This is a genomic window from Halocynthiibacter sp., assembly GCF_049608145.1.
In the GTDB taxonomy this organism is placed as follows: Bacteria; Pseudomonadota; Alphaproteobacteria; order Rhodobacterales; family Rhodobacteraceae; genus Halocynthiibacter.
The window spans coordinates 320-85084 of sequence record NZ_JBMYXF010000007.1; the positions used below are offsets into that span (position 1 = coordinate 320).

The window sequence follows — 84765 nt, forward strand, 5'->3', positions numbered from 1 at the left end:
ACAAATTCCATATCCTGCAAAGGCAGACCCGCACGGGCCACCATGCCGCCACCGTCACCAGTACAGGTGTGGGCAGAGGTTGCAGAGAAATATGCACGGCCATAACCACCGGTCGCCAGCACAACCATCTTCGCGTTGAACACGTGAATGGTGCCGTCGTCCAGCTTCCAGCAGACAACACCCTGACACTGACCGTCTTCCGACATGATCAGATCAATGGCGAAATATTCGATGTAGAATTCAGCGTTATGCTTCACGGACTGACCATACAGCGTGTGCAGGATCGCGTGACCGGTCCGGTCTGCCGCGGCACAGGTCCGCTGTACGGGGGGACCGTCGCCAAATTCAGTGGTGTGACCACCGAAAGGACGCTGATAGATTTTGCCTTCTTCGGTACGTGAGAACGGCACACCGTAATGTTCCAGCTCATACACCGCTTTGGGGGCTTCACGGGCGAGATACTCCATCGCATCCGTATCACCCAGCCAGTCAGACCCTTTCACAGTGTCATACATATGCCACTGCCAGTTGTCCGGGCCCATGTTTGACAGAGACGCGGCAATACCGCCCTGCGCCGCAACCGTGTGGGAACGGGTTGGGAAAACTTTGGAAATACAGGCGGTCTTCAGACCCTGTTCTGCCATGCCAAGGGTTGCGCGCAGACCTGCGCCACCGGCACCGACAACCACCACGTCATATTCGTGGGTTTCATATTCATATGCTGCCATTGTTCTAATTCCTTACAGCGCGATACGGGCGAGAGCGAAAAGGGCAACGGCAATCAGACCGTAGCTCAGGCAGGCGGCGCCCGCGATCAGATAGGTCCGTGTGTGACCATGCACATAGTCTTCCAGCATGATCTGAACACCGTGGCGAAAGTGGATCATGCCAACGGTGATGGTCAGGCCAGTGATGATGGCGTTGAACGGCTTGGCAAAATGCGCAATCGCATCTTCATAGCCAAGACCAATTGCGGACCCAAAGACATAGATAAACAACGGAACCAGCAGGATCAGCGCGGTAGAGCCAATCATCATCTGCCAGTGGTGTGCCGTGCCGGACTTGGAAGATCCAAGGCCGTTGGCGCGTTTACGGTCGGTGAGAAAAGACATGTTCAACGCTCCCTTATATGATCAGCAGGGCAAGGATCGTCAAAACGAACGACCCCGCAACAACGACGATGGCAAGGGTCTTGGCTTTATCCAGCTCAAACCCGCGACCTGAATCCCACCAAAGATGACGCAAACCCGCCATATAGTGATAGCAAAGCGCCCAGAGAGACCCGAGCATCACAAGCTTGCCAAACCAAGAGGTCATGACCGCATTCGCGCATTCAAAATAGTCCGGACCGGACGCCAAGGCGATCAACCACCAAACGGTCAGCAGCGTGCCAACGATCAAAGCATTGCCAGTGATACGGGTTAAAATAGAAGTCACAGATGTGAACTGTGGACGGTAAATCGTCAGATGCGGCGATAGCGGCCGGTTACCCCGGTTTACGTCAGCCATGTGGGTGCCCCCTTGCGGTTGGTCTGCCTTATGTTGGCCCTGCAGGCCTGCCGGCAGGACATGTCGGAATCATGCGGAAAAACGCCGCCTGAGCCGGATTTCACCCATCAATACTGAATATTTCCCGAATGTCACACCTCTAGCTGCGCTTTTTTCCATTTTCGTCGCGGTATTTTGCCAAATCGCGATAATTTTACCGCGTTGTGATCACAGTAAGTTTTTTCGTGATCACAAATGGTGAGAATTGCTACTGCTAACGCCTGAAGCTAAATGATCTAACCGTAACTGACACCTCAAGAAGCTATAACTCCACTAAGCTTACAGTTTTCTGCTTAACGGCCGCCAAAACTTGCACATCACCCGCCTCAAACTTGAAAAGGAAAGTCGGATAGGCATGCAGACCACCCTTAAACTGCTTCTCTCGTGGCTCGATCTCGTCAAGTTTTTCTATTAGATTAAAGGCAGCCTTTGCCTTGTCTGGCTCATCAAAAAACGCAACTTCTGTATCAACCCAGGTATACGCAAGCAATGAAACTTCAGAGCAACCAACATGCTCAGATACTTTCTCAAGTGCGAGAAGTGCCGCTCCATTGGCGTCAGTAAATCCACCATCCGGGATACAGGACAATAAAGCAGAAGCCATCCGCGTCCACGCATGCACAGATTTTTCGATCCGTTCTCCTAAAAAGAAAGCTCCTGCAATCGCAGAAAATGGCACTAAATTCTCTAGAACTGCGTATGCAACAGAGGGCCAATCAGCCCCGGCACCAAAATCAACCTCATATGCTTCCGCATATAGTTCGCGATCAAAGTCGCGTAATTTCAGGCCCAAGGTATCTTCAAAAACTTCTGTATCGTAATCCAAAGATGGATCAAAAACTGTAATGGTATTTTCGGAGAACAAGGCACTTCCATATCTATCTTTAATCATGCCCAAACGATTGCCGAAAACTACCCATGGCACAAGAAAAATATAGATCAATGCCCCTAACACCATGCGGATGACCGGTGTTCGGGGAACTGCAATCACACTGGCATCAACGCCCAATAGTCAAGATCGAGCAAAACATCAGGCAGGTATTTACCGTCTTCGCCGCGCAGGTCACCAGCTTCACCTTTGGTAGCAACCAAACGCAATCGAATGGCACCGACACCAGGAGCGCTGGTTTCAACTTTGTCCAGAACCTCTGTCCAGGCGCGGATTGTATCGCCTGAGAAGCACGGGTTGGCATGTGCGCCGCCGTTCAGTGCGACGATCATTTGCGCGTTGGCGAGGCCGTTGAAAGACAAGGCCCGCGCCATAGAAATCACGTGACCGCCATAGATCAGGCGTTTGCCGTCGGGGCGGTTGGTGGCGTCGAAATGCACTTTGGCGGTGTTCTGCCAAAGCCGCGTCGCCATCATATGCTCGGCCTCCTCCACGGTGACGCCATCGACGTGGTCAATCACCTCACCGATCTCATAATCGCCCCAGCGATGCGCCTCGCCCGCAAGGGTAAAATCATAGTTGCTGAAATCCAGCCCAGCCGGGATCACCAGATCATCGGCAGACACGGTTTTTGCCAGATCCGGGATCGTGGTTTCAGGGGCATCTGCATCCAGATCGCCCTTACGCACCATGACCCAACGCACATAATCCAACACCAGTTCGTCCCGTTGGTTCAGACCACGGGTGCGCACCCAGACGACACCGCTTTTACCGTTGGAATTTTGTTTCAAACCAATGACTTCGCTTTCCGACCGCAGGGTATCACCGGGATACACCGGCAAATGCCACCGCCCCTCAGCATAACCAAGGTTGGCCACCGCATTCAGGGAAATATCAGGTACAGTTTTGCCAAACACCGTGTGGAAGGCAATCAACTCATCCAGCGGCGCGGCAGCCAGGCCAGAAACACGGGCAAATTCATCAGAAGACGTCAGCGCAAACCGCGTCGGATACAGCGACGTATAGGCGGCACGTTCACCACCAGACAAAGTACGCGGCACAGCGTGGGGAATGACCTCGCCCAGCTTGTAATCCTCAAAAAATCGGCCCGTGTTGGTTTTCATTACTGTGCTCCCAGTTTCATCTCGGGGTGATAGTCGGCGTCGACGTCCTTCGTGACGGCCTGCCCACAGCGCATCACGCCATTGGCCGCATCAAAGGCGTAGGTCGGGTCGCCATAAAGTTCCCAGCCCTTAGAGATGGCTTCGGATACTTTATGACAAAAGGCAGATGTGTCTTCTTCAGTTAATAAACGGTAAAGTTTCATAGGGTTATCCTCCGAATGGCATAGGGCCGATGTGCATATGGATCATGCCGATCACACCCATCAGAATGATTGAGGCCACAAAAAACATCGCATCCATCGCCAGTTTGCCACTTGGGCGGCGGGTCCAGTCGCGGTCCGCACGGTTGATCACAATCACCTCAACCACGGCCCAGGCCAGCAAGCCGCCGAACAGCACGATAGACGCCGGATCCGGGTTCACCATGAGATGCGCCAACGCCCACAGCTTGAAACCAATCAGCATTGGGTGGCGGACACCATTCAGAAACACACCGCGTTTCGCCGCCGGGCTCATCAGATAAATCGCGATCAGCACCATCAGGTTGTTCAGGTGGCGCAGCCACACCGGCACCACAACCAGATCAAAACTGTCCCACATACGATAGCCGACAACCATCAGAACAACCGACAGCAGGATCGCAATGGCGATAGGGCCGCGCCCCAGATTGGCACGTGTCGCAGGCGCGAGACGTTTCATAAGATGGGCACCCCACCACAGGGCAAGACCGGCGAGAAGAAGGATCATGGCGAAGTCTCCGAGATGTAAATTTGCGCTACACCTACAGCATCACGCCATTTCGGCAATGGCTTCGACCTGCGCAAGGATACGATTTGCGGTCACGATGTGAAGATTTTCAACGATTTTCCCATCGACCACGGCCACCCCTTCACCGGCGGCTTCGGCAGCTTCGAAAGCTTCGATCTGACGGCGGGCAAGATCTGCCTCGGCCTCAGACGGCGCGAAACATTCATTGGCGATCGCCAGTTGCGCCGGATGGATCAGGGTTTTGCCATCAAAGCCCATGTCACGCCCCTGCTCGCATTCCGCACGCAAGCCGTCTTCATCTTTGAACGCATTATAGACACCATCAATCGCCGCGATGCCTTCCGCACGCGCGGCCAGCAGACACAGACCAAGACCCGCCATCATCGGCAGGCGGTCTGCACGAAAACGCGTGTTTAGCTCTTTGGCCAGATCATTTGTCCCCATGACAAATCCCTGCATCATTGGATGCGCCGCGATGGCAGCCGCATTCATCATCCCACGCGGGGTTTCCATCATCGCCCAGATCGGCATGTCACCCGTAATCGCGGTCAAAGCATCCAGCTGTGCGACCGTTTCAACCTTTGGTAAAAGCACGGCATCCGCATCCATGGTGGCAACAGCGATCGCATCATCTTTGCCCCAAGCACTGTCAAACCCGTTGATCCGCACGATCTTCATGCGCTTGCCATATCCCCCGGTTTTCAGAGTTTCCCCCAATAGCGCGCGGGCATTTTCCTTTTCATCAACCGCAACTGCATCTTCAAGATCAAAGATAATTGCGTCACAGTTCAGGCCACGGGCCTTTTCAAGGGCACGTTCTTTAGAAGCCGGAATGTAGAGCACAGAGCGCAGGGGACGGTTCAGGGTCATTTGATTCTGCCTTGTAATAAAGTTGCGCAAAAATCACCAAATCTGCACAATTTGGCAAGCATGAATTTGCCGCAGCGCAGAAAAACCGGAATTATGCAGGCGCGCACGGTGAATTAACTACTTTTTTGTGCCTCTACGGCAGGCTGGAATGCAGTTGTTGAAGGTCAGAGCGCCCAAAACGGGTCGGATGCCAGATGATCAGGCGCAAACCGCCAGGGGAAAACTCCGGATCACAGACCGGGCCAGCGAAACCATGGGCAGACAGGGGCCCAGTTTTGCAAGAGCCGCCTGAAGTCTGACCCAACAGAATGGGCCGTAAAATACGCCCGCATTCGAAAGGAAACCAGTGATGAAGAACAATATACTTGCCCTGTCGCTTGCCGTTGGTGCGATTTTGATGACTGTGCAACATGGCTATGCCCAAGGCACACGGAACTGTGCAGCGCGCGAAACGGTCGTGAACCATCTGGCCGAAGGTTACGGCGAAAGCCGACAGTCCATCGGGCTTGGGGCCAATAATGCGGTGGTTGAAACCTTCGCATCCCTTGACACCGGAACATGGACAATCACCGTCACGATGCCCAATGGCATGACCTGTGTGGTTGCCTCTGGTCAGGCCTATGAAACCCTAGAAGAAGACCTTTTGCCAACCTCGCTGGATGAACCCACTTGACTGGATCGCAGTCAGGTCAGCGCATCAAAAATCAGTTTTGATCCGGTAATAACCAGAAAAACATAGGTCAAAGCGAAGAACAGTTGCTCCGGTACAAGTCGGTGCAACCGAACTCCGACCCAAATGCCGATTACGGCAAATGGCGCAAGATACAGATCTGCCAACAAGCTTTGCGGGGTGAAAATCCCCAGCATAGCATAGGGCAGAAATTTCATCAGATTGATCGCCCAAAAGACCAGAACTGTCGTGGCCTGAAACCGCAGTTTGTCGAGATCACGTGACAGCAGAAAAACCGCCGCTGGCGGGCCTCCCGCATGGGAAATAAAACTGGTGAAACCAGCGATCATCCCCCAGAAACCACCCGCCTTCTGTCCCATCGGCTGTGCAGCAGGCGGTATCAAGCCACGGGCGCGGGCAAGCTGAAATGCCACAAAGCCCAGCGCAATTAACCCGATCAACACACGAAAGAAATCTGGGTTGGCAACTTTATATAACAATGCCGCCAGCAAAATTCCCGGTGCCGCCCCAACGATCAGCGCCAGGGCAGATGCCCCATCCCAACGCCGCCAATAGGGGCGCAAAGCGGTGATGTCCATCAACATAAGAAGTGGCAACATCAGACCAATTGCAGCCCCCGGTTCAAGAATCAGCGCAAGCAATGGCGTTGCCGCAAAAGCCGCGCCAGAGCCAAAACCCCCCTTGGAAATCCCTGCAAACAACACAGCAGTGATCGCAAAAGCGAGAAAAGTTCCATCAAAAACGTCAGGCATCGGGCACGTATTTCCAGCATGTTTCCACCCTGTCAGCGCTAACGCATCCCGGTGTTCACCACAAGTTGCACGATTTGCCGCGATGCAGCGCCTTGCACGAATGCGACAATCGGATTAGGCATGACGACAGAATTTCTCAGATGTCAAATGTATGGAGATATCCCATGGCTCGCCCCAAAATCGCTCTTATCGGTGCTGGTAACATCGGTGGCACACTTGCCCACCTCGCAGCTGTCAAAGAACTCGGTGACGTTGTTCTGTTCGACATTGCGGACGGTCTACCACAAGGTAAGGCGCTTGATATTGCTGAATCCGGCCCGTCCGAAGGTTTTGACGCCGACATGTCCGGTTCCAGCGACTACGCTGATATCGCAGGTGCAGATGTCTGCATCGTGACTGCTGGTGTTGCACGTAAACCCGGCATGAGCCGTGATGACCTTCTGGGCATCAACCTGAAAGTGATGAAATCCGTTGGCGAAGGCATCGCGAAACACGCACCAGACGCGTTTGTGATCTGCATCACCAACCCGCTTGACGCGATGGTTTGGGCACTGCGCGAATTCTCTGGTCTGCCCCACAACAAAGTTTGCGGCATGGCTGGTGTTCTGGATTCCGCCCGTTTCCGTCACTTCCTTGCGGAAGAATTCAAAGTCTCCATGCGTGACGTGACAGCGTTCGTTCTGGGTGGTCACGGCGACACAATGGTGCCTTCCGTGCGCTATTCCACCGTTGCAGGTATCCCTCTGCCAGACCTGATCGACATGGGCTGGACCACACAGGAAAAAATGGACAGCATCGTTCAGCGTACCCGTGATGGTGGTGCCGAAATCGTTGGCCTGCTGAAAACCGGTTCCGCATTCTACGCGCCTGCGACATCCGCAATTGAAATGGCCGAAGCTTACCTGAAAGACCAGAAACGCGTTCTGCCATGTGCGGCTTACTGTGACGGCGATCTGGGCGTATCTGACATGTATGTCGGCGTTCCAACCGTGATCGGTGCCGGTGGTGTTGAGAAAATCGTAAACATCAAACTGAACGCGGAAGAACAGGAAATGTTCGACACGTCCGTTGCTGCGGTTAAAGGTCTGGTTGACGCCTGTATCGCAATCGACGGATCACTCGCGAAATAATGCTTTTGCGCATTCTATCTTTAGGAGTGGCCGCAGTTTTTGCGGCCACTTTTGTATGTGCCCAACCGGTGATTGATACGTCTCTGTTTCCCCAACCAACGCAGGTCTGGCAGATCTGACGGGTGACGGCCACGACGACAAGTTACAGATTTTTCCGCTGAATGAACGCTTTGACGTCCTAAGCTTTTCCACAGGATCCGGCACCCGTTTTTTGGACAATGCAGCCATCATCCTGCCCATCAACCTCACGGACTTGGACAGTCTGGAACAGCTCTCGAATGGTAACATTGCCATCCACTGGGGCTGTTTGGCCTGCGGACGAACCCATAGCCATTTCAAGATTACCATCCGCTATACGGATTACCATCTGCAAGTCATTGGATATGACTTCACATATGCAGACCGGCTGTTTGCCGCGGTTTTCACCTGCTCCGTCAACTGCTGAATGGTCGGGCTATTCTTCAAGCTGTCGAAGTAGAGAAACTGGAATTGCGTTCGACACAAACACCCGTGGCGCTCACTCAGTTTGATTTCGACAAACAGCCCACAGCCTGTGAAGGCTTAGAACGCTACGATGATGCATTTCTAGATGAACATTACCCGCAGCCGGAAGATTAAGCCTGCCAACCGCACGATCTGAATGTCAGCCCTGCCCCCCAGTATCATCCCCGGGATAAAACAGATCATCGAAATCAGTGGGGGTCAGGCAGCCCTGGGTGTCGGGAAAGAATGCCCTGACGGCCGCTTCTGTATTCAGACGGTGAGTCTGCAACAGACCGTGCAAATCCAACACATCAAGCTGTTCTTCAGACATATGAAACAGTTCCTGATGCAGGGCGTCTTCGCGTGCGCGATCTCCCTGCACAGTAAGAAACCGCTCGATCAAGCGCAATCGTGCGACCGAAAGAATTGTTCTTTGTGTTTCGCCCGTCAGGGCAGCGTAACGCGCCACCTTAGCCAACCAAGCACGGGCTGTTGCACCATGAAAATGCAACACAGCCGCCCCTTTCAACTGCGTGCGCGGCGGCACTTTCCGATGTTCATATTTTCCCTGTCGGGGTCGGTGTATCCCCAGAATGCAATCACGATCACAGCGCACGAAAGATTTCCCGGCAACCGTCCCGACATGCCCCATGTGCAATAGAAATCCGGCCTCCCCATACAAACCCTCGGTCAACCCACGCCGATCCGGCATACGAAAATGAAATGGACCATCAAACAGGGTGTCGGAACGATCGCCGGCCGTCCAGACGCGTTCGACATGGGGCAATTGAACCCAGACATGTTCCTGTGAAACCTCCGCAAGATGTCGACCGACCTCCCCGGGAAAGACCATAAGCTCATCCGCGTCCAGATGGGCCATCCATTGGGCCTGACTGCATTTCATAGCATGGTTGGCATTGCGTTTCTGACGCTGGTTCTGATTTTCAGGACGCCGCTGAAAGCCAATGCTGCGCATATGCGCAGCGTCACACCGGGTAACAATGCACCCGGCACAGGCCTGCAGCACTTCGAATGCGGGATCGTCGGGATCATCCAGATAAATATGCACTTCGACCGCACCCAAAGACAGGTGATGTGCGACAAATGCCAACACCACAGGCAGCGGTTCACATACAGTTGCAACGACAGCCCAGCTGTCAGATACTGCGTTCACTGGAAAATCTGCATCAGTTTGCATCGGCATAAATGTCTTCGTTTCTGAAAGAATGGTCGCTTTCAGGAAATTCCACCCCAAAGCCCCAATACCCGCACCCTATGTGACGTTACGAATCTCGACAAGTCTCCGATCTTGCAATTTTGTGATCACACCAGAAAATTTCGTGATCACAAAAGAAACAAATATCCGCCGATCACGCATTTGTTGGAAAAAAACGATTTATTTACGAGATCAGGTCGTATTGACTGCCAGAAACCGCAGCAACAAACCGGAAGATGACATGAACATTCATGAATACCAGGCCAAGGCGCTATTGCGTTCTTACGGCGCACCCGTTTCTGAGGGCCGCCCGGTCACCAAAGCTGAAGACGCAAAAAACGCCGCTGGCGAACTTGATGGCCCACTTTGGGTTGTTAAGGCCCAGATCCACGCAGGTGGTCGCGGCAAGGGTTCCTTCAAGGAAGCTGACGCAGGCGAAAAAGGCGGTGTCCGTCTTTGCAAATCTGTTGAAGAAGCCGCTGAAGAAGCGAAGAAAATGCTGGGCCGCACCTTGGTCACGCATCAGACTGGCCCAGCGGGCAAGCAGGTGAATCGCATCTATATCGAAGCAGGTTCTGGCATTGAAACTGAACTGTATCTTGCCCTGTTGGTTGACCGTCAGACATCTCGCGTGTCTTTCGTATGCTCTACTGAGGGCGGCATGGACATCGAAGAAGTTGCGGCAAGCACCCCTGAGAAAATCCTGTCCTTCTCTGTTGATCCAGCCACTGGGTACCAAGCATTCCACGGCCGTCGCATCGCGTTTTCCTTGGGCCTCAAGGGTGCTCAGGTCAAACAATGCGTCAAACTGATGGGTCAATTGTACACAGCATTTATCGAAAAAGACATGGAAATGCTGGAAATCAACCCGCTGATCGTGTCCGATTCCGGTGATCTGAAAGTGCTCGACGCAAAAGTCAGCTTCGACGGCAACGCCATCTATCGTCACCCTGACGTGGCTGAACTGCGCGACATGACCGAAGAAGACCCGAAAGAACTCGAGGCTTCTAAATACGACCTGAACTACATCACGCTTGACGGTGAAATCGGCTGCATGGTGAACGGCGCGGGTCTGGCCATGGCGACGATGGACATCATCAAACTCTATGGTGCGGAACCTGCAAACTTCCTCGACGTTGGCGGCGGCGCCACCAAAGAGAAAGTGACCGAAGCCTTCAAAATCATCACCTCTGACCCGAACGTCAAAGGCATCCTTGTGAACATCTTCGGCGGCATCATGCGCTGTGACGTGATCGCTGAGGGCGTTGTTGCCGCGGTGAAAGAAGTTGGTCTGCAAGTTCCCCTCGTTGTGCGCCTAGAGGGCACCAATGTGGAAGCTGGCAAAGACATCATCAACAACTCCGACGTTGACGTGATCGCTGCTGACGACCTGTCCGACGGTGCCGAGAAAATCGTGAAAGCGGTTAAGGGTTAATGAGAGTCCGCCAAGCAATAACAGCGCCTATGCTCGCGATGACAGTACCATTTTCTGTGCAGGCTTCCGATTTGGATACGCTCTATACATCTTTGGCACATTGCTATCGCGCGAATGCTGTTATGCTTGAACCTCACCAGGACAACATGCTCGATCTTGCGCAAATCCTCTTTGACGCAACCTGCGCCGAAGAACGCGCAGAGTACTTAGAATTTCAGCATGAACTGGGCCTGATAGAGGTCGCCATAAACGGCGCGCAGCATCTCGCAAAAGAAATGGTTTTGTCAGCACGCGCTTCGCGTCTCGACATCGAATTAAACTAAGGAGACTCCAAATGGCAGTCCTCATCGACGAAAACACCAAAGTGATCTGTCAGGGCCTTACCGGCTCTCAGGGCACATTCCACTCTGAACAAGCCATCGCATATGGCACGAAAATGGTCGGCGGCGTGACCCCGGGCAAAGGCGGCATGTCCCACCTTGGCCTGCCGGTTTTCGACTCTGTGCACGAAGCGAAACACGCGACCGAAGCCAACGCTTCCGTGATCTACGTGCCTCCGCCCTTCGCAGCGGATTCCATCCTGGAAGCGATTGACGCGCAGATGGAACTGATCGTTTGTATCACCGAAGGCATTCCTGTGCTTGACATGATGCGTGTGCAACGCGCGCTGGAAGGGTCCAAATCCCGCCTGATCGGGCCAAACTGCCCGGGCGTGATCACCCCTGACGCCTGTAAAATCGGCATTATGCCCGGCCACATCCACAAACGTGGTTCTGTTGGTGTTGTGTCCCGTTCCGGCACATTGACATACGAAGCGGTTAAGCAAACATCAGACATCGGTCTTGGCCAATCGACAGCTGTTGGCATCGGCGGCGACCCAATCAAAGGCACAGAACACATCGACGTGCTGGACATGTTCCTCGATGATGATGAAACACAATCCATCATCATGATCGGTGAAATCGGTGGCTCCGCAGAAGAAGAAGCCGCTGAATTCCTCGCCGAGCAGAAGAAAAAAGGCCGCTGGAAACCAACCGCAGGCTTCATCGCAGGCCGTACAGCCCCTCCCGGCCGTCGTATGGGCCACGCTGGCGCGATCGTTGCCGGTGGTAAAGGCGGTGCCGAAGACAAGATCGAAGCGATGAAATCCGCCGGTATCGTTGTCGCAGACAGCCCCGCCACCCTTGGCGAAGCTGTGCTGAAAGCGATCGGCTAAGACAATGAAACCCTCTCTCCACATATGGGCCAAGCAATGCTTGGTCCAAGGCGGCCGCGAAAGCACCCGTTTGTGGGGAGGGGGCACTTCTGCCCAATTTCCCAACCAGGCAGACCTGTTTCTATGAATATCGCCTCTCCCATACCCCGCAACCTACGTAACGCCCTAACCCTCACGACCCGCGCAACGCGGGCGGAGTTTTGGTCGTTTTGGGCCTTGCATGCGGGTGCTTTGACTGTGGGGTATGTGATGATGTTGGCAGGCAACCCTTTGACGGGCCTGCGGGCCTTTATGATTGGCCTTGCGATTTACGTGCTGACCCTACCTTTCATGCTGATCAAGACCGTGCAACGTTTTCATGATGTGGGGCGTTCAGCCAAAACCGGAGCTGCCCTATATCTGCTGTGTTTCACATGTCTTGCGCTTGCTGCTTGGCTATCCCTACCCACGCTACGTGTTGATGCGCATCTGGCAGGCGTCCATAGTGACATGTCCGGCCCACGCGAAAGCGCGCTTTACGCATACCTCAGCCCCGGTATCGCCCTGGGCACCGCCGCCCATAACATTCTAGGCGCACTGATTTTCTATGCGGCGATCCTGCCGCTTCTTCTGATCGCGGGCTTGTCATTTGCCCTGATCACCCCCACCCTGTTACGCAGATCAGACCCCGGCGTGAATGACTGGGGCAGTAACCCGCAAGAGGTGGCATCATGACCCCGCTTCAAGCTGTCAAAACAGGCTTTAGAAAAAGCTTCACCTTTTCAGGGCGTGCCAATCGGGACGAATTTTGGCCATTTGCCTTTTTCTGCATTGCATTGACATTTCTCGCAGACAGTCTTGATGGCCTGCTGTATGCAAACACGGATTGGGAACCGCCCGTCCGGTACAGTTTCGGCAATGTCTATTATCAATTGGATGCGGACACTCTGCTTGCCCCAATTGCCTTTGTTGCCCTGCTTATCCCAATGTGCGCAGCTTGTTGGCGGCGCCTACATGATGCGGGAAAACCCGGCTGGTACTTGGTTATCCCTCTGATTTTTGCAACTATGTTTATAATTTTTGCTCCGATACTGAATCGCGATACCGTCGGGATTTCCGTGGTACGGTTCACCGAAACCGCCGCTCCCGTCATGTACATCGGCCTATGGCTTGCAGTGCTAGTCTGGCTAATAAACCCATCCGAATCCACAACAAATAAATACGGTCCCAACCCCAGTGAGGTCATCCAATGAACGACCAGTCCCCCAATGACCAGTTTCATGCCACCAGCTTTATGCAGGGGCATAATGCCGAGTACCTGGAGCAAATGTATGCCCGCTACGCCAATGACCCTTCTGCGGTTGATGCGTCCTGGGCAGAGTTTTTCCAATCCCTTGGCGATGGTGCAAATGATGTCCAATCAGAGGCCGCAGGCCCATCATGGGGCCGCATGGATTGGCCGCCTGTGCCAAATGATGATCTGACCTCTGCGCTGACCGGCGAATGGCCCGCGGAACCCGAAGCCAAAGGCGCGGGCGACAAGATCAAAGCCAAGGCCGTGGAAAAAGGCGTTGAGGTTTCTGATGAGGCCATCAAACGCGCTGTTCTCGACAGTATCCGCGCCCTGATGCTGATCCGCGCCTACCGTATCCGTGGCCACCTGGCAGCGAACCTTGACCCCTTGAAAATGCGTGACGAAACCATCCGCCCGGAACTTGATCCGGCGACTTATGGCTTCACCGCGGCAGACATGGATCGCCCGATTTTTCTTGATAACGTGCTGGGCCTGCAAATCGCATCCATGCGCCAAATCGTGGACATCGTGAAGCGCACCTATTGCGGCACATTTGCGCTGCAATACATGCATATTTCCAACCCGGAAGAGGCCTCCTGGCTGAAGGAACGCATCGAAGGCTATGGCAAAGAGATCCAGTTCACCAAGGAAGGCCGCAAGGCGATCCTGAACAAAATGGTTGAGGCCGAAGGGTTTGAGAAATTCCTGCATGTGAAATACATGGGCACCAAACGTTTTGGCCTTGATGGCGGCGAAAGCTTGATCCCGGCGATGGAACAAATCATCAAACGTGGCGGTGCTTTGGGTGTCCAAGATATCATCATCGGCATGCCGCACCGTGGCCGTCTGTCTGTGCTCGCAAACGTCATGCAAAAGCCGTACAAAGCGATCTTCAACGAATTCCAAGGCGGCAGCTTTAAGCCTGAGGATGTCGATGGTTCTGGGGATGTGAAATATCACCTTGGTGCCTCTTCAGACCGTGATTTCAACGGCAACTCTGTGCACCTGTCCCTGACAGCGAACCCGTCCCACCTTGAAGCCGTGAACCCGGTTGTCATCGGCAAAGTCCGCGCGAAACAAGACCAGCTGAACGACGAAGATCGTACCAAAGTTATGCCGATCCTTCTGCATGGTGATGCAGCCTTTGCGGGTCAGGGTGTGATCGCGGAATGTTTCGGTCTGTCTGGCCTCGTTGGTCACAAAACCGGCGGCACCATGCATATCGTTGTGAACAACCAGATCGGTTTCACCACAGCGCCGCATTTCAGCCGGTCCAGCCCCTATCCAACCGACATCGCAATGATGGTCGAAGCGCCGATTTTCCACGTCAACGGCGATGATCCAGAAGCTGTTGTGCACGCGGCCCGTGTTGCCACAGAATTCCGCCAGAAATTCCACAAAGATGTGGTTCTGGATATCTTCTGTTACCGTCGCTTTGGCCACAACGAGGGCGATGAACCGATGTTCACCAACCCTCTGATGTATAAGAACATCAAAGGCCACAAGACCACGCTTCAGCTGTATACTGAACGTCTGGTGCGTGACGGTCTGATCCCTGAGGGCGAGATTGAGGATATGAAAGCCTCTTTCCAGGCGCATCTGAATGAAGAATTCGAAGCGGGTAAAGTTTACAAGCCGAACAAAGCCGACTGGCTGGATGGCCGCTGGTCCCATCTTGATACCAAAGATGACAACTATCAGCGTGGCACAACGGCGATTAAGGACGAAACCTTTAAGGAAGTCGGCGGCGCATTGTCCACCGTGCCTGAAGGCTATCCAACCCATAAAACCGTGGCCCGTATGCTGGAAACCAAAGGCAAAGCGCTTGAGGCAGGCAAGGGCATTGACTGGGCAACCGGCGAAGCGCTGGCGTTTGGATCCCTTCTAACCGAAGGTTACCCTGTGCGTCTTGCCGGCCAGGATGCGACACGCGGGACATTCTCGCACCGTCATTCCGGCATCGTAAACCAAGACACGGAAGAACGTTACTATCCGCTGAACAACATCCGCGAAGGCCAAGCGCATTACGAAGTCATCGACTCCATGCTGTCGGAATACGCGGTCTTGGGCTTTGAATATGGCTATTCCCTTGCGGAACCAAATGCCCTTGTGATGTGGGAAGCCCAGTTCGGCGATTTTGCCAATGGCGCACAGATCATGTTCGACCAGTTCATCAGTTCTGGCGAAAGCAAATGGCTGCGCATGTCTGGCTTGGTTGTCCTTCTGCCGCATGGCTTTGAAGGCCAAGGTCCAGAACATTCCTCTGCACGTTTGGAACGTTTCCTACAGATGTGTGGCGGTGACAACTGGATCGTTGCCAACTGTACAACGCCTGCGAACTATTTCCACATTCTGCGCCGTCAGATGCACCGCGATTACCGCAAGCCTCTGATCCTGATGACACCAAAATCCCTGCTGCGCCATAAATTGGCCGTGTCTGAGATTGAAGATTTCACAGGCGACAGTTCCTTCCACCGGGTTCTGTGGGACGATGCGCAAAAAGGCAATTCCGACACGAACCTGAAAGCCGATGACAAAATCAAACGCGTGGTGATGTGTTCCGGCAAGGTCTACTTCGACCTTCTGGAAGAACGTGACAATCGCGGTCTTGATGATGTTTACCTGATGCGTGTGGAACAGTTCTATCCGTTCCCGGCGCAATCCATGGTTCAGGAACTGTCCCGCTTTCAAAACGCGGAAATGGTCTGGTGTCAGGAAGAACCGAAAAACCAGGGGGCCTGGTCCTTTATGGAACCAAACATCGAATGGGTCCTCTCCCGTATCAAAGGCCACAAAGCCGCCCGCGCCACATATGCTGGCCGCGCTGCCTCTGCCTCTCCGGCAACCGGCCTTGCCTCCCAACATAAAGCACAACAAGCCGCACTCGTTGATGATGCGCTGACGATCAAAGGATAATCATTATGACCACCGAAGTACGTGTCCCAACCCTGGGCGAAAGTGTATCCGAAGCCACCATCGCAACCTGGTTCAAAAAGCCAGGCGACGCGGTGGCACAGGATGAAATGCTCTGTGAACTTGAAACCGACAAAGTCACCGTCGAAGTGCCCGCCCCCGCCGCTGGCGTCATGGGCGAAATCATCGCCCAAGAAGGCGACACCGTTGGCGTTGACGCCCTTCTTGCAACCATCGCCGCTGGCGAAGGCGCAGCTCCGGCCCCCGCCGCCGCACCTGCAGCAGCTCCCGCAGCAACTGGCGGTTCCGTTGACGTGATGGTCCCAACCCTGGGTGAAAGCGTGTCCGAGGCAACCGTTGCCAGCTGGTTCAAAGCTGTGGGTGACACTGTTGCGCAGGACGAAATGCTGTGTGAGCTGGAAACCGACAAAGTGTCTGTCGAAGTGCCCGCCCCCGCCGCTGGCGTCATCACAGAAATCCTCGCGCCCGAAGGCGCAACTGTCGAAGCAGGCGGCAAGCTTGCGATCATGACATCTGGCGCAGGCGCAGCAGCAGCCCCAGCGGCGGCACCTGCGGCCGCAGCACCGGCCGCATCCACCGGCAAAGATGTTGAAAACGCACCATCCGCCAACAAAGCCATGGCAGAAGCAGGCCTTGCACCGGGTTCCGTTGCAGGCACTGGCAAAGATGGCCGCGTGATGAAATCCGACGTGCAAAACGCAATTGCCGCAGGCGCATCCGCCCCCGCAGCAGCACCTGCCCCCGTTGCCGCAGCCCGTCCAGCATCCGCCGCAGACGACGCCCCACGCGAAGAGCGCGTAAAAATGACCCGCCTGCGCCAAACCATCGCGCGTCGCCTGAAGGACAGCCAAAACACCGCTGCCATGCTCACCACCTATAACGAGGTCGACATGACCGAGGTGATGGCCCTGCGCAACGAATACAAAGACCTGTTCCTGAAAAAACACGGCGTGAAACTGGGCTTTATGTCCTTCTTCACCAAAGCCTGTGTGCATGCGCTGAAAGAAGTGCCCGAAGTGAACGCCGAAATCGACGGCACCGATGTGGTTTACAAAAACTACGTCCACATGGGCATCGCCGCCGGCACGCCAACCGGCCTTGTTGTGCCTGTGATCCGTGACGCAGACGCCATGTCTTTCGCGGGCATCGAAAAAGCGATCGCTGAAAAAGGCGCGCGCGCCCGTGACGGCAAACTGTCTATGGACGAGATGCAAGGCGGCAGTTTCACCATTTCCAACGGTGGTGTGTACGGCTCTCTCATGTCTTCCCCGATCCTGAACCCACCACAATCCGGCATCCTGGGCATGCATAAAATCCAGGACCGCCCAATGGCCATCAACGGCCAAGTGGTGATCCGCCCAATGATGTATTTGGCCCTGAGCTATGATCACCGCATCGTTGACGGCAAAGGTGCCGTGACCTTCCTCGTGCGCGTCAAAGAAGCGCTCGAAGACCCACGCCGCCTGCTGATGGATCTGTAAACCACATAGGGCAGCGCCTGACCCTGGGTGGGTGCGAAAGCGCCCTCCCGTGGGGAGGGTCAGGCGCTGCCCGGTGTCCCACCGGGCTGGAGACCACTATGAGTACCAACTCAATTGCACCAGTGACCGCCATTTGGATCGCACTTTTTTGCAGTGTTGTCGCGGTTTTTTCAGCTTGGTTTTTGGCCGGATTTCCCGCAGTCTTCTTTTACATCACTCCACTGATTTTAGGGGCGGTACTTCTGAAGGAATTTGCATCATCTGCGAAAAACTCCAAAACCTTCTGGCTACAATGGATTCTCAGATGTGCAATGGCTCTGTATCTTGCCGACTTAGCTTTCTCACTCCTCACAGCAAAAGAACGCCTGTTCAAAGGTTTTATCGAGTTTGCAGTCTCGCATTTGTCATATCTTAGTCCCCTACTGCCAGTTTTGTTCCCATCTTTACTGGCCATCGCTGCAATCAGAGCATTTCTCAGAGAGACCAAATGACCACTGAACTCACCGCCCTCACCCTCGCTGCCATCCTGCAAATGTGCCAATTCGGCGCCTATGCTTGGACCGCGAACAAAGAACTCGGCACCAAATTCACTATGGGCAACCGCGATGAAGAACCGAACCCAAGCCAGCTGCTTGGCCGCCACAAACGCGCGCTGAACAATCACTTTGAAGGCCTCGCCCTGTTCACCATCGCCGTGATTGCCGTCCAGCTTGGGTTCGCCTCAAACCCCGTCACCCAGGCCTGCGCTGGTTTCTATCTTGGCGCGCGCATTCTCTATGTGCCCGCTTATGTCCTTGGCCTGACGCCCGCGCGTTCCATCATCTGGGCCGTCGGGTTTCTTGCCACCCTCATCATGCTGGTTGCAGCGCTCTTATGATTTCTGTTCAGCATAGACACCCCGGGAAGGTCACCACAGGTGATGGGGGCCGCGCGCCCTCTCTCTTCCCATACATACAGCATATGCATAGTATATGCATAACTTGTGCATACTATGTGCATCCCCATTTCCGCCCTCAGGAGAGTACCAATGGCATCATATGACGTAATCATTATCGGCGGCGGCCCAGGCGGCTATGTTTCCGCAATTCGCTGCGCACAACTTGGCCTTAAAACCGCTTGTGTAGAAGGCCGCGACACCCTTGGTGGCACCTGTTTGAACGTGGGTTGTATCCCGTCCAAAGCCTTGCTGCATGCCTCCCATTCCTATCACGAGGCCACCCATAATTTCACCAAAATGGGCCTGATGGGCAAATCCCCATCCATCGACTGGAAACAGATGCTGTCCTATAAAGATGACGTCATTGGGCAAAACACCAAAGGCATCGAATTCTTATTTAAAAAGAACAAGGTAGATTGGCTGAAAGGCTGGGGTTCTATCCCTGAAGCAGGCAAAGTCAAAGTCGGTGACGAAGTACATGACGCGAAAAATATCGTTGTTGCGACCGGGTCAGAAGCCGCTTCCCTGCCTGGGATCGAGATCGACGAAAAGATCGTTGTGACCTCTACCGGTGCTTTGGAACTTGGCAAAATCCCTAAGAAAATGGTCGTCATCGGCGCTGGTGTGATTGGTCTTGAGATGGGGTCGGTTTATGCCCGTCTTGGCACGGAAGTCACCGTGGTTGAATTCATGGATAACGTCTGCCCTGGCATGGATCTGGATGTGTCCAAAACATTCGCACGCACCCTGAAAAAACAAGGGCTTAAGTTCGTGATGGGCGCTGCGGTTCAATCCGTTGAGACCAACAAAACAAAAGCCAAAGTGCATTACAAACTAAAGAAAAACGACAAGGAAGACATGGTTGAGGCCGACGTCGTTCTGGTCGCAACCGGCCGCAAACCCTTCACCGATGGTCTTGGCCTGGATGCGCTTGGCGTTGCCCTGACCCCGCGCGGCCAGGTTGCCACAAACGACCATTGGGCAACCAATGTGCCCGGCATCTACGCCATTGGTGATGCGATCGAAGGCCCGATGCTGGCCCATAAAGCCGAAGACGAAGGCATGGCCGTCGCCGAAGTCATCGCTGGCAAAAAAGGTCATGTAAATTATGGGGTTATCCCCGGTGTGGTTTACACAGCACCTGAGGTCGCGACCGTTGGCAAGACCGAAGAACAGCTGAAAGAGGAAGGTCGTGCCTATAAGGTTGGCAAGTTTTCCTTCATGGGCAATGGCCGCGCAAAAGCCATGTTCGCAGGCGATGGTTTCGTGAAATTGCTGGTCGATGCACAAACAGATCGCATCCTTGGCGGTCACATCCTTGGCCCACAAGCCGGTGAAATGATCCACGAGATCTGCGTTGCCATGGAATTCGGCGCATCCGCCGAAGACATCGCCCTGACCTGCCACGCCCACCCAACCTGTTCCGAGGCCGTGCGCGAAGCCGCACTGGCCTGTGGTGACGGCGCGATCCACGCATAAAACAACCCGGGGGAGGAAAACAATCTTCCCCCGGGCTTCAAACCGCGCTAACTAGGTGACTGCCCGGATATCGTCCGGTTTTTAAACAGTTACAGGTTATCGACATGCGTTTTATTCTCGCACTATCACTTGCGGCTCTGCTGCAATTTCTTCCCACATCCAATGCAGAAGCCCGCGGACTGATCCTTTATGGCAGTCAGGACAGTCTTCACTTTGTCGAACAGACACGTATCCCGTCCGATAATGGTGGTACATTTGCGCTCTGCCGTTACACGACCAAATACCATCTTTTCTGGATCGGTTTTTTTCGCCACGTAAATGAATACGGCTTGTCAGATCAGGGCTGTAACAGTGATTATTTCTACGGATTTAGTTCTGCCGAGTTTATGGAAGCACAAACTGCAGGTCTGATTAGTCCAGATTTACCAGTGCAGCCAAAATTAAGCATTGGTGAAATTTTGACCGGGTTCGCGGGCAGCATCCTGCTTGGCTTGGTGATCCTGTTTGTCGTTTACGGAGGCATCGTCAAATCCCGACGTGAAAAAGCCCGGATGGAAGCAATGGGTGGCATTGCCAGACCAACCCAAATGGTGATCGATGCAATGGCCCATATGGCACGTGCAGACGGCCATGTGGATGATACAGAAGTTGCCGCTATTGCAAAGATAGCCCGCGATCTGACCGAAGATGAGTTTGATGATAGCCTGGTCAGAACGATTGTTGATCTTGCAGAAACCAACCTTGTCGAAGGTGACTTCGTTCGTTTTGGTGCTGGACTGACCACCGATCAACGTCGGGTTGTCCTCAAGTCTGTCTATCTGATTGCAATTTCTGATGGAAACTTTGCTGCGGATGAGCAAAAGTTCGTCGGCATGCTTATGAATGATCTGGAAATCGATGCTGAATTGATGGATGCAATCATTGCTGAGGTGAACGATACAGTCACAGAAACAGCGCCAGAACCCACGACATAAATCCAGCTGGCCGGTTCCAAACCGGTCAGCTTTCATCCAATCAGGATCGCTCTGAAATCATTCACATTTGTCAGCGTCGGGCCGGTTACAACCTGGCCCCCCGCGGCCTCAAAAAAGCTATGGCTGTCATTGCGTTTCAAGGCGTCTTTCGCATCCATATTTGTTTGCAACAACGTATCAGGATATACGACTGCCCCGGCGATCTCGGCGGCACCATCGACGCCATCTGTATCACACGCCAACAGGTGAATGCCCTTCTGACCATTCAGGGCAATTGCTGCGGCTAGCGCGAATTCAGCGTTAGGGCCACCGACACCACCTTCCCAGCCTGAAACAGTGCATTCTCCTCCAGACAACAGTAACAATGGCTGAACCCCAGTTCCGCGTATTTTCTGATGCTGAAGCACAATTTCCACCTGTCGCCGTGCTTCATCCCGGGCTTCACCTTCAATAGCGTCGCCAAGGATCTGCACCTCAACACCCAGCGACTTCGCAAAATCAGAGGCAGCCATAAGCGATTGCGAAGGGGCAGAGATAACTATATTTTCCACGTTCTTCAGCTGCTCATCATCTGGTTTTACAACACTTGATCCACGCTTCAGCACATTCATAGCCGCATCAGGCATCGTGATATTGCGACGTTTTATAATGTTCAGAGCATCCTCAGCACGGGATGTTTCAGCCACAGTAGGACCAGAGGCAATGTCACCCGGATCATCCCCAGGCACGTCCGAAATCATGAGGCACAACAGCTTTGCTGGATATGTCGCCGCGGCAAGCTGTCCGCCTTTGATACGCGATAGATGTTTACGGATAATGTTCATCTCGCCAATCGGGGTCCCGCTTTGCAGCAACGCGCGATGTACAGCCTGCATATCAGGCAAATTCATCCCATGTGCAGGTGCACAGAATAAAGAAGAACCACCGCCAGATATCAGGCATAACACAAGATCATTTTCATCAAGATCCTGAACCAGGCCCAGCATTCTGGATGTGGCATCAAAGGCCGACAGATCAGGAACGGGATGGGCCGCTTCGACGATTTCTATCTTTTGTGTTGGGCGGGCGTATCCGTATCGTGTAATTACCAACCCTTCACATGGGCCCCATTGTTGTTCCACCGCCTCTGCCATACGGGCCGAAGCTTTGCCTGCACCAATCACTATTACGCGCCCCTTCGGACGATCTGGCAGGGCCCTAGGAATGGTTTTCAGAGGATCAGCAGCCGCAACAGCAACATCAAAACACGCGCGTAAAAACTGATCCGGCTCAGAGATCATCAGGCTGATTGTGCCCGTGAAAACACCCATTTGTCATCTGATGACAGATCGGCGCGGAAACCATATCCGTCGGTATCAAACTCTTTCAGCCCTTCCGGGCGGTCCACGCGATGTTCTACCAGATAGCGTGCCATGGCCCCACGTGCGCGTTTGGCGTAGAAGCCAACCATCTTTAGTTCATTGCCTTTTTCTTCTTTGAACTCTGGTGTGATCACACGTGAATTCATGGTTTTGGCACTGGCGGCACGGAAATATTCATGAGAGGCCAGATTAATCACGGCACCACCATCCGCAGCCTGATCAAGCGCATTGCCCAACCGTTGGCCCCAATAGGCATACAGGGTTTTGCCCTGGCTGTTCACAAGGCCCCGCCCCATTTCCAAACGATAAGGCTGAATGCGATCCATCGGGCGCAAAGCCCCGTACAGACCCGACAGAATACGCACATGATCCTGGGCATAGGCAAGTTGATCCGCATCAAAATCCCAGGCCCGGAACCCCTGATAGGTATCACCAGTGAAAGCCAAAGCAGCCTGTTTCGAATTTGCGTCTGTAGAAGATTTCTCAAATGATTTGAAACGGTTCACATTCAGTTGGGCCAGATCTTCACTGATCTTCATAAGATTACGCAGATCTTCCACGGACAATTTCTGTGCCAGTTGTACAAGCGTGTTTGCGTCCGCCTGAAATTCGGGCATGCTTTCGATTGTGCCCTGTGGTGCCGGTGTGAAATCAAGGCTTTTGGCGGGTGATAGAACTGCAAGCATTTTTGGCCCCTGGATGATGTCTAGGGTCATTTCTAAGCGCTCACCCGTGCAATGCAAGGGGCGCTTTCTGACAGATGCGTTACAGGCAGAAAATCAAGATCGCAGCAAGGCAGGAGAATTGCTGTATCGCCCCCAGAACATCGCCTGTATATCCCCCGATTTTCTGGTTCGAAAAGCGCAACAGCCCCAGCCCACAAGCAAGGGAAACGACAAACGCCCCAAGGCTGATCCACAGGCCAAAACTGACAATTGCAGGCAAAAGACCAATCGCAACGGTCAACGCCACGACATAAAATCCGTCCTGACCAAGCCGTTTCTGCACGTCCTGGCCCGCCCCTGTACGGCGCACGTATTCGCCGCGATCCATAGCAAAAACCACGGCTGTGCGTGACAACATATGCGCCGTAAAAAGGGAAACAGCGGCTTGTGAAACCGGCATAGACATCAGCGCAACCACGTTCATCAACACCAGAAAAATCAAGGCCAGCGCGCCGTAACTTCCCAGACGGCTGTCTCGCATGATTTCAAGTCGGCGTTCAGTCGTATGCCCCCCCCAGAACCCATCCACCATATCTGCGAACCCGTCTTCATGCAGCGCACCTGTGATCAAGGTCGCAATGATCAGAGCCAAGACAACGGCAATTGATCCGGCCCAAAAAGCAGATGCAATCCAGAGAGTTAGTGCAGCAATCCCACCAACCAACAGGCCGGTCAGCGGATAATATCGGATGGAACGCGCCATGCGGGCGGGATCGTATGGGGCACCTGCGGGCACTGGCAGACGCGTCATAAACTGCACTGCAAGGCGTAGGGTTTCGATCTCCTCCCGCAGGGCCATATCAGGCGTCTTTCCCACTGATGCCAGCGTCTGCAAAGGTCGCCATATTGTTCAGCATATCTGCGGCGGCACGTACCAGCGGCCAGACCAAAAGCGCACCGGTGCCTTCCCCCAGACGCAGGCCCAGATTCAATACGGGTTTAGCATCCAGATGTGTCAAAGTCGCAATATGCCCGGCTTCTTCAGACAGATGTGCAAATACCATTGCTGGACGGATATGGGGGGCATTCGTGAGGGCAACCAGCGCGGCAGAGGTTGCGATAAACCCGTCCACAAGAACAACTTTTCGCATTTCAGCCGCTTTGATCATAGCACCCGCCATCATCAGAATTTCAAAGCCACCGTATTGTGCCAGAACTTCATCCGTGGTCAGATTCGACGTACGCGCAGCGGCCTTTTCAAGGATCGCCAATTTGCGGGCCACGCCATCATCATCAAGGCCAGTCCCACGCCCTGTCAAGGTTGCCAGATCAAGACCGGTCAACTTGTGAATCAACATGGTCGCAGTGGCGGTGTTGCCGATACCCATCTCCCCAAAGCTCATGGCATCTGCACCACATTCCGCGGCGATATCTGCGCCCGCTCGCATGGTTTTCACCATAGTATCCGCTGCCATGGCAGGGCCAGAAAGATAGCTGTCAGTGCCAGCGCCCATGCGTCTGGAAACAAGATCCGGCGCGTCAATCGGATCACCAGCAACGCCTGCGTCAACGACAGTCACGGGGACATCCAACCGGTTGGCAAAGACGTTCGCAGCGGCACCATTGCCTAAGAAATTCAACACCATCTGCTGGGTTACGGCCTGAGGAAACGCGGAAACACCTTCATTCGCAATACCATGGTCCGCCGCAAAAATGACGTGGTGACATGTGTCCAGCTTGGGGGCGAGTGTCCCCTTCAATGCCGCGATTTGCGCCGCAAGTTCTTCGATCCGGCCAAGGGATCCCGGCGGTTTGGTTTTCATGTCAATCGCGGTCTGAATTTCAGTGGCGAATTCTGCAGATACTTCCAGCATGGTCTCTTCTCCCTCATCCACGCTCAAGGATATAAATATCCATGATCCAACCGTGGTCGTCTTTGGCGCGTTGCCGTGTTTCGATGATTTTCTGTGATACGTCAGTCAGTTGACCGGAAATCGTAACTTCGTTGGGCATGCCAACAAAACCGCCCCACCAGATATGAATGCCCGTGGGATCAAGCGTCTGAAAGGCACAGTCTCCGTCCAGCATGATCACCAGCCGATCTGCCCCTGAAGGCCAGCCATGATCGCGCAGTTGTCGACCTGTGGTGACCTGAAAAGCGCCCCCCAAAGCATTCAACGGGATCTGATGCGCCGCCGTTAGACCTTGCATCGATGTAATGCCCGGCACCACATTCAGCTGGATTTCGACCCGCTTTGAAACCCGGTCGGCAATGCGCAAAGTACTGTCGTAAAGCGAAGGGTCCCCCCAAACCAAAAGCGCGATATCACGGGCATCTGTTCGGGCCGTAATTTCCGCCAGCCAGCAATCCGCAATCGCATCATGCCAGTGGTTCACACGTTCAATATAGTCTGTGATCGCAGGATCACGCACCGGCAAAGCAAATTCCGCGATCTCAACACTATGGGTCAGCACATCCTTGCAGATGCTCTGACGCAATTGTGCAAGATCTGCTTTGTCATCCCCCTTATGCGGGATCAGGATCAGATCCGCAGCATTCAGCGCCTTGATCGCCTGCAGCGTCAAGTGATCCGGGTTGCCCGTGCCAATGCCAATCAGATGCAAAGTGATCATAGATCAGCCCCATAAAGTGGCCCGATCAAGATTATCGCCGGTCCGTCGACTTTGCTGTCAGACAGTTCTTTCGCAAGTGCCGCGACATTGGACCGGATCAGGTTTTGATTGGGATGAGATACATTTTCGGCCAGAAGCGCGGGGGTGTCACCGGGCATTCCTGCGTCGATCAGCTTTTCAGCAAGTCCGGGAAACGTGCGTTTCCCCATAAAGATCGCAGTGGTCGCATCCGGATCGGCAAGGGCAACCAGGTTGATGTCTTCCGGCAACTCACCTGTCAGGGCATGCCCCGTGACAAACTGCACGCGACGTGATTTTTCGCGCCGAGTCATCGGAATTTTCGCCGCAGCCGCCGCAGCCATTGCCGACGTCACACCCGGAACAACTTCGTAGTCGAACCCTTCGGCAGTGAGGGCAACGATTTCTTCTTCGAGACGGCCAAACATGCCGCTGTCACCGGATTTCAAGCGCACGACTTTCTGACCGGTCCGGGCATAATCCACCAAAAGGCGACTGATATGATCCTGACGGGGGGATGCCCGCCCAGCCCGTTTTCCGACGGAAATCAGGTCAGCGTCTGTCTTCACATGTTCAAGGATCGGCCCCGAAGACAGATCATCATACAACACAACGTCCGCATCCTGCAGCCGCTTGACGGCACGCACTGTCAGAAGCTCGGGATCACCCGGTCCAGAGGAAACAAAACTGACGAAACCCATTATGAGACCTCCGAAATCAAGTGGAAGAATGTGCCCGTGGCCAGCCCGCGTTTGGACCCGGTTTCAGGCACTTCGGCACCGGTTGCGTCTTTGACAACAGCCAGTGGCGCGTCGGGCTGATCAAGGATGGTGGAATAGTGGAATTCATGCCCAGCCAATTCTCGCCCTGCCTCAAAAGCGCCTGTGGCCAATTGCAACGTCGCACGGCGATAGCCAAGATGCATTTTGCGTTTCTCATACGATGTGACAAGACCCAACAGGCCCAACATTTCGTGCGAGGTGCCTTCTTTATCAATCAGTTGCGCACCCATTGCCATATAGCCACCGCATTCGCCGTGCACAGGTTTTGTTTCCGCAAAAGCACGCATCTGCGTCTTGAAATTCGCAGCGCCGGCAAGTTTTCCTGCATGCAGTTCCGGATACCCACCAGGCAACCAGGCCAAATCCGCATCCATCGCGGGGCCTTCATTTTTCAGGGGTGAAAACAGGGAAACCTGCGCGCCCTGCTGGCGCCAGCCATCCAAAAGATGCGGGTAAACAAAGGAAAACGCTTCGTCCCGGGCCAGCGCGATATGCTGCGCGGGGGGCTTGATCACATGTGTGCCGCCTTCAGGCAATGTGGTTTCGCCAGCCGCCGCCTGCAGAGATTCGAGATCAATATGTTCCCGGATAAACACAGCCAAATCTTCGAGGATCTTATGCAGGGTTTCCTGTTCTTCGGCCTGCACAAGGCCAAGATGGCGTTCGGGCAATTCAACCGCACCTTTGCGTGGCAAAGCACCGAACACTTTGATCCCGGCGGCTTCCATGCCAACACGGATCAGACGTTCATGACGTGGGCTTGCGACCTGATTCAGGATGACACCCGCAAAGGGCATATCCGGGCGCATGGCGCGGAACCCCATGGCGGTGGCGGCAGCAGATTGCGCCTGACCGGACACATTAATGACCAGCACAACAGGCCAACCATTACGCGCCGCAATATCGGCACTGGCCCCGTTGCCAGATGCACCATCCGTGGCAACGCCATCATACAAGCCCATAGACCCTTCGGCGATCATCAGATCAGCGCCTTCACCGCGCGTCACATGATGGTTCAACATCGCATCCGGCATCGACCAACTATCAAGGTTAAAGCTTGGTAAACCTGTGGCGGCGGTATGAAACGCCGGATCAATGTAATCCGGCCCACATTTATAGGGCTGCACTTTCACGCCTTGCTGACGCAGCGCATAAAGCAGACCAAGGGTCAGGGTGGTTTTTCCAGTGCCCGACGCAGGGGCAGAGATCAGAAGGCCTTTGGGCAACATGGTTTAGTCCTTTGTCTCAGGGAAACGGGGTTCAGTGCCACGGGGGCGGAAACGGCGGTCATAATCATCAGCATAAAGGCGACTTTCGGTGAAGTCATCCGCCCCAAGGGAACGACCAACCATGATCAGGGCGGTGCGTGTGACCTCGGCGGGCATCAGACCTTCGATTGTTTCAAGCGTGCCTTGGATGATTTTCTGATCCGGCCAGCTGGCGCGCCAAACAACGGCGACCGGGCAATCCGCACCATAATGCGGCGTCAGTTCGCGTACCACCTGATCCAGAACATGAATCGACAAGTGAATACACAGGGTTGCGCCGGTACGACCGAAGTTTTCAAGCGCTTCGCTTTCTGGCATAGAGGTCGCACGACCAGACGTTCGCGTCAGCACAACCGATTGCACCAGTTCCGGCAGCGTCAGTTCGGCACCAAGCGCGGCAGCAGCAGCCGTGAAAGATGGCACGCCCGGCGTCACGCTGAACGGGATATTTTCGGCTTTCAGGCGGCGCAGCTGTTCCCCCATGGCAGACCAGACGGACAGATCGCCCGAATGCAGACGCGCCACATCATGGCCTTTCGCATGGGCCTCTTTGATATGCTCGATGATCTTATCCAGATCAATTGGGGCAGTGTTGATCAGTTCCACGCCTTCGGGGCAATGGCTAAGAATTTCATCCGGGATCAGCGATCCCGCATAAAGGCAGGTCTGACAAGACGCCAGAATATCACGCCCCCGTAGGGTCAGCAGATCAGCGGCACCAGGGCCTGCGCCAATAAAGTGAACGGTCATGTATTTTTCTCTCGTGGGGCCAGAGCCAACGCGGCGGTGGCCGTGGATTGTGTGGCGTTGTCGGTGGAAAGCTGTCGTTCCGCATGCAGCGTTGCGTCTTCAAATGCCGCCAATGCGACAGCTTCTGCGACGGAACCCGTTCCAAACAGCGCCTGAATGCGCGCCGATTGGGTTGGGGTCGTGATGCCGCGAATATCATCAGGGGTGACAGTACGAATACGGGCGTCTAAATTTTCTGCCAGACGCATGAAGGGTGGGTATTTGGCCTTGGCCACCAGTGTGACAATCACATCGGGTGAAACCCCGTTAACATCGCAAAGGCCGCGCGCCGCAGTTTCCAGCGCGCTGTAAGTCGCATCGGATTTAAAGCCCATGCCAAGAATGGTGATCTGGTCGCTCATTTCACGACCCTCCACTGCACAACAGGACGCGCCGCTTGCCAGCCACGCATACGGCCCAAAGGTGCGGCTTGCGCAAAATCAAAACGCATCAACTCACCACCCAATTTTCCTGCCAATTGCGTGATCAAGGCTTCGCTTTCAAGCGTCACCGTATTGGCCACAAGGCGCGCACCATCAGGCATCTTCGCCCAAAGAGCATCAAACAACTCCGCATTCAACCCGCCACCAATGAAAATCGCATCCGGCGCGGGCAGATCATCCAGCCCCGCAGGCGCATGGGCGTTAATCACCTCAACTCGGTGACCAATGCCAAAGTGATCCGCATTTTTACGGATGTTTTCGATGCGATCTGCGCGGGTTTCCAGCGCGAAACCACGGCTTCCAGGTGCCGCCAGAAGCATTTCAACCGTGATGGAACCAGACCCGGCACCAATATCCCAGAATATCTCGTTCGGACATGGGGCCAAGGCGGACAGTGTTAGGGCACGCACCGGACGTTTCGTAATCTGCCCATCCGTTGCGAATAATTCATCAGCAAGGCCAGACGCCCGGCTGATCCCACGCCCGATACAGTCAATCGCCACAGCCACAGGGTGATGCAAATCGACCTGAGATAGCTCACTTGCCTTCCGTTTGATGCACTGTTCCTGATAGCCCCCAAGAGATTGAAAACAAGTAACAACACTGTCCCGAAAACCGCTTTCTGTCAGATATGCACCAAGGTCAGAAATAGCCGCCCCATCGCGCAGAGTTGCAATGATCTGTACCCCATCTGACGCCAAGGGCAGCAAGCGGGAAAAGGATTTTGCATGCAGCCCCATGCAGAGCGTTTCTTCAAGCCGCCACCCCATACGCGCGGCGATCATGGAAAAGACGGAAGGGGCGGAATGACAGATGTATTCCGATGGATCAAGCTGCGCGGCAATCGAACCACCGGCCCCAAACCAGAACGGATCACCCGAAGTCAGCATGACAGTTGCCTCGCCCCGCTTTGCAATCACGGGGGCAATGGAAAACGGTACTGGGAACGGATCCCCCAACAGATCAAGAACCTCAAGATGACGGGGTGCCCCGATGATATGTTTTGCATCTGCAATCGCTTTTCGGCTTGCATCTGTCAGGCCAGCGGGGCCATCTTCGCCGCAACCAATAATCGTCAGCCAGGGTGTGGTTTTGCCAAAGTCAGACATGCAGAAAATCCTTATCTTGGGCGGTACAACAGAGGCTTCGCACCTTGCGCGCCATCTGGCAGATTGTGGAACAAATGCTATATTTTCCTACGCCGGGCGCACCAATGCGCCGCGCAGTCAACCCCTGCCAACCCGCGTGGGGGGCTTTGGTGGCGTGGCTGGTCTTGTCGCATACATCCATGCTGAAAAAATCACGCATATTGTGGATGCAACCCATCCATTCGCCGCGCAAATGTCGCAGAATGCACTGCTGGCTGTGGCGCAAACCAGAACGCCCCTGATCAGTTTTGAGCGCGCGCCATGGGCAGCTAAGACCGGCGATAACTGGCAACATGTTGCAGATTATCCTGGCGTTCTGAAAGCCCTTGGCGAAACCGCGCAACGGGTGTTTCTGGCTATTGGAAAACAGAACATTGATCTGTTCGCCACTGCGCCGCAACACCATTACCTTTTGCGCCTGGTCGACCCGCCCGAAAGCATCATTCCCCTGCCCAGCCACACCGTCGAAATCGCAGCAGGACCGTTTGATCTGGCCGGAGATCTGGCGCTTTTGAAACGCCACCATATTGATGTGATCGTCACCAAAAATGCGGGTGGCATCGGCGCACGTGCCAAGCTGGACGCCGCACGAGATCTGGGCCTTCGGGTGATCGTGATGGACCGCCCACCCCTTATGGGGCGCCAGATTATGCAATCGCAACAGGATGTTCTGGCCTGGCTTCATCAGGATGCAGCCCAGTCTTTCTGAGATCGCGGCGTGTTCACAATCACCGTGCCTTCAATCACATGGGTTCCAGAATTTCCGACCAGAACCACCGTGCGCATATCCGCCATATCCGGCGTTGCGTCCCCAAGACGTTGAATGTTGATCACCTGCTCATCCGTCGACACCGCGCGGGCAAAAATGATGAGATGGTCAGGAGTCAGTTCCTCGCGTAGAATGTCAAGAACCTGGCCAAATTGCGTAGGGCGGGATTTGGATCGCGGATTGTAAAAGCCCATTGCGAAATCGCCGCGCGCCGCGTGACGCAAACGGTGTTCCACCAGGGCAAAAGGTTTCAGATTGTCCGACAGATTGATCGCGCAAAAGTCATGCCCCAGAGGCGCGCCACAAGCCGCAGAAGCTGCCAACATCGCAGTAATTCCAGGCACAACTTGAATATCAAGAGACGCCCATTCCGGATGATCCTTGATCCCCTCTTCAAGCGCCTCAAAAACCGCCGATGCCATGGCGAAAACACCCGGATCACCGGAAGACACCACAACAACCTGCTTGCCCTCGACCGCCATTTCAAGCGCGTGAATGGATCGGTCAATTTCGACGCGATTGTCAGAGGCATGCAACGTCAACCCATCGCGTGGCGCAATGCGTTTCACATAGGGAATATAGCCCACCACATCGGTGGCCTGATCAATCGCAGTCTGCGCTTCGGGGGTAATTAGGTTTTCATTCCCAGGCCCAAGGCCCACAATGATGACACTGCCTTTATTCATGGTCTGCGCCCCTGTCCATGCACGAGAATAATCGCAAAATATGGGTTCTCATCGCAATCCAATTCGCAAAGTTTGTGGATTTCCTGATCAGGCATGGTGCCACGTTTCACGATCCAGGCGTCCTCATATTTACCTGCACGTTGCAGGGCGCGACGGATCTTGGGAATGTTCTGACCGGTCTTCATCACAACAATCGCATCTGAACATTCCATGCGTTGCGTCAGGTCATCCTCAGTCAGGGTGCCCATCAGAACCGTCATCACATCATCGCCCCAGGTGATCGGCTCGCCTGTCTGGTTCCAACAGCCGGACATGCCAGTGATGGCCGGGATCACGTCAATTTCCATGCGATCACGCAGGCGGGTATAGAGATGCATGAAAGAGCCATAAAAGAACGGATCCCCTTCGCAAAGCACAACGATATCTTCGTTTGGCTGTTCTTTTGACAGGGCCAATAGGCGTTCTGCCCAGTCGTCATAAAACGGGGCCAGGCTCGCGTTATAGCCAGGATCAGACAGAGGAATTTCCGTAGTAACCGGGTATTCCATCGCGTATTCCACCGCATCTTCACGCAGCAATCCATCGACGATCCGACGAGCCATGCCATGACGGTTTTTCTTGCGAAAGAATGCGATGTGTTTGGCAGTGGTCACGGCGCGATGGGCTTTGACGCTCATCAAATCCGGATCACCTGGCCCAAGGCCTGCACAAATCAGTTTACCCATGGTTTATTCTTTCCAGCTGGCAAGGGCATTAACGGCGGCAACCGTGATCGCAGAACCGCCCAAGCGGCCTTTGACAATCATGGAGGGCACGGGCAAATCTTGCATCAACGCATCTTTGCTTTCCATGGCGCCAACAAAGCCAACCGGGCAACCGATGATCGCAGCTGGGCGTGGGCAAGTCGGGTCTTTCAGCATATTCAGCAGATGAAACAAGGCGGTCGGCGCGTTGCCAATCGCGACAACAGAACCTTCCAGTTTGTCGCGCCACAACTCAAGCGCGGCAGCCGAACGGGTGTTGCCCATTTCTTTCGCCATGCCCGGCACACGTTCATCACGAAGGGTGCAGATGACCTCATTGTTGGCAGCAAGACGCGGGCGGGTGATCCCTTCAGATACCATGTAAGCATCGCAAAGAATTGGCGCGCCATTGGCAAGTGCAGCGCGCGCGGCCTTTGCCATTCCGTCTGAGAAAACAACATGTTCTTCCAGGCCGACCATGCCCGCAGCGTGGATCATCCGCACGGCAACCACTTCTTCGTCTTTGGTAAAACGGGTTAGGTTTGCTTCCCGGCGAATTGTGGCAAAGCTTTCATCATAGATGGCCTGGCCGTTGGTTTCATAGGTGTGGAACTCGGTCATTTGGGGTGTCCTTCGAAGATCAATGTCGGATCAGTGGCAAGGGCTGTGGGGCGCAGGCCCCTTGCCGATGGGCTTGTGTCAGAAAAGTGATGCAGGTCGAACCCCGCATCTGTGGCAATCAATGTCGCATCATACTGTCCGGACGCAGCACAAGCTTTGGCACATCCCGTGATGTGCAGATGTTTTCCAATCGGGATATGTTGCGCAAGCCGGTCTGCCAGCGCACGGGTTTCACCCAACGCCTGAGGGCATTTCGGTGCACCCGGACAGGCCGCAATACGCAGACGGGGATCATTCGGATCGATGATCAACCCCTCACAAGAAACCGGCAAAGTCAGGTTCTGACCAGGCACAAAAAATGCACGCCAAGGCGTCATCGTGATGCCGGTCAGTGATACAGACAGAAGGCGCAGATCACTTGCTGTGATCTGACCATAAGCACAAGCAATCAATGTGCCGTCGTCTATGGGACCCGCCTTGGGGGGCGTTATTTGTACACGTGGCGTTTCTGTCCCACGGAACTGTTCTGGCAGAATATCTGGCTGGCGCTTCAAAAGCTTGCGCATCCGGCCACGCCCGTCTGTGATGCCATGATCGGCAAACCATTCGGCCAGCAGGATCATATCGTCAATCACAGTATCACGAGATGTCAGCGCGGCCGTGTCACAACCATCAGCGCGCAATATCATCTGACCTGCTGTGTTCGATTCAACCCGGATATCAGCAGAAACATCGCCCAGGACAGCATCTGGCCCGATATCAATCGCAAAGCCAAATTTGCCGGGCAGTTCAGGAAAACGTGGCAAGGCTTCGGTCAAATCACGTGCTAGATCACGCGGAGCATCGCCACCAAAAGGCGTAATTACAATATTGCGTTTGGTTTCGATGGCGATATCCGCATCGATCACCCCAAGGGTGCGCAAAGCGTCAATTAACGTCGGATGATTTTTTGCATCAACACCACGGATCTGCAGGTTTGCCCGCTGTGTTACATCCAGAATACCATTGCCATATTGATCAGACAGACCTGCAATTTTCGCCATTTGATCGGCGTTCAGCTGACCGACAACAGCACGCACGCGCACGACCAATCCGTCGCCAGACATCATCGGGCGCAAAGCCCCCGGGCACCAGCCCTGAATGATAGGATCAGTTGCGCTCATGATAAAGCCTCCAGATCCGCATAAATCGAGTTACGGCGGGATTTCCACAGACCTGCTTCCAGCAAAGCATTGAAACGATCTTTCATCGCCTGGAATGCTTCGGGGTTATGTTCCTGTAGAAATGCCAGCACCTCTTCCCGGCCCAGCGTCGCATCAAAGTATTGATCGAACAGATGGCCTGGCACCGTGTCTGACAGGTGCTGAAACGCAGCCATCTGATCCAGAGTTGCCGCAATTTCCGCCCCGCCCCGAAAACCATGCCGCATCATACCATCCGCCCAGTTCGGGTTGGCGGCGCGGGCACGCACAACACGCGCAATTTCTTCAGTCAAAGTGCGTGCGCGCGGATCATCCATACGGGTACTATCGAGATGATAAAGTGCGGGGGCATCCTTACCCAGCGATTTCAACGCGGCATAAACACCGGCTTCATGCCCAACATAATCAGGGGCCAGAAGAACATCGGTTTCCGCCAAATCCTGCACATGCACGAAAGCATCCACATTGTTCAATTGCGCTTCTAGCGCGGCACGGTTTTGCGTGACAGAGCCATCCTGCGCAATCGCCCATTCCGACGCCTTTAGCCAAGCTTCGCCCGCCATCTGACGGGCCTCATCGGTGTAATCATCCAGATATTGCCCCATTTCCAAGCCATATGACCCAGGCTTCGGGCCAAAAACGCGCGGCGTGGTTTCGTTTTCGGCAGCAAGATATGGGTTGAAATCGGCCGCTTCATCGCGTGCCGCCAAGGCCTTCACAGCCTGCTCAAACATCCCTGCAAGGCCAGGAAAGATGTCACGAAACAGGCCAGACACCCGCAAAGTCACATCGATCCGCGGACGCCCTAACATCGCCAAAGGTTCGATCACAAAGCCAGAAACACGTTCAGAACCCTCATCCCATTGCGGCGAAATACCCGCAAGATGCAAAGCCATGGCAAATTCTTCACCGGCGGTGCGCATGGTGGCGGACCCCCAAAGATCCACGACCAGCCCACGGGGATAATCGCCTTCTTCTTGCAAATGGCGACGTACAAGCTCTTCCGCCATTTTTACGCCCTGCGCATGTCCGGCACGGGTGGGCACAGAACGCGGATCGGTCGTGAACAAATTACGCCCGGTTGGGCGAATATCCTGACGGCCACGATAGGGTGAACCTGAAGGGCCTGCATCAATGCGAACACCAGAGAGGCCTTTGATCAGACCTGCGATTTCTTCCGCGCCGTGATCCCCTGCCCCGTAAACATGCAACCCGTCGCCATATTGGCTTTCCTTGATGTCACAGACAAAACGGTCAATCCGCGTCATGGCTTCTGCGGCAGACGCATCCGCAGCGAGACCAAGGTCAGACGCCACACCAGAAGAATGCGCCTCATCCACAATAGTATCAATCAGACGGGTGCGGCGCGCCGGGTCCAGCCCTTCAGCCGTAGAATATTCATCCAAAAGCTGTTCCAGGCGGATCAGGTTCTGTGGAGTTTCCGACTGCGCCATTGGCGGGGGCATATGCCCCAGTGTCACGCCACCAATCCGACGTTTGGCCTGCGCAGCTTCGCCCGGATCATTGACGATGAACGGATAGAAAACCGGTGTATTGCCCACCAGTGCATCCGGCCAGCAATCGCCAGACAAAGCCACGGACTTACCCGGCAGCCATTCCAACGTGCCATGAGCGCCCATATGCACAATTGCATCGGTCTGACGCGCCTGAAGCCAGAGATAAAACGCCACATAGCCATGACGCGGCACACGAGACAGGTCGTGGTAATCATCTTCGCGCGTCGTGCGTTCACCGCGTTCCGGCTGCAATGCAACGGTTGCCCGATCAAGTTGCAACGCCTGGAAATGGAAAGCATCTTCGCGCACGCTAGGATCAGTTTCAGGGTCACCCCAGGCCTCCTGCAGTTTTTCCTGAAGGGGCGTGGGTAGCGACTGCAAGGCTGCCTGATAATCACTCAGCGGAAAGGACAAAGCCCCTTCCAGCAGATCATCCGGAGCAAACTCATTTTCGACACTGTAGCCGCTATCCGCCAATGCCTGCAAAACACCCTGTGTTGAAGCCAGCGCATCCAGCCCCACCGCATGGGCCATTTGCCAGGACTTCCCCGGATAGGTTGAAAGGACAATCGCGAGGTTCTTATCCATATTCGCAGTGATTTTCAGGCGATAATGCCCGAGGATTGTTGCAACAGCAGCTTCTAACAGATCCGCATCTGTCGTATGCACAAAGCGGCTATATTGCAGGTCTGGATCACGTCCCTCTGGCGCTTTAAAGCTGATCACACCCGCCAACAATCGTCCGTCGACCTCTGGCAGAACCACATGCATCGCAAGGTCAGCCGGAGACAGGCCACGTTCGGCTTCTAGCCAATCACGGCGGCGAGCGGTGGACAGGGAAACCTGGAATACGGGCACGCCGGGCGCATCCAGAACCGACGCGCTGCCATCCTGTTGACGGGCGGAAAAGGCTGTCGCATTGATGATCAACGCTGGCGGATGATCTTGTAATAATGTAGGCAGGTTTTCAGTCGCTGCCGGGTGCTTCAGGGAAGGCGCGAACACCCCGTATGCCGCAAAGCCCTTTGCCCGAAATGACCGGATCAGATCGTCCACCGGGGCCGTGTCCGCCGAGGTCAGATAGCTGCGATAGAAGCTGACCCATACCAGTGGCTTGTCATTGATTTCCGGAACATCAATCACGCCATGGTCAGGATCGTAGACACCAAATTGCGGCATGGTTTTACGACCGGGAACCGGGGATGCATAAAGACCAGCGGACAAGGCAAGCTGGGCCAGGGCAGCGCGCGCAGCGACGGCACCACCTTCGTCGCAAAGACGCCCCAAACGTCGCAACGTTGCGACGGGCAAAGTGGACAGTGCGTCAAGCTGCGTATCTTCACGCCCGTCAGCCGGCAATACCGCTAGAGCAATGCCTTGGCGCCGCGCCAAATCCTGCAATTGCGACATGCCGTATGCCCAATATTGCTGCCCACCAATCAAACGCACAAGCACAGCTTTTGCCCCGCTCAGTGTCTGTTCGACATAGGTGTCAACGGACAGCGGGTGTTTCAGCGCCACCAGATTTGCCAATCGCAACGATGGCAGTTCCGCGCCCTGTTCTTTCGCCTGCTGCCAACCCGCTTTAAATGCGCCAAGATCACTGTCTGAGAATGACAGCACGACAAGTTCCGCAGGATCCTGTTTCAGATCCTGCGGAGTGTCATCTTCCAAACCTTGGCTGTCGCGAAATACGACGTGCATGTGCAGGCCCTCCGGCGGGTGTTAAGCCCCAAATACCGCGCGGATCGCGGCCTCGTTGATGTCATCATGTTCGGCAATCACAACCATCTGACCTTCGCGTGGGTTCACACCCCATGGTTGGTCATACTGTGTACGCACACGGGCAGAAACCGCCTGCACCAGTAAACGCATTGGCTTGCCTTTGACCGCCGCATAGCCTTTGACACGCAGAATATTTTGTTCACGTGCCAAAGTTTCGATTTGTGCTGTGATCGCTTCGGGGGATTCAATTTCAGGAATGTCGATGATGATGGATTCAAAATCATCATGTTCATGATCATGATGGCCATCGTGATGGGATGGGCGTGCTTCCAAATCATCTTCGGCCCCCGCTTCAAGACCCAAGATTACTTTCGGGTCAATTTTACCATCGGTAACAGGCAGCATTGGCACCTTGCGCGGGGTTTCCGCTGCGATGATCTCTTTTGCTTTTGCCATCTGTTCAGCCGTGGCCAAGTCAGCTTTGGACAGCAACACAAGATCCGCACAAGAAATCTGATCTTCAAACACTTCCGACAAAGGTGTTTCGTGATCCAGGCCTTCATCTGCTTCACGTTGCGCATCCACTGCTGCAACATCGGGTGCGAACCGGCCGTCTGCAACAGCTTCGGCGTCGGCAACTGCAATCACACCATCAACGGTAATTTTGGATTTGATCGCGGGCCAGTTGAATGCCAGCAACAGCGGCTTTGGCAAGGCCAGACCAGAGGTTTCGATCAGGATATGATCCGGAGGAGTGTCAAGCGCCATCAAGCCTTCGATGGTCGGAATGAAATCATCCGCCACGGTGCAACAAATGCAACCATTAGCAAGTTCAACGATGTTTTCCGCAGGGCAGTTATCGTCCGCGCAGCCTTTCAGGATTTCACCATCAATGCCAAGTGTGCCAAATTCATTCACCACAACAGCCAGGCGGGTGCTGCCCGCATTGCGGATCAGGTGATGTACAAGGGTCGTTTTACCGGACCCAAGGAAACCTGTGATCACGGTAACGGGGATTTTACGCAGATTAGTCATGGTTCGATCCTAAGGCTGGAATACGGGAAAGTGTGTGTTTCTTGAAGGTCGCGGAACGCTGACGCCATGGAATGATGCCATCGTCTGTTGCGGCATAGGCAGCGGCACCGTCGATAATATCTTGCAAGTGTTCTTCCTTGTTCAGATTGCCATAAACATAGGTCCACTTGCCATCCTGCGCCAAAGCAATCGCCGCGCCATTGCTGCAGGCGGACAGGCATTTCACACCTTTGATATCAACCCCGTCTGGGGCGCCAATATCATTCAGTGCATTAAGCATAGCTTCGCCGGGACGTTCACCATCCTCAGGGATCTCCAGTCCAGCCCGGCATGTCGTGCACACATAAAGCGTTGCATTTACAGTCATTATCCAAGCCCTTTCCCGACCTTTCTGGCGCATAGGGGCTGTGCTGTAAGGATCAGATCCTTGCAGATTGCGATACGCCCCGATCGCCGTTGCATTCTTCTGGCAGGTCTCCCGGCTTACGGCTTCGGGCTGGGCCCGGCGGATAAGATCCTTCCCGGCAAGATTGCCAGTGGAAATTACCCTGATCCGATCACGGTCGCGGGGGCGGCTTCGCTTGGGCGCAATCAAATGTCGCTTGCGCCTGTCGTATTCCCTCTTCGTCTGTATTACTACAGAAACCAGAATCCCCATGTACGGGAAAAACCCCTTCGCAGCAAGTTGCGAAACCGACATCCGAGAGGCGTATCCGACCATGACCGACGTCACCCCAGAAGAAGCCGCACGTCATTCCGCCAAAATGGCAAAAAAGAAAGCCGCACGTGATAAAATCATGGCAACAAAAGATGGTGAAAAAGGCCTGATCATCGTCAATACCGGCCCCGGCAAGGGGAAATCTTCCGCCGGATTTGGTATGATTTTCCGTCATATTGCCCATGAAATGCCCTGCGCAGTTGTTCAGTTTATCAAAGGCAATACCCAGACCGGGGAACGTATGCTGATTGAAGGGAATTTTTCTGAAATCTGCCAATTCCACACTATGGGCGAAGGGTTTACCTGGGAAACCCAGGACAAGGAACGTGATATTGCTGCAGCCAAGCGCGCTTGGGACAAGGCGAAAGAACTGATCTTGGACCCTGAAATCTCCATGGTGCTGTTAGATGAAATCAACATCGCAATGCGCTACGATTACATCGACGTTGAAGATGTTGTCGCCTTCCTACGCGATGAAAAACCCGAGATGACCCATGTGGTTTTGACCGGCCGGAACGCCAAAGAACCGCTACTTGAAATTGCGGATCTGGCAACCGAGATGGGACAGATTAAACATCCCTTCCGGTCCGGCATCAAAGCACAAAAAGGCGTTGAATTTTAATTCAATACGGACGGATTTCGCATGACAAAGGCACTGATGATCCAGGGCACTGGTTCCAATGTAGGGAAATCCATGTTGGTCGCAGGCCTTTGCCGGGCTGCGGTGAAACGCGGGCTGAACGTCCGCCCGTTCAAACCACAAAACATGTCAAATAATGCTGCCGTGGTTGCGGATGGCAATGGTGAAATTGGTCGTGCCCAAGCCTTGCAAGCGCTGGCCTGTGGCGTGCTGCCCCATGTGGACATGAACCCGATTTTACTGAAACCAGAAAGCGATCAAGGTGCGGCTGTGATCGTAAACGGCAAGCACCTAACCACTTGCAAGGCCCGTGACTATGCCCGCTTAAAACCCGATTTAATGCAGGCAGTACTGGACAGTTTTGAGCGTTTGAAATCCGAATGTGATCTCGTGATTGTTGAAGGGGCGGGTTCCCCCGCTGAAGTCAATCTGCGCAAAAACGATATCGCAAACATGGGCTTTGCCTGTGCCGCAGATGTGCCCGTTGTCCTAGCCGGTGATATTGACCGGGGTGGCGTCATTGCCCAAATGATCGGCACGCAGGCCGTACTGGATGACGTGGACAAGGCCCAGATCGCGGGCTTTATGATCAACAAATTTCGTGGGGATCCCCGCCTGTTTGATGATGGGTATGCGCTGATCAAAGATCAGACAGGATGGCCAGGCTTTGGTGTTTTACCTTGGTTTGGTAAGGCCGGGTTTTTACCAGCAGAGGACGCGCTGGATCTACGCGGAACTGATGATGACCAGGGATTACATGTCGTCTGTCTTGGCTTATCACGGATTGCCAACTTTGATGACCTTGACCCGATCGGCATGGAAGACGGTGTTCGCCTGACCATCCTGAAAGCCGGCGAAGCACTGCCAGGGGACACAGATCTTGTGATCATTCCCGGTACAAAGTCCACCCGTCAAGATCTGGCTTTCCTGCGTGATCAAGGCTGGGACACCGACATTTATGCCCATGTCCGTCGAGGTGGGCATGTTCTGGGCATTTGCGGTGGATATCAGATGCTTGGCACTGAAATCGACGATCCACATGGTATCGAAGGCCCCGCGGGCAGCAGCCAGGGCCTTGGCTTATTGAATGTAAAAACCATCATGTCGCCTGAAAAAACCCTGACCCGTGTTGAGGCAAAACATCAACCTTCCGGCACTGTGATGTCCGGATATGAGATCCACATCGGCGAAACCACAGGCCCGGATCGCGATCATGCTTTTGCAACAATCGGCAATGTTCCAGAAGGGGCTATATCTGAAAGCGGGCGCATCACGGGCACCTATCTGCATGGCTTATTCACAGCCGATACATTCCGGAAAGCCTATCTGCACAAATTTGGCGTCGAAAGCGGCATGGATTATGCGTCTGTCGTGAATGACACGCTTGACGCACTCGCAGCCCACTTAGAAGAGAACCTAGACATCGATGCCCTGTTGAAATGTGCGCGCTAGAATCAGAACCTGAAATCAATACAGCCCGCAAAACCTGCGGCCTGAAGAGTATTGAACACACGATTTGAATTCACATCCTGCGCGGGATCAAAAATCAGGCCTCGAGCGGATCCAGTATGCGCGACGGCAACACCAATAGCGCCAAGTTCTCTGGCCAGATCAAAGGTCGGATCGTCCACCGGTCCGCGCAAAGCTCGATTTCTACGCGCGGATTCAGCGCTAATTTCCGCCACCTGCTGCAATGTTGTCGCATCAGTCCATGCAGACAGTAGATCCGAGATATCGGCAAAATCGGAATCCGCCGGATCGGTGCGCCGGGGCGGCCCGTAAAAACCACCAATCACCCGCCCCTTTGGTAACCTCGGGCGTGTGGCGACGGTTTCTGCCTGTCGTGACGCCCATATTATTTGAGCCGCATCCGGAAACATCAACGGATCAACCGCACCCTCGCTGCGCAGGCAGATTTTAGCCAGTTGATCTGGTGACAGGTCCGGCCGGTGCAACCGCAAAACAGCAACCCGCGCCGCCGTTGAAGCCCCAGCCCCACCGCCCGCTGGCATATTCAGTGTAAAACGATGCCGTCCAGTTGGCGTTTTCCCCACGGATTGCGTGAGCGAAAGAACATCTGCTTCATTCAGGACAGGATTGCCTGAGAACTCTACCGATAGGGGGGTATTCTGCGACAGAATAAGGCGCACATGCAGATCAGGGCAAGGCAGTGACGCCAGTAACACCCGATCTCCGACCCGTCCCTGAAGAAACTCTCCGAAATGTCCGGCAACTGAGATTTCTGTTTTCATCATGATATTTCGCGAACCCTGCCCGTCCCTGACAATTTTAGCGTCTCTGGCTGAAATGGGTACCCTGGCAACGTAGCAAACAGGGCGGAAAGCGACGTATTCCCACCTGATTTTCCCGCGTGCGTCTTCGCCGTTAGCAGACCCAATCTTACAAAAGCTTCTTCAGCAATGCTTTCATCTGCTGGACTTCATCCGCGCTCAACTCTTTTACGGTTTCGGCGGTAATTGCTGCACCCGCTTCTTTCAGTAGCGGGATCAGTGCTTCTCCGCTATCGGACAGGGTGATTTTTGTACGTCGTCGGTCATCCGGATCGGGGGCGAGATCAACTAACCCTTTGCGCTTTAGCCGATCCACCACGCCCTTAATGGTGGCAACATCCATCGCTGCCATGCGCCCCAGTCGGTTCTGGGAACAGGTCCCGACAGAGTGAATGCGCAGAAGTGCTGAGAACTGCGTCGGCGTCAGACCACCCGGCAACAGACGTTGTGCATGTTCCTGAAAGATCGCCGTATGGCGTTGGGTCACCAGACGCAGGATATATCCGATCTGCTCATCAAGATCGTAGCCTTCGTTTTTCATCTCTGCCTGACTCATTACGCCTCCGGGATTGCATCAGATGTTATTACACCAACAACCCACAGCAGAAAACCCCGTCAAACGACGCATAAACGCGGATTAACGTAATCCATCGACGCCCTCCGCATCGTCATGCGTCAGGCCGCCGACGCGCGGCAATGGGCGGCCGCTGTCCGTCACGGCAACAGCAACCAAGATTTCACCACTGCGAGGTGAATCATTCAGGCGCACTTCGATCCCATCGAAATGACTACGCACGTAGGCCGCATCTTTATGGCCCAACGGAACGTCCAGCGCCTGCCCAGGCCCACCCATTTTCTTGGAACTGGGCACAAGGGCTGCACCTTTTTCTACAGCGATACGCAGTGGTGCGCCCAGTTGGGGGTGCAAAATAGCGGCGGCATGTTCTAATTCCCCGCCTTCGCCCACCATAGCAGCTTTGCCATAACTTTCCGCCTGTGCGGGTTTGATGCCAAGGGCTTCGACACATTTTTCCCCCAGCAGACCGCCAAGCTCGGCCCCGATCTCCATCAGGGGTGTCAGATCTTCTGTAAACCCTCCAGCGAACGGATTTCGGATCACCGCCACAGCGACGGCTTTCCGGGTGGCGGGAGAGATCTCACGCCCGGCCTCCTGATGGGTTTCTTCAACCGATACGGCAATTTTTCGGATCTCAGATCTCATCGCAAACCATCCTTTTCAGAAATATCTTCTTTTGCCAGGCCGCCCACCCGCGCATGTACGCGCGCACCGGTTGTCATCACCAAAACCAACAGCAATTCATCGGCGCGTGGGCTGTCATTCATACCTATTTCCATCGCGTCGAAATGGCTTCGTACATATGAGGCATCCACATGAGTGATCGGGACATCAAGGCGCGCCCCCGTGCCCCCGACTTTCTTAGTAGATGGGACAATCGCAAGTGCATCCCCCAAAGATTCGCGCATGGCATATCCCCCGGGCACATGCCAAAGAGCTGCATGTTCAACTTCACCCGCTGCACCTGAAATCGCCCCTTTTCCGTATCCTTCAACCAAGGATGGATTACCACCCAAAGCATCAATCAGACGACGGGCCATGGACAAGCCCAGAGGTTTCAGATCCTCCATAAAGCTGGAAATTTCTTCCTCGTAACGTCCGGCGAAAGGATTTTTAATCACAGCAAGTGCAGCCGCCCGCTTGAGAGGGACAGTTGCGATGGGGCCACCTTCGTGGAAGATCTCTTCCACCACAATGGATTGCTTTCGAATAATAACTTTAGGCACAGAGATATCCTTTCTCTTGGAAAAACGTCACACCCCGGTTTTCACTGAATCGGGCATTGCCCTGCAGAAACACTGCGGCACCTGCAATTAGGCCACGGGTCATCATATCATTGGCACAACGGAATGCCCGCTCAAGCGCCAAGTTCTTGTCTTGGTCGCACAGTTCAGCGCAATGCGTCACGACAAGGCGGGCATCAAGGTCACTGTCTGGATCCAAATTGCACGCGGAAACACGAGTGACCAACGGATGATCTGGCAGATCACAGGCATTGGCGACCAGCGTGGCAGCCGCGTCAGCCTGTGCGGCGTTCTCTGCAAGAACCGTAACACTGTCAGCAATCCCCATGGATAGGCTGCGACCACCACGACCCGATGTGGCGATCCCTCTGATATTGTCACATCCAGAGAGGTTAATTTTACCCCACAATGCCCCCATATCTGATGAAATACCGATGGTCATCTCAGCCCCGTCCGGCAAGTATATCGCGATATCCCCGCCATTATTGACGGCCGCACGAGACACCCCTTCGGTCTGTTGAATTACAGACAGTATTTCATCCGCGACAGCCCCTGCAACGGCAGCCATAGGCGTGATAAAGACCGGCTGGTGAGGGATCACGGCCTGTCGCATGCGGCAGGCAACCTGGCCCGTCAGGTGATCCATGTAATCGGGACTGCGCAGCATGGGTAGTTCATCCACCAGTTCTTGCAGCAGTGTTTCAAACCGGTTGATTGCCACCTTGAAAGCTGTGTCCGCATTGGGGCCTTCCACCATAATCACCAGATCAATCGGACCATGGTTCAAATGCAGACGACCATCCGGCAGATATGAAACCTGTGGCCCATTCATCTGCCAGTTTCCCCCTTCTTCCGACGACGTGCTGCTTCCCAGGAAAAATGACGTTCATCGGTGGGCCAAGGATAGCTTTCATGCTGTCCTTGATGGCGGTGTTCTGTCGCCGTAGACACCACATCTTTCAGCTGTCGGACCTCATCCATATGGCCACCTAGAGATTCATAATCTGACAGACGCATTGTAAACTCTATAGGGGCGACCAATGCGGGAGTCGGCACATAACCAAATGAATTTTCAGGCATATTCAAAACATCGACCATCACAGTGATACCGCCACCCGGCCAGATATATGCAGGCGCACCACCGCAGGACACATAGGTTAACGCGTCTTTGACAGAACGCGTAAGACGTACAGGGTTTTCAGTGACACCCGCCCGCAACGACCCCCCAGCACCACCCATAAACAGAACCGATGCCATAGCCGGTTCACAGTTTTCAGCGACCCGTTCTACAGCAGCGCGCAACGCTGGCGACGCCTCCGCCGGTTGGGGAAAAAGCTCCGCATCAAGTTCAAAATAGGCCCACTGTTCGCCCGTTGTGGATACCATAAGCAGGCGCAACCCTTCCCAGGCCTGATCAGATTTAAAGCTGTCTAGGATAGTCAGGGGATCTTCAATATCCGTGCCACCCCAGCCAGTGCCGGGTTCAGCCACCTGAAAATACCGCCCCGGTGTAGAACGACGACCTTTAATCTTAATCCCGGTCGGCTTTACATCCAACATTTTACCGGCCTGATGTTCGGATAAAACCCCTGTGATGTGGTCATCCACGACCACCACATCATCAACAATCGGGGCCCATTGACGGGCGAACATGCCAATAGCCGCAGATCCACAACCGACACGCATCAGTTCTTCTTGATGGCCGTTAATTATGGGTGCATGCCCGGCCTGAAGGGTTAATTCTGCACCGCCATCTACCGTCATTGTTACCGCTTCACGATTGCACAAAGAAAGCAGTGCGGCACAGGTCACCCGACCTTCTTTTTTGCTGCCGCCGGTAAGATGGTCAACACCGCCCAGGGACAGCATCCGCGAACCATATTCCCCGGTCATCACATGACCGATTGCTTCACCATCCACACGCACTGTCGCAGCCTCTTCACCGATATGACGGTCCGTGTCGATCTTTACCTTTACACCGCAATAAGAATAGATGCCTTCAGTCACCACGGTCACCATATCCACCCCCTCCAGCGGTTGGCTGACAATGAAAGGCGCGGGTTTGTAATCCGGATAGGTCGTACCAGCCCCAACGGCCGTGACGAATTGACGAGTGTTTTGAAGCAAATCGCCATCCCAGTCGGCATCTCCATCCAGGAACGGTACCAGCTTCCCCCCATCCGTTTGGTTTCGCTCAACAATCACCAGAGGATCAAGGCGCACAAGTTCGCCGTCATGGTTGGCGTAGCGATCGCAGGCACCTGAACGGCCTTCCGCAATGAAACATAAAACCGGACAGGCATCGCAGCGGATTTTGGCAGGCTGTTCACGACGGGGTTTAGACGTGGTTTCACTCATGACAGATCCTTCAGGGCTGCAAGTACCCGATCAGGCGTGGCAGGCACCTGCGTCAGACGTGCGCCTGTGGCGTGACGAATAGCATTCAAAATTGCCGGGGCAGTTGGGATCAACACATGTTCCCCCAATCCTTTCGCTCCAAAAGGTCCATGCGGGTCAGGCTCTTCAATCAACAAGGACGTCACCGGCGGCATGTCTCCGATGGTTGGAATTAGATAGTCATGCAGGTTTTCGGTCACGTGGGGAATGTATTCTTCCATCAGGGCCAGACCCATTCCCTGTGCGATCCCACCTTCAATCTGTCCTTCTGCAAGCATCGGGTTGATCACACGCCCCACGTCATGTGCTGCGATGAAACGCGTGACGTGGGTGGTGCCCAGTTCGATATCCACTTCGATTTCTGCGATATGGGCAGCATAGCCATACACCGCATAGGGGACACCTTGACCATTTTCATCCAGAGGCGCCGTGGGCGGATCCCAGGTTTCGATGGCTTCCACAACGTAGCCTGTTGAATTTACAGGCAGCGATCCCAGGGGCAGAACATGCGTCTGCCCGCCCTCATGCACCTCAACGCCGCCCGCAACGGGGTGGATTAAGGCCTCCTCACCGGCATTACAAAGCTTCAGGATCGCTGCCCGCAGCGCAAGGCCTGACAGGCGCGCTGCATTTCCGGACACCACAGTCTGACGGGATGCCGACGTTTTGCCTGCATCCGGTGTCACATCCGTGTCACCGCCAATCAACATCAAATCTGCCAATGGCACGCCAAGCGCTTCTGCAAAAATCTGGGCAATGACTGTATTGGCCCCCTGGCCAATATCCGCAGCCCCCTGGTGCAAAACGATCTGCCCATCACGTCGCAGACCTGATCGTATGGTTGACGGATTGGGCAGTGATGTGTTGCCACAACCATACCATCCCCCCGCGATGCCCACACCGCGCCGGATAGATGTCGTCGTATTGTTAAATTGCTCTGCCGCCAGACGGGCTGCTTCCCAATGCGGTTGCAGTCTTTCAAAACAAGCTGCAATACCGACACCACTTTCGAGCAGCTGATTGCAGGTTGTACGATCTCCGTTACGCAGGGCGTTTTTCAAGCGAAATGTCAGCGGATCAATGTTCAGCTGTTCTGCCAGGTCGTCAAACAGCACTTCCTGGGCAATGGCGGATTGCGGCACGCCAAACCCCCGAAAAGCACCAGCCGGCATCGTGTGGGTGTGAACAGCACGACTTTCAGCCAGAAAATCAGGTATCCGATAAGGCCCCGAAGCGTGAATTGGCACCCGATTGGCGACCGTAGGCCCCCATGATGCATAAGCACCCGTATTGAAAACACCGTCAAATTGCATCCCGCTGATCATCCCGTCCCGGGTCGCACCGATTTTTAAAGTGATATCAGAAGGATGGCGTTTGGTTGTGCTTTGCATGGATTCGCGTCGGCTATAGGCCATACGAACCGGACGATCTGTCTGCATTGCTGCAAGTGCCAGATAAGGTTGGACCGACATATCAAGTTTCGCCCCAAAGCCACCGCCGGTTGCCGTCGGTACGATGCGGACATGATCTAGAGGTACGCCCAAAACCGACGCGACACCTTCCTGATCCATAACCGGGGCCTGCGTGCAGGCGTGCACTTCCATCCGATCCCCGACCCGCCGTGCAAAACCGGCTTCGGGTTCAATATATGCATGTTCAACAAATCCTGTGCGAAACCGTCCTTCTGCCACCACATCAGCTTGTGCCAACGCGGATTGTGCATTTCCATGACGAACAAGCCCTTCACACATGATATTACCCGCACGGTGTTCATGTAGCTGTGCTGCCTTAGGCGACAGCCCCTGATCCGAAGTCATTGCTGCGTCGCGTTCATGCCAGGTTACAGGAAAATCATCCGGCAGGGTCAGGGCATTCACCGCGTCTGGTTCACCGATAATCGCAGCAACTGCTTCGCCCCGAAACCGAGTTTCATTTTCAGCAAAGACAGGTTGATCGATAAAGCCGGGGATCACGCCAAATAATTTTTCGCCGGGTATGTCATCTGCGGTCTGAACAAACTGCACCCCGGGATGGTTCGCAACAAACGCAGCAATATCCCCAATGTCAAAACCAGCATAAGCAAAGGGACTGCGTACCAGCCGTAAAACGAGAGCATTATCCGGCGCCCCATCATCTCCGAAGATTTCCGCCCCCGTTACCTTGACCTCCCCATCCAGACGAAGCGGGCTTTGCCCAACACGCCCTGCGTCAGATGGTGTCACAAAACTATGAACCTGCATCACCGCATCAATGATCTTGCGATATCCCGTACATCGGCACAAAATCCCACCCAGCGCATCTTTTACCTGTTTCTCAGAAGGTTTCGATTGTTCGCGCAGCAATGCAACTGCAGCAACCATCATTCCTGGCGTACAAATCCCACATTGCGCGGCCCCATGGGCAAGAAAGCTGTCGGCAAGCTTCCGAGACAGATCATCACTCTCAACAAGCCCGGCCTGGGTCTCTACATGACATCCGACAGCTTGCGCCGCAGGGGTAATACAGGAACAGACGGGAACGCCATCAAGCAAAACCGTACAGGCACCACAATCCCCTGCGTCACACCCGGATTTCACATCTGTCTGCGATAATCCATCACGTAATGCATCAGATAAGCGCCCGGACTGCGGCATCTGGACGGAGCGATCTTGGTGATTAAGGGTGAAGGAGAGCACCGGGATTTCTGCCAGGTCATCCACTGATGCTCTCCTTCGAAATCCCGGTCAACATGCGACGGACCAGGGTTTCTGCTGCATGTAATCGATAGAACTTCGATGCACGCACATCCCCTATAGGCGAGAGTGCATCCGAATATCCAGAGTTAATTTGTCGCGGAATTTCAGCACGTTGTACACCAAACAGATCAACCTCTAGGCGTTTAAGCCTACATGCAACAGGAGAGCAAGCTCCAACTGAAACACGTGTTTCAGCTTTGGCCTGACCATTCTCAGGTATATGTAACAGAGCAACCATAGCGATAGAAATAACCAGATACTCACGCGATCCAAGTTTTTGAAAGCTGGAAATTGCCCCTTCTGGAAGCTCGGGGATAATTACAGATTTCAAAATTTCCCCCTCTTTCAGACAGGTTTTTCCAGGTCCCATAATGAAAGATTGCAGCGGCATTTGACGCGTTGCTGCTTCGGAAACAAGTTCAACCTCGGCATTAAGCGTCAACAAAGGCGGCACACTGTCCGCTGCAGGGGACGCATTACAAAGGTTTCCGCCAATTGTTCCCCTGTTTTGGATCTGAACTGAACCGATTTCACGCGCGGCTGCCCGCAGCCCATCAAATGCTGGCGGCAGATCTGCATTTGAAATGTCGCTCCAACGGGTGGCGGCACCGATACGCCAACAGCCATCATTTCGGGAAACACCCCGATAGCCAGGCAATCTGGTAATATCCAAAACTGGCGGCATAATTTTGTGATCCCCCAGCCGCGGAAAGAAATCGGTGCCACCGGCCACAACAGAAATCTCTCCCTGCCTCAGGGATGAAAAGGCTTCCTGTTCTGTGGTTGCGGTGACGTAGCGCATTGGGCATCCATTATGTTTGCACACTAACGATATTCAAGCGCATGGCGATGTGTCAATGAATTTTACAAAACTTACCGACCGGTCGGGAAAAACATTGCGAATGTAACAATATCTTCGTATTCAACCACAAACCGTAACATTTAAAGCCGGAGCCCAAGCCATGAGCAACGCCGTCAGTTATGAACTTAGCGGGGCCATCGCGGTTCTGACCATCGACAATCCACCTGTCAACGCCCTTGGTCTGGCTGTGCGACAAGGTTTGGTGGAAGGTATCGAACGTGCAGAAACTGATTCACAGGCAGATGCGGTGCTCCTCATCGGAGCGGGACGCACATTCCCTGCAGGGGCGGATATTCGTGAATTTGGCAAACCTCCGGTTGATCCCTACCTGCCCGAAGTCGTAGCCCGAATAGAGGCCTGCACAAAACCTGTTATCGCCGCAATGCATGGTACGGCACTGGGCGGCGGGCTGGAAGTTGGCCTGTCCGCGCATTACCGCATAGCCGATAAATCTACACGGATAGGTTTGCCGGAAGTGAACCTTGGCATTCTACCAGGCGCGGGTGGCACACAGCGTACCACATGCATTGCCGGGGCCAAAGCCACCCTCGATTTGGCCACCAGCGGCAAACCCATCGACGCTAACGCAGCCCATGCTCTTGGGATCATCGACCGGATTGCTGACGGCGATCTAAAAGACGCAGCTCTTACCTATGCTCATGAGCTGATCACAGCTGGTGCTGCCCCTCGCCCCTCTGGTAAACGCGATGAAGGCTTGGCCGATGAAACGGCAAACCGTGCCGCCATTGATGCCACGCGTGCAACATTAAGCAAACGCGCGCGCGGCCAGTTTGCCCCGTTTCGCATAGTGGACTGTGTCGAGGTCGCGCTGGAGAAACCTATTTCCGAAGGCTTGGCTTTTGAACGCGAGCAATTCCTAGCCTGTATGGGAACCCCACAACGTCAAGGCATGATCCATGCGTTTTTTGCCGAGCGCACCTGCACCAAAGTGCCGGAAGCCTCGCGTGCACAACCTCGCCCCCTAAAGCAAATCGCGGTGATTGGCGGCGGCACCATGGGCGCGGGCATCACGGTTGCGGCCCTGAACGCAGGCTTGCCAGTTGTCATGGTAGAACGCGACGCCGAAAGTATTGCCCGCGGTCAGGCGAATGTTGAAAAGGTCTATGATGGCATGATCAAAAAGGGCCGTATGGATGACGCAGGTAAAGCAAAACACATGGCACTTTATACGCCTGCCACCGAATATTCCGCCATGTCAGACTGCGATTTGATCATCGAAGCGGTCTTTGAAAACCTTGAGGTCAAGCAAGACGTCTTCCGTCAACTGGACCAGATCGCAAAGCCCGGCGCGGTTCTGGCAACAAACACATCATATCTGGATGTCGATGCCATCGCGAACGTCACATCCCGCCCCCAAGATGTCATTGGCCTACATTTCTTTTCCCCCGCCAACATTATGAAACTTTTGGAAATTGTCGTGCCGTCTGATCCAGCCGACGATGCTGTGGCGACGGGATTTGCGCTTGCAAAACTGCTAAAGAAGACGCCCGTACGTGCAGCCAATAAAGATGGATTTATCGGCAACCGAATCTACAAAGCCTATGGCCTGTGCGCGACCTATATGATGGAAGATGGCGCAAGCCCCTATGCCATCGACAAAGCGATCTATGACTTCGGCTATCCTATCGGAATTTTTCAAGTGCATGATCTTGCAGGCATGGATATCTCTTGGGCCAACCGCAAACGCTTGGCTGCCTCACGGAACTCAGAGGAACGCTATAGCGCTGTACAAGACAAAATGTGCGAAGCGGGTCATTTCGGTCAAAAAACCGGGCGCGGCATGTATGTTTATCCCGAAGGTGCACGCAAGGGCGAAGAGAACCCCGATGTACTGAAGATCATCAGCGACGAACAAGCCCGGTTGGGCATTACACCGCGCGACTTTACACAAGATGAAATCATGCGCCGTTACATGGCGGCGATGGTGAATGAGGGGGCAAAAGTTCTGCAGGAAGGCGTGGCCCTGCGCCCATCTGACATCGATGTAGTCGCGCTTTATGGCTATGGTTTCCCACGCTACCGTGGCGGCCCGATGAAATACGCAGACATGTATGGACTTGAAAACCTTCTTGCTGATCTCCGGGAATTCGAAAAGGAAGATGCATATTTCTGGAAGCCCGCAGATTTGCTGGTTGACCTGGTGGCAAATGGCCGATCTTTTGAGGATCTGAACAAAGAGAGCTGAAGGTCGGCAGATGACACAGAGAACCGCCATCATCACAGGCGCAGGCAGCGGTATTGGCCGGGCCTGCGCACGAATTTTGCTAAAGAACGGCTGGAAGGTCGGATTGGTCGGGCGGCGAGAAAATGCACTATGCGATACTGCAAACGGTTGCGACAACGCGCTGATCCTGCCCTGTGATGTCACCGACGAAACATCGGTTGATGCAGCCTTTGATCACGCCCATACAAAATGGGGTCGGCTGGATCTTCTATTCAATAACGCAGGCAAACTGACCCCCGGAAAACCTTTGGACGAAATCGCAGTTTCTGACTGGCGATCTATGGTGGATGTGAACCTGAACGGGGCTTTTATCTGCGCGCGCAAGGCGTTTGGCCTAATGCGTTATCAGGCCAAACAAGGCGGGCGGATCATCAACAACGGATCCGTATCATCCTATGTACCACGGCCCGGAACCGCCCCTTATGCGGCAACAAAACACGCAATTTCAGGGCTGACCAAAACCATTTCTCTGGATGGGCGTGCCTTTAACATCGCCTGTGGGCAGATCGACATTGGCAACGCTGCGACAGATATGGTTGACCAGATCCGAGCAGGCGTATTGCAGGCGGATGGAACCATCAAAGGCGAACCCGCCATGGAGGTGCCGGACATCGCCAAAGCTTTCCTTTATATGGCAGAACTTCCCGAAGGCGCGAATGTTCAGAACATGACAGTCATGGCCACCAACATGCCTTTTGTCGGACGGGGGTAGCCTGCGCAGTGCCAAACTATCTGTGCGAGGAAGCCATCAATTCAACGCGACAGTTATTCTGACATTATACATGCACCAGATGTGCACCCAGCCCTTCGGCCACACGACAGTCTGGTCCTTTCCAGTTCTTTACAACCAGAAACCCTAAACCAGCTTAGGAACTGCAACATCAAACCCAGAAAATTTGGCCCACAGCGCACCACGTATTGCACCACCACGAGGCCATGCTGACCCCTTCAAAAATTCTTACGCCAACGCAACTCGACCGTATCCACACCGGGGTTGCGGCCTGAAATACCAGCATTCGACTTATGCGTCAGCGCCACTGAAATCGCGTTGCCGTCGTTGATCTGATACCCGACGCCCAACACGGAACGGAATTCAAGATGGTGGCCCAAATCGGTTGCGTCGCTGCTGGGCAGGTAAAGCCCCGGAGCAAGGCTGCCCTCAACGAACCAGTCGCCCTTCAGATCATAGCGCCCGGACAGACCGCCCCCTACAAAATAGTCACCCCCATCATGCACCGTAACGACCAGCATTGGGCTGACTGCCACTTGACCAACGTCACGGAAACTATCGCCATGCAACTCCAATGACAGCACCCGCGTATTGGGCGGCTCATTGCTGCCGAAATCTGTATAACCAAGGCCAACTACAAAGTCCGCCGCCTGAACCTGGGCTGCACCCAGCATGAGAGAAGCCGCAGAAAGTGCGGCGGGAAAAATGCGTTTCATCCCGGTATCCTGTGATTTGCTTATGTCAAAAAAACCTCCGACGCTGCTGCCGGCCACACGTAACTGTACTGTTCGGTTACGTTACTACTTGGGGAGGTTCGTTTGGATTTCAGCCCCTTTCACGCGTTTGTGTAAAACTGCATATTACCGTGAACCCACCGTCAAACGCCCACAGGCTTGCATAGCAGAGGCTCCCAGCCTAGAAGCCTGTTGAAACTGCAGCCAGGAGAATACGCATGGGCTTTAAAATGGGGATCGTCGGCCTTCCGAATGTCGGCAAATCAACGCTGTTTAACGCGCTGACAAAAACCGCCGCCGCCCAGGCTGCGAATTTTCCATTCTGTACGATCGAACCCAATGTGGGCGAAGTCGCCGTGCCAGACGCACGTCTTGATAAGCTTGCAGAAATTGCGGGTTCAAAACAGATTATCCCAACACGCATGACCTTTGTGGACATCGCAGGCCTTGTGAAGGGTGCGTCCCAAGGCGAAGGCCTTGGCAACCAATTCCTCGCCAACATTCGTGAAACCGATTCCATTGCACATGTTCTGCGTTGCTTTGAAGACGGCGATGTGACCCATGTTGACGGCCGCGTTGACCCAGTAGCAGATGCCGAAGTTATCGAAACCGAACTGATGCTTGCAGATATGGAATCCATCGAAAAACGCATGGCGAACCTTGTGCGTAAGCTGAAAGGCGGCGATAAAGACGCAGCCCAGCAAGAACGCCTGCTAAAGGCAGCCTTGGCGCAGCTGGAAGATGGCAAACCTGCCCGTACTGTTGACGTTGACGAAGACGACAAAAAGGCCTGGGGCTTGCTGCAATTGCTGACCTCAAAGCCAATCCTATACGTTTGTAACGTTGGTGAATCTGAAGCTGCTGAAGGCAATGAACATTCCGCGCGCGTGGCCGAAATGGCGGCTGAACAAGGCGCTGCACATGTTGTGATCTCAGCTCAAATTGAAGAAGAAATTTCTCAACTTGAAGCAGAAGAAAGCCAGATGTTTCTTGAGGAAATGGGCCTAGAAGAAGCTGGCCTGGATCGCCTGATCCGCGCGGGTTACGAACTTCTGCACTTGCAAACCTACTTTACCGTTGGCCCAAAGGAAGCGCGTGCTTGGACCACCAAACAAGGTGCATCCGCCCCACAGGCCGCAGGTGTAATCCACACGGACTTTGAACGCGGCTTCATTCGCGCTGAAACCGTCGCCTATGATGATTTCGTCGCCAACAACGGCGAAGCGGGCGCGAAAGAAGCGGGCAAACTACGGATCGAAGGCAAAACCTATATCGTCAAAGATGGCGATGTGATGCACTTCCTGTTCAACGCCTGATCCCTGGTCGGACCACAAAAACGAAAAACGCCGGTTCATCTGAACTGGCGTTTTTTGTTTTTAGAAACTGCGTTGCAGATCAGTGCACAGAAACCGGCGCGTAATCATGTTCGCGGGCAAGTACGAAAGCCAGGCGACGTTCATTCACCAATGCGAGCTGCTCACCCTCCTCGGTACAAACCGCATACAGATGTTCCGCGCCACTTGCTGCGTCTTGCATATCATCAGGAAGATCATCGATATTAATGGCACGCACGTATACTGTACGGTTTTCGCCTTCGATTTCCTGCCCGGGGAAATTAAATTCTGAGTTCATGTTTGTCCCCGATTCTTATTGATTTCGATCGTTTGTACTATTTTATCTGGAACAGAACGAGTCAGATCCACATGCAGAAGTCCGTTTTCCATGCTTGCGGCCCCAACTTCAACCCCCTCAGCAAGAACAAAACTCTTCTGAAACTGTCTTGCAGCGATTCCCCGGTGTAAAAAGACACGGCTGTCATCCGCATCCTGCTGATTACCGCGCACATTCAATTGACGATCTTCAACGGTGATCGAAAGATCTTCTTCTGCGAATCCGGCAACCGCCAGAGTTATCCGAAATGAATGATCGCTGGTTTGTTCAATGTTAAAAGGAGGATAGCCTTCGTTTCCGGATTTCGCGGTGCGTTCCACAAGGCGTTCCAGCTGGTCAAAACCCAGCAGATATGGGTATGAGCCCAAGGTTAGTTTCGTCATCTTTTTGCGTCCTGTTTACAGCGACAATCAACCAGACCCTGCCAATGAGCGGCCTGTTTCCATAAAATATGGAGCGCGCCCGGGCCGCTTGCAAGGCATTTGCTTTATTTGTCCTCTTTTTTAAAACTGCGGACCGGGTTAGGTTACCCTGTGAAATAAGAGGTCGCACTTATGGATAATCCTGAAGAAATGTCCCACGAAGAGGTCATCCGGGTAAAATTGCAGGTACTGCGCGAAGAACATCGGGATCTGAACGATGCGATTGACGCCCTTGCAGAACGCGCCACAGCGGATCAGCTGGCTTTGAAACGGTTGAAAAAGCAAAAGCTTGCCCTGAAAGACCGGATACAGGCCATCGAAAATGAACTGACGCCAGATATTATCGCCTAAAATTCACGCATTCACGTTTTGCCAGATTGTCTGTGGCCCTGAAACGTCTATAGTGCCGCTTCCTGAAAGCTACCGAAGGATGTGATCATGGCAGATGTGGGCATTATTATGGGCAGCCAGTCAGACTGGCCGACAATGAAACTTGCCGCTGAGATCCTAGATGAACTGGGTATCAGCTACGAAGCGAAGATCGTTTCCGCACACCGCACGCCGGATCGTCTTTGGGACTATGGAAAAAAGGCAGCTGGCCACGTAAAGGTCATCATTGCCGGTGCCGGTGGTGCTGCGCATTTGCCTGGTATGATGGCTTCTAAAACACGTGTACCGGTCATTGGTGTACCTGTTCAAACCAAGGCCCTTTCTGGTGTCGACAGCCTTTATTCTATCGTACAGATGCCCAAGGGATTCCCCGTGGCCACCATGGCCATCGGCGCCGCTGGCGCAGCCAATGCAGGTCTGATGGCCGCAGGCATTCTGGCCGTGTCTGATGATGCGCTGGCTGTAAAACTTGATGCCTGGCGCGATGCCCTTTCCGCCTCTATCCCGGATGAACCAAGCGATGATTGATCACACAGCCCCCCTGCCCGCAAACGCAACCATTGGCATTCTTGGCGGTGGTCAACTTGGCCGGATGCTATCCGTTGCAGCCTCTCGTCTTGGGTATAAAACCCATATTTTCGAACCAGGAACAAACCCACCAGCGGGTCAGGTTGCAGATCAAGTAACCACGGCCAATTACGATGATGAAGATTCCCTGCGTACTTTCGCTGCTGCCGTCGATGTGATCACTTATGAATTTGAGAACATACCGACATCTGCATTGGATCTTCTGGAAAGCCTGCGCCCAATTCGCCCCGGCCGCGAAGCGTTGCGTGTGTCCCAGGATCGACTGACTGAGAAAAATTATCTACGCGACCTTGGTCTGACAACCGCCCCATTCGCAAATGTTGAAAGCCGCGCAGATCTTGACGCTGCAATTTCAGAGATCGGGACGCCATCTATCCTGAAAACCCGCCGTATGGGTTACGATGGCAAGGGACAGGCCCGTTTGAAAACCGCTGATGATGCCGATACCGCATTTAAAGCTATGGCGGGTGCACCAGCTGTACTGGAAGGGTTTATCGAGTTTTCCCACGAAGTTTCCGTCATCGGTGCTCGTGGCGTAAACGGCGAAGTTTCCTGCTATGATCCTGGCGAAAACATACACAAGGACGGCATCTTGGACACCACCACAGTGCCAGCCCGCCTGACAGCCAGCCAGCGGATGGATGCGGTGCTTTTGACAGCAAATGTCCTGAATGCACTGGACTATGTCGGTGTCCTTGGCGTGGAACTTTTTGTGACGCAGCAAGGCCTTATCGTCAATGAAATCGCTCCGCGCGTGCATAACTCTGGTCACTGGACACAGAATGGCTGCGCCGTAGATCAGTTTGAACAGCACATTCGCGCGGTTGCGGGTCTGCCGTTGGGTGATGGCAAGCGTCATTCAGATGTTGTGATGGAAAACCTAATTGGGGACGACATGGATCGTTTGCCAGAACTGCATGCTGATCCACGGGCATCCATCCATCTTTACGGTAAAGCCGACGTAAAACCTGGTCGTAAAATGGGCCACGTTAACCGTGTCCAAGGCGCGCCTAAATAATCATTTCCGGATCAATCATCCCCGTCAAGGATTGGTCCGGCAATCAGTTCTGCTGCTTGCCGGTATGTCATGGATGGCTCAAAGTATCCGGTGTCCAAGAAGATCATGATCTGCCCCACGACCAACGGATTATTCATCATAAACGTATGGGTCACCGGCAACGCGATATGATCGCGCATTCCCCATAAACGTGTGGACGCCACGGCAACCTTACCATCATCTGGCCCGGGAATAACCGCTGAATAGAAAGGGTTAAGTGACCGGCTGCCGGCAATAACGCCCAGTTCAAATGCAGGCGCCGGCAAACTGCGCGGTGTATTTTGCACCCCGGTGCCAAGATCCATTCCAGCGGGTCCATTGATCCACTCAAACGGCTCCAACGCACTGAAACTGTCTACTAATTCCGATCCCTGATTGGGGGGCCCCATCATCACCACACGCCCAAGCCCGGCAGGACGCATCTGCGCGACATAGGCCCGCAACAGAATGCCGCCCATAGAATGCGTTACAAAGTGAATGGTCTCACCTTCCCCCCGTAAATGGCAGCGGGCAATCCCTTCGGGCACCGCCTGTGAGGCCAAAGATCGGATGTCTTGACTGCGTGAATCATAACCCTGATTTACAACACTGTATCCGTTGACCTCCAGCGCCTCTTCAACCACCGCCATGGACGATTCTGTGCGGGCAAGACCATGCAAAAGCACCACGCAATCTGCAGAAACAGGTGCAGCAAAAAGAAGAAGAGAGATCAAATATATCCAGCGCATGTACGATATATATGGGGGATTGGTTATGATTTCGAGACCCGTTGCCGTGACGGAAGCAGGGACAGCGCGATACCGCCCAGTACAAGAAAACTTGCGATCCAGAAACGTATGCCGGTCACTTCCCCCAGAAAGAGCGCCCCCCCTGCTGCGGCAATCACCGGCACCGAAAGCTGGGCGATTGCGGCTACTGTTGTGCGCAATTGTGGCAACAGTTGATACCAGAGCGCATACCCCAAGCCCGATGTGATGCCACCAGAAAGTATGGCATAAAATATCGCAGGTGACATATCTGGTAACGTACTGCCATCGATCAGAAAAACAGCGCATAGCACCGGGATACACGCCCAGATAAAATTCGCGGAAGTCGCCGCCAGAGGGTCTTTTGTACCGCGCCCGAGAAGGGAATAGATCCCCCATCCGACTGCGGCTGTGCCCATCAGAAGAACGCCCTTCAAGGCTGGGGAACTATACCCCGTGGGCCAGACAAGAATGGCAAGCCCCACAAAGGCAAACGCAGCCCCCGCCCAGCGTTGCGGTGGTATTCTTTCACGGGCAAAAACCGCACCAGCAAACATCGTTACCTGCACCCCACCAAACAAAATCAATGCCCCGACACCAGAATCCACATGCACGTAAGCGATTGAAAACCCGATGAGGTATAACGCCAACATTCCCCCACCGGCACCGCTTCCAGCCCGTAAACGAGACAGCGAACGAGACTGTATCAGGATCAACAGGACCAATATAAACGCCCCAGAGACGGCCCGAATGGCTGAAAATTGCAGCGCTGTTATCTCTTCATCAACCAAAGCCGCCCGGTTCAGAACAGAGTTGGCCGCAAAGGCTATCATAGTGAGGGCAGTCAGAAGGAATAAGCGCATAGGGATTGATGGCGCAAAGTGCGGAAACTTTAAAGCCTTTAAAACGCTCAAAAGCCGTTCAGTAAATTTCAACTGTGCCGAAACCGATCACAGACGGGTTTTGCCTCCTTCCGGCGGAGAAACAATAGTTGAGTAAAAGACTCACTTGACTTATCCGACAAAAACAATCAGATATTATTTCAGCAGACCGAAACAGGGTCAGCACTTTGGAAACACGCGAACAGAATGACCAGGAGGAAACGCAATGAACGCTATTGCCCACCCAAACACACTGACCAGCACAACCGTCCCGCAGCAACAGTCCGTCTATGACGCACGTCTGCTGACCCAGGGCAATCCATGTGCGACTATCCTGCTGGATGACCAGACTTATGTTCTGCGCATCACAAAAGCCGGCAAGCTGATCCTGACTAAATAACTACGCGCGGGCCTGATAACCTGTCTCCGTAACAAGCCAGTCACAGACGCGGGAAACATCCCGTCTGCGGCCATGCTTTTCAGGCCAAACCAGATAAAAACCAGCCCCGTCTTGCGGCTGTGGGCCTTCGAAAACTTCGAGTCGCCCTTCAGAGATTTCATTCTGCACCAATGCTTCCGGCACCAGAGCGACCCCCTTGCCATCACACGCCAGCCGAATACACATCGCTGCTTGATTGAATCGCAACCCGTCTCCCGCCCCTGCAGGCAATTCCCCCAGATGCTGCTGAAAATATCCTGGCCATCCGCCGTGACCGTCGTGCAGCAGATCCGTATCCATCAGATCCTCCACGATTTTCTTTCCGCGCATCCAGTTGGGCGCGCCAACAATCACATTTCGGCCTGACAGCAGATTTTGATGCGCAATTCCCCGGCCATAGGGCGGCGGACTTTGACGTATTGCAAGATCAGCTTCCCCTGCCAACAGGTTTACTACGGTTTCAGATGCGCTGACCTGCAGATTAATCGTGCTGTGTTCAGAAAACCGCGCCAGGCGTGGCAACAACCAGCAGTTCGCAAATGACGGTGTCGCCGTCAGGATCAGCGGGGTATTTTGCGCCTTTCCCATAACATCATCAGTGGCATCACGCAGAATGGTCAGCCCTTCTAGGACGCGCTCCGCATATTCTTTCCCACTTGGCGTCAGTCGGACACCCCGTGTCAGACGTTGAAACAAATGCGTCTTTAGATCCGCCTCAAGCCCACGAATTTGTTGTGCAACAGCACCATGGGTAATGTGCAGTTCTTCCGCGGCTTTGCGAAAATTTTCATGACGCGCAGCCGCTTCAAATGCCCGCAAGGCCGCAATGGAAGGAATAAATGGCATCTGCAATCCTGTAGTTTTCCTACACTGTAATGGATCAAACATGAAGTGTCGAACCTCCTGTCATCTGTCAGTCTACCTCCAGATCAACTGGAGAAATCACATGAACAACACATTGAAAACCGCCGTCATCACCGCTGGTGGATCAGGCATGGGGGCGGCTGCCGCACGGAAACTTGCAGCGGACGGCTATAAGGTGGCGATCCTATCATCATCTGGTAAAGGCGAAGCCTTGGCGGCGGAATTGGGCGGTGTGGGGGTCACTGGATCCAATCAGAACACCAGGGATGTACAGGCTGTGATTGACGCTGCGATGCAAGCTTGGGGTCGTATTGACGTGCTGGTGAACAGCGCGGGGCACGGCCCTCGCGATGATATTTTAAAGCTGACGGATGAAGACTGGCACGAGGGTATGGAGGTGTATTTTCTATCTGCCCTGCGCCCTACCCGCCTGGTTGCACCGATCATGGAAGCGCAGGGAAACGGATCAATTATCAATATTACAACCTTCGCAACCTTTGAACCTGATCCGGTTTTCCCGACATCCGGTGTGATGCGCGCGGGGCTTGCCGCGTTTAGCAAACTGTTCGCAGATCAATATGCGTCGAAAGGAATTCGCATGAATAACATCCTGCCAGGGTTCATTAACTCATTGCCGGAGAAGGAAGAGTTTCGCAAGCGTATCCCAATGGAGCGCTACGGCACGACGGATGAAATCGCTGGCACCATTGCGTTTCTAGCATCTGACGCTGCTGGATATATCACCGGACAGAACATTCGCGTAGATGGGGGGATAACCCGGGCATTGTAACAGGATCGCTTGAAAACCGCCACGACTTCCCATATTGCGATACACAACATATAGTTGCCGAGAAAAGGCAATATTACCTAAATCCTGGGGGCAGTCGTGGCGCATATTATCGTCGTTGGAAATGAAAAAGGCGGTTCGGGGAAATCTACGACCTCGATGCATATTACAACTGCACTGGCCCGGATGGGGCATAAGGTTGGGGTCTTGGATCTGGACCTACGTCAGAAAAGTTTCGGGCGCTTTGTGCAGAACCGTGAACAGGCGATGAAGACTGCCGGTGTGCAGCTGCCGTCCCCTGAATATCATGAACTGCCGCAGGTGGATCAGTCAGAACTAAACCCCGGTGAAAACATATTTGACCGCCGCCTTTCCATGGCCGTTTCTGCGATCGAGAATGAATGCGACTTCATCCTGATCGACTGCCCCGGATCACATACCCGGTTAAGCCAAGTTGCACATTCCTTGGCGGATACATTGGTCACGCCCCTCAATGATTCATTCGTTGATTTTGACCTGCTGGCCCGGATGGACCCGGAAAGCAATGATATCAAAGGGCCGTCGGTCTATTCCGAAATGGTCTGGAATGCCCGTCAACTGCGCGCACAGGCTGGCCTCCCCCCCATCGACTGGGTGATTGTACGAAACCGCCTTGCCGCCCAGGCCATGCACAACAAGAAAAAGATGGAAGAAGCGCTAGAAAGTCTGTCCAAACGCATTGGTTTCCGGGTTGTCAAAGGTTTTGGTGATCGCGTGATCTTCCGCGAGCTGTTTCCACGTGGCCTAACCCTGCTGGATTTGCGGGATATCGGTGTTGCCGGGCAGATGAATATTTCCAATGTAACTGCACGCCAAGAGCTGCGGGAACTGATGAAAAGCCTAAACCTGCCCGGAGTGACCGTCGACTTCTGACCTCTGTGGCAAGGCCTGATCAACGGCCTGACATCTTCAAAGACAAAAGGCCGACATCGTAGGATGCCGGCCTTTTTTGTTCATATCAGTATCTCGTGATTACTGACGGGGGGGGCGGATATAACGCTGCAGCGACAGTGCCGAAGCACCAACACCAGCGCTTGCGGAACGATCCGGAACCACCGCGAGGGCATAGATGCCTGACCCGATTTTCTTCACCAACCGCGCGCTGATGCTTTCCCCATTGACCTGACTGCTGGCGATGCGCTGACCGCTGCCTTCATAGTCAAACAAAGCGATTTCAGAAACCGCCCCGACAGAGGCGCTGTCAATCACAACGAAACTTTCTTCTTCCACTTCAAACAGATACCACTGTGTTTCTCCGCCCGCATTATCGGTGCGCAGATTGCGCTGCAGCAGGCCAAGATCAATCATCTCAACACCTGAGGACGCCGGAGGCATCAGTTCGGCGTTATCGTAAGCTTCCTTCAGAAGGGCTTCTTCGGACAGTTCCATCAGCTGCAGATCAAAGTTACCGTTGCCCTCACCGCCAAAAGCCGTGACCACGGCGCAGTAAGACCCGACAGGAAGCTGATCGCTATACTCAATACGGCTGCCCGTGCCCAGACCATCCGCATCGTCATTTTCACCCAAAAGCGAACCTTCCGCGGTATAGAGCCACAGATAGGTGTCGATATTGTTGCTGGTCGCAGTCAAGCGCATAGCCATAGGTTCGGACAGATCAAAACGGAAATCACTGCTGGCACCATCAAGGAACCCCTGAATGGTTTCACCTGCGGACACTGTCGTCGTATTGGAAGGGTCACCACAAGGGTTGGCGGGGGCGTTTGAACCGCCACCAGAACCTGAACCGACATTTTCTGAATACTCAGAAATTGTCAGATCCGCAGGGCCCGTGGCTGTGTTGTCATATCCGGTCACCGCAACACAATAATCACCTGCAGGCAATCCGTAGTCGATGCCGATATGGCTGTCTGTTCCACCGGCGCCATCATCATCAGATGCGATCTCGTTGCCGTTGATATCAACCAAGGTCAACAATGTATCAAGCGTCGTGCTGCGCGCCACCAACGACATATTTGTGCCGTCCTCAACACTGAAAGAATAAGCATAAGGCACAGAACCGTTCAGAGAAATTGCGTCCATTCCTGCGCCAATCGGATCTTCCAATCGTGTAAGGTTGGACATTGCGAAACAGTTCGCAGCAGGCTGACCGCCTGCACCACTGTCGACGGCGGGCGTTTCCAAGCCTGTGCGGATCTGCAGCGGAATGTTTTCATTGAAACCGGTGGGCGTACCGGTACCATCCGGGATACTGGTATAGGTGCTAACCTGCGCACAATAACGGCCTGGTTCCAGTTCGAGACTAAGCAACGAGTTCAGTCCGCCAGCGCCATCGTCATTCCCCAGAAGTGGATTACCGCTGGCATCAAACATCACCAGAACCGGGTCGGCTGTACCGCTGCTGGTTTCAATTGTCAGTCCGGTGGACTGGCCGATTTCCAGTTCAATATACGCCGGTTCACGCCGGGCGATGGAAACCACTGTATCAATTGCCGGGGCGGTCGCGCCGGTGATCAGATACTGGCTGTGAGTCAATGCAACTAACTGGCCACATGCGCCACGATCCTGGGCCATCGCGCCCCCAGTCATCGCGCACAGCGCTGCCGCCGAAACCATTAAAAGAGACTTTTGGCTTAAATGGGTCATAGGACCTCCTGCAACAATTGCACATGTCGGAAACACAAAGCTCCGACACGTCAGATGTGCAAATTCTGACGGGCGCCGGGGCTGATGTCAAACGCTGTTCCCAGCAAAAGACGTTATTGCTGTGCGACAATTTGCTGATTTCTCAGCAACGTTCCGCCAAAGCAGATCAGAAAGATAATCGTCAGGATCAAAATGATCGTCGGCGCGGGGGCGCTGTCCAAGAAAAAGCTGAGATAGACGCCACCCAACCCGGAAAACAAGGTGATCACTGTCGATACAATTAACATCACCGAAAACCGCCTTGTGATCAAAAATGCAATCGCCCCCGGTGCAATTAACAGACCAATCGCAAGGATAATCCCCACCGCCGTCAACGTTGCAACAATCGTCAGAGACAACATCGCCAACAATCCATAATGCAACCAACCCACTGACAGACCCGCAGCCTGCGCCTGGGCCGGATCAAAGGCATGCAGAAGGAAATCACGCCATTTCAACACAAGCACGCCAGACACACCCAACGCAATCAGCCCAGCCTGGATAATATCAGCGGACGCAACACCCAACATGTTCCCAAAAAGAATGTGATCAAGATGCACATTCGTATCGACCCAAGTGTAAATCACCAGACCAAATCCAAACATGCCGGAAAACACCACGCCCATGACGGTATCCTGTTTCACCCGGCTGTTTTCTTTTAGAAACCCGGTTGCCAGTGCACATAACATCCCAGCTGCAAAAGCGCCGATTGCCAGTGGAATCTGCACCAAATAGGCCAGCACAACACCCGGCAGCACCGCATGGGAAATGGCATCGCCCATCAAAGACCAGCCCTTCAAAACAAGGAAGCAGGACAACAATGCAGTTGGGACAGAGATAATTGCAACAATGATGAACGCATTGACCATAAAGCTGAACTGAAACGGAAGAAGAAGCTCTTCTATCATGTCGTGGTCTCCGTCAGGGCAGCACGTGCTTTGCGACGTGCGGCCAGATATCCGTGTTTAGGCGCAAAGGTGAAGGCCAGCAGGAACAGGATCGTCTGCAGACAGATGATGATGCCACCGGTCGCCCCATCCAGGAAGAAACTGGCATAGGCGCCAAAGAAACTGGTGCCCGCCCCGATTGCGACAGATAACATCAGCAGGCGCGGGAAACGGTCCGTCAACAAATAGGCTGTTGCACCTGGTGTCACCACCATAGCGATGACAAGAAACGCGCCGACCGTCTGTAAGGCTGCAACACAAGACGCAGACAAAAGCGTGAAAAACATTAACTTCAAGCGGTCCGGGTTCAACCCGATAGACCGTGCATGGCTTTCATCAAAGAACGCAACCATCAGATCTTTCCACTTCAGGATCAAGATTCCAAGAGATACAAAACCAATAATCGCCAACTGCAGCGTGTCTTCCGGCGTGATTGCAAGAATATTACCCAGGGTAATGGTCTGAATATCCACCGACGTCGGCGAAACAGAAACCATAAACAGGCCCAAGCCAAAGAAACTGGTGAAAATCAGCCCGATAATGGCATCTTCCTTTAGACCAGTGCGCTGGTTCAGAAACAACATCGCACCCGCCGCCAGACCACCCGCGGCAAAGGCCCCTAAAGCAAAAGGCAGGCCCAGCATATAGGCCCCCGCAACGCCTGGCACGATAGAATGGGACAGTGCATCCCCGATCAGGGACCAGCCCTTCAGCATGAGATAGGCAGACAGAAAGGCACACACCCCACCAACCAGGGCCGACACCCACATGGCATTGGTCATATAGCCATATTCAAAGGGTAAAAGCAGGGTATCAAGCATCGCCTGTGCCCTTTTCATCATAAACAACAAAGGGGCGTTCGTCGTCGGTGATCACAGTGACCGAACGTGCATCATCATCGTCATGCAGGTCTTTCCCGCCCAGAACAAAGTGCCGCAACACACCCCCAAAGGCCGCTTCTAGGTTCTTTTGGGTGAAGACATCTTTGGTCAATCCATGCCCCAAGACTGTGCCCTTCACCAACACAGTGCGGTCGCAAAATTCTGGCACAGATCCAAGGTTATGGGTCGACACCAACATTACACGGCCCTCATCTCGCAAGCCGCGCAAAAGTTCGATAATTGCATCTTCGGTTTGCACATCGACGCCCGTAAACGGTTCGTCCAACAGGATCACCTTGCCGTCTTGGGCCAGGGCACGCGCAAGGAACACCCGTTTACGTTGCCCGCCGGAAAGCTCACCGATCTGGCGATGGCGAAAATCGACCATTCCAACGCGGGTCAACGCATCCGTCACCGCCTGGTGATCGACCGCCGAGGCACGGCGCAAAAACCCCATGTGTCCATAACGCCCCATCATCACCACATCTTCGACCAACACAGGGAATGTCCAGTCAACCTCTTCCGCCTGGGGCACATAGGCAACGATGTTCTGCTTCAATGCCTGCTTCACCGACATGCCCAAAATCGAGATATCCCCCTTCGCCGCCGGCACAAACCCCATAAGCGCCTTAAACAGGGTCGATTTCCCAGCCCCATTCACCCCAACAAGCGCGGTGATCGTACCCTGGGGGATGTCAAAACTTGCATCGCGCAGCGCCGTATGGCCGTTGCGATAGGTCACTGTCACACCGTCAGCGCAAATGCCATTTTGTGTCTGATCAAACATCAGTTCTCTCCGGTTAGGCCAGAGGCAATGGTTTCAGAAGTCACGCGCAGCAGATCCAAATATGTTGGCACAGGGCCGTCTGCTTCGGTCAGGCTATCGACATATAAGACCCCGCCATATTCCGCCCCGGTTTCACGTGCCACCTGACGGGCCGGGTCGTTGTTCACGGTGCTTTCACAGAAGACCGCGCGGATGTTGTTATCGCGCACGCCATCAATCACTTTGCGCACCTGCTGGGGTGTGCCAGTCTGGTCCGCGTTCATCGGCCAGAGGTACAGTTCTTTCATCCCGAAATCACGGATCAGGTAAGAAAACGCGCCCTCGCAGGACACCAGCCAACGCTCATCTGCCGGCACGGCCTGAATTGCCTCACGCAGGGGGGCGATTTCGGCGGTCAACTGTGCTTTGTATGCCCTCGCATTTGCGACATAAACGTCGGCATTGTCTGGGTCATGCTCCACAAAGGCATCGCGGATATTATCGATATAGATGTGGGCGTTATCCAAAGACATCCAGGCATGTGGGTTTGGTTTGCCATCATAAGATCCCTCGGTAATGGACATCGGTACAACGCCATCCGTTAGGGTTGCCGATGGCACATTACGGAGATTTTGGAAAAACTGTTCGAACCACAGTTCCAGGTTCATGCCGTTCCAGAAAATCAGATCCGCATCCTGAGCCCGCAGAATGTCGCGCGGCGTTGGCTGATATCCGTGAATTTCTGCACCCGGCTTGGTGATGCTTTCCACATCCGCCACGTCCCCCGCCACATTGCGCACCATATCCGCGAGAACGGTGAAAGTGGTCACGGCCTTGAAGCGATCTTCAGCCTGGGCAACACCTGCCATCATCGCGAAACCCGCGACAGAACTTAGAATACGGGATGTGATTTTCATAGGGTTCTCCTGTGTTGAAATTCGTTTATGAGAATCGTTCGCAACTGTCAATCTAGTTGCGAACGATTTGCAAAAAGATTTGATGATACCCCGCGTCAATTTAGGATTGCCCCGTGGCATTCCCTTCGCTAGCTATTCCTGAGGACCACGCCCAAGAGGGGAAATGCACATGGCCAATCAACCAAAATCCCGCAAAAATGTATTGTTCATTGTAATTGATCAGCTGCGTGCTGATTGCGTGCATGGAGCTTTGGCTGATCATGTACAGTTACCCAACTTACGCGCCCTCATGGCTGAAAGTACGGTTTTCAAAAACAACTATTCCGTCACCAACCCCTGCGGCCCGTCTCGTGTATCCCTACTGACCGCACGTTATGCCATGAACCATCGCAGTATTCGCAACGGCACACCACTGGCACATGACACACCAAACCTTGCGACACAGGCCGCGAAGGTTGGGTATACCCCCCTGTTGTTCGGTTATACTGACACGTCACAAGATCCGCGCGCTTACCCCGAAGGACATCCAGCCTTAACAACCTACGAGCATCCGATGAACGGCTTTCGGGAAGTATGCGAGATGCGTCTGGAAAAAAGCCACGGCTGGCGGGCTGATCTGCGTGCGAAAGGCTACAACATCGAAGGCGACGACCTTTTTGACATTTTTCGTGTGAACACACCAAAAGGCCAGACACCCCGCCCAAATGATCCCGCGCTTTACAGAGCGGAAGACAGCGACACCGCATATCTGACCAATCAATTCTTAGAAGGCATGAAAGATCGGGAAGGCGAACCTTGGTTTGCCCATCTGACTTGGATCCGGCCGCACCCGCCATTTAATGCCCCCGCGCCTTACAATGACATGTATGATCCCGCGGCCCTGCCCCTGCCCGAACGCCTGCCGCGGCATGAGGAAGAAAGCTTTCATCCTTATATGAAACCCCTGCATGATTACGCCCAGATTTCCAGCACGGTAGAGGGTTTTCCCGATCTGGACGACAGCGACGAAAACGTTCAGACACTACGTGCTGTCTATTTGGGGCTGGCTACAGAAGTGGATCATCATCTTGGCCGCGTTGTGACTTGGCTGAAAGACAGTGGGCAATATGATGATACACTTCTGGTGGTCACAGCGGATCACGGGGAATTGCTGGGGGATCGCCATGCCTGGGGGAAACTTGCCCCGTTCAAGGGTGCATTTCACACGCCGCTGATCATACGTGCGCCTGGTGAAAAACATGGTGAGATCAGCGCCTTTACAGAATCCAGCGATATCACCCCAACCATCCTGGACTGGATCGGCGCCGATATTCCATCATCCATGGATGGGCGATCTCTGCTGCCCTGGCTACGTCAGGAAACACCGAATTGGCGGGACTATGCATATTCAGAATTTGACTTCGCCAACCCGATCTCGCCAACCCCATGGCAGGAAAAGCATCAATTAAGTCAAAGTAATTCTAATTGTGCGATCCTACGAGAAGAACGGTTTACCTTGGTGCATTTCGCGGCAGGCATGGAACCGATGTTATTTGATGCCGAGGGGCGTGGTGAACTTGAGAACATTGCGGAAAAGCCGGAATTTGCGGGTGAGATGTTACGCTTGACCCAGAAACTGCTAAGCCACCGGATGCAAAATACGGATCATACATTAAGCACCACGATGATCACGAAGGAAGGGCCAGTCGAAACACTCAGGCCTCGGTGAAATCAAAAATCAAACTCGCCCGAACCTTAACGGGGGGCAATCAGGGCTGCCTCGCGCTTGCGCAGGCAGCGTCGGGCGGTCGGGCCATAGATTTCAGGATGGGTGGCCAGTTCCGGGAACAGTGCAAAGAGTTCCTCCCGCACTTCATATTCGACAGACCCAAGCGTCGCCGGACCAGGAAAGAAGCTTTCTGAAGGGCAGCCCTCGCCCAGAATAATTTCATGCTGATCAAAAAGCACATGGTAATATGTGACCTGATCGCAGGGTTCCGAATAGATAGTATCGCCATTCACCAGATGTTTGGCACAGGCAAGAACTTCGGCATCGCCAAACAGCATCTCAGACTGCCATCCGCTGATCAACATACGATGCAACGGCGAAACACGCAGATCACGGAGATTTCCAACCGCGCCTTTGCGAAAAATGATCGGTGCGAATGCATCCTGCCCGACCACTGTCTTCATACCGACCCACCGCACAGGTTTCTGGCCATTATCACGGGTGACAATCATATCTCCGATCTGCAGGTCTTCGATCAGCTTCTGCCCTGCGACAGTCGAAATCAGCGTGCCCTTCACAAAACATGTCAGAAGTTCACTGTAAGTCGCATTTCCGAGGCCATTGGGTGGACCAACAGTATATGTTTCACCCGCTATCAATTCAAATGTGGTGACATAGCCCTGTAAAGAACCAAAACTTGCCGAATTGCCGTTGTGCAGATCATAGATAAATCCGACGGAGACGCCGGAAGAATTGAAAACCTCAAACTCATTTTCAGGATTGGTCGCTATGCCGTTAAAAACGGTACCATCAATGTTACCCGTCAATTGTTGGAACGGTGCCTGAGCAAACCCGCCCTGGGAATTGGGCCGACCGTCGTTGAAGATGTTGTCTTCGTTGTCTGTGTCAGAAACCGTTGCAACAGACGGCGTTGCACCCGCGGCAACGGTAAAGCTGCCACCCGTCACAATCGTGCTGAAATTGTAATTCGCTGCGGTGACGCCCAGGTCGGCAAGGGAATACACCAGTATGGTTCTGTCAGGCATTGGCTGCTCTACGGCTTAAAGCAACGCGAAAAACATGCGTCAGGGAGAAACTGCGATACTGGGGAACTAGCCCATGTAGCCGCCGCATGCTTTTCCTCTCAACCTGTACTTTTGTGCAAAATCAATAACCTGAAAGGTACTCACGCGAGAATTGATTCCACCAAAAGATGTACTTCACCCAAATCGGAAACAAAGATCTGGAAAATCAAAAAGAGCCCCCACAATTTAGACAATCTCGAAAACAAAAACGGGCGCCTTATTGGGCGCCCGTTTTGCTTGCTATGTATCCGGTGTCAGTTCCCGTCAGAGCCCTCTTCACCAGAGAGGTTCCCCGGATCAAAGACAGACCCGAAAGGACTGGCTGGAGCTTCTTCTGTTGTTTCAGCCCCACCATCATCTTCAGCCCCATCAAGATTTGTGGGTGCAAAGACGTTACCAAAGGCACCAGTACCCCCCGTCTGAGAAGACCCACCCGTTGCAGGTGCTGTGCCCTCAGTGGTTTCACCGTTGGCCGCAGCTTCTGCCGCACGGGCTGCTGCTGCAGCTGCACGACGTTCGGCAAGGGCACGCAGGTTGGCTTCTGCTTCTAGGGCACGCTGCATATCGCGTTCCTCTTTCACATCCGCAATACACTGCGCCGGGTTATGCGACATGGCATTCACCGTCGACAGACCAATCACCGCCACCAGCGCGATCAAAGCGATCATGGCCGGGTTGCGCGACAGGATCGCTGGCAGACGGAAACCACCATCGACCTTTTTCACCGTGTCCCCGCTTGATGCAGCCTGAAGTTCCTTGCGGCGCTTCAGGGCCTCATTGGTCAGCGCACCAAACACCGTCAGCACAATGATGATAAAGGCGAGCGCCGATATCGCAGGGCTGATGCCGTAACGCACTTTTTGCGCCAGCTCGATCGTCAGCGTCGGGTAATCCCCAAACGTGAAGGTCGTGGTGTTATAGTTCTCAAAGCTTGCAAGAAACGCCAGCACCGCAGATGTGGCAAGCGCCGGCATCATGAAGGGCAGAAGGATCTTACGAAACGCCTGTGTATGGGTTGCACCCAGATCCAAAGCCGCCTCGTTCAAGGTCAGGTCATAGCGTTGCAGACGCGCCACCAGAACCAGCATACAGTAACTGGCGATAAAGGTGGACTGACCGATGATCGTCAGGAACAGACCATCCGCAAGGATGCTGTCCGGGCCAAGACCCAGCCAGTTGTTCACCCGCTGCCAGAAGACCACGGTGGAAATACCAAGCACCACGCCCGGCACCAGAATTGGCGCAATCACGATGGTATAGTAAGTCGCCCGCAGTTTTGGCCAGACCTGCGTCAGGATCAGCGCCCCTGCCAGACCCATGGTCACAGACATGATCACGGTGCCGATGCCCACAATAACCGAGTTCTTGATGCCGTTTAGGATACGTTCATCCTGAAACAGTTCCGAGAACCAGGCATAGGTAAAGCATTCCCATGGGCTGACACTTGGAAAGCCATTGGAGTTGAACGCCGTGATCGCCATGATGACGAGTGGACCCAGCAGATAGGCAAAGAAGATGCCCAGATAGACCCAGATCGATACACGAAGGAAGAGATTATTCATTTGCCAATATCCCCCATGTTCACTTTGAACAGCTTCATGAACGCAAGCACGATGATGATACAGCTGGTCAGAAGCACGATTGCATAGGCCGCACCCTGCGACCAGTTCCCGCCGTCGTTGAACCACTGATAGATGATCTGCGTAAACCAGAGCGAACTTGGCCCGCCAAGGATCTGAGGCGCAGCCAAAGCACCCGCAGACAACATAAACACCATGGTCGCACCGGAAGAGATACCAGGTTTCGCGTATGGAATAACGATACGTGCATGGATCCGCCACCAAGGCGCACCAAGGTCACGGGCGGCCTCGATTTGGTTGCCATCAAGGCTTTCAATGACGTTATACATCGGGAAGACCATCAGCAGAATATAAGCATAGCCCAGACCCGCATAGAGCGCGATATCCGCCCGGATGAAGTCAAAAGGTTCATCCAGAATGCCCATGCCAATCAGCACCGCGTTGATCATACCCGTCGCCCCAAAGATGATCTTCAGCGCGAAAGCCCGCAGGATTTCATTGATCCAGTAAGGGATGATCAGAAGCAGGGCAAAGACCCGCAGCTTCATGCCTTTGGCGACCTGGCCCAGGAAAAACGCGATCGGGTAGCAGAGGATCAGGTTAAAGATCGTAACACAGATCGCCGCGATAATGGTGCGCATGAAGACCTTAAGGTCAACATAGTTGTAAGGGTCAGACGCGCCTTCGGCACCATAGATCAGGTGACGATAGTTTTTCAGCGTGTAATTCCCGACCTCGCCAGAGGGCAGATATTCACGCAGGGAATAATCCAGCATCGACAGCTGGGGCAGGATGATCAACACCCCGATCCAGAAAGAGATGATCACAAGCAGCGCTGTGCCCATCACCTTACCATTGTGCTGGTAGAAGTTTTTAAGGAAACCGTTTTTCATAACGCCCCCTTATTCCGTCGCCAGTTCACCGGCAGGAACAGCCACAGCATTCTGTGTCTCATATTCCAAGGTGATCTGCTGACCGGTGTGGTCCTCAAAAGTTTGACCAAGATTGGGGATCGATACTTTGATTTCCTTGCCGCCGTCACCTTCGGTGAAGATGTTGAACGTGTTGCCTTCAAATTCCTCATGATTGACTTTCGCCGTCACGAAATGATCACCTGCACGGCCAGTTTCCGCGATGGAAAGCGCCTCAGGGCGGATGAACATCATGGCTTCGTCACCGACATTCATCTTGCCCTGATTGGCGGTGGAAATGCGGGACACAAGATCACCGGACCGGTTGGTGGCGATCAATGCTTCTTTGCCGCGGATTTCCTTAACCGTGCCACGGAAGACATTGTTTTCGCCCACAAATGACGCAACAAAGGCGGTTGATGGATCGTTGTAAACGGTTTTGCCGTCACCGATTTGGTCGATGATCCCCGCTTTCATCACCGCGATATTGTCTGACATGGTCAGCGCTTCGCCTTGGTCGTGGGTGATGTAAATAAAGGTAATGCCAACGCGTTTTTGGATTTCACGAAGTTCTGTGCGCATGTGTTGACGCAGCTTAAGGTCAAGCGCTGACAGCGGTTCATCCAGCAACAAAACATCGGGTTCCGCACAAAGCGCACGGGCAATCGCCACACGTTGTTTCTGACCGCCAGACAGCTCAGACGGCAATTTATCACCCTGCCCCGGCAACGCAATCATGTCCAAAAGTTCATCCGCACGTTTGCGGCGTTCCTTGGCGGACGCACCTTTGATTTCCATAGAAAACGTGATGTTTTCCCAGACTTTCATCAGAGGGAACAAGGCGAGGTTTTGAAAGATCAAAGCGGTGGGGCGTTTGTTTGGGCCGATGCCCGCCATGTCATTGCCGCCGATCAAAACCCGCCCTTCGGACGGATCAAGAAATCCTGAAACAGACCGCAAAATCGTCGTCTTCCCGCAGCCTGATGGGCCGAGGAACGAAAAAAAATCGCCGCCGTTAATATTTACGTTTGCGTCGCGCACTGCAACGAAATCGCCGAACCTAATCCATAGGTTCTCGAGGTTCACCCCGACACCAGCACTCATGTGTTTCTCCCCACTGTAGTGTAATCTGACATTTGCCACCTTACTGGTGGTCTGATCTCCGGCGTCAGTCCCGGAGGGGTCCGGCCCCCGTAAGGGCCGGATATTGTTTCTGGAAATCTACCTATGCAGATTTGAAACGGTTCACGAACTCAGTCCGCACAGCCGCATACCAAGGCGCTTCTGCAGGCCATGGGTTCAGGTTGCCAAGGCTGTCACCAGGATAAGCTTCCGCGAAGTTCTTTTTATAAACGTCGCCAGTATGCGCATCCGCACCCAGAACCGGGCTGTTATAGCCATGGCTGTCAATCGCAACGCCAGCGTCTTTCGCACGATAAGCGAATTCGATGAACGCATAGATCTGATCGATGTTCGACGCGCCGGTTGGCATAGACATGCCGTCAACCCAAGCCATCGCACCCTCAACAGGCGCTTGGTATGTCACTGGTTCGCCAGCAGATTTAAGCGCAAGAGGCGGGCCATCCCATGTCTGACCAACGATCACACCGTCGTTCAACAGGCCGTTTTTCTGGCTATCTGCATCGTTCCAGATCAGTTTGATGCGGTCTTTGCGCGCGATACACCAGTCAGTGACTTTGCCCCAGACTTCGCGCATTTTGTCTTCATCTTCATAGGCTGCCCAGATGGAACCTGGCTCCATTTCGCCAGACGCTTCCATGTACAGACCCGCACCCAACATCATGGAATGCGCGCGGCCCATGGTTTTGCCAGCGTTTTCTTCGGACCATACATCACCATAAGACGGTGCATCACCAGCAGGTGCCCAGAGATCGGTGCGCCATGCCATGCCTTCGGTGCCCCAGATGTGCGGCAGCCAAGTGGAACCGTTGCCACCAAAGTTCCATGCGTTTTCGCCAATGGCGGACATCGCAGGGTTCACGCGGTCGATCTCAACACGGGACATGTCAAACGGCTGAAGCAGTTCAAGTGGTTCCCACTGAAGCGAACGGTTGTTGGTCGGTGACACAATGTCAAAGCCCTGACCGTTGGTCGCTTTCATCTTGTTGATGATTTCCTCATTGGAACCGATACCGGTGTAATTGATCTTGATGCCAGTTTCGCCTTCAAAGTCGGCGATAAACTGATCTGGCAGATAGTCTGACCACATCAGGATGTTGATTTCGCCGGATGTTGCCAGCGCGTTTTGTACCAATGCAGGTGTCGCAAGCGCAGCACCACCAACAGCTGCGGTGCCCTTCAGCACCGAGCGGCGGTTAATCGTAGATTTTGTCATATAAACTCTCCCTAGTTTTTGATCGGCCGGTTGTCCCGACACGAATTTTGGTTTGCCTCACCAGCATCCGCTGATTAATCCAAACCTGTGTTCCGAAACGATAGTCCCGAAAACGCTCCTCCATGTACCAGACAATCGGTCATTGCGGCACAGGGATATAGCCAGAATCTAAAAGCCGTATGACAATCTGATTATATGCGACGGAAAATGTCAAAATTTATCTTGGAAAATTAGCATTTACGACGATTTTCATAAAATTCACCAACCACGCTGATATGAAAAAATAAGTCCAGATTTCAGGGGTTTTATAAAAATTACGCCAACAAAAACGCGATTCCCCCTGCCCAGAGGTGATCTAGGCAGGGAAGATTTTCAAAAAATGACCGTTTTATATACAGTCAACGAACAGCTGTTTTGTGTTTTCAGCGGTCAGTTCCACCGGATTTCCACCGCAGGATGGGTCGGCGAGGGCTTGGCGCACCAGTTCATCCAACTGGTCGTCCTTCACACCCATTTCAGACAGTTTGCGCGGAATGCCGAGGCTGTCGTTGAACTCTTGCACGAAGCTTTGGAAGCCCATGAAGCCGCCCCCAATCCCCAAATACGCCGCCGCCATATCGAAGCGATCCGCAATCGCAGAGGCGTTAAAGTCCAGCACCGCAGGCATGCAAACCGCATTCGTCGTGCCGTGGTGGGTGTTGTAAACCGCGCCAATTGGGTGGCTGAGCGCATGGATCGCGCCAAGGCCTTTTTGGAAGCCCGTCGCCCCCATCGCCGCCGCCGACATCATATGCGCGCGGGCCTCGATATCCGTGCCATCCTTGAACGCGCGCGGCAGATAATCCTTGACCAAACGCATGCCCTCAAGTGCGATGCCTTGGGACATCGGGTGATAATGCGGGGAACTAAACGCCTCCACGCAATGGGCAAATGCATCAAGCCCGGTGCCCGCCGTGATAAAGCCCGGCATGCCCACGGTCAGCTCTGGGTCGGCGATCACAATCGCGGGCAGAACTTTGGGGTGGAAGATGATTTTCTTCTCATGCGTCACGGAATTCGTCAGGATAGACGCGCGCCCAACCTCGGACCCCGTACCAGCAGTCGTCGGCACCGCAATGATCGGCGCGATGGCATCCGCATCGGCACGGGTCCACCAATCGCCGACATCTTCAAAATCCCAAATCGGGCGGGTTTGACCGGCGTGGAAAGCCACCATTTTCCCAAGATCAAGGCCCGAGCCACCACCAAATGCGATCACACCATCATGACCGCCCGCCTTATAAACGGCAACACCGGCGGCGAGGTTCAATTCACTTGGGTTCGGATCAACTTCTGCAAAAATCCCACGCCCAAGACCGGCGCCGTCCAGAATATCCAAGGCCTGTGCGGTGATCGGCAAAGGCGCAAGGCCCTTATCTGTCACCAAAAGCGGGCGCTTCATGCCAAGGCTTTTGCAGGCCTCAGCCAGCTCACTAATACGGCCAGCGCCGAACTTCATCGTGGTCGGATAAGACCAGTTTCCAACAAGGTTCATGATGTCACCTTCTTCAAGTGGTAGGATTTCGGACGGGTCAGGTTGTGGAAGCCAATCACAGACAAACCACCCCCGCGCCCAGTGTTTTTACAGCCGGTCCAGCACAGGCCCGGATCAAGATAATCAGCGCGGTTCATGAAGACAGTACCGATTTCCAGGTCATCGCCAATACGCGCCGCCCGGTCGACATCTTGCGTCCACAGGCTGGCGGTCAGGCCAAATTCGCTGTCGTTCATCAATTTGATCGCTTCCGCGTCGGATGACACTTTCATGATGCCAACAACCGGACCAAAGCTTTCGTCGCGCATCACCCGCATATCATGGGTCACATTGGTCAGGATTTGCGGCGTCAGATATGCACCGCCGTCATCCTCATCCATTGTGTCGATATGGGCCACAGCACCATCGGCCAGGGCCTCGGCAATCTGGGCGCGCACTTCTTGCGCAAACCGTACATTCGCCATCGGACCCATTGTGGTGTCCGCCTCCATCGGGTTGCCCAGCTTGTAACCTTTCACAATCGCCACGGCCTTTTCAACGAAAGCATCATAAAGGCTTTCATGTACATAGATGCGTTCAATTCCGCAGCAGCACTGACCTGCGTTGAACATCGCACCGTCAATCAGCGTATCAACGGCGGCATCCAGATCGGCGTCTTCCATGACGTAACCCGGATCTTTCCCACCAAGTTCCGTGCCAACGCCGGTAAACGTGCCCGCAGCGGCGCGTTCCATCGCCTGACCACCGCCCACAGAGCCCGTGAAGTTGACAAAATCAAAGGCATTTCCCGCAATCAGATCATTGGTCACATCGTGCGATAGAAACACGTTTTGGAACACGTCCTCCGGGATGCCCACAGAATGAAACGCCTGCGCCATACGTTCACCCACAAGCAAGGTCTGCGTCGCGTGTTTCAGCAAAACCGTGTTGCCCGCAATCAAGGCCGGCGCGACCGTGTTAATCGCCGTCATGTAAGGATAATTCCAAGGCGCGACCACAAAAACCACACCGTGCGGGATGCGTTTGATGTAACGTTTAAACGTCGCATCTTCGCCCACTTCGATATCCGCAAGGCTTTCCACAGCGATGCTTGCCATATGCCCCGCACGCTCATTAAAGCCGCCAAATTCACCGCCGTAACGGGTGGGGCGACCCATCATATGGGCAAGCTCTGGCACGATCTCATCGTTCATCGCACCGACAGCTGCAACACCCGCCATCACCAGATCAACGCGTTCCTGTACCGGGCGCGCAGCCCATGCTTTTTGTGCGTCGCGCGCCGATTTGGCCGCTGATTGCGCGGCCTCAAGCGTCAACACCGGACGTTCCGCGTAAACGGATCCATCAATCGGTGAGATACATTTCAAAACCTGGCCCATGCCATCTTCCTTTTCACGATCAGGGGCAATCTCCGCCCCTTTTTCATCTTGCCAAAAATACTCAAATTGAACGGTGCAACCTTATGCCCGCTCAAAGCCCCGCGCGATTTCCCAATCGGTCACAACCTGGTCGAATTCTTCCTGTTCCCACTGCGCGCAGCGGTGATAATGCGCGACGACATCCTCACCAAACGCCGCTTTCAGCATGTCCGACGCATTCAGCGCGTCCATGGATTCTGTCAAGTTCGCAGGCAATTTCTTCGCATCCGGATCATTGTAGGCATCCCCAGCCTGGGGCGCTTGCAGCTCAAGCTTTTCTTCCATCCCAGCAATCCCCGCCGCCAGTTGCGCGGCCATCGCGAGATAGGGGTTCAGATCGGCACCGCCCACGCGACATTCCACGCGGATCGCCTTGCTGCCTTCGCCACACAGACGGAAACCCGCCGTGCGATTATCAATCGACCAAACCGTGCCGGTGGGGGCAAAACTGCCCTTTTGGAAGCGCTTATAGCTGTTCACATAGGGCGCCAAAAACACCATCATGTCGCTGGAATATTTGATCATTCCCGCCATGTAATGACGCATCAATTCGGACATGCCATATTGTGCATCCGCATCATAAAACACGTTCTCGCCGTCTTTCCAAAGCGACTGATGCACGTGTGACGCTGACCCAACACGCTCCTTATGCCATTTCGGCAAAAAGCTTGCGGCATGGCCCTGCTGCCAAGCGATTTCCTTGACCGCATGTTTGGCAATCGTGTGATTGTCGGCGCAATCCATGGCGGCGGCGTATTTGATGTTCAGCTCTTCCTGGCCTGCTTCCGCTTCGCCTTTTGACCCCTCAATCGGGATGCCGGCGGCGTATAAATGATTGCGGATCGGCCGCATCACATGTTCTTCTTTGGTGGTCTGGAAGATGTGGTAATCTTCATTGTACGCGCTGATTGGTTCCAGATCACGGAAGCCTTCCGCACGGATTTCATCGAATGATTTGGCGAATAAAAAGAACTCAAGCTCCGTCGCCATAACGGCAGAAAACCCCATATCTTCCAAACGCTCAATCTGTTTCTTCAACACAGCGCGCGGGGAATGCGGCACAGGATTGTGGTGATGATCCAGCACATCACACAGCACCATCACAGTGCCATCCAACCAAGGCATCGGGCGAATGGTTTCAAGGTCGGGCTTCATGATGTAGTCACCATAACCGCCCTGCCAAGACGTGCTGGCGTAGCCATCCGGCGTCGCCATCTCAAGGTCGGTCGCCAGCAGGTAATTACAGCAATGGCTTTCTTCCCAACCACTGTCGATAAAATACTGCGCAACCAAACGCTTGCCCATCAAACGACCCTGCATGTCAATCATACAGATCAATACTGTATCAACTTCTCCTGCAGAAACCTGCAACTTCAGATCGTCAAAACTTAGGGTCATGGGGGCGCCTTTCAGGGTCTTAGATAGGTATCCGGGCGGCGCAATCACCGCCCGGATATGTGATTTAGTAACGGTACGGCTTACCGGCTTTTGCCATATCCGCATTATACTGTTTGAAGATCTCAACGACCTTCGCTTTGGTTTCAGATTCTGCGGCGATTTCGTCCCAGAATTTGACAGCTGCGTCTTCCACCGTCGACCATTCTTCATCAGGGATAGATGTCAGTTCCATCTTTGGACCATTCACACGCAGGGACGCTTCACCACCCCAATACCACCACTGGCGATAGTAATGCGACTGATCCGTACAAACGCGGAACAGGGTTTGCAGATCTTCAGGCAGCTCATTCCAGCGATCCATATTGGCAAAGAAAGACCCTGCCCATGCACCAGAAATATTGTTGGTCAGGAAGTAGTTGGTCACGTCAGCCCAACCGACAGTATAATCCTCGGTGATGCCGGACCATGCGATGCCGTCAAGTTCACCGGTTTGCACGGCAACCTCAATATCTTCCCAAGGAAGCGTCACCGGCACAACGCCGAACTGTTCCAAGAAACGGCCTGCCGTTGGGAAGGTAAATACACGTTTACCTTGCAGATCCGCAAGCGAACGGATCGGATCTTTGGTTGCAAAGTGGCACGGATCCCAAGCACCGGCAGAGATGTGCTTCACACCCACGGCGGAATACTGTTCGTCCCAGATTTCATTCAAGCCGTATTGATTGAACAACACAGGCACGTCGAGAGAATAACGCGAAGCAAATGGGAAATACCCTCCGAAAACAGTGACTTCAGTCGGGGACGCCATGGAGTCATCATCAGACTGAACCGCATCAATGGTACCGTTCTGCATCGCACGAAACAGTTCGCCAGTCGGAACAAGCTGATCTGCGTAATACAGTTCGATCTCCATCCGATCGCCGGCGATCTTGTTGAACATATTGATCGCGGGTGTGATCACATGCTCCGCCAAGGCAGCCCCAGCATAGGTCTGCATTTTCCAAGTAATTTTACCCGAGGCAATCGCCGGGGCCGCGAGGCTTGCACCTACTGCGCCAACACCGGCGGAGGCTAAAAACTTACGTCTTGTCGTCATTGTGTCGTCTCCTTTGTTGAAAATGTCCCACTTTTGCGCGGGCTTCTTCTGTGTTTAATTTCCGTAAACATATCCGGGCAGCCACAGGGCCAATTCCGGGAAAATCATCACAAGGGCCAACGCGAGAACCATCACCAAAGCAAACGGAATGATGGACTGATAGATATCGCGCAGGCTGATTTCCGGTGGCGCCATGGCGCGCATCAGAAACAGGTTATAACCAAAGGGGGGCGTCATATAGGCGATTTGGGTGGTGATCGTGTACAGCACGCCGTACCAGACCAGATCAAAGCCAAGTGCACCAACCAAAGGCACATAAAGCGGGGCAACAATCACAAGCATGGCGGTGTCATCCAAGAATGTTCCCATGATCAAAAAGCTAAGCTGCATGATGACCAGGATCATCCACGGAGACAGGGACAGCTTTTCAGTGAAAAGGGCCTCGATCGCTTTCACAGCCCCCAGCCCATCAAAGATCGCACCAAAAGCAAGAGCCGCAGCAATGATCCAGAGGAACATACAGGTGATCGCCAGGGTCTGACGCACGGACACTTCAAACACCTCGCGGGTCATACGGCCCTTGAATACAGCAGCAAAGAACGCGGCGAGTGCCCCCACGGCAGAAGCTTCGACCAGAGACGTCATCCCCATGACAAAAGGCACCATCATGATCATGAAAATCGCAATCGGCAGCAGGCCTGCACGCAAAAGTCGGATTTTGTCGGCACGTGTATATTGACCGCGTTCTTCATCTGACAGGGGCGGCCCAAGATGTGGCTGAAGGCGACAGCGCACATAAATATAGATGATGAACATCGTCGCCATCATCAGGCCTGGAATAATGCCCGCCAGCCAAAGCTGCCCCACAGGGGCACGCGCGATCAGGGCGTAAAGCACCAGAACCACAGACGGAGGCACAAGAATACCAAGGGAGGACCCGGCCTGGATCACCCCAGTGACCATGATCTTGTCATAGTTGCGCTTCAGAAGTTCAGGCAGGGCAATCGTTGCCCCAATGGCCATACCGGCCACGGACAGGCCGTTCATCGCGGAAATCAGCACCATCAACAGGATTGTCCCGATGGCCAGACCGCCACTGGTGCCACCCATCCAGACATGAAACATCTTATACAGATCATCCGCGATTTTGCTTTCGGCCAGGACGTAGCCCATAAAGATGAACATCGGCAGCGAGACCAGTGAATACCACTGCATCAGCTTCATGATCGACGTGAAGGGGATCTCGGATCCGCCGGGCCAGCCCAGCGTCAGCCCCGCCATTGAGCCGACAAAGCCAATGGCACCAAAGACACGCTGACCAGTCAGCATCATCAGCATCATGCCGCTAAACATCAGAAGGGCGATGAGTTCGTAGGACATCAGATTTCTTCCCCGCGAATGCGCAAGAGGTCTTTCAGGAGTTCGGAAGAGGCCTGGAGCAGCATCAAGATCACGCCCAGCGCAATCGTCAGTTTGATCGGCCACAGCGGCAATTTCCAGGTGCGGGTGGCTTCAAAACGGCCAAGGTGTTCGCCAGCGGCGTCAAAGCCCCCAGTGAAAAAGCTGCTGATCAGCATGCCGAAGAACTCCCAAGCGCCCAGCTTGTAATGTGCCCCCAGCGCATAAGCGAGGCTGGACGCGGCACCATTTAGAACCACACTAAGGTAGAAAGCGAGAAAGAGAATAGTGATCGCATCCATCCAAGCTTTCTGTTTTGGCGTCCAACCACCATAAAACAGATCCATGCGCACATTTGCCCCTAGCTGCATGGAATATGGGCCGCCGACGATGAAGTAAGCGACCAGCAGGAATTTCGCGATCTCAATCGTCCAACCTGCCGGGATGAAGCCGTCAAAATTATACGACATGGCACGCATAAAGATGGACCACAGCAGAACACCGATCAAGACAAACAGCAGATACATGGCAAACCGGCCAACGCGGTAGTTCATTGCGTCGATTACACGGATATAGGTCAGGACTGCGCGTTTCATGTCTGCCCCTCTGAAAAATTCAGTTGATTCAGTGCCGGGCGCAACATGGCAAGCAGTTCCTCTGCAAGAGTTATACAGTCCGCATCACTTCCCAACAGGTCGTTGCGCACTTCGATCATGACGTTGGGCAGGCCCCGGTCAATGCCATAGATCTGCAGCGAATGGGTTACGCCGTCTTCCGGTCCATAAGGCATATTGCGGTCCGTACGGCGTGGGGTTGGCTGCGCCAACATCGCATCTGCCAGGCGCGTGTCCTTGTCATGCAAGATACCAATTTCTGTCGGACGGCCTTCGCCGTAATAGACGGGAGTAAAACTGTGCATGGTGATGATTGCAGTCGCCTGACCACGTTCTTTACGCTGATCCAATAGTTCATGCACAGCCATGCAAAAAGGATCGTAGACCAGTTGCGTGCGTAAATCGCGATCGCCTTGCGTCAAGTCCTCGTTCCCAGGCACATCGATCAGTTCAGATGTCGCAGGCATTGCACCAGAAGCGTCGGGCGGACGGTTCAGATCATAAACCAGGCGGGATACACCCGCACTAATCAGCGGTGCATCTAGTGTGCGGGCAATATGTTCTGCTACAACCAATGCACCCGGATCCCAGACAGCATGTGCTTGCCGGTTCGCGTGAGACAGGCCAAGGCCATTCAGAACATCTGGAATTCGGGCAGACGCGTGTTCACAGATCACCACAACATTGCCCGCACCTTCAGCATTTGAGATGCGCACGACCTCTCCGATAGTGTGTTCGTTCAGCACGGCAGGCTCCCCCTCCTGAATGATCGCCCCTCAATTCTGAAGAGATAATTTCTAAAAACATTTACTGTGTCAATATAATTTCACCCCTTTTGCAATTTTGCTCATCGACCGCTAAGTTCACTTGAAACAGAGCCTGTTTTCAGAGGCAACGGTGAGGTGATATGTCAGAGACTACACAGGAAAACAGCGAGACCGTTCGTGAATTGATCCGTCAACAATATGACACGCTGACCCAGTCAGAACGCAAACTCGCCAACTCATTGCTGGAAAACTATCCAGCATCCGGCCTAGCTTCGATCACGATCGTTGCTGAAAACGCTGGGGTTTCAACGCCAACCGTCGCCCGCATGGTACAGAAACTAGGCTTTCGCGGGTTCCCCCAGTTTCACGAAGCATTACGTCGCGAACTTGAGGCCCAACTGTCAGGGCCCATTCAGAAACGTGACCTCTGGGCATCCGAAGCCCCAGAATCACATCTTCTCAACCGATTCGCGGATGCGGCGATGAATAATATGCGTCAGACCCTGCAACATGTGGATACGGATAGCTTTGAAGGTGCTGTGCGTATGCTTGCCAATCGGGAATCACAATTATTTGTGGTTGGCGGACGGATCACACGGGCGCTGGCTGAATATGCGTTCACCCACATGCAGGCGATCCGACCTGACGTAACACATATGACTAGTTCCGCCGCGACCTGGCCCCATTATGTGGTGGATATGAAAGCAGGTGACGTGTTGCTAATGTTTGATATCCGCCGATATGAAACCAATCTGCAGCGCCTGGCAGAGCTGGCTGAAAGCCGAGGCGTTAGGGTGATCCTGATTACAGATCAATGGGGGTCGCCTGTGTCCAAAATTGCAAGTCCGGTGTTCAGCTGTTGGGGCGAAATCCCATCAGCCTGGGACAGCAACATTGCCACAATCATGTTGCTCGAAGCCCTGATCGCAGGCGTCCAGGCCCAAGACTGGCCCCAAACCCGCGATCGATTTGAGAAGTTGGATGAAATTTTTGACCTGACCCGCTTGTACCGCAAGTTCACCTGATCGCCGGTTTTCCGGTTTTCCGGTTTTCCGGTTTTCCGGTTTTCCGGTTTTCCGGTTT

Annotated in this window: 85 protein-coding genes and 1 riboswitch; of the genes, 27 read left to right on the top strand and 58 right to left on the bottom strand. The window is 53.9% G+C overall.

Annotated features, from left to right (window positions below):
• From ACPGUT_RS03735 to ACPGUT_RS03770, 8 genes are all read right to left on the bottom strand, one after another.
• Positions 1-728: FAD-binding protein (locus tag ACPGUT_RS03735; protein WP_423988954.1), on the bottom strand; the 728-nt coding region annotated here is incomplete at its 3' end.
• A gap of 12 nt (positions 729-740) precedes the next feature.
• Entirely contained in the window at positions 741-1112 is a 372-nt protein-coding gene (gene sdhD / locus ACPGUT_RS03740; RefSeq protein ID WP_423988956.1) for a succinate dehydrogenase, hydrophobic membrane anchor protein, read from the bottom strand.
• 13 nt (positions 1113-1125) lie between these two features.
• Positions 1126-1509 carry a succinate dehydrogenase, cytochrome b556 subunit gene (gene sdhC / locus ACPGUT_RS03745; protein WP_423988957.1) on the bottom strand — a complete coding sequence of 128 codons (384 nt, stop codon included), beginning with the start codon at positions 1507-1509 and terminating at the stop codon, positions 1126-1128.
• Between the two features lie 301 nt (positions 1510-1810).
• The gene (locus tag ACPGUT_RS03750) at positions 1811-2539 is read right to left on the bottom strand and encodes a hypothetical protein (protein ID WP_423988958.1); all 729 of its coding nucleotides are present in this window, start codon (positions 2537-2539) and stop codon (positions 1811-1813) included.
• Positions 2536-3561: a MaoC family dehydratase gene (locus ACPGUT_RS03755; RefSeq protein WP_423988959.1), complete on the bottom strand. Its 1026-nt coding sequence runs from the start codon at positions 3559-3561 to the stop codon at positions 2536-2538. The genes ACPGUT_RS03750 and ACPGUT_RS03755 overlap by 4 nt, the downstream gene beginning before the upstream one ends.
• Positions 3561-3764 carry a DUF1737 domain-containing protein gene (locus tag ACPGUT_RS03760; RefSeq protein WP_423988960.1) on the bottom strand — a complete coding sequence of 68 codons (204 nt, stop codon included), beginning with the start codon at positions 3762-3764 and terminating at the stop codon, positions 3561-3563. The genes ACPGUT_RS03755 and ACPGUT_RS03760 overlap by 1 nt, the downstream gene beginning before the upstream one ends.
• A 4-nt stretch (positions 3765-3768) precedes the next feature.
• Complete coding sequence (locus ACPGUT_RS03765) at positions 3769-4308, bottom strand: NnrU family protein (protein WP_423988962.1); 540 nt, start codon at positions 4306-4308, stop codon at positions 3769-3771.
• A 42-nt stretch (positions 4309-4350) separates the two neighbouring features.
• Positions 4351-5199, bottom strand: a complete 849-nt coding sequence (locus ACPGUT_RS03770; RefSeq protein WP_423988963.1) for an HpcH/HpaI aldolase/citrate lyase family protein — start codon at positions 5197-5199, stop codon at positions 4351-4353.
• Between the two features lie 349 nt (positions 5200-5548).
• Here ACPGUT_RS03770 and ACPGUT_RS03775 point away from each other — a divergent pair, with 349 nt between their 5' ends.
• Positions 5549-5872 carry a hypothetical protein gene (locus ACPGUT_RS03775; RefSeq protein WP_423988965.1) on the top strand — a complete coding sequence of 108 codons (324 nt, stop codon included), beginning with the start codon at positions 5549-5551 and terminating at the stop codon, positions 5870-5872.
• Positions 5873-5883: 11 nt separating this feature from the next.
• Here ACPGUT_RS03775 and ACPGUT_RS03780 read toward each other — a convergent pair whose 3' ends face one another.
• Entirely contained in the window at positions 5884-6642 is a 759-nt protein-coding gene (locus tag ACPGUT_RS03780) for a sulfite exporter TauE/SafE family protein (RefSeq protein WP_423988967.1), read from the bottom strand.
• 164 nt (positions 6643-6806) lie between these two features.
• Between ACPGUT_RS03780 and mdh the strand changes: the two genes are divergently transcribed.
• Positions 6807-7772 carry a malate dehydrogenase gene (mdh, locus tag ACPGUT_RS03785; protein ID WP_423988969.1) on the top strand — a complete coding sequence of 322 codons (966 nt, stop codon included), beginning with the start codon at positions 6807-6809 and terminating at the stop codon, positions 7770-7772.
• 643 nt (positions 7773-8415) lie between these two features.
• Here mdh and ACPGUT_RS03790 read toward each other — a convergent pair.
• Positions 8416-9459, bottom strand: coding sequence for a glycosyltransferase family 2 protein (locus ACPGUT_RS03790; RefSeq protein ID WP_423988971.1), 1044 nt, complete (start codon positions 9457-9459; stop codon positions 8416-8418).
• A 253-nt stretch (positions 9460-9712) separates the two neighbouring features.
• Here ACPGUT_RS03790 and sucC point away from each other — a divergent pair, with 253 nt between their 5' ends.
• The 11 genes from sucC to ACPGUT_RS03845 all read left to right on the top strand — a co-directional run bounded on the left by sucC (position 9713) and on the right by ACPGUT_RS03845 (position 21200).
• On the top strand, positions 9713-10906 hold the full coding sequence (gene sucC, locus ACPGUT_RS03795) for an ADP-forming succinate--CoA ligase subunit beta (RefSeq protein ID WP_423988972.1): 1194 nt from the start codon (positions 9713-9715) through the stop codon (positions 10904-10906).
• 71 nt (positions 10907-10977) lie between these two features.
• Complete coding sequence (locus ACPGUT_RS03800) at positions 10978-11229, top strand: hypothetical protein (RefSeq protein WP_423988973.1); 252 nt, start codon at positions 10978-10980, stop codon at positions 11227-11229.
• A gap of 11 nt (positions 11230-11240) precedes the next feature.
• Positions 11241-12122, top strand: coding sequence for a succinate--CoA ligase subunit alpha (gene sucD, locus ACPGUT_RS03805; RefSeq protein WP_423988975.1), 882 nt, complete (start codon positions 11241-11243; stop codon positions 12120-12122).
• Between the two features lie 123 nt (positions 12123-12245).
• Positions 12246-12836: a DUF805 domain-containing protein gene (locus ACPGUT_RS03810; RefSeq protein WP_423988976.1), complete on the top strand. Its 591-nt coding sequence runs from the start codon at positions 12246-12248 to the stop codon at positions 12834-12836.
• Positions 12833-13354, top strand: coding sequence for a DUF805 domain-containing protein (locus ACPGUT_RS03815; RefSeq protein ID WP_423988978.1), 522 nt, complete (start codon positions 12833-12835; stop codon positions 13352-13354). The genes ACPGUT_RS03810 and ACPGUT_RS03815 overlap by 4 nt, the downstream gene beginning before the upstream one ends.
• On the top strand, positions 13351-16311 hold the full coding sequence (locus ACPGUT_RS03820) for a 2-oxoglutarate dehydrogenase E1 component (RefSeq protein ID WP_423988979.1): 2961 nt from the start codon (positions 13351-13353) through the stop codon (positions 16309-16311). The genes ACPGUT_RS03815 and ACPGUT_RS03820 overlap by 4 nt, the downstream gene beginning before the upstream one ends.
• Before the next feature lie 5 nt (positions 16312-16316).
• Entirely contained in the window at positions 16317-17810 is a 1494-nt protein-coding gene (gene odhB, locus ACPGUT_RS03825; protein ID WP_423988981.1) for a 2-oxoglutarate dehydrogenase complex dihydrolipoyllysine-residue succinyltransferase, read from the top strand.
• Positions 17811-17908: 98 nt separating this feature from the next.
• The gene (locus ACPGUT_RS03830) at positions 17909-18301 is read left to right on the top strand and encodes a hypothetical protein (RefSeq protein ID WP_423988983.1); all 393 of its coding nucleotides are present in this window, start codon (positions 17909-17911) and stop codon (positions 18299-18301) included.
• Positions 18298-18687, top strand: coding sequence for an MAPEG family protein (locus ACPGUT_RS03835; protein WP_423988985.1), 390 nt, complete (start codon positions 18298-18300; stop codon positions 18685-18687). The genes ACPGUT_RS03830 and ACPGUT_RS03835 overlap by 4 nt, the downstream gene beginning before the upstream one ends.
• 150 nt (positions 18688-18837) lie before the next feature.
• On the top strand, positions 18838-20226 hold the full coding sequence (lpdA, locus tag ACPGUT_RS03840) for a dihydrolipoyl dehydrogenase (RefSeq protein WP_423988986.1): 1389 nt from the start codon (positions 18838-18840) through the stop codon (positions 20224-20226).
• A 104-nt stretch (positions 20227-20330) separates the two neighbouring features.
• A complete protein-coding gene (locus tag ACPGUT_RS03845; RefSeq protein WP_423988988.1) occupies positions 20331-21200 on the top strand; it encodes a TerB family tellurite resistance protein in 870 nt (289 codons plus the stop codon).
• A gap of 32 nt (positions 21201-21232) precedes the next feature.
• On the opposite strand, the gene ACPGUT_RS03850 is transcribed toward ACPGUT_RS03845, so the two are convergent.
• The 10 genes from ACPGUT_RS03850 to cbiT form a co-directional block, all read right to left on the bottom strand.
• A complete protein-coding gene (locus ACPGUT_RS03850) occupies positions 21233-22510 on the bottom strand; it encodes a glycerate kinase type-2 family protein (protein ID WP_423988990.1) in 1278 nt (425 codons plus the stop codon).
• Positions 22480-23247 carry a peroxide stress protein YaaA gene (gene yaaA, locus ACPGUT_RS03855; protein ID WP_423988992.1) on the bottom strand — a complete coding sequence of 256 codons (768 nt, stop codon included), beginning with the start codon at positions 23245-23247 and terminating at the stop codon, positions 22480-22482. The genes ACPGUT_RS03850 and yaaA overlap by 31 nt, the downstream gene beginning before the upstream one ends.
• A 79-nt stretch (positions 23248-23326) precedes the next feature.
• A complete protein-coding gene (gene cobS, locus ACPGUT_RS03860; protein WP_423988994.1) occupies positions 23327-24085 on the bottom strand; it encodes an adenosylcobinamide-GDP ribazoletransferase in 759 nt (252 codons plus the stop codon).
• Position 24086: 1 nt separating this feature from the next.
• Positions 24087-25100: a nicotinate-nucleotide--dimethylbenzimidazole phosphoribosyltransferase gene (cobT, locus tag ACPGUT_RS03865; RefSeq protein WP_423988996.1), complete on the bottom strand. Its 1014-nt coding sequence runs from the start codon at positions 25098-25100 to the stop codon at positions 24087-24089.
• A gap of 13 nt (positions 25101-25113) precedes the next feature.
• On the bottom strand, positions 25114-25860 hold the full coding sequence (cobF, locus tag ACPGUT_RS03870) for a precorrin-6A synthase (deacetylating) (protein ID WP_423988997.1): 747 nt from the start codon (positions 25858-25860) through the stop codon (positions 25114-25116).
• Positions 25857-26582, bottom strand: coding sequence for a uroporphyrinogen-III C-methyltransferase (cobA, locus tag ACPGUT_RS03875; RefSeq protein ID WP_423989056.1), 726 nt, complete (start codon positions 26580-26582; stop codon positions 25857-25859). The genes cobF and cobA overlap by 4 nt, the downstream gene beginning before the upstream one ends.
• Complete coding sequence (locus tag ACPGUT_RS03880; protein WP_423988999.1) at positions 26579-27889, bottom strand: cobyrinate a,c-diamide synthase; 1311 nt, start codon at positions 27887-27889, stop codon at positions 26579-26581. The genes cobA and ACPGUT_RS03880 overlap by 4 nt, the downstream gene beginning before the upstream one ends.
• A gap of 3 nt (positions 27890-27892) precedes the next feature.
• Positions 27893-28678: a precorrin-4 C(11)-methyltransferase gene (gene cobM, locus ACPGUT_RS03885; protein WP_423989001.1), complete on the bottom strand. Its 786-nt coding sequence runs from the start codon at positions 28676-28678 to the stop codon at positions 27893-27895.
• A complete protein-coding gene (locus ACPGUT_RS03890; protein WP_423989002.1) occupies positions 28675-29079 on the bottom strand; it encodes a cobalamin biosynthesis protein in 405 nt (134 codons plus the stop codon). The genes cobM and ACPGUT_RS03890 overlap by 4 nt, the downstream gene beginning before the upstream one ends.
• A complete protein-coding gene (gene cbiT, locus ACPGUT_RS03895; RefSeq protein ID WP_423989003.1) occupies positions 29076-30269 on the bottom strand; it encodes a precorrin-6Y C5,15-methyltransferase (decarboxylating) subunit CbiT in 1194 nt (397 codons plus the stop codon). Before cbiT ends, ACPGUT_RS03890 begins: the two co-directional genes overlap by 4 nt.
• On the opposite strand from cbiT, the gene ACPGUT_RS03900 reads away from it, so the two are divergent.
• A complete protein-coding gene (locus tag ACPGUT_RS03900; RefSeq protein ID WP_423989004.1) occupies positions 30268-31017 on the top strand; it encodes a cobalt-precorrin-6A reductase in 750 nt (249 codons plus the stop codon). The genes cbiT and ACPGUT_RS03900 overlap by 2 nt on opposite strands.
• Here the strand turns inward: ACPGUT_RS03900 and cobJ are convergent.
• From cobJ to ACPGUT_RS03935, 7 genes are read right to left on the bottom strand one after another with little or no spacing between them, the layout of a single operon-like run.
• Positions 30993-31763 carry a precorrin-3B C(17)-methyltransferase gene (cobJ, locus tag ACPGUT_RS03905; RefSeq protein ID WP_423989005.1) on the bottom strand — a complete coding sequence of 257 codons (771 nt, stop codon included), beginning with the start codon at positions 31761-31763 and terminating at the stop codon, positions 30993-30995. The two genes, ACPGUT_RS03900 and cobJ, sit on opposite strands and share 25 nt — an antisense overlap.
• The gene (gene cobI / locus ACPGUT_RS03910; protein WP_423989006.1) at positions 31760-32488 is read right to left on the bottom strand and encodes a precorrin-2 C(20)-methyltransferase; all 729 of its coding nucleotides are present in this window, start codon (positions 32486-32488) and stop codon (positions 31760-31762) included. The genes cobJ and cobI overlap by 4 nt, the downstream gene beginning before the upstream one ends.
• Before the next feature lie 3 nt (positions 32489-32491).
• Positions 32492-33127 (bottom strand): precorrin-8X methylmutase, encoded by a 636-nt coding sequence (locus ACPGUT_RS03915; RefSeq protein WP_423989007.1) that lies wholly within the window; start codon positions 33125-33127, stop codon positions 32492-32494.
• Complete coding sequence (cobG, locus tag ACPGUT_RS03920) at positions 33124-34290, bottom strand: precorrin-3B synthase (protein WP_423989008.1); 1167 nt, start codon at positions 34288-34290, stop codon at positions 33124-33126. The genes ACPGUT_RS03915 and cobG overlap by 4 nt, the downstream gene beginning before the upstream one ends.
• On the bottom strand, positions 34287-37550 hold the full coding sequence (gene cobN / locus ACPGUT_RS03925; protein ID WP_423989009.1) for a cobaltochelatase subunit CobN: 3264 nt from the start codon (positions 37548-37550) through the stop codon (positions 34287-34289). Before cobN ends, cobG begins: the two co-directional genes overlap by 4 nt.
• Before the next feature lie 21 nt (positions 37551-37571).
• Positions 37572-38606: a cobalamin biosynthesis protein CobW gene (gene cobW, locus ACPGUT_RS03930; RefSeq protein ID WP_423989010.1), complete on the bottom strand. Its 1035-nt coding sequence runs from the start codon at positions 38604-38606 to the stop codon at positions 37572-37574.
• On the bottom strand, positions 38599-38973 hold the full coding sequence (locus ACPGUT_RS03935) for a DUF1636 family protein (protein ID WP_423989011.1): 375 nt from the start codon (positions 38971-38973) through the stop codon (positions 38599-38601). Before ACPGUT_RS03935 ends, cobW begins: the two co-directional genes overlap by 8 nt.
• Before the next feature lie 84 nt (positions 38974-39057).
• A riboswitch (cobalamin riboswitch) is annotated at positions 39058-39271 on the bottom strand.
• Positions 39272-39325: 54 nt separating this feature from the next.
• Here ACPGUT_RS03935 and cobO point away from each other — a divergent pair.
• Both cobO and ACPGUT_RS03945 read left to right on the top strand, forming a co-directional pair.
• Positions 39326-39946: a cob(I)yrinic acid a,c-diamide adenosyltransferase gene (gene cobO / locus ACPGUT_RS03940; RefSeq protein ID WP_423989012.1), complete on the top strand. Its 621-nt coding sequence runs from the start codon at positions 39326-39328 to the stop codon at positions 39944-39946.
• Positions 39947-39967: 21 nt separating this feature from the next.
• On the top strand, positions 39968-41416 hold the full coding sequence (locus ACPGUT_RS03945; protein WP_423989013.1) for a cobyric acid synthase: 1449 nt from the start codon (positions 39968-39970) through the stop codon (positions 41414-41416).
• A gap of 2 nt (positions 41417-41418) precedes the next feature.
• Here the strand turns inward: ACPGUT_RS03945 and ACPGUT_RS03950 are convergent, their stop codons facing one another.
• From ACPGUT_RS03950 to ACPGUT_RS03985, 8 genes are all read right to left on the bottom strand, one after another.
• Complete coding sequence (locus ACPGUT_RS03950; protein WP_423989014.1) at positions 41419-42219, bottom strand: propanediol utilization protein; 801 nt, start codon at positions 42217-42219, stop codon at positions 41419-41421.
• A gap of 145 nt (positions 42220-42364) precedes the next feature.
• Complete coding sequence (locus tag ACPGUT_RS03955; protein WP_423989015.1) at positions 42365-42811, bottom strand: MarR family winged helix-turn-helix transcriptional regulator; 447 nt, start codon at positions 42809-42811, stop codon at positions 42365-42367.
• 81 nt (positions 42812-42892) lie between these two features.
• Positions 42893-43477 (bottom strand): amino acid synthesis family protein, encoded by a 585-nt coding sequence (locus ACPGUT_RS03960; RefSeq protein ID WP_423989016.1) that lies wholly within the window; start codon positions 43475-43477, stop codon positions 42893-42895.
• A complete protein-coding gene (locus ACPGUT_RS03965) occupies positions 43474-44058 on the bottom strand; it encodes an amino acid synthesis family protein (protein ID WP_423989017.1) in 585 nt (194 codons plus the stop codon). Before ACPGUT_RS03965 ends, ACPGUT_RS03960 begins: the two co-directional genes overlap by 4 nt.
• Positions 44051-44908 (bottom strand): UPF0280 family protein, encoded by an 858-nt coding sequence (locus tag ACPGUT_RS03970; protein ID WP_423989018.1) that lies wholly within the window; start codon positions 44906-44908, stop codon positions 44051-44053. The genes ACPGUT_RS03965 and ACPGUT_RS03970 overlap by 8 nt, the downstream gene beginning before the upstream one ends.
• The gene (locus tag ACPGUT_RS03975) at positions 44905-46434 is read right to left on the bottom strand and encodes a 6-hydroxynicotinate reductase (RefSeq protein ID WP_423989019.1); all 1530 of its coding nucleotides are present in this window, start codon (positions 46432-46434) and stop codon (positions 44905-44907) included. The genes ACPGUT_RS03970 and ACPGUT_RS03975 overlap by 4 nt, the downstream gene beginning before the upstream one ends.
• A complete protein-coding gene (locus ACPGUT_RS03980) occupies positions 46431-49172 on the bottom strand; it encodes a molybdopterin-dependent oxidoreductase (protein ID WP_423989020.1) in 2742 nt (913 codons plus the stop codon). Before ACPGUT_RS03980 ends, ACPGUT_RS03975 begins: the two co-directional genes overlap by 4 nt.
• Entirely contained in the window at positions 49165-50010 is an 846-nt protein-coding gene (locus ACPGUT_RS03985; RefSeq protein WP_423989021.1) for an FAD binding domain-containing protein, read from the bottom strand. The genes ACPGUT_RS03980 and ACPGUT_RS03985 overlap by 8 nt, the downstream gene beginning before the upstream one ends.
• A 160-nt stretch (positions 50011-50170) precedes the next feature.
• On the opposite strand from ACPGUT_RS03985, the gene ACPGUT_RS03990 reads away from it, so the two are divergent.
• On the top strand, positions 50171-52276 hold the full coding sequence (locus tag ACPGUT_RS03990) for a 3-hydroxyacyl-CoA dehydrogenase NAD-binding domain-containing protein (protein WP_423989022.1): 2106 nt from the start codon (positions 50171-50173) through the stop codon (positions 52274-52276).
• A gap of 10 nt (positions 52277-52286) precedes the next feature.
• Positions 52287-53027 carry an SDR family oxidoreductase gene (locus ACPGUT_RS03995; protein ID WP_423989023.1) on the top strand — a complete coding sequence of 247 codons (741 nt, stop codon included), beginning with the start codon at positions 52287-52289 and terminating at the stop codon, positions 53025-53027.
• Between the two features lie 236 nt (positions 53028-53263).
• On the opposite strand, the gene ACPGUT_RS04000 is transcribed toward ACPGUT_RS03995, so the two are convergent.
• Entirely contained in the window at positions 53264-53761 is a 498-nt protein-coding gene (locus ACPGUT_RS04000; RefSeq protein WP_423989024.1) for an acyloxyacyl hydrolase, read from the bottom strand.
• A gap of 236 nt (positions 53762-53997) precedes the next feature.
• Between ACPGUT_RS04000 and ychF the strand changes: the two genes are divergently transcribed.
• Positions 53998-55095, top strand: coding sequence for a redox-regulated ATPase YchF (ychF, locus tag ACPGUT_RS04005; protein WP_423989025.1), 1098 nt, complete (start codon positions 53998-54000; stop codon positions 55093-55095).
• Between the two features lie 79 nt (positions 55096-55174).
• Here ychF and ACPGUT_RS04010 read toward each other — a convergent pair whose 3' ends face one another.
• Both ACPGUT_RS04010 and ACPGUT_RS04015 read right to left on the bottom strand, forming a co-directional pair.
• Complete coding sequence (locus ACPGUT_RS04010; protein WP_423989026.1) at positions 55175-55411, bottom strand: DUF1150 family protein; 237 nt, start codon at positions 55409-55411, stop codon at positions 55175-55177.
• A complete protein-coding gene (locus tag ACPGUT_RS04015) occupies positions 55408-55833 on the bottom strand; it encodes an Hsp20 family protein (RefSeq protein WP_423989027.1) in 426 nt (141 codons plus the stop codon). Before ACPGUT_RS04015 ends, ACPGUT_RS04010 begins: the two co-directional genes overlap by 4 nt.
• A gap of 171 nt (positions 55834-56004) precedes the next feature.
• Here ACPGUT_RS04015 and ACPGUT_RS04020 point away from each other — a divergent pair, with 171 nt between their 5' ends.
• The 3 genes from ACPGUT_RS04020 to ACPGUT_RS04030 all read left to right on the top strand — a co-directional run bounded on the left by ACPGUT_RS04020 (position 56005) and on the right by ACPGUT_RS04030 (position 57868).
• Positions 56005-56223 (top strand): YdcH family protein, encoded by a 219-nt coding sequence (locus ACPGUT_RS04020; protein WP_423989028.1) that lies wholly within the window; start codon positions 56005-56007, stop codon positions 56221-56223.
• Positions 56224-56310: 87 nt separating this feature from the next.
• Positions 56311-56790, top strand: coding sequence for a 5-(carboxyamino)imidazole ribonucleotide mutase (gene purE, locus ACPGUT_RS04025; RefSeq protein ID WP_423989029.1), 480 nt, complete (start codon positions 56311-56313; stop codon positions 56788-56790).
• Positions 56783-57868, top strand: a complete 1086-nt coding sequence (locus ACPGUT_RS04030) for a 5-(carboxyamino)imidazole ribonucleotide synthase (RefSeq protein ID WP_423989030.1) — start codon at positions 56783-56785, stop codon at positions 57866-57868. Before purE ends, ACPGUT_RS04030 begins: the two co-directional genes overlap by 8 nt.
• A gap of 11 nt (positions 57869-57879) precedes the next feature.
• Here the strand turns inward: ACPGUT_RS04030 and ACPGUT_RS04035 are convergent, their stop codons facing one another.
• Positions 57880-58620: an esterase/lipase family protein gene (locus ACPGUT_RS04035; protein ID WP_423989031.1), complete on the bottom strand. Its 741-nt coding sequence runs from the start codon at positions 58618-58620 to the stop codon at positions 57880-57882.
• Positions 58621-58658: 38 nt separating this feature from the next.
• Positions 58659-59486: a DMT family transporter gene (locus ACPGUT_RS04040; RefSeq protein WP_423989032.1), complete on the bottom strand. Its 828-nt coding sequence runs from the start codon at positions 59484-59486 to the stop codon at positions 58659-58661.
• A gap of 274 nt (positions 59487-59760) precedes the next feature.
• Here ACPGUT_RS04040 and hemP point away from each other — a divergent pair, with 274 nt between their 5' ends.
• Positions 59761-59934 (top strand): hemin uptake protein HemP, encoded by a 174-nt coding sequence (hemP, locus tag ACPGUT_RS04045; protein WP_423989033.1) that lies wholly within the window; start codon positions 59761-59763, stop codon positions 59932-59934.
• Here the strand turns inward: hemP and ACPGUT_RS04050 are convergent, their stop codons facing one another.
• A complete protein-coding gene (locus ACPGUT_RS04050) occupies positions 59935-60819 on the bottom strand; it encodes a LysR substrate-binding domain-containing protein (protein WP_423989034.1) in 885 nt (294 codons plus the stop codon).
• A 100-nt stretch (positions 60820-60919) separates the two neighbouring features.
• On the opposite strand from ACPGUT_RS04050, the gene ACPGUT_RS04055 reads away from it, so the two are divergent.
• Together ACPGUT_RS04055 and ACPGUT_RS04060 are read left to right on the top strand one after the other, a co-directional pair.
• Complete coding sequence (locus ACPGUT_RS04055) at positions 60920-61627, top strand: SDR family oxidoreductase (RefSeq protein WP_423989035.1); 708 nt, start codon at positions 60920-60922, stop codon at positions 61625-61627.
• A 96-nt stretch (positions 61628-61723) separates the two neighbouring features.
• Complete coding sequence (locus ACPGUT_RS04060) at positions 61724-62536, top strand: division plane positioning ATPase MipZ (protein ID WP_423989036.1); 813 nt, start codon at positions 61724-61726, stop codon at positions 62534-62536.
• Between the two features lie 99 nt (positions 62537-62635).
• Here the strand turns inward: ACPGUT_RS04060 and ACPGUT_RS04065 are convergent, their stop codons facing one another.
• The 5 genes from ACPGUT_RS04065 to ACPGUT_RS04085 form a co-directional block, all read right to left on the bottom strand.
• On the bottom strand, positions 62636-64267 hold the full coding sequence (locus ACPGUT_RS04065; RefSeq protein WP_423989037.1) for a DVUA0089 family protein: 1632 nt from the start codon (positions 64265-64267) through the stop codon (positions 62636-62638).
• Between the two features lie 113 nt (positions 64268-64380).
• Complete coding sequence (locus ACPGUT_RS04070; protein ID WP_423989038.1) at positions 64381-65214, bottom strand: metal ABC transporter permease; 834 nt, start codon at positions 65212-65214, stop codon at positions 64381-64383.
• Positions 65211-66074, bottom strand: coding sequence for a metal ABC transporter permease (locus ACPGUT_RS04075; RefSeq protein ID WP_423989039.1), 864 nt, complete (start codon positions 66072-66074; stop codon positions 65211-65213). Before ACPGUT_RS04075 ends, ACPGUT_RS04070 begins: the two co-directional genes overlap by 4 nt.
• Positions 66067-66921 carry a manganese/iron ABC transporter ATP-binding protein gene (locus ACPGUT_RS04080; protein WP_423989040.1) on the bottom strand — a complete coding sequence of 285 codons (855 nt, stop codon included), beginning with the start codon at positions 66919-66921 and terminating at the stop codon, positions 66067-66069. The genes ACPGUT_RS04075 and ACPGUT_RS04080 overlap by 8 nt, the downstream gene beginning before the upstream one ends.
• Complete coding sequence (locus ACPGUT_RS04085) at positions 66921-67817, bottom strand: metal ABC transporter substrate-binding protein (RefSeq protein WP_423989041.1); 897 nt, start codon at positions 67815-67817, stop codon at positions 66921-66923. Before ACPGUT_RS04085 ends, ACPGUT_RS04080 begins: the two co-directional genes overlap by 1 nt.
• A 169-nt stretch (positions 67818-67986) precedes the next feature.
• Here ACPGUT_RS04085 and ACPGUT_RS04090 point away from each other — a divergent pair, with 169 nt between their 5' ends.
• Positions 67987-69525 (top strand): sulfatase-like hydrolase/transferase, encoded by a 1539-nt coding sequence (locus ACPGUT_RS04090; protein ID WP_423989042.1) that lies wholly within the window; start codon positions 67987-67989, stop codon positions 69523-69525.
• A 26-nt stretch (positions 69526-69551) separates the two neighbouring features.
• Here ACPGUT_RS04090 and ACPGUT_RS04095 read toward each other — a convergent pair whose 3' ends face one another.
• The 12 genes from ACPGUT_RS04095 to ACPGUT_RS04150 form a co-directional block, all read right to left on the bottom strand.
• Positions 69552-70571 carry a Hint domain-containing protein gene (locus tag ACPGUT_RS04095; protein ID WP_423989043.1) on the bottom strand — a complete coding sequence of 340 codons (1020 nt, stop codon included), beginning with the start codon at positions 70569-70571 and terminating at the stop codon, positions 69552-69554.
• 293 nt (positions 70572-70864) lie between these two features.
• Positions 70865-72172, bottom strand: coding sequence for an ABC transporter permease (locus ACPGUT_RS04100; protein ID WP_423989044.1), 1308 nt, complete (start codon positions 72170-72172; stop codon positions 70865-70867).
• Positions 72169-73083 carry an ABC transporter permease gene (locus tag ACPGUT_RS04105; RefSeq protein ID WP_423989045.1) on the bottom strand — a complete coding sequence of 305 codons (915 nt, stop codon included), beginning with the start codon at positions 73081-73083 and terminating at the stop codon, positions 72169-72171. The genes ACPGUT_RS04100 and ACPGUT_RS04105 overlap by 4 nt, the downstream gene beginning before the upstream one ends.
• Before the next feature lie 9 nt (positions 73084-73092).
• Positions 73093-74205, bottom strand: coding sequence for an ABC transporter ATP-binding protein (locus tag ACPGUT_RS04110; RefSeq protein ID WP_423989046.1), 1113 nt, complete (start codon positions 74203-74205; stop codon positions 73093-73095).
• Positions 74206-74326: 121 nt separating this feature from the next.
• Positions 74327-75457, bottom strand: coding sequence for an extracellular solute-binding protein (locus tag ACPGUT_RS04115; RefSeq protein WP_423989047.1), 1131 nt, complete (start codon positions 75455-75457; stop codon positions 74327-74329).
• A gap of 388 nt (positions 75458-75845) precedes the next feature.
• Positions 75846-76991 carry an iron-containing alcohol dehydrogenase gene (locus tag ACPGUT_RS04120; RefSeq protein ID WP_423989048.1) on the bottom strand — a complete coding sequence of 382 codons (1146 nt, stop codon included), beginning with the start codon at positions 76989-76991 and terminating at the stop codon, positions 75846-75848.
• The gene (locus tag ACPGUT_RS04125; protein WP_423989049.1) at positions 76988-78370 is read right to left on the bottom strand and encodes an aldehyde dehydrogenase family protein; all 1383 of its coding nucleotides are present in this window, start codon (positions 78368-78370) and stop codon (positions 76988-76990) included. The genes ACPGUT_RS04120 and ACPGUT_RS04125 overlap by 4 nt, the downstream gene beginning before the upstream one ends.
• A gap of 81 nt (positions 78371-78451) precedes the next feature.
• The gene (locus tag ACPGUT_RS04130; RefSeq protein WP_423989050.1) at positions 78452-79807 is read right to left on the bottom strand and encodes a glutamine synthetase family protein; all 1356 of its coding nucleotides are present in this window, start codon (positions 79805-79807) and stop codon (positions 78452-78454) included.
• A gap of 64 nt (positions 79808-79871) precedes the next feature.
• On the bottom strand, positions 79872-80903 hold the full coding sequence (gene dctP, locus ACPGUT_RS04135) for a TRAP transporter substrate-binding protein DctP (protein ID WP_423989051.1): 1032 nt from the start codon (positions 80901-80903) through the stop codon (positions 79872-79874).
• 54 nt (positions 80904-80957) lie between these two features.
• The gene (locus tag ACPGUT_RS04140; RefSeq protein ID WP_423989052.1) at positions 80958-82283 is read right to left on the bottom strand and encodes a TRAP transporter large permease; all 1326 of its coding nucleotides are present in this window, start codon (positions 82281-82283) and stop codon (positions 80958-80960) included.
• A complete protein-coding gene (locus ACPGUT_RS04145; protein ID WP_423989053.1) occupies positions 82283-82897 on the bottom strand; it encodes a TRAP transporter small permease subunit in 615 nt (204 codons plus the stop codon). Before ACPGUT_RS04145 ends, ACPGUT_RS04140 begins: the two co-directional genes overlap by 1 nt.
• Positions 82894-83661 (bottom strand): N-formylglutamate amidohydrolase, encoded by a 768-nt coding sequence (locus ACPGUT_RS04150; protein ID WP_423989054.1) that lies wholly within the window; start codon positions 83659-83661, stop codon positions 82894-82896. Before ACPGUT_RS04150 ends, ACPGUT_RS04145 begins: the two co-directional genes overlap by 4 nt.
• A 161-nt stretch (positions 83662-83822) precedes the next feature.
• On the opposite strand from ACPGUT_RS04150, the gene ACPGUT_RS04155 reads away from it, so the two are divergent.
• Positions 83823-84707 carry a MurR/RpiR family transcriptional regulator gene (locus ACPGUT_RS04155; RefSeq protein ID WP_423989055.1) on the top strand — a complete coding sequence of 295 codons (885 nt, stop codon included), beginning with the start codon at positions 83823-83825 and terminating at the stop codon, positions 84705-84707.
• Positions 84708-84765: the final 58 nt, after the last annotated feature.

Excerpts from the sequence above, each read along its gene's own strand:
- ACPGUT_RS04040 (WP_423989032.1), bottom strand. The coding sequence starts at position 59,486 with ATGATAGCCTTTGCGGCCAACTCTGTTCTGAACCGGGCGGCTTTGGTT.
- ACPGUT_RS04090 (WP_423989042.1), top strand. The coding sequence starts at position 67,987 with ATGGCCAATCAACCAAAATCCCGCAAAAATGTATTGTTCATTGTAATT.
- purE (WP_423989029.1), top strand. The coding sequence starts at position 56,311 with ATGGCAGATGTGGGCATTATTATGGGCAGCCAGTCAGACTGGCCGACA.
- ACPGUT_RS03810 (WP_423988976.1), top strand. The coding sequence starts at position 12,246 with ATGAATATCGCCTCTCCCATACCCCGCAACCTACGTAACGCCCTAACC.
- cobT (WP_423988996.1), bottom strand. The coding sequence starts at position 25,100 with ATGCTGGAAGTATCTGCAGAATTCGCCACTGAAATTCAGACCGCGATT.
- ACPGUT_RS03770 (WP_423988963.1), bottom strand. The coding sequence starts at position 5,199 with ATGACCCTGAACCGTCCCCTGCGCTCTGTGCTCTACATTCCGGCTTCT.
- ACPGUT_RS04000 (WP_423989024.1), bottom strand. The coding sequence starts at position 53,761 with ATGAAACGCATTTTTCCCGCCGCACTTTCTGCGGCTTCTCTCATGCTG.
- ACPGUT_RS03890 (WP_423989002.1), bottom strand. The coding sequence starts at position 29,079 with ATGAGCGACCAGATCACCATTCTTGGCATGGGCTTTAAATCCGATGCG.
- ACPGUT_RS04055 (WP_423989035.1), top strand. The coding sequence starts at position 60,920 with ATGAACAACACATTGAAAACCGCCGTCATCACCGCTGGTGGATCAGGC.
- ACPGUT_RS04095 (WP_423989043.1), bottom strand. The coding sequence starts at position 70,571 with ATGCCTGACAGAACCATACTGGTGTATTCCCTTGCCGACCTGGGCGTC.
- yaaA (WP_423988992.1), bottom strand. The coding sequence starts at position 23,247 with ATGCTTGCAGTTCTATCACCCGCCAAAAGCCTTGATTTCACACCGGCA.
- odhB (WP_423988981.1), top strand. The coding sequence starts at position 16,317 with ATGACCACCGAAGTACGTGTCCCAACCCTGGGCGAAAGTGTATCCGAA.
- ACPGUT_RS03970 (WP_423989018.1), bottom strand. The coding sequence starts at position 44,908 with ATGAATGGGCCACAGGTTTCATATCTGCCGGATGGTCGTCTGCATTTG.
- ACPGUT_RS03765 (WP_423988962.1), bottom strand. The coding sequence starts at position 4,308 with ATGATCCTTCTTCTCGCCGGTCTTGCCCTGTGGTGGGGTGCCCATCTT.
- sucC (WP_423988972.1), top strand. The coding sequence starts at position 9,713 with ATGAACATTCATGAATACCAGGCCAAGGCGCTATTGCGTTCTTACGGC.
- cobO (WP_423989012.1), top strand. The coding sequence starts at position 39,326 with ATGACCGACGTCACCCCAGAAGAAGCCGCACGTCATTCCGCCAAAATG.
- ACPGUT_RS03835 (WP_423988985.1), top strand. The coding sequence starts at position 18,298 with ATGACCACTGAACTCACCGCCCTCACCCTCGCTGCCATCCTGCAAATG.
- ACPGUT_RS04080 (WP_423989040.1), bottom strand. The coding sequence starts at position 66,921 with ATGTTTGATCAGACACAAAATGGCATTTGCGCTGACGGTGTGACAGTG.
- ACPGUT_RS04085 (WP_423989041.1), bottom strand. The coding sequence starts at position 67,817 with ATGAAAATCACATCCCGTATTCTAAGTTCTGTCGCGGGTTTCGCGATG.
- ACPGUT_RS03945 (WP_423989013.1), top strand. The coding sequence starts at position 39,968 with ATGACAAAGGCACTGATGATCCAGGGCACTGGTTCCAATGTAGGGAAA.
- sdhC (WP_423988957.1), bottom strand. The coding sequence starts at position 1,509 with ATGGCTGACGTAAACCGGGGTAACCGGCCGCTATCGCCGCATCTGACG.
- ACPGUT_RS04115 (WP_423989047.1), bottom strand. The coding sequence starts at position 75,457 with ATGACAAAATCTACGATTAACCGCCGCTCGGTGCTGAAGGGCACCGCA.
- ACPGUT_RS03975 (WP_423989019.1), bottom strand. The coding sequence starts at position 46,434 with ATGAGTGAAACCACGTCTAAACCCCGTCGTGAACAGCCTGCCAAAATC.
- ACPGUT_RS03775 (WP_423988965.1), top strand. The coding sequence starts at position 5,549 with ATGAAGAACAATATACTTGCCCTGTCGCTTGCCGTTGGTGCGATTTTG.
- ACPGUT_RS04075 (WP_423989039.1), bottom strand. The coding sequence starts at position 66,074 with ATGCTTGATACCCTGCTTTTACCCTTTGAATATGGCTATATGACCAAT.
- ACPGUT_RS03950 (WP_423989014.1), bottom strand. The coding sequence starts at position 42,219 with ATGATGAAAACAGAAATCTCAGTTGCCGGACATTTCGGAGAGTTTCTT.
- ACPGUT_RS04070 (WP_423989038.1), bottom strand. The coding sequence starts at position 65,214 with ATGATAGAAGAGCTTCTTCTTCCGTTTCAGTTCAGCTTTATGGTCAAT.
- ACPGUT_RS03955 (WP_423989015.1), bottom strand. The coding sequence starts at position 42,811 with ATGAGTCAGGCAGAGATGAAAAACGAAGGCTACGATCTTGATGAGCAG.
- ACPGUT_RS04015 (WP_423989027.1), bottom strand. The coding sequence starts at position 55,833 with ATGACGAAACTAACCTTGGGCTCATACCCATATCTGCTGGGTTTTGAC.
- ACPGUT_RS03780 (WP_423988967.1), bottom strand. The coding sequence starts at position 6,642 with ATGCCTGACGTTTTTGATGGAACTTTTCTCGCTTTTGCGATCACTGCT.
- ACPGUT_RS03820 (WP_423988979.1), top strand. The coding sequence starts at position 13,351 with ATGAACGACCAGTCCCCCAATGACCAGTTTCATGCCACCAGCTTTATG.
- ACPGUT_RS04105 (WP_423989045.1), bottom strand. The coding sequence starts at position 73,083 with ATGAAAAACGGTTTCCTTAAAAACTTCTACCAGCACAATGGTAAGGTG.
- cbiT (WP_423989003.1), bottom strand. The coding sequence starts at position 30,269 with ATGTCTGACTTTGGCAAAACCACACCCTGGCTGACGATTATTGGTTGC.
- ACPGUT_RS03995 (WP_423989023.1), top strand. The coding sequence starts at position 52,287 with ATGACACAGAGAACCGCCATCATCACAGGCGCAGGCAGCGGTATTGGC.
- ACPGUT_RS04140 (WP_423989052.1), bottom strand. The coding sequence starts at position 82,283 with ATGTCCTACGAACTCATCGCCCTTCTGATGTTTAGCGGCATGATGCTG.
- ACPGUT_RS03755 (WP_423988959.1), bottom strand. The coding sequence starts at position 3,561 with ATGAAAACCAACACGGGCCGATTTTTTGAGGATTACAAGCTGGGCGAG.
- ACPGUT_RS03880 (WP_423988999.1), bottom strand. The coding sequence starts at position 27,889 with ATGTTGCCCAAAGGCCTTCTGATCTCTGCCCCTGCGTCGGGCACTGGA.
- ACPGUT_RS04125 (WP_423989049.1), bottom strand. The coding sequence starts at position 78,370 with ATGGGCCAGGTTTTGAAATGTATCTCACCGATTGATGGATCCGTTTAC.
- cobI (WP_423989006.1), bottom strand. The coding sequence starts at position 32,488 with ATGGGTAAACTGATTTGTGCAGGCCTTGGGCCAGGTGATCCGGATTTG.
- ACPGUT_RS03830 (WP_423988983.1), top strand. The coding sequence starts at position 17,909 with ATGAGTACCAACTCAATTGCACCAGTGACCGCCATTTGGATCGCACTT.
- ACPGUT_RS03815 (WP_423988978.1), top strand. The coding sequence starts at position 12,833 with ATGACCCCGCTTCAAGCTGTCAAAACAGGCTTTAGAAAAAGCTTCACC.
- ACPGUT_RS03985 (WP_423989021.1), bottom strand. The coding sequence starts at position 50,010 with ATGCGCTACGTCACCGCAACCACAGAACAGGAAGCCTTTTCATCCCTG.
- ACPGUT_RS04130 (WP_423989050.1), bottom strand. The coding sequence starts at position 79,807 with ATGACCCTAAGTTTTGACGATCTGAAGTTGCAGGTTTCTGCAGGAGAA.
- ACPGUT_RS04155 (WP_423989055.1), top strand. The coding sequence starts at position 83,823 with ATGTCAGAGACTACACAGGAAAACAGCGAGACCGTTCGTGAATTGATC.
- cobG (WP_423989008.1), bottom strand. The coding sequence starts at position 34,290 with ATGAGCGCAACTGATCCTATCATTCAGGGCTGGTGCCCGGGGGCTTTG.
- cobW (WP_423989010.1), bottom strand. The coding sequence starts at position 38,606 with ATGACTAATCTGCGTAAAATCCCCGTTACCGTGATCACAGGTTTCCTT.
- ACPGUT_RS03845 (WP_423988988.1), top strand. The coding sequence starts at position 20,331 with ATGCGTTTTATTCTCGCACTATCACTTGCGGCTCTGCTGCAATTTCTT.
- ACPGUT_RS03790 (WP_423988971.1), bottom strand. The coding sequence starts at position 9,459 with ATGCCGATGCAAACTGATGCAGATTTTCCAGTGAACGCAGTATCTGAC.
- sucD (WP_423988975.1), top strand. The coding sequence starts at position 11,241 with ATGGCAGTCCTCATCGACGAAAACACCAAAGTGATCTGTCAGGGCCTT.
- hemP (WP_423989033.1), top strand. The coding sequence starts at position 59,761 with ATGAACGCTATTGCCCACCCAAACACACTGACCAGCACAACCGTCCCG.
- mdh (WP_423988969.1), top strand. The coding sequence starts at position 6,807 with ATGGCTCGCCCCAAAATCGCTCTTATCGGTGCTGGTAACATCGGTGGC.
- ACPGUT_RS04145 (WP_423989053.1), bottom strand. The coding sequence starts at position 82,897 with ATGAAACGCGCAGTCCTGACCTATATCCGTGTAATCGACGCAATGAAC.
- ACPGUT_RS03935 (WP_423989011.1), bottom strand. The coding sequence starts at position 38,973 with ATGACTGTAAATGCAACGCTTTATGTGTGCACGACATGCCGGGCTGGA.
- ACPGUT_RS04010 (WP_423989026.1), bottom strand. The coding sequence starts at position 55,411 with ATGAACTCAGAATTTAATTTCCCCGGGCAGGAAATCGAAGGCGAAAAC.
- ACPGUT_RS04100 (WP_423989044.1), bottom strand. The coding sequence starts at position 72,172 with ATGAATAATCTCTTCCTTCGTGTATCGATCTGGGTCTATCTGGGCATC.
- ACPGUT_RS04050 (WP_423989034.1), bottom strand. The coding sequence starts at position 60,819 with ATGCCATTTATTCCTTCCATTGCGGCCTTGCGGGCATTTGAAGCGGCT.
- ACPGUT_RS03990 (WP_423989022.1), top strand. The coding sequence starts at position 50,171 with ATGAGCAACGCCGTCAGTTATGAACTTAGCGGGGCCATCGCGGTTCTG.
- sdhD (WP_423988956.1), bottom strand. The coding sequence starts at position 1,112 with ATGTCTTTTCTCACCGACCGTAAACGCGCCAACGGCCTTGGATCTTCC.
- ACPGUT_RS03850 (WP_423988990.1), bottom strand. The coding sequence starts at position 22,510 with ATGGGTGTTTTCACGGGCACAATCAGCCTGATGATCTCTGAGCCGGAT.
- ACPGUT_RS03960 (WP_423989016.1), bottom strand. The coding sequence starts at position 43,477 with ATGAGATCTGAGATCCGAAAAATTGCCGTATCGGTTGAAGAAACCCAT.
- cobN (WP_423989009.1), bottom strand. The coding sequence starts at position 37,550 with ATGCACGTCGTATTTCGCGACAGCCAAGGTTTGGAAGATGACACTCCG.
- cobJ (WP_423989005.1), bottom strand. The coding sequence starts at position 31,763 with ATGAATAAAGGCAGTGTCATCATTGTGGGCCTTGGGCCTGGGAATGAA.
- ACPGUT_RS04065 (WP_423989037.1), bottom strand. The coding sequence starts at position 64,267 with ATGACCCATTTAAGCCAAAAGTCTCTTTTAATGGTTTCGGCGGCAGCG.
- cobF (WP_423988997.1), bottom strand. The coding sequence starts at position 25,860 with ATGATCACTTTGCATCTGATTGGCATTGGCACGGGCAACCCGGATCAC.
- cobM (WP_423989001.1), bottom strand. The coding sequence starts at position 28,678 with ATGACCGTTCACTTTATTGGCGCAGGCCCTGGTGCCGCTGATCTGCTG.
- lpdA (WP_423988986.1), top strand. The coding sequence starts at position 18,838 with ATGGCATCATATGACGTAATCATTATCGGCGGCGGCCCAGGCGGCTAT.
- ychF (WP_423989025.1), top strand. The coding sequence starts at position 53,998 with ATGGGCTTTAAAATGGGGATCGTCGGCCTTCCGAATGTCGGCAAATCA.
- ACPGUT_RS04120 (WP_423989048.1), bottom strand. The coding sequence starts at position 76,991 with ATGAACCTTGTTGGAAACTGGTCTTATCCGACCACGATGAAGTTCGGC.
- ACPGUT_RS04020 (WP_423989028.1), top strand. The coding sequence starts at position 56,005 with ATGGATAATCCTGAAGAAATGTCCCACGAAGAGGTCATCCGGGTAAAA.
- ACPGUT_RS03915 (WP_423989007.1), bottom strand. The coding sequence starts at position 33,127 with ATGACCGAGTTCCACACCTATGAAACCAACGGCCAGGCCATCTATGAT.
- ACPGUT_RS03760 (WP_423988960.1), bottom strand. The coding sequence starts at position 3,764 with ATGAAACTTTACCGTTTATTAACTGAAGAAGACACATCTGCCTTTTGT.
- ACPGUT_RS04110 (WP_423989046.1), bottom strand. The coding sequence starts at position 74,205 with ATGAGTGCTGGTGTCGGGGTGAACCTCGAGAACCTATGGATTAGGTTC.
- ACPGUT_RS04030 (WP_423989030.1), top strand. The coding sequence starts at position 56,783 with ATGATTGATCACACAGCCCCCCTGCCCGCAAACGCAACCATTGGCATT.
- dctP (WP_423989051.1), bottom strand. The coding sequence starts at position 80,903 with ATGACGACAAGACGTAAGTTTTTAGCCTCCGCCGGTGTTGGCGCAGTA.
- cobS (WP_423988994.1), bottom strand. The coding sequence starts at position 24,085 with ATGGCCCTGCGGGAGGAGATCGAAACCCTACGCCTTGCAGTGCAGTTT.
- ACPGUT_RS03900 (WP_423989004.1), top strand. The coding sequence starts at position 30,268 with ATGCAGAAAATCCTTATCTTGGGCGGTACAACAGAGGCTTCGCACCTT.